We start from the raw sequence: 114,541 nt of genomic DNA, 5'->3' as shown, positions 1-114,541 counted from the left end.
GTTGCGACGCATGAACGACTCGCTGTCGACCCAGCCCAGGCGGCCCATCTGTTCGCTCCAGAGGGTGGCGCAGTCGCCGTGAATCAGGGTTTCGTCCAGATCAAAAATTGCCAAGGCCATCAGTGCCGCTCTCTCTTCAGGATCAATTGCGTGAATGCCATCAGGCTACCTCACACAGGGCTGTCGGATCGATGCTCAATGCCAGACGCTGGCCGTCGGCGTGCAGATCATCGGCCGAGCGGTTGAGTACATCCACCACCAGCTCCACGCCTCGGGCCTCGACCCGATAGCGGATCACGTTGCCCAGCAGGCTGTGGCTGCGTACCAGCGCATCCAGTGGGCCTTCCTTGCGCAGTTCGATGGCTTCCGGGCGGATGGCGATGCGGCCGCTGACCGGCCGCTGCAGCAGCTTGCTGGCGCTGTCGGCATCCAGCAGGTTGTAGTTGCCGATAAAGCCCGCGGCGAAGGCGTCCACCGGGGCGGTGTAGAGGGTTTCGGCATCGCCGCTCTGGACGATCTTGCCCTGGTTCATCAGGAAGATCCGGTCGGACATGGTCAGGGCTTCTTCCTGGTCGTGGGTGACGAAGATGGTCGTCAGGCCCAGTTCCCGCTGGATATTGCGGATCTGTTCGCGCAGGTGCTTGCGGATCCGCGCATCCAGGGCCGACAGCGGTTCGTCCAGCAACAGCAAGCGTGGGCGGGTCACCAGGGAGCGGGCCAGGGCCACGCGCTGGCACTGGCCACCGGACAGCTGGTGCGGGTAGCGGCTGGCGTAGTCGTTGAGCTCCACCAATTGCAGGGCCTCCTGCACGCGCTTGTGGCTGTCGTCGGCGTTGACCTTCTGCATGCGCAGGCCAAAGGCGACGTTCTGTTCCACGGTCATGTTGGGAAACAGCGCGTAGCTCTGGAACACCATGCCGATCCCGCGTTTCTGCGGGCTCAGGGGCACGATGTCCTGGCCGTCGAGGAGGATCTTGCCGCCGTCCACCGGGGTCAGGCCGGCGATGCAGCGCAGCAGGGTCGACTTGCCGCAGCCGGAAGGGCCGAGCAGGGTGACGAACTCGCCCTTGCGGATTTCGCAATTGATGTCGCTGAACACTGTGGTGCCCGCATAGTTCTTTTGCAGGTGTTGGACGCTGACGAAGCTCATTGGCTTTTGTCCTTGTTCAAGATGTTGGCGGCCCAGGTCAGAAGCAGCACGAAGAAGAAGTAGGAAATCACCAGGGCGCTGGTGAAGTGGCCGCTGCTGTTACGCATGTTGTTCAGGTAGACCTGCAGGGTTTCATAGCGGGTGCCCACCAGGATGTTGGCGAACACGAACTCGCCGAACAGGAACGAGAAGGACAGCAGCAGCGCCACCATCAGGCCCTTGCGCAGGTTCGGCAGGACCACCAGGAAGGCCGCCTGCCAGGTACTGGCGCCCAGCAGTTGGGCCGCGTCCATCAGGTCCCGCAGGTTGATCGCCTGCAAGTTGTTGGTGATGGCCCGGTACATGAACGGCAATGCCACGGTGAAGTAGCAGCCGATGAGGATCCAGGGCGTGCCGACCATGGCGAAGGGCCCCGAACCATAGAGTTGCAGCAGGCCCACCGAGGACACCACCGGCGGCACCGCGAAGGGCAGCAGGATCAGGATGTTCATCAGCGCATCGAGCCTGGGGAAGTGGTAGTGCACCACGAACAGCAGCGGCAGGATCAGCACCACTGAAAGCACCAGCGCACCCACGCAGACCAGCAATGACTGGCCGAAGGCATTGAGAAAACGTGGGTCGCTCCACAGCTGCAGGTACCACTTGAAGGTGAAGCCGCTGGGCAGGATGGTCGCCGACCAGCTGCTGGCAATCGAGTAGACGAAGGTCCCCAGCAGCGGCAGCAGAAGGATGGCAAACAGCAGGTAGACCATCACTCGGTGGTAGAGCGCGGCGGAGCCGGGTTCAGCGCGAGACATGGTAGCTCCTCTTCAACAGCAGTTGATGGACGATGGTCACCAGGGTCATCAGCGCCACCAGCACCACGGCCAGGGCGCTGGCCATGTTCGGATCCAGGGAGATGTCCCCGGAGACCATGGCTGCGATGCGGATCGGCAGGACGTTGAAGTTGCCGGTGGTCAGCGCGTAGACCGTGGCGTAGGCGCCCAGGGCGTTGGCCAGCAGGATGACGAAGGTGCCCAGCAGCGCCGGGGTCAGCACCGGCAGGCCGATATGCCGCCAGAACTGCCAGCCGTTGGCCCCCAGCAAGGCGGCGGATTCACGCCAGTCCTCGCGCAGGGCGTCGAAGGCCGGGTAGAGCAGCAGCACGCCAAGGGGGATCTGGAAGTAGGTGTAGAGAATGATCAACCCGGTCTTGGAGTACAGGTTGAAGTCCTGAATGATCCCCGACTGCTTGAGCATGATGGTGATGGTGCCGTTGAAGCCCAGCAGGATGATGAAGGCGAAAGCCAGGGGCACCCCGGCGAAGTTGCTGGTCATGTTGGCGAAGGCATTGACGAAGTTGCGCAGGCGCGAATCCACCCGGCGCAGCGAGTAGCTGCCCAGCACCGCGATGATGATGCCGAACACGCTGGACCAGAAACTGATCTCCAGGCTGTACTGGATGGCCTGCAGGTAGAACTTCGAGCTGAAGATCCTGGTGAAGTTGGCCAGGCCCCAGCCGAACTCTTCCGATTGCAGGCTGTTGATCAGCACCCACACCAGGGGGGCAATCTGGAACACGATGAAGAACAGGGCGAAGGGCACCAGGCACAGGGCCGCCAGCCATTTGCCACGGGTGACTGAATTCACTTCAACAGCTCCCGGCAGAAAGGTTTGTCATGGGGCGCGCCCAGCAATTGGCAGACGGTGCCGCACAGTTCGGTCTGTTTCGGCGCGGCAGCGGGGTCGAGGCTGAAAGCGTCGCCGAGAACGAACAGCGGGACCTCTCGCTCCTCGGCCAGCAGGCCATTGTGCGAGCGGTCGTTGTTCATGCCGTGGTCGGCCGTCACCAGCACCTGGTAGCCGGCGTCGAGCCAGCCTTGCAGGTAGTCGGCGAGAATGATGTCCGCCGAGCGCGCGCTGTTGCGGTACTGCGAACTGTCCAGGCCGTGCTTGTGTCCGGCGTCGTCGATGTTCATCGGATGCACCAGCAGCAGGTTGGGCTGATGGCGCAGGCGCAGGTCCTCGGCGTCGGCGAACAGATGGGAATCGGGGTAATGATCGCTCCAGTAGAAGTGGCCGTACTGGATCGGTAGTTCAGGGTTTGCGGTGTGCCGGTCTTGCGGGGCGTTGAAGGGCGAACGGTTGTACAGCTCGCTGACCCAGTGATAGGCCGCGGCGGCAGTGCTCAGGCCGGCCTCGCGGGCGTAGTGGAACAGGCTGCGCTGGTTGGACAGGCGCGAGACCTGGTTGTGCACGATACCGCTGTCGATCGGCCGCACGCCGGTGAGGATGCATTCGTACAGCGGGCGGGAGAGGGCAGGTAGTTCGCATTGCAGTTTGTACAGGGCGGCGCGGCCAGCACCGACGTAGGCTTGCAGGTGCCCCATGGCGTGTCGGGCAACTTCGTGGTTGAGGCCGTCGAGCACCACAAGGATGACGTTGTGCTTCATGAGGTGGAGGACTCCGGGATCGGGTGTGCAGGCGCCAGCTTGTCGGCGAGTGGCCTGTGTGCGCTTGTCTGTGCAGCGCCTTTGAGCCATTCGCCGGCAAGCCGGCTCCTACAGGGATGCAGCCTTACTGCATGTTGATGATCACTTCTTCCTGCCACTTCTGCGGCAGGCCCTTGGAGGTTTTCTCCCAGGCATCGGCGTCCTTGATCGGTGTTACGTGCTTGTACTGCTCGTTGGGCAGCAGGTTGGCCTGTACGTCCGCCGGCAGGGTCAGGTGCTCGGCACGGATCGGCCGCGCATTGCCGCGGGCCAGGTTGGTCTGGCCGGCGTCGCTGAAGATGTACTCGCGGGTCAGCTTGGCGGCGTTGGGATGCTTGGCGTACTTGTTGATGATGGTGGTGTAGCCGGAGATCACCGAGCCGTCCGACGGGATCAGCACGATGTAGTCGTCCTTGTTGACCATCTTGTTGCGGTAGCTCAGGCCGTTGAAGTCCCAGACCACGCCCACTTCCACTTCACCCTTTTCCATGGTGGCGATGGTCGGGTTGGCCAGGGACAGGCGCCCCTGCTTGGCGATCTCGGCGAACATCAGCAGCGCCGGCTGGATGTTCTTCTCGTCACCACCCTTGGCAATGGCGGCGGCCAGTACGCCGTTGGCGGCCTGGGCGGCGGTGCTCACGTCACCGATGGAAACCTTGTACTTGCCCTTTTCCAGGTCGGCCCAGCTCTTAGGCGCTTCGGAGCCGTGCAGCAGCTTCTTGTTGATGATGAAGGCGATGGTGCCGGTGTAGGCCAGCGCCCAGTTGCCGTCCTTGTCCTTGGCCCAGTCCGGGACCTGGGCCCAGGTGCTCGGCTTGTAAGGCTGGGCCACGCCCTGCTTGACCGCGATCGGGCCGAAGGCCGCGCCAACGTCGCCGATATCGGCGCTGGCATTGTCTTTCTCGGCGGCGAACTTGGCGATCTCCTGGGCCGAGCTCATGTCGGTGTCGATGTGCTTGAGGCCATAGGTCTTGGCCAGGTCTTCCCAGGTGCCTTTCCAGTTGGCCCAGTCATCGGGCATGCCGACGCTGTTGACCGCGCCTTCTGCTTTCGCAGCGGCTTCCAGGGTTTTCAAATCGTTATCAGCAGCCATGGCGGCGGTGCACAGGGCAATGGTCGAGCCTAACAGTGATGCCAGGAAAAGCTGTTTCATCCGAAGCTCCTTTGGGCGTGTTCAACGCTGCGTTTTATCGACAGTCTTGCAGTGGGTTGGTCTAGGTCAGCAATACCTGAGCCAATTTAGGCGGGTTGGATGACACTTTGATGTCGGTGCCAACGATCGACGCATGGATTGAGGCGCAGGTCCGAGGCTGCGAAATAAGCGTAGACCATGGCCAAACGCCCGCAGAACAAGGATCTGGCGGGTAATTTGCAAGTTGGTGACAGGCCCGCTGAGCGCCTTTGTCATCTGTCAGTCATATGCATTGCCTAGGCTTTGGACACGGATGCAGAGCAATGCCCCGGCCACTGCGCTGCCCTGAAACAGTGCTGGTCTAGTCCAGATAGGTAACGTTGATGCGTATTGATGCAACCAAAGCGGTGACAGCCATCGGCCAGGTCCTGCAGGAGCAGATCGCCCACGGGCTGTTGACGCCCGGTAGCAAACTGCCGGCCGAACGCAAGCTCAGCGAGCTGTTCGCCACCACCCGAATCACTGTGCGTGAGGCCCTGCTGCAACTGGAGGCCCAGGGCCAGATCTACCGTGAAGAGCGTCGTGGCTGGTTTGTTTCGCCGCCGCGCCTGGCCTACAACCTGATGCAGCGCAGCCACTTCCACGCCATGGTCAGCGCCCAGGGGCGGGTGCCCTCCACCGAGGTGATTTCCGCGCGCCTGCAACCGGCATCGGCGGCGGTCTGCGCCTGGCTGCAATTGCCGGCACTGTCCAGCGTGATCCAGATCTGCCGCGCACGACGTATCGATGAGCGGCTGGTGCTGTATGTCGAGCACTACCTGAACCCCAAGTATTTTCCGAAGATTCTCGATCTGGACCTGAACCAGTCGATCACCGAACTCTATGCCCGGCATTACGACCTGCACTACGGACGGGTGCGCTTTGAAATCGTGCCCACCTCACTGCAGCTGGAAGCGGCGGCGGCCTTGAAGGTTTCGGTGGGCAGCCCGGGGCTGCGGATTGCCCGGGTGAACTATGACCAGCACGAGCGGCTGATCGATTGCGACCTGGAGTTCTGGCGCCATGACGCGATTCATGTCGGTGTTGACGTTCTTTAGGCACCAGTGTCGTTAGCCGGCAAGCCGGCTCCTACAGGATCACTCCTTTTCCGCGCCGCCGCCTGCGGTGATCACTTGGATGCTCATGCGCGGCGTAGCCAGGTCCAGCCCGGCTTCGTCGAGGTGACGCTTGAGGGACAGGTTGAACGCCCGGGATACTTCCCACTGCTTGATCGGTGCGGTCTTGAAACGGGCCCGGAGGATGGCGCTGCCGGACTCGAAACTCTCCACCCCCTGGATTTCCAGCGGCGACCAGATATTGCGGCGCTGCAGGGGGTCGGTGCGCATCTTCTGGCCGACATCGCGCATCAGCTTGATTGCGTCGTCGATTTCCATGTTGTACGGGATCGCCACGCGGAAGATCGCGTAGCCGAACTCCCGGGAGTAGTTTTTGATGCTCTTGATTTCGCTGAACGGGATGGTGTGCACGATGCCGTCGATGTCCCGCAGGCGCACGGTACGGATAGTCAGGCCCTCGACGGTGCCCAGGTGGCCGCCGACATCGACGTAGTCGTCGATGGCCAGGGAGTCCTCGATGATGATGAACAGGCCGGTGATCAAGTCCGCTACCAGGGACTGGGCGCCGAAACCGATGGCCAGGCCGATGACACCAGCACCGGCCAGCAGCGGCGTGACGTTCATGCCCATGTTCGCCAGGGCAACGATGGTGGCAATGATGAAGATCGCCACGAACAGCACGTTGCGGATCAGCGGCATCATGGTTTGCGCGCGCGCGTTGGCCAGGCCCTTGCGCGAGCGGGTCAGGGCGTGATGCACCGCGGTGTCGCTGAGAATCCAGATCAGCCAGGCAAAGATCAGGGTGCCGCCGAGGCTGAACAGCTTGACGCTGACTTCATGGCCATCGCCTTCGGTGAAGCGGATCAGCGACATGCCCCAGACCCGTAGGCCGAGCTCGATGAATGCCAGCCAGACCGCCAGGTGAGCCAGGGTGTAGAAGAAGCTTTTCAGCCGCTCGGAGTACAGCGCATGGCGTTTGTGCCCGCGCTGGGGCTTGAGGGCATGGCGGCGTACCAGGCCGTTGATCACCATGCACAGCACCAGCAGTACCGTGCACAGCAACGACTGGCGCAGGGCGGTGCTGGTGTCGCCGGCGGAAACGAAGGTGGCGAACAGCGAGATACCTACCAGCACCAGGGCCGGCAGGTACCAGAAGGTGCCGATGATCTCGATGGTGTCGCTCAGGGCCCGGCGGGTCAGGCGCCGTGACAGTGGCTGGTTGCGGATCAGGTGGGCGATGGGGCGGCGGAAACGCAGGATGAACACGCCGGTGGACAGCGCCGCCATGACATTGGCGAAGGTCGCCGCGGTATGGGCCAGGTGCTGGCCCAGGCTGGCCACCATGCGTGGGTCGCTCAGGGCCTCGCCAAAGGCGGCGAAGCTGCCGATCCACCACAGCGGGCGGAAGGCCTGGCGCCGCAGGATGTACAGGGCGCGATGGCGGTGCGGGCCATCGAGTACGGAGAACGCCACCACGCAGATCGCCGAGAAACAGGTGCCGACCACCAGGGCGTAGGCCAGGACCATGGCCAGGTCCTTGCCCAGGGAAGAGGGCAGGGAGTAGGTCATGTAGACCGTGATCAACAGGGCGATCAGCCAGGGGCCGAGCTTGCGCAGGGCAAAGCGCAGCAGGTCCCAGGTCTTGGGATGCTGGGGCAGGTCTTCGGTCAGGCCGAAGCGCAGGCGCACCCGGTGGCTGAGCCAGATCAGCGCTGCTGCCAGTAGGCTCCAGACCATGAGGATCAGGGCAAAGGCAAAGATGATCGGCAGCCACTGGCTGGCTGGCAGCATCAGTGCCGAGAGTTCTTCCTTGGCCAGGTCGAACTCGTCGGACCAGCGGGTAACCGGGCTGTCGGCCCCGGAGAATTGCTTTTCCAGGTTCGACAGGGTGCCGCCGATCAGGCCCAGTACGCCTTCTTCTGGCGTGGGCTGGGCTTTTTTCGTGGCATCTCGCAGTTTCTTCAGGTCCGCCAGCAGCTTGGTCCGTTGCTGGTCGTTCTCCAGGGACTTGATCACCTCGTCCAGGGATTGCCCCAGGGGTTCCTCAGCCTGGGGCTGCGCCTTGGTCTGGTTGCCCAGCAAGCCAGGCAAGCCCACCGCCTGGGCGCTCCCCAGGGGCAGCAGGGTCAGCAGGCAGACGAGCACATAGCAGGGCAGGGCAAAAAGACGAGCGAACACTGGGCGGTCAACCTCGGGGAAAATGGATCGACCGAGTGTACGAGGCCGCCAAATTCAATGCGAGGGTGAGTGCTGCATTTATTCCGCGAGCTTGGCCAGGATCTTGTAGACCACGGTGCCGAGAATCAGCAGCATGCCGATCCACATGCTGAACACACCGAGGTTCTTGTCCCGGAAGTTGAAGCCGATGGCCAGCAGGATCATGCCCGTGAGAATGGGGATGAGCATGGAGTGGAACGAAGACATCGAGATCATGGCGACAGCCTTGTCAGGAGGAGTAACTGTAAGTCTAGGTCGCTTTGTCGCGGCCCGGGTTGATGTGCATCAGAAACAGGCGGGCGTGTGTCCACGCGCCCGCCCTCTGCCTTATGGCAGTTCGTGGCTAGCGTAGAAGGCGCTCAGCACTTTCACCAGATGAGCCAGGTCATGGCTGCCACAGAGCTCACGGATCGAGTGCATGGCGAAGGTCGGCAGGCCGATGTCCACAGTGCGTACCCCCAGATGGCTGGCGGTGATCGGGCCGATGGTCGAGCCGCAACCCATGTCGCTGCGCACCACGAAGCTCTGTACCGGCACTTCTTCGGCCATGCACAGGTGGCGGAAGAAGCCGGCGGTTTCGCTGTTGGTGGCGTAGCGCTGGTTGCTGTTGACCTTGATCACCGGGCCGGCATTGAGCTTCGGCCCGTGGTTGGCGTCGTGCTTGTCGGCATAGTTGGGGTGCACGCCGTGGGCGTTGTCTGCGGAGATCAACAGCGACTTCTGAATGGTACGGACGAATTCGTCACCTTCGGGCAACAGGCGGCGCAGGGTCTGTTCGAGCATCGGGCCGTCGGCGCCGCAGGCCGAGCAGGAGCCGACTTCTTCGTGGTCGTTGCACACCAGCACGCAGGTTTCATCGCTGTCGGCGGTGAGCAGGGCCTGCAGCCCGGCGTAGCAGGACAGCAGGTTGTCCAGGCGTGCGCCGGCGATGAAGTCACCGTGCAGGCCTATCACCGCGGCGCTCTGGGTGTCGTAGAAGCTCAGTTCGTAGTCCAGCACCACGTCGGCGTTCAGACCATGCTCGCGGGCCAGTTGGTCGGTCAGCACCGCGCGGAAATCCACCCGCTCGTCACCGGCGAACTGGGCCAGGATCGGTGGTAGTTCGTTCTGCGCGTTGATTGCCCAGCCCTGGTTGGCTTCACGGTTGAGGTGAATGGCCAGGTTGGGAATGATCGCGATCGGTGCCTTGAAGTCGATCAGCTGGCTTTCCACCTTGCCGTCGCGGCGGAAGGTCACGCGGCCGGCCAGGGACAGGTCGCGGTCGAACCACGGAGCCAGCAATGCGCCGCCATAGACTTCGACGCCCAGTTGCCAGAAGCCCTGGCGTTGCAGTTCCGGCTGGGGCTTGACCCGCAGGCAGGGGCTGTCGGTGTGGGCGCCTACCAGGCGGATGCCGCCTTGCAGGGGCGAATGCCGGCCCAGTTTGAAGGCGACGATGGAGGAGTCGTTACGGGTGACGTAGTAGCGGCCGTTGGCTTCGGTGGTCCATGGCTCGCGCTCGTCGAGGCGCTGGTAACCCGCCGCTTCCAGGCGTTGAACGAGGCTGGCAGTGGCATGGAAAGGGGTAGGGGAGGCCTTGAGGAAGTCGATCAGGCCTTGGTTCAACTCTTCGCGCATAAGTAGCTCCAGACAGCAGTGGCGCGAGTTTAACGTATAGGCGGGCCTTGTAGGAGCCGGCTTGCCGGCGAACAAGGGCCGCTGGGGCGGCCTTTGCCCGCAAGCCGGCTTGGGCGGCGTGCGCTCAGAACGGCGCGGGGCAGTCGAAGCGCAGGCGCTCGCCGGTCTGGGGGTGGGTGAAGCTGAGCATGCTGGCGTGCAGGCACAGGCGTGGCCAGGCCGCCAGCGCCTGGGGATGGGCGTACAGGCCATCGCCCAGCAGCGGGTGTCCGATGGACAGCATGTGTACCCGCAACTGATGGGAGCGGCCGGTGATGGGGGTCAATTCGACCCGGCACCAGTCGCCGCAGCGCTCCAGCACTCGCCAGAAGGTCAGGGCGTGCTTGCCGAATTCGTGGTCCACCACATGCCGGGGTTTGGTTGGCGGATCATAACGCAAGGGCAGATCGATGCTGCCGCTGTCCAGTTCCGGCTGGCCCCAGCACAGGGCGGTGTAGGCCTTTTCGGTTTCGCGGTCATGAAACTGTCGGGACAGTTCGCGATGAGTGTCTGCGTCCCGAGCCAGCAGAATGATCCCCGAGGTTTCCCAGTCCAGGCGGTGGACGATACGGGCTTCGGGGTAGCCGTTTTCCTGCAGGCGGGTAATCAGGCAATCCTTGTTGTCGTCGGCGCGGCCGGGGACGGAGAGCAGCAGGGTGGGTTTGTTCACCACCAGGACGGCGGCGTCCTGATGCAGGATGTGGATATTCGACAACGGCATTGAAACAGCCTCGTAACAAACGCCAACGGCGGCTCGCCGACCTCGATGCAATGCATGAGGCCCGCGAGCCGCCGTGGCTCCCGTCGGATCAATCAGCGATCAGGCAGGGTGATATTGAGTTCCAGGATCGAGCAGCTGCCCTGGTTTTCCAGAGCGACGTGCACGTCGTCGGACCCGATATTGACGTACTTGCGGATCACTTCCACCAGTTCCTTCTGCAAGGCGGGCAAGTAATCAGGGGTGCTGCGCTGGCCGCGTTCATGCGCCACGATGATCTGTAGACGCTCTTTCGCTACCGACGCGGTGCTGACCTTTTTGCTGGCACGAAAGAAGTCAAAAAGATTCATTATCTACCTCCAAACAGGCGCTCGAAGAATCCCTTCTTCTCGACATCAAGGAACCGGTGCTCCACGGTTTTGCCCAGCAGGCGGTCAACCGCATCGCTGTAGGCCTGGCCAGCATCACTCTGGTCGTCGAGAATCACCGGCACGCCCTGGTTGGAAGCCTTGAGCACTGCCTGGGACTCCGGAATGACGCCGAGCAGGGTCACTGCCAGAATTTCTTTGACGTCTTCAACACCGAGCATTTCGCCATTGCTGACACGCTCCGGGTTGTAGCGGGTCAACAGCAGGTGTTCCTTGATCGCGTCCTCGCCCTTTTCGGCGCGACGGGATTTGCTGGCCAGCAGGCCGAGCATACGGTCGGAGTCACGCACCGAAGACACTTCAGGGTTGGTCACGACAATCGCTTCGTCGGCGAAGTACATGGCCAGGTGCGCGCCTTTCTCGATACCGGCCGGGGAGTCGCAGACCACGAACTCGAAGGTTTCCTTGAGTTCCATCAGGACCTTTTCCACGCCTTCCAGGGTCAGCGCGTCTTTGTCGCGGGTCTGGCTGGCGGCCAGTACGTAGAGGTTTTCCAGGCGCTTGTCTTTGATCAGGGCTTGCTGCAGGTTGGCTTCGCCGTTGACCACGTTGACGAAGTCATACACCACGCGACGCTCGCAGCCCATGATCAGGTCGAGGTTACGCAGGCCGACGTCGAAGTCGACGATCACTGTTTTGTGGCCGCGCAGAGCGAGGCCGGTACCGATAGCGGCGCTGGTGGTGGTTTTACCCACACCACCCTTGCCGGATGTAACCACGAGAATCTTGGCCAAGGTGTTTCACCCCTAAGGAAAAAGGACTTTTAGCCCCTGAAAAACATCTCTTGAAAACTACTGCAGTCGGACAGCCTTGGCTGGAGCTCGGTCAGCGGCAGGGTTTATCGTCGATAAACACTGCTGATTGCCAATTTCCTACTTCGTTTGAGCCGTTTTCGCTACGTTTTAGAGATGCTTGGAAAATGCGGCAGTATCCGTTAAAGACGTGTGATGTTCAACACGTCACCCGACAGGCTGACCTGGACTCCGGAGCCCCACAGAGGGTCGCGTCGCAGGTCCTCGGAAACCTTGTACTGGCCTGCAATGGAGATCAGTTCAGCGCTCAATTGCTGACAGAAAATCCGCGCCTTGGTGTCACCCTTGACTCCGGCCAGGGCGCGGCCGCGCATGGGGCCGTATACATGGATATTGCCATCGGCGAGAAGTTCCGCACCGGGGCTGACCGAGGACACCACTACCAGATCGCCACCCTGGGCATAGATCTGCTGCCCGCCGCGTACGGGCGAGGTGATGATGCGAGTCGGTTTGATGGTGGGTTCCGGCGGTTTTTCCGGCTTCTTGATTTCACTTTCCGGTGGCTCCAGCGGCCGCTCCCGGGCGCCGGAAGGCGGCAGCACCGGCAGGTCGACGGCAATCGCCGCGGCAATGTCTTCGATGCGGCTGGCGCGGATCGCCAGGGTCCGCAGGCCGTGCTGGCGGCAGACGCGCATCAGCCCGGGCAGATCCACCGAGCCTTCGCCAGCAGGCAGCTTGTCCAGGGCCAGTACCAGCGGGGCGTTGCTGAAGAAGTTCGGCGCCTGGGCGACTTTCGCGGCCAGTTGGCGATCGAGGCCTTCGAGGTCGTTGCGGGCCAGTTCCAGCACGGTGATGGCGAGCATGCTGCCCTTTAACTGGAACACAGGATCTTGGTCTAGCGATTCGGTTTGGCTCATGGTCTGCAGAAGGCGGCTTGTCACTAAAAGTGCCGAGACTTATAACGAGATCGCCCGCGCCCCGCAAGCCAGGTCGAACCGATGTAGAATGCGCGACCTTGTTGTCTGTCCCGGAATCTGTAATGGATCGCCCGCGTTTTCGAGCTGCATTCTTGTCTCCACGTTTCTGGCCGCTGTGGCTGGGGCTTGGTGTGTTATGGCTGATCGTCCAGTTGCCCTATGCCGCACTGCTGCACATCGGTCGCGCCCTCGGGGCGCTGATGTACCGGGTGGCCGGTGAGCGCCGGCGGATTGCCAAGCGCAACCTGGAACTGTGTTTCCCGGAAAAGTCCGCCGCGGAACGCAAACGCCTGCTCAAGGAGAACTTCGCCTCCACCGGGATCGCCTTCTTCGAGATGGCCATGAGCTGGTGGTGGTCCAAGCCGCGGCTGGCTCGGCTGGCCCATGTCGAAGGGCTGGACTACCTCAAGCAGGCCCAGCGCGACGGTCATGGGGTGATTCTCATGGCCCTGCACTTCACCACCCTGGAGATCGGCGCGGCGCTGCTGGGCCAGCAACACACCATCGATGGCATGTACCGCGAACACAAGAACCCACTGTTCGACTTCATCCAGCGCCGCGGGCGCGAGCGCCACAACCTCGATTCCCTAGCGGTGGAGCGCGACGACGTGCGCGGCATGCTCAAGCTGCTGCGGTCCGGACGGGCGATCTGGTATGCGCCGGACCAGGACTATGGCGCCAAGCAGAGCGTTTTCGTGCCGCTGTTCGGTATCCAGGCCGCGACGGTCACCGCTACCAGCAAGTTCGCCCGCCTGGGCAAGGCGCTGGTGGTGCCTTTCACCCAGGAACGCCTGGCCGATGGCAGTGGGTACCGTCTGGTGATCCATGCCCCCCTGGCGGATTTTCCCGGCGCCACCGAAGAGGAGGATTGCCTGCGGATCAATCAGTGGGTGGAAACTGCCTTGCGCGCCTGCCCCGAGCAGTACCTCTGGGCTCACCGTCGCTTCAAGAGCCGGCCGCCAGGCGAGCCCAAGCTCTATAAGAAGCGCGGTTGACCCTCTGGCCTTGATGAGCGGCCCTGGTACGCCATGGATGGAGTGAAGCAATGAGTGCTGGACCGGTAACAGGTTTGATTCTTTCCGGCGGTGGTGCCCGGGCCGCTTATCAAGTCGGCGTGCTGGCGGCGATTGCCGAGTTGCTGGGCCCGGGGGCGCGCAACCCGTTTCCGGTGATCGTCGGCACTTCAGCGGGGGCCATCAATGCCGTCAGCCTGGCCAGTGGCGCCGCGGACTTTTCTGCGGCGATCCAGCGCCTCACGGCGTTCTGGCGCAACTTTCGCAGTGATCAGGTAATGCGCAGCGACTGGCCCGGGGTCATTCGCCAGGCCAGCCGCTTTGTCGGCCACAGCCTGCTGGGGCTGGGTGCCCAGGTGCCGGTGGCGCTGATCAACAACTCGCCGCTGCGCGAGCTGCTCAACGAACACATGCACCTGTCGGGCATCAACGACGCGATTGCCCAGGGCCAATTGCACGCTGTGGCGGTAACCGCGTTCGGCTACGAATCCGGCCAGGCAGTGACCTTCTATCAAGGGGGCGGGGTGATCGATCCCTGGCTGCGGCATCGACGGATCGGCATTCCCACCCATCTGACGGTGGACCACTTGCTGGCCAGTTCGGCGATCCCCTTGCTGTTCGCGCCGGTGAAGCTCGACCAGGAGTATTTCGGCGATGGGGCGGTGCGCCAGTCGGCGCCCATCAGCCCGGCCCTGCACCTGGGGGCCAGCCGTGTGCTGGTGGTGGGCGTCAGCGGCAACCCGCGGGGCAACGATCCGGAGAGTGCCGGGCAGCGGACCTATACCGGTCAGGAGCCGACCCTGGCGCAGATTGGCGGGCACATGCTCAACAGCACCTTCATTGACAGCCTGGAAAGCGATATCGAATTGCTGGAGCGGCTCAATCACTTCAGCCGGTTGCTGCCCGGCAGTGCGGCCGACCGTGCCCTGGGCATTGCTCCAGTGGAAGTACTGGTGATTGCCCCGAGCCAGCCTATCGACGAGATAGCGGCACGCCACCGGCATGAGTTGCCAGCGGCGCTGCGAGTGTTTCTGCGCGGCCCCGGGGCGACCCGCACCAGCGGCGCAGGGGTCTTGAGCTATCTGCTGTTCGAAGCGCCCTACTGCAACGAGCTGATCGAGCTGGGCCGCAGTGACGCCCTGGCCAAGCGCGAGGAGCTGGCGCGCTTCCTTGGGCTGGCGCGCGCGCCACGGGCCTGAATCCGCTTGGGAGCATGCACGCGCCTGCGTGCGGAACAATGCGCGCAGCCCTTCCTGCTCTCTATTGCCGGCGCTGCCGAGGGCCGGTGCAGTCTTTTGAGAACAATCTGATTACAAAGGTTCGGGATCGCTTGGATGATGGTTTCGATCAATGTCGATCATCATCGCGGTTCCTCCTGCTTTCTACGGCCATTTGCTGTCAATTGTGGACATTGTCTTGAGGAGCCTGCGACGCAAATGTGGTAGGTAGTCTCATGCAACGATTGGTCCGCTCGACGCTGTCGGGCCTTTTTACGATGTCCCTCGTGGCTGTGTCGATCCAGGCGCGAGCTGCTGAGTACGGCCAGATTGATCTCTCCAATCCGGCTGGCGGTGATTCGATGAACCTGCATCCGGGCGACTCCGTGATCTATGACGGCCCGGGGGCGGCGATCAACATTTCGGCCAAGGGCAATAACCTGAATGCCGAAGGGGTTGATATCCAGGCCGGTTCCCCGGTCGGCAGTTTCACGGTCGGGGTCAGCGCCAGCGATGGTGGGCACGTGACTCTGGTGGATAGCCAGGTACTGAGCCACCGCACTTACGCGCTCGAGGCCCGTGGTCCTGGCAGTGAAATCGTCGCCACCGGCACCTCGCTCACTTCCCGGCAGTCATTTGGTGCCTACGCGCACGGTGGTGGCCGTATCACGCTTGACGGTGGCAGCATTACCACCCTCGGCACCTATGGCCATGGTGTGGTCGCCTCGGGTGCGGGAACGGTTCTGGACGCTCATAATCTGAGCATCTCTACCAGTAATGCCAACGGATATGGCGCCGAGGTGTCCCAGCGCGCCTCAATGACGCTGGAGGCGGTCACCATCAATACGGCGGGCGAGAACGCTTCGGTTCTGTATGTCAGGGGGGCCGGGTCAAGCCTGGCCTTCATCGACAGCCATGGCACTTCTGCCAGTTACTCCGGCGCCCGACTTTATGGTGGCAAATTCTCGATGCTTGGCGGCAGCCTCACCGCCCACGAGGACGCAGTATTTCTGGGGTACGACTTCGACGGCGTTGGCTCGTCAGCCGATATTCGCGATGCAACGCTGAGCTCCAGCAATGGCTATGGGCTCAACCTCAATGGCGACGCCGCCAGCGCCACGTTGAATAACGTCCGCATCAGCTCCTCTGGAGCTCAAGCAGGCGGAATATGGATGTTCATGCCCGAGACGAAGCTGGTGGCCGATCGCTTCAGCATCGACACCTACGGCGCCCAGTTTGCCCACGGGCTGGATAACCGAGCCGGCCAGGCGACGCTGAGCAACGGCAGCATCACCACTCATGGTGCGAATTCGCTGGGTTTGTACCTGTACAACCAGTTCGACAGCGATGCCAGCATTGAGGCGAGCAATATCAGGATTGAAACCTTTGGCGCCGGATCCTTCGGCGCCCTGGCACAAACTACGGGAGCCGACCTGCGCCTGGCACAGTCTGAGGTCGTCACCCATGGGCAAGCGGCCCATGGTCTGTTCGTGCGGGCGGACGATGCGCGTCTGGCCGTCAGTAGCACCGAGGTCATCACCAACGGCAACGGTGCGTCCGCCCTGGCACTGGGCAATGGTGCGGTGGCAACTTTGGAGAACTCCCGGCTGGCCACTCACGGGGACCTGGCGTCTGGCGTCTGGAGTTATGTCAACAGCGGGACGGCGAGCAATAGCCTTTCGCTGACCGGCAGTCAGATCAGTACCCAGGATGGCGCAGGCTTGCTGGCCAGTGGCGGCGATCATCAGTTCACCCTGATGAACTCGAGCATTGTTGCGCGTGCCGATGGGCAGGAGGCCCAGGGCATCTTTCTGCAGACCCGCCAGGCAGTGTTGAACAATGTTCCCGTCGATACCGGCCAGGTCAGTGTCGAGGCCAGCGGCTCGACGCTGGTGGGCGATGTCCTTGCCCAGAACGGCAGTGTGGACCTGAGCCTCAGCGCCGGCTCGGAATTGACGGGGGCTCTGCGGGCCGAGAGCGGGGGGCGGATCAACAGCTTGCTGCTCGATGACAGCAGCCGCTGGAACATACGCAGTGACTCGACACTGGGCACCTTGACCAACAACGGTACGCTGGTGTTCGGCGCAGCCGGTTTCCAGACCCTGACCGTTAACGACTACATCGGTAATGGCACGATGGTATTCAGCACCCACCTGGGCGGCGACACGTCCCCCAGCGACCGGCTGGTCATCGATGGTGGAACGGCCAGTGGCCGAACCGCAGTGCGAGTGCTCAACGCTGGCGGTAAGGGGGGGCTGACGCAGGAGGGGATCCCCCTGGTGCAGGCGATCAATGGCGGAACCATCGCAGCCGACGCCTTCTACCTGGACACGGGCTCCAGCGGTTATCGTTGGAGCGTCGGCAGCCTTTCGATCAATGGCTATGAGTACAGCCTGGTGCAAGGTGGCATCTCGGGCAACACGAATGACTGGTACCTGACCTCAGAAGCCAGCCAGGTGGCACCGGAAGGCGGGGCATATATCGGCACCCAGCAGGCCACCAGGACAATGTTCGACCATGGCCTGCAGGACCGTGCAAGCAAGCGCAGCCTGGGGGCCGACCGCCAGGATTCGGGACTCTGGATGCGGGCCCAGGGGCGGCATGACAAGGGCATGCGCATGGCCGAAGGCAAGGTCGATATCGATTCCAGCAGCGATGTGGTGCAGATGGGCGGGGCGTTGCTGCGCCGGCCGGTGGGCGCGCAAGGTGCGCTCTATGCCGGGCTCATGGCGGGCTATGGCGACGCGCGCATCGACTCGACCTCCACATTGATGCGCCGCGACACCAATACTGCTGTTCGCGCGAAGGCCCATGGCAAGGTCTCGGGTTATTCGGCGGGCGTGTATGGCACTTTCTATGCGGATGACGTGAACCGGCTGGGCGCCTATGTCGACACCTGGTTGCAGTATGGTCGCTATACCAACCGGCTGAGCAGTGAACTGGGGTCCGCCGATTATGATTCGAACCTATGGTCGGCCTCCCTGGAGTCCGGGTATGCATTGGCGCCATTTGCCGCTGATTCTCCCTTCCGGGCCTGGGTGGTGGAGCCTCGCGGGCAGCTGATCTATAGCCGTTATACCGCCAGGGCCGCAGACTTGCGGGATACGCGGTTGCGCAATGGCACTGCCGATGCCTGGCGCTCCAGTATTGGCGTGCGGCTCTACCAGCAGCCTGGTCAGGCAGCCGATGAATCGGTGCTGCGACCCTTTGTCGAAACCAACTGGCTGCATAGCGAGGCGGTGCCGTCGGTACGGATGGGGAGTAACAGCTTCGATGCCAGGCCATCGCGGGATGCTCTGGAGTTGAAGGTAGGAGCCCAGTTGCGGGTCGCTCGGGATGTGGAGCTATCCAGTCATCTATTCGGCCATTCGGGAAGCGCCAGCGAGTACGGTTACGGCGGGCAGTTGAACCTGAGCTACAGCTGGTAGTGCTTGCAGGTCTTGTGGCAAACCCAGCGAGGACGGCCTCCAGCTCAAGGAGGCCATCCTGGGGGCGGTCCGTTGTTCAACGATGCAGATAATCCCTGATGAACTGTCGGATCACGCTGGCAAAGTCCGGGTCCGCGGTGAAGCCCAGTTGGTTTGCATAAGGTGTGCTGAACGCTCCCGGCCAAGAGCCGACGATGCGCTCGATGGCTGCATCCGGCCGCAATTGAACCTGCCGGGCCACCGCGTCACCGGCCACCTCGCGCAGCGCATCGATCATCTGCTCCACTGTCTGTGACAAACCGGGCATGTTGATCACCCGGCCCTGGCTCAAGCGCTCGGCGGCCAGCTCATGACCGTGAACCAGGTTGGCAATGGCCTGTGCCGGTGACATCAGCCATAGCCGGGTGTTCAAGGGCACCGGGCAGACACTGGCCTGACCGTTGAGGGGCTCACGGATGATGCCGCTGGCAAAGCTTGATGCCGCCAGATTCGGCTTGCCGGGGCGCACGACGATGGTGGGCATGCGCAGGCTGCGGCCATCGACGAAGCCGCGACGGCTATAGTCGGCCAGCAGCAGGTCGTTCATGGCTTTCTGGGTGCCATAGGAACTCTGGGGTGACCAGACTTGATCATCGCCGACGGTGTCCGGCAGTTGCCCACCGAAGACGGCCACCGAGCTGGTCATCACCCACTTCGGGCAAGTACCCAACTGTCGCGCGCGTTCCAGCAGTCCCTGGGTGGCGCTGAAGTTGACGCGCATGCCCAGATCGAAATCGCTTTCTGCCTGGCTGGAGACCACTGCGGCCAGGTGAAAGATGCCCTGGGTGTCGGCGTCGATCAGGTTCGCCAGGACCTGGGGATCGGTGATATCCCCACCCTTGACCTGGACCCGAGGGTCGTCGAGGCCTTGCACGGGGTCGCGGTCGAACGCGGTAATCCGCTGAATGGGGCGCAACTGGCCGTGACGGTCGGTGAGTGAGCCGCGCTCGAGCAGGGCCTGGATCAGGCGGCGTCCGAGAAACCCGGCGGCGCCGGTGACAAGAATATTCATGAGTGACTCCAACTATCAGCGATTGACCAGTTTTCCGGGGATCTTGAAGACCAGCAGGGCTCCGACGAACAGCGCACTGGCCATCACGTACATGCCGATGGTGGTGCTCTGGGTCAGGTCCTTGAGAAAGCCCATCAGGTAGGGTGAAACGAACCCGGCGAGGTTGCCCCAGGAGTTGATCAGGGCAATCCCGGCTGCCGCTGCGGTGCCGCCGAGAAAGGCAGTGGGCAGGCTCCAGAACAGTGGCAGGGTGCTGAAGGCGCCCATGGCCCCCAGGGTCAGGCCGATCATCGACACTGTGAAGTTGTCGCTCCAGGTGGCGGAAATCATCAGCCCCACCCCACCCAGCACCGCGGTCAGCGCCAGGTGCCAGCGACGTTCGCGCAGGCGGTCGGCACTGCGGGATATCAGCACCATGGTCAGCGCCGCTGCGGCATAGGGAATCGCGGTGAGCATGCCGACCTGGAAGACGTCGCTGACGCCTGCCTGGCGAATCAAGGAGGGCAGCCAGAAACCGACGGTGTAGAAGCCGGCGATCATGCAGAAGTAGATGGCGGTCAGCAGCCAGATCCGCGGCTGACCGAACACTTGGCGCACGCTGTGTACCTGGTGGCCGTCGGTTTCGGCTTCGATCCTGCTCTGCAGCAGGGTCTTCTGTTCCCGGGTCAGCCAGCCGGCGTCGGCGATCCGGTCGCTGAGGCAGTAGATCACCAGGCCGCCCACCAGAATCGAGGGCAGGCCTTCGAGAAAGAACATCCACTGCCAGCCGGCGAAACCGTGATGGCCATTGAGGGCGCTCATGATCCACCCGGATAGCGGTGCGCCGATCAGCCCCGAAAGCGGCACGGCGGTAGCGAACAGTGCGTACATCTTGCCGCGGCGGTTGGAGGGGAACCAGTACGACAGGTAGAGGATCACCCCCGGGTAGAACCCGGCCTCGGCGATGCCCAGCAGAAAGCGCATGACATAGAAGGAAGTGGGGGTGCTGACGAAGGCCATGCACGAGGAAATGAGGCCCCAACTGATCATGATGCGCGCGATCCACAGCCGCGCGCCGACTCGATGCAGGATCAGGTTGCTGGGGATCTCCACCAGAAAGTAGGCAATGAAGAAGATCCCGGCGCCCAGGCCATAGACCGCTTCGGAAAACTGCAGGTCTTCGGACATCTGCAGCTTGGCGAAGCCGACGTTGACCCGGTCCAGATAGGCCACCAGGTAGCACAGCAACAGTAGCGGCAGGATGCGCCAGGCGACTTTACGGTAGGCCAGGTCCTCGAAGGAGGCGGTGACCGGGGCCGAGGTGGTTTGCGACAGTGATTCAGGCATGTCTTTACCCATCCTTGTTTCTTGTATTTGGGTGATTTTGTTTTTATCGGACTTGCTGACATGGCTTAGATAACATAATACATCATACGAATTCAATGGCGGGCTTCGGGCAGGACGGCGTGCCTGAAATGCAGTACCGTTAGCCAATTTGACTACCGAGATGCCCATGTCCAAGCCTGATAACGCTTTCCCCGCCGCCGATTCCCTGGCGACGCTCAAGGATTCGGCCAAGGGCACGCTGGCGGACCAGGTGACTGCGGCGCTCAAGGCACACATCGCCAATGGCGAAGTCCTGCCGGGAGCGCGCCTGCCCACCGAACCGGTTCTGTGCGAGCGTTTCGGCGTCAGCCGCACCGTCATCCGCGAGGCCATATCGCGCTTGAAGTCGGCGGGCCTGGTGGAGGTGCGCCAAGGCAGCGGCACCGTGGTGTGCGAGGGCGCCCATATCAAGGCGTTCACTATCGACCTGGACGTACGTGGCTCGATCGAGGCGGTGCTCAGGGTCACCGAACTGCGTCGTGGTATCGAAGGCGAGGCGGCGGCCCTGGCGGCCCAGCGCCATACCCCTTCGCAGTTAGAGGCGATTCATCAGGCGTTGCTGGCTATCGATAGCGCCGAGCAGGCGGGCCAGGATGGGGTGGAGCAGGACCTGGCGTTCCATCTGTCGATTTCCCAGGCCACCGGTAATCCGCTGTACCCCTCCCTGCATGAATTCATTGCGCAATTCATCAAGGAAGCGATTCGTATCACCCGCTCCAATGAGGAACGGCGCAAGGATCTGGCGCGCACGGTGCGTGCCGAGCATCTGGCGGTCTATCGGGCGATTGCGGCGCGGGATGTCGAAGGGGCGAGGCAAGCGGCGCTGAGCCACATCCATAACGCGGTGGAGCGGCTTAAGAGTGCCGATCCGGCATTCTGGCGTGATTCCGGTTCACGCATTGCCTGATGGCAAATACCGCCTGCGCCCCTCCATGGAGGGGCGCAGGCGGCATCAGCCAAGCATCAGAAGTGGTACTTGACCAGCAGGCTGGCGGTGTCCTGGTTGGTCTCGAAGTTGCGCGAGTCCTCGATACCGTACTTGTTCTTCCAGTAGTCGTACTCGAAGCCGACGTACAGCTGCTTGGCGCCCCAATTCAGCGCCTTGCCCAGGTCGTACTTGATCTGCGGGTTGAAGTGCAGGTTGGCGTGGTAGGTACCCTTGGCGTTCTGGTCGTTGTCCACCACCCAGTCCATGTAGCCGTCGATCAGGATGTCCGAACGGCCCACGGGAATGGTGTAGGACCACACTGGCGTGATCTGCCAGACGTTGTCGCCCGGGCGGCTGCCCTCGGTGTGGCGCTGGTAGAAGTTCAGCTGGAAATAGTCGAAGCCAGGGACTGCCAGGTCGAAGCCCGGGCCGATCAGGTAGGACTCGTTGTCACCTTCGCCAAACTCGTAGGTGAACGCCAGGAGCACGTCCTTGATCGGGCCGAATTCAAGTTTCTGGTCGAAGATCTTGCCGAACGACAGGCGTGGCGTGAACTCGCCGTAGTAAGTGTCGGGGCCGACGTTGCCGTCTTTCTTGCCGTTATAGAAGATGCGGTCGAGGAAGAAAAAGTTATCCCCGTACTTCCAGGCATCGGCATGTTCGAAAGTGACCGTCTGTTGAATCTGCGGGTTAACTTCGAAGTTCTTGCCATACAAGTAAGTCAGGCTGTTGTTCTGCCATTGCAACAGGTCGCCAGCCACGGCCTGCCCCCCGGCCAGCAAGCTGGCGGCCAACATCAGGCTCTTGCACATCGGTTTCATTCGGTTGCTCCCAAGTAGGTAGTTCCACGTTTTTTTGGCTTGGCGCTCTGGTTTGGCGCCTTTTTTCGGTGCTGCAAAAAACCATCCGATCGGTCAGCTTTGTTGCTGTTAGCAAGAGCTGAGCCAAGGCCGAAAAAAAGCAAAAAACTCCCGTCCGGCTGTAGCGATACCGCCGGGCGAGAGTGTTTTTCGCGATGTTTTCTTGCGCCTTGTTACCTGTCCAGGCCGGGATAAGTTGGCTCTTGGGTCAGGTTTTTCATCCGGGCTTTTTTTTAGACCAGACTTGCGCGGCCGCGGAGAATACTGGCTCTCACGGCAGGGCTCAAGTGCTCCGCAACGGCGCACTTGCAACCACTTTGGGGCGGGTATGCGGGTCATCTCAGGCAAGCATCCGCATTGAAGGGCAATAGAGTGCCAATGACTGGCGGCCGTCAGGGGGATTGCATGGCGCTAATGGCCGTCCAGCGGCCACCGCCAGGAAAGCCTGGGCAGGCTGCATAGGTGTTGCTCCCTGTTTGTTCTTATTTTCAAGGCGCAGCGTCTAATGGGTAGCGCTCGATCCTGAGTGGGCGAGCGCTGCGGTCAAGCATGAACGGTGAAGCAAGGTCAGGGCGCCGAACCGGCACCCTGCTGGTGACTCAGTGCTGATGGGCGTGATCCGCATTGCTGGCCGCGCGCTCGCTCCCCCCGAGAATGTTGAACAGCAGGTTCAGCACCAGCGCACTCAAGGTCGCCATGGCGATGCCACTGTGGGTGATGGGGCTCATCCACAGGGGCAGGTGGGCGAAGAACTCGGGGCGCACCACGGGAATCAGGCCCATGCCGATGCTCACGGCCACCAGCAACTGATTGCGCCGGTCGGCGATGTCGGCTTCCTGGAGGATCTTGATCCCGGTCGCAGCCACCATGCCGAACATGGCGATGGCCGCGCCCCCCAGCACCGCCGGTGGAATCGACGCCACCAGGAACGCCGCCTTGGGCAGCAGGCTGAGGACGATCAGCAGGCCGCCGGCGACCATGGTCACGGAACGGCAGCGCACGCCGGTCATCTGCACCAGGCCGATGTTCTGGGCAAAGGAGGAGTGGGTGAAGGTGTTGAGGAAGCCAGCGAAGAACGATGCCCCGGCATCACACAGCAAGCCGCGACGCAGCATGCGTGGGGTGACCTCCTGGCCGGTGATCTTGCCCAGGGCCAGGAACATCCCGGTGGACTCGACGAAGATGATCACCACCACCAGGCACATGGAGAGGATCGGGGCCAGGTGGAACTGCGGCATGCCGAAGTGCAGCGGTGTGACTACCTGCAGCCAGGGCGCCTGGGCCATGCCGCTGAGGTCGACCATACCGATCAGGCCGCAGAGGATGTAGCCCAGGCCCATGCCGATCAGTACCGAGATGTTCACCCAGAAGCCGCGCATGAAGCGGTGGATCAGCAGGATGGTACCCAGCACCAGGGCGGCGATGGTCAGGTAGATGGGCGAGCCGAACTGGGCTGCGCTGCTGCCTCCGCCTGCCCAGTTCACCGCCACGGGAAACAGCGAGAGACCGATCGAGGTGATGACCGTGCCAGTGACCAGCGGCGGGAAGAAGCGCACCACCTTGGACATGAACGGCGCGATCAGCATGCCGAAGAAACCGGCGGCGATGGTTGCGCCGAAAATTCCCTGCATGCCGATGCCGGGCATGCCGGCCATGGCCACCATGCTGCCCACCGCGGCGAAGCTGGCCCCCATCATCACCGGCATGCGAATGCCCATGGGGCCGATGCCCATTGACTGGACGATGGTGGCGATCCCGGCAACCAGCAGGTCGGCATTGATCAGGAAGGCGATTTCTTCACGACTCAGGCCAGCGGCCTGTCCGATGATCAGCGGTACCGCGATTGCACCGCCATACATCAGCAGGACGTGCTGCAGGCCGACCAGGATCAGTTGCAGGAAGGGCAAGCGCTGAATGGCGGGCGCATCGGGGACGCACTGTTCGGATGAATCGGACATGCAACACCTCGGATCTTTTTATTCTTGTGATTTAACCGCTGCGTCTTTACGCGCAACGTGTTTGCAACAGGCGAATCTTCTGACTGATGGCAAGAAAGCCCGCTCCTACAGACAATTGCGGTTCTGTAGGAGCGAGCTTGCTCGCGAATCAGCCGGGTACCCGGCTGATCAGTTGGTCTGGGCTCCCTGGGTAATCCAGGCACCGACCAGCTCGCGTTCCTGCTGGGTCATCTGGGTGATGTTGCCCAGCGGCATGATCTGGCTGGCGACGGCCTGGGCCTGGATCCGCGCGGCTTGCAGGCGGATCTGCTCAGGAGTGTCGAACATCACCCCTGCAGGTGCTGCGCTGAACAGGGGGCTGGTGGGCTTGGCCGAATGGCAGACCGCGCAACGCTCCTGGATCACGCTATGCACCTTGTCGAAGGACGGGCCGGCATTGGCCGCCTGCGCCGGGGCGCTGGCCGGAGCCGTTGCCGCAGCGGCTGGAGCGGCCGGTGCCGGTGCCTCTGTCGCAGCCGAGGTTGCCGGCTTGCCGCCCAGGGCGGTTTCCGGCAATGGCTGGTACTGGGTCTGGGCCTTGGCCACTTCCGGAGCGCTTGGCGCTGGGGTCGGGCCGGTCACGTAGGCCAGGCAGATCATGCCCAGTGCCGCGACGGGCAGGGTCCAGGCGAACTTGTGGCTGTCATGACGGGTGTTGAAGTAATGACGCACCAATACCGCCAGGACCGCGATCCCGGCCAGGATCAACCAGTTGTACTGGCTGCCGTAGGTGCTCGGGAAGTGGTTGCTGATCATGATGAACAGCACGGGCAGGGTGAAGTAGTTGTTGTGACGCGAGCGCAGCAGGCCCTTGGCCGGCAGGGCCGGGTCGGGGGTGCGGTTTTCCGCGATCGCTGCCACCAGCGCGCGCTGGGCCGGCATGATGATGCGGAACACGTTGCCCACCATGATGGTGCCGATGATGGCGCCCACATGCAGGTACGCGCCACGGCCACTGAACACCTTGCTGAAGCCATAGGCAGCGCCGATCAGCAGGAGGAACAGGATGAAGCCGAGCAGGGCGGGTTTCTTGCCCAGTGGCGAATCGCAGAGGAAGTCATAGACGAACCAGCCGGCGATCAACGCACCGATACCGATGGCCACGCCTTCAGGGCCGGTCAGGCCGCTGCCGGGGGCAACCAGGTAGAGCATCGGGTTGAAGTAGAACACCAGGCACAGCAGGGCAATCCCGGACATCCAGGTGAAGTAGGCTTCCCATTTGAACCAGTGCAGGTTCTCCGGCATCGAGGGCGGTGCCAGCTTGTATTTTTCCAGGTGATAGATACCACCGCCGTGAATCGCCCAGAGGTCGCCGGACAGGCCGTCCTTGGGGTTGACGCGGTTGAGGTTGTTCTCCAGCCAGACGAAATAGAACGATGCGCCGATCCAGGCCACACCAGTGATCATATGTACCCAACGCACGCTCAGGTTGAGCCATTCCAACAGATGTGCTTCCACAGTCTTTACCTCTTGCCTGCCACCCTTGTTGTCGGGTGATCAGACCTTCTCTTATTGGTGGGGGGCGAGGATCAAACGCTCATCCTCTTTGAAGAAATGCTCATCGCAGTTATTGCCAGTGCCACTGCGATCAACCACCAGGAAGTCATCCCGCTTTTCGATCGTCAGCACCGGGTGGTGCCAGACGCCGCGATGGTAATTAATGCCCTGCCTGCCATTACTGACAAAGGCACGGACCAAGCCCGATACAGGTTCATCGCCAAGTGGCGCGACCACGATCAGAAAGGGATTGCCGAGCAGCGGGATGAAAGCCTGGCTGCCCAGCGGATGGCGTTCCAGCATGCGGATGGTCAGCGGCATGTCCAGCGCGTCGGCGCGGAAGATGCTGATGATGGCCTGGTCTTCCGGCTGAGCGGTCTCGACCGTTGCCAGGCGGTGGAAGCGCATGGTCGAACCGTTGTTGATCATGAAGTGATCGCTGCCGTCGGTCTCGATTACGTCACCGAAAGGGGCGAAGGCTTCTTTGCTCAGGGGCTCAATCACTAATGTGCGCATGCTGTTCTTCTTATCTCGAGTTCGTTGTTGTCTGGTCCGTGGCTACTGCGGGCAAACCGGTCGCCCGCGCGCTGCGCGACCCTTTATTTTTTGACCTTGCCCAGCAGTCGCAGGCGGCTGACGCCACCGTCCGGGAATACATTCAGGCGCACGTGGGTAATAGCCCCCAGTGCCCTGATCTGTTCGACGAAACTGTGTTCGGCGTGCATTTCCAACTTCTGGCTGGGTAGCAGTTCACGCCAGAACAGGCTCTGGGTTTCGATCTGGCTGTCGGTGCCACCCTTGACGAAGGCGCCCTGGATCGAACAGCTGTCCGGGTAGTTGCCCTTGAAGTGCAGGGTGTCGACGATGATCTTTTCGATTTCACCGGCATGGCCCAGGGCGATGATCACCCAGTCGTTGCCGGGAGTACGGCGCCGGGCGGTTTCCCAGCCGTCACCCATGTTGATGCCGCGGCCGGGGTTGAGGAGGTTGCCCATGCGCCCGAAGTGCTCGTCGGAGCAGGCCAGGGCGCGGCCGCCGTTGAGGGCGGCAGCCAGGTCGACCTGTTCGTCGTCGCCGATGGCCGACCAGTCGCGGTAGGGAATGCCGTAGACCCGCAGCCGTGCTACGCCGCCATCGGGGTAGATGTTGAAGCGCAGGTGGCTGAACGGCTGGTGGTTGTGGATCTCGTGGTAGTGGTGGCTGTTGCCCTGCAATTCCACCGCCGACAGCACTTCGGTCCACTGGGTGTTTTCATCCGGTTCGCCTGCGGCCAGGAAGCAGGCTTCCAGGGAGGCCGAGGGCGGGAAGTTGCCGGTGAAGAATGAAGTGTCGATGTCCACGCCCTTGATCGAGCCGGCCACGCCGAGGCGAATGACCGCACTGTCGTAGCCTTCGAAGCGCTTGCGGCGTGATTCCCAGCCATCCATCCACTTGCCGTTGTCATCGAATACGCCTTCCTTCCACACCGCCGGAGTCGGTTGGAACAGGCGGTTGGCGTCGGCGAACCAGTCATCGGTGACCGAGATGATCTTGGTCCCCAGCCGGGCATCGGCCAGGTTGACGAACTTCTCGAAAGCTACGGCGTTGGTTTTCATTCTTCTTGTCTGCCTTGAATTCAGTGGCCGGGGTGCTCGCGAGGCCCTGGGAAATGCATCGATGCAGATGCTTTCTCGGGCCAGGCGGGCAATCGCTACAGGGTCAGCAAGCGGAACAGGGCGATCTTGTTGATTTCAGCCAGTGCGCATTTGAACTCGGTGTCCACCGAGTTGTGGATGCGGGTTTCGAATGCGGCGAGGATCTGGTGCCGATTGCTGCCCTTCACCGCCATGATGAAGGGAAACTTGAACTTGGCCTTGTAGGCGTCGTTGAGCTCGGTGAAGCGCTGGAACTCTTCGGCGGTGCATTGGTGAATACCAGCGCCGGCCTGCTCATTGGTACTGGCTTCGGTCAACTGGCCCTGGACGGCGGCTTTGCCGGCCAGGTCCGGGTGAGCGTTGATCAGTGCCAGCTGGCTGGCGTGATCGGCGCTCAACAGGATGTCGCTCATGCGCTGGTGCAGGGTCTCGATCTGGTCGACGGAGGCGTCGAGCCCCAGTTCGTAGGCCTTTTCGGCAACCCACGGCGAGTGTTCGTAGATGTCGGCGAAGGCCTTGACGAAATCTTCGCGGCTCAGGGTCGAGGGCTTGAGGCTCTGGAAGGCAGTCATTTCGCCGCTCCCTGGTAAGGGTGGGTCTGTTGCCAGTGACGGGCGATGTCCACCCGGCGGCTGAACCACACCTGCTCGTGACCCTTGACGTATTCGAGGAAGCGCTTGAGCGAGGCCAGGCGCGCCGGGCGGCCGATCAGGCGGCAGTGCAGGCCTATGGAAAGCATCTTCGGCGCTTCGGCACCTTCGGCGTAGAGCACATCGAAGGCGTCCTTCAGGTACTGGAAGAAGTCGTCGCCCTTGTTGAAGCCCTGCACCTGGGTAAAGCGCATGTCGTTGGTGTCCAGGGTGTAGGGGATCACCAGGTGCGGCTTGCCGGTGGGGTTGTTGGGTTCCCAATAGGGCAGGTCGTCGTCGTAGGTGTCGCAGTCATAGAGGAAGCCGCCTTCCTCCATCACCAGGCGCCGGGTGTTCGGGCCGGTGCGGCCGGTGTACCAGCCCAGTGGGCGTTCGCCGGTGATTTCGGTGAGGATGCGGATCGCTTCGAGCATGTGCTCGCGTTCCTGGGCCTCGTCCATGTACTGGTAGTCGATCCAGCGGTAGCCGTGGCTGCAGATCTCGTGGCCGGCTTCGACCATGGCGCGGATCACGTCCGGGTGACGCTGGGCGGCCATGGCCACGGCGAAGATGGTCAGTGGAATGTCGAATTCCTTGAACAGCTTGAGGATCCGCCAGACGCCGGCACGGCTGCCATACTCGTACAGCGATTCCATGCTCATGTTGCGCTCGCCCTGCAGGGGTTGCGCCGAGACCATTTCCGAGAGGAAGGCTTCCGATTCCTTGTCGCCATGAAGGATGTTGCGCTCGCCGCCCTCTTCGTAATTGAGCACGAAGGACAGGGCGACGCGGGCATTGCCCGGCCAGTGAGGGTGAGGAGGGTTGGAGCCGTAACCGATCAGGTCGCGAGGGTAGTCAGCGCTCACTGCAGTCTTCCTTCTTATTCGTGATAACGGTGGCGTGGCGGAACCTGAAGCCGGAAAGCCAGGTGGGCGTCACTGCGATGGAATGATTGTATACAAGTTTGTCTTCACTTTGTAAGCCTGATTTTTTGCATTTTTCCGCTTTCATCGCTATGGCTGTCACCTGCAAGAAACTTGCCTGGATGGTCAGCTAATGGATGACAAGTCGTCTGTCGCTATGGCGTTCAGGCAAATCCGCTGATGCATTCGAAGGGTCGCGGGGCCGGGAATATTTGCGATTATTATTGTGTACAATTTTTTTGAAAAATGTCTTAATCTTGCTCTCGCCGCAGCTTTTCACCGGTCGAAACGCTGCGGTCTCCTTCAATTACTGACTCCGGGAGGCGCGAGGCCTGAACGCTTGAAGGCGCCAGGCACGCAGAATCAATGGGACGTTTGACTACACACGTTTTGGATGCCGCACATGGCTGCCCTGGCAGCGCTATCGAGGTCGAGCTGTATCGAGTGGAAGGGGCCCAGCTGGAATTGGTCGCCAGCACCCTGACCAACAGCGATGGCCGTTGCGATGCGCCGCTGCTGCAGGGTGATGACTACCGTTCCGGGGTGTACCAGCTGCACTTCCATGCCGGTGACTACTACCGTGCCCGTGGTGTGCAACTGCCGCAGCCGGCGTTCCTGGATGTGGTGGTACTGCGGTTCGGCATCAGCGCCGAGCAGGACCACTATCACGTACCGCTACTGATCTCGCCTTACAGCTATTCGACCTACAGAGGAAGCTAGGACTTTCCCCCCAAGAATCCTGCGCAAATAGCTTCTTTGGTCCTTGCCCGCCCACACTGCGGGCTTTTTTTCGTCTGGCATAAAGCCTTCACTGGTCATCGGCTCCACTAGATCCCGCAGGAGCCGGCTCGCCGCCGAAAGGGCCCTGTGACCGCCCCGGACCTGCTGGCCACAGCCGATCATCGGCAACGAAAAAGCCCCATCCAGCGGGATGGGGCCTGGGTGGAGCAGGGCGTCCTAGAGGAAAATGAACTTGGCGATGAAAATCGCGCACAGCACATACAGGCTGATGGAGATTTCCTTGTACTTGCCGGTGCCGGCCTTCAGCACCACATAGGTGATGAAGCCCAGGGCAATGCCATCGGCGACGGAAAAGGTCAGGGGCATCATGATCGCGGTGACGATGGCCGGAATGCTGTCGGTGGCCTCGTCCCAGTTGATGTGGGCCATGCCGCCCATCATCAGCATCGCCACATAGATCAGCGCGCCGGCGGTGGCATAGGCGGGGATCATGCCTGCCAGGGGAGCGAAGAACATTGCGGCAATGAACAGCACGCCCACGGTGACCGCGGTCAGCCCGGTGCGGCCACCAGCGGCGACCCCGGCGGCACTTTCCACATAGCTGGTGACTGGTGGTACACCGACCACGGCACCGAACACGCTGGAGGCACTGTCCGCCTTGAGTGCGCGGGAAAGGTTCTCGATCTTGCCATCGGCGTTCACCAGGCCGGCGCGCTGGGCCACGCCCATCAGGGTGCCGGCGGTGTCGAACATGTGCACGAAGAGGAACGCCAGGACCACGCTGATCATGCTGACGTTGAACACGCCGGCGATGTCCATGGCCATCCAGGTCGGCGCCAGGCTCGGCGGAGTGGACATGATCCCGTTGTAGTGCACCAGGTCCAGGCCCCAGCCGGCCAGGGTCACGGCGATGATACTGATGAGAATCGCGCCGAAGACCCGGTGATAGCTGAGCACTGCGATCATCAAGAAGCAGACGGCCGCCAGCAGTGGGCCGGGGTCTCGCAGGTTGCCGAGCTTGATCAGGGTGGCCGGGCTGTCGACGATGATGTTGGCCGTCTTCAGGCCGATCAGGCCGAGAAACAGCCCGACCCCGGCACCCATGGCGAACCGCAGGCTCACCGGAATGCTGTTGAGCAGCCATTCACGTACCCGCGACAGGGTCAGGATCATGAACAGCACACCGGAAATGAACACCGCGCCAAGGGCGGTTTCCCAGTGGTAGCCCATGGTGCCGACCACGGTGTAGGTGAAGAAGGCGTTGAGCCCCATGCCCGGTGCGAGGCCCACCGGCCAGTTGGCGTACAGGCCCATCAACAGGCAGCCCAGGGCGGCGGCGATGCAGGTGGCGACGAAGGCTGCGCCGTGATCGATGCCGGCGTCGGCCATGATGTTGGGGTTGACGAAGATGATGTAGGCCATGGTGATGAAGGTTGTCAGACCGGCAATCAACTCGGTCTTCACCGTGGTGCCATGCAACCTGAGTTTGAAGATGCGCTCCAGCCAGCCGCTGTTCAGCGACGGCGAGAGATCGAGCGTAGAGGCTTCGGATTTGCGGCTTTCCACAGCGAGTACTCCTCAAGAGTTTTATTGTTTTTTCCAGAGCCGGACACGCAAGGGTGGGCAGCGGCTCTTTGAGGCAGGTAAGGCGTGCGGGTTTTGTTGACCTGTGGGTCAAGAACTCGTCGGGCGAATTATGCGTTTGTATACAAAGAAAGCAAATAATGTTTTTGGGGTTGTGTGCGAAAAATCCGCGAACATGGCTATATCGCGGCCCCGACGTTGCGCCGGGGTGTGCAAGGGTTTGGGGCAAGGCCGGGGCCGGCGCACCAATGAATGGCGCCCGCAGGGGCTCAGTCTTCGACGGGTTTGCCGGCCAGCGCCTGGTTCACCGCCAGCCAGCCATTGACCGCACTCTCGCCAGCTTCGCTGAAGGCCCGTTGCAGGAGTTTGACCTGCTCGCGGCGCAGGGATTGCTCAAAGCCTGTGCCATCGGCGGTCAACTGCAACAGGCGCTTACGCTTGTCGCTGTCCGGTGCGACGCTGTCCACCAGGTGCATTTCCATCAATTGGCGCAACGGTGTGTTCAATGCCTGCTTGCTCACCCCCAGCAGATTGAGCAGTTCCTTGACGCTGAGCCCGGGATAGCGGGCGATGAAAAACACGATGCGCTGGTGCACCCGGCTCAGGCCCCGGCGTTCGAGCATTTCGTCGGCCTTGGCGGTAAACGCCTGATAGCCGAAGAAGAAAGCTTCCATGGCCGCTTGCTGCGAAGCCTGGTTTTTAAGGTCAAGCATATTGACGTATCTGCAAAGGTCGGCGTAATTTCGGTCAAGCAGTTTGACGTATTTTCCTCAGCCTTCGCTAGCGGTGATCTCCATGGCCTTCTCCGAACGTGTATCGCGTCTCAAAAGCTCTCTGATCCGTGAAATCCTTGCTGCGGCCCAGCGCCCGGAAGTGATGTCGTTCGCCGGGGGCCTGCCGGCCGAAGTGATGCTGCCCAAGGTGCAATGGCAGGACATGCCGTTGGCCATGGGCCAATACGGCATGAGCGAAGGCGAGCCGCAATTGCGTGAAGCCCTGGCGGCCCAGGCGCGCCAGCTCGGGGTGCCTTGCGAGGCGAGCCAGGTGCTGGTGGTCAGTGGTTCCCAGCAGACCCTCGATCTGGCAGCCAAGCTGTACATCGACAAGGGCACCCAGATCATGCTGGAAGCGCCGACCTACCTGGCCGCCCTGCAGATTTTCCAGCTGTTCGGCGCCGATTGCCTGACCGTACCGCTGCAGGCCGATGGCCCGGACCTGGTGCAGATGCGCGCGCGCCTGGAGCAGCACCGGCCGGCGTTCATCTACCTGATCCCGACGTTCCAGAACCCCTCGGCGGTGCGCTACAGCGAAGCCAAGCGTGATGCCGTGGCGGATTTGCTGGACGAGTTCGGCGTGACCCTGATCGAGGACGAGCCCTACCGTGAGCTGACGTTCGATGGTGGCAGTGCCACGCCTATTGTCGGCCGCCTGGAAAAAGCCAGTTGGATCTACACCGGCACCGTGTCTAAAACCCTGTTGCCGGGCCTGCGGGTGGGTTACCTGATTGCCAGCCCGGACCTGTTTCCGCACCTGCTGCGGCTGAAGCAGTCGGCGGACCTGCACACCAATCGGGTTGGCCAGTGGCAGGCCATGCAGTGGATCGGCAGCGAGCAGTATCAGACGCACCTGGATCAGTTGCGCAGTTTCTATCGCCAGCGCCGGGATGAATTCCAGGGCGCCTTGCTCACCCATTTCGCCGATCTGGCGGATTGGCAGGTGCCCCAGGGCGGATTGTTTTTCTGGCTAAGCTTGAAACAGCCCCTGGATACCCGCACTTTGCTCAAGTCGGCGTTGGAGCACGACGTCACATTCATGCCCGGTGAGCCGTTCTTTGCCGATCCGGAACGCAACCCTGGGCATCTGCGGTTGAATTTCAGCCATATCGATCCGGCGCGGCTGGACGAAGGCCTCAAGCGGCTGGCCACCGTGATACGTCAAGCACAGGCTGCACAGGCAGCCTAAGGGGAGGGCCATGTACAAGGTTTATGGCGATTACCGTTCGGGCAACTGCTACAAGATCAAGTTGATGCTCAATCTGCTGGGGCTGCCTTATGAATGGCAGGCGGTGGATATTCTCGGGGGCGATACCCAGACCGAGGCCTTCCTGGCAAAGAACCCCAACGGCAAGATTCCGGTTCTGGAACTGGAAGACGGCACCTGCCTGTGGGAGTCCAACGCGATTCTCAACTTCCTCGCCGACGGCAGTCAGTTCCTGCCCAGCGAACCGCGCTTGCGCACCCAGGTTCTGCAATGGCAGTTCTTCGAGCAGTACAGCCATGAGCCCTACATCGCGGTGGCGCGTTTCATCCAGCTTTACGAAGGGCTGCCCGAGGAGCGCCGCGAGGAATACCTGAAGTTGCACAAGCGTGGCTACAAGGCGCTGGACGTGATGGAGAAACAATTGAGCCGCACCCCGTACCTGGTGGGCGAGCACTATTCGATCGCCGACATTGCGCTCTATGCCTACACCCACGTGGCCGATGAGGGCGGTTTCGACCTGAGCCGCTACCCGGGCATCCAGGCCTGGATGCAGCGAGTGCAAAGCCATCCGCGACACGTGCCGATGCTCGACTGAGCGGGTGCTTTTATCCCCACTGGACCGGCCTTGTGCCGGTTCAGTGCGTTGTGGGGCCCGCTAACGATGTTTGCCGGCCAGGTTCTGGCGTAGCAACTCATAACAGCGCTGCGCCGCTGGGCTCAGTTGCTGGCCACTGCGGCGGATCAGGCCGATCTCGCGGCTGACCCCCGGGTGTTTGATGGCAATCCGGCTCAGGCCCTCACGGCCGTCATCGGCGGATTCCGGCAGCAAGGTAATGCCCAGCCCCTGGCGTACCAGCGCCAGCACCGTGCTCATGTAGTTGGCTTCCATGGCTGGAAGCAGGGACAGTCGGCTGTCGTCGAACAGCGCTTCGACCTGCTCGCGCACGCTGCTGTCGCGGCCGGTGAGAATGATCGGCTGGCAGGCCAGGTCCTTCAGCGTCACTGACTGGCGCTGGGCCAGGGGATGATCGGTGGCCACGAACAGGCACAGGCGATCCTCCAGCAGAGGTTGGAAATCCAGCCCGTGGCTGAGCCGGGCGCGCCCGCCGATACCGAAATCCACCTCGCCGGCACGGACCTGGGCATGAATGCGGTGAGCCACCAGGTCCTGCAGGCGTACCTCGATTCCGGCAAATTGCTCGCGAAACTGGCGCAAGGCCGGCGGCAGCACCCCGGCGCAGACCGACGGCAGCGCGGCGAGGGTGACCACGCCCCGACGCAGGGCGGCCAGGTCCCGGGAGCCACTGACGATGTTGTCCAGGTCCAGCAGCAGTTTCTCCATCGGTCCCCGGGCCTGCAGCCCAGCAGCGGTCAGGCTGACATGGCGCGGGCTGCGATCGAGCAGGGCGACCCCCAGCCATTCCTCCAGTTGCTGGACCTGCACGGTAAGAGCTGATGGCGACAGGTGCAGCTCGGCGGCGGCTTTGCTGAAGTTGCCGCTGCGGGCCACGGCGAGGAAGGCCTGGATATGCTGGATCGAGTTCTTCATTTTGTTTTTCCGAATGCAAGGCGCCGAATATTCCAATTTACAAAGACTAGCGCGATTTCAATACTCCAGAAAAACAATAACCGTCCGCCTTCCGGCCCCGGCTTGAAGAGGCGGCACACTGGAGTTGCTCCATGCTCGCCACCCTGGGTGTCATCACCATTCTCTGCCTGCTCGCGGCCGTCATGAGCAAGCGCCTGTCGCCTCTGGTCGCGCTGATTGCGCTGCCGATCATCGCCGCGCTGATCGGCGGCTTCGGTCTGCAGACCAGCGCCTTCATCGTCACCGGCATCAAGAACGTCGCCCCCGTGGTAGGCATGTTCGTGTTCGCTATCCTGTTCTTCGGCATCATGACCGACGCCGGCATGCTCGACCCGATCATCGACCGCATCCTGCGCACCGTCGGCACCCGGCCGACGCGGATCGTGGTCGGCACGGCGCTTCTGGCGCTGCTGGTGCACCTGGACGGTTCCGGCGCGGTGACCTTCCTGGTGACGGTGCCGGCAATGCTGCCGCTGTATACCCGGCTGGGCATCGATCGACGGATTCTGGCCTGTGTCGCGGCGATGGCCGCGGGGGTCAATTTCCTGCCCTGGACCGGCCCGGTACTGCGCTCATCAGCGGCCCTGCATGTGCCGGTGGCGGATCTGTTCCAGCCGCTGATCCCGGTGCAGATCGTCGGCCTGCTGTTCGTCTTCGCCAGCGCCTGGTGGCTCGGCCGCCGGGAGGAGCGCCGCCTGGGGCTCGGTGCCGATGCCACGGCCGGTGCAGGCATCCCGACCCGGGTATTGAGCCCCGCCGAAGAGGCGCTACGCCGTCCCGGGCGCTTCTGGATCAACCTGCTGCTCACGGTGCTGGTGATGCTGGTGATGATTGCCGGCTGGGTCGATCCGGTGGTGATGTTCATGGTCGGCACGGTGCTGGCGCTGTGCATCAACTATCCGGATGTCGAGGCCCAGCGGGCACGCATCGATGCTCATGCCAAGACGGCCCTGACCATGGCCAGCATTCTCCTGGCGGCCGGTGTGTTCACCGGCATCATGCAGGGCAGCGGCATGCTCAAGGCGATTGCCGAAGTGGCGGTGGCGCAGATTCCTGCCGGTCACGGCAAGCTGATTCCGACTGTGGTGGGGTTCCTGTCCATGCCCCTGAGCATGCTGTTCGATCCTGACTCCTACTACTTCGGGGTGATGCCGGTGATTGCCGAAGTGGGCAAGGCCCTGGGTGTCGACCCGCTGCAAGTGGCCCAGGCTTCGTTGCTCGGCGTGCACACCACCGGTTTCCCGGTAAGCCCGCTGACCTCGGCGACCTTCCTGCTGGTGGGCCTGTGCAAGATCGAACTGGCCGACCACCAGCGTTTCACCATCCCCTTTCTATTCGCTGCGTCAGTGTTGATGACCCTGACCGCGCTGCTGCTGGGAGTTTTTTAAGATGAAAAGCCTACGTATCGGCTCCGGCGCCGGTTACTCCGGTGACCGTATCGAGCCCGCCATCGAGTTGGCGCAACAGGGTGACCTGGATTACCTGGTGTTCGAATGCCTGGCCGAGCGCACCATCGCCCTGGCGCAGCAGGCGCGCCTGGTCGACCCGCACAGCGGCTACGACCCGTTGCTGGGGGCACGGATGCGCGGGGTGCTGCCCTTTGTGGGTGCCACGGCCTCGGGGCGGCGTTTGCGCATCATCAGCAACATGGGGGCGGCCAATCCGTTGGCGGCGGTGGCCGAGGTGCAACGGATCGCCGCCGAGCTGGGCTTGCCAGGGCTCAAGGTGATCGCGGTGCTGGGGGACGATGTGCTCGAGACTCTGCGGGCCCGGCCGGAGTGGGTGCTGGACAACGGGCAGACCCTGGGCTCGCTGGGGCAGCGGCTGATTTCCGCCAATGCTTATCTGGGCGCCCAGGGCATCGTCGACGCGCTGCGGGCTGATGCCGACGTAGTGATCACTGGGCGGGTGGCCGACCCCTCGTTGTTCCTGGCGCCGCAGATCTTCGAGTTCGGCTGGGCCGAGGATGACTGGCTGCGTCTGGGGCGCGGGACCCTGGTGGGGCATCTGCTGGAGTGCGCAGGGCAGGTCAGCGGCGGCTACTTTGCCGATCCGGGGGTCAAGAATGTGGCCGGTCTGGCGCGCCTGGGGTTCCCCCTGGCCGAAGTGGATGCACAGGGCGCGGCGCTGATCACCAAGGTCAAGGGCTCCGGGGGGCAGGTCAGCAGCGCTACCTGTACCGAGCAGTTGATCTACGAAGTGCATGACCCGGCGGCCTACCTGACGCCGGATGTCTGTGCCGATTTTTCCGCGGTGGGCTTTGTCGAGGAGGCACCGGACCGGGTGCGGCTGCAAGGGGCGGCAGGCAGCCCACGGCCTGAGCGGCTCAAGGTCAGCGTCGGCTACCTGGATGGCTGGATCGGCGAAGGGCAGATTTCCTATGGCGGCCCTGGGGCTGTGGCCAGGGCGCGGCTGGCCCGGGATATCGTGCTCGAACGCCTGGCCCTGACCGGGGTACAGATGCAGGAAGTGCGCGCGGAGCTGATCGGCATCGATGCCTTGCACGGTGTTGAACTGGGCCAGCGAGCGCCTGCCGAACCCTGGGAAGTGCGCCTGCGGGTGGCGGCTCGCTGCACGGACAAGGCCGAAGCGGTGCGCGTCGGCAATGAGGTGGAAACCCTCTATACCAATGGGCCCGCTGGTGGCGGCGGGGCCAGTAAAAGCCTGCGGCAGGTGGTGGCGGTGGCTTCGCTGTTACTGCCCCGGGAGGCCGTCAGGGTCACCTTGCATCAGGAGGTACGGGCATGAATGAGGTCAAATTGCGTGACTTGGCGCACTCGCGTACGGGGGACAAGGGCGACACTTCGAATATTTCGGTGATTGCCTACCACGCCGAGGACTTTGCCTTTCTTTGCGAGCAGCTTACCGCCGAGCGCGTGGCGCAATATTTCGCCGGCTTGCTGGGGAGCGATGCGGCGCCGGTACAGCGCTATGTCCTGGAGAATGTGCGGGCCTTGAACTTTGTCTTGCCGGGCATCCTGCGCGGCGGAGTGACCCGCTCCCTGGCGCTGGATGCCCACGGCAAGTGCCTGGGCGCGGCCTTGCTTGACTTGCAGTTGGCCCGGGGCTGAAGAGCCCCGGGGAGGGCGTCAGACGGTCGCGAAGCGCTGGTTCAGGTAACCGATGATCACCTTGGATTCATACATCCAGGTGGTCTGGCCGTTCTCTTCGATGCGCAGGCACGGCACCTTGATCTTGCCGCCCTGCTCCAACAGGGCCTGGCGGTCCTGCTCGTTGTTTTTTGCGTCGCGCAGGGCCACCGGCACATTCAGGCGATGCAGGGTACGGCGGGTCTTCACGCAGAACGGGCAGGCGTGAAACTGGTACAGGGTCAGGCCCTTGGCGGCTTCCACGACTTGCGCCTGAGCGGCGGCGTCCCGCTGCTGCTTGCGTGGGCGGGTGATGAAGTCGATGAAAATGATGAGTTGGCCCAGGCCGACTCGCAGCGCTTTGACGATCACGGTTATTGCCTCTTGCCCATGAATGAAGGGGCGGCAGCTTACCTGATTTTTCCCGGGCGAAAAAAAACCGGCGATCAACGCCGGTTTTTTCGCCTGCAGCCTGTTACTTGATCAGGCTGAGGAATTCGCTGCGGGTCGCGGCATTCTCGCGGAACTCGCCCAGCATCACCGAGGTGATCATCGACGAATTCTGTTTCTCCACACCGCGCATCATCATGCACATGTGCTTGGCCTCGATCACCACGGCCACCCCGAGGGCGCCGGTCACTTGTTGGACGGCGTCGGCGATCTGCCGGCTGAGGTTTTCCTGGATCTGCAGGCGGCGGGCATACATATCGACGATGCGCGCGACTTTCGACAGCCCCAGGACCTTGCCGCTGGGAATGTAGGCGACATGGGCCTTGCCGATGAACGGCAGCAGGTGGTGTTCGCACAACGAGTAGAGCTCGATGTCCTTGACCAGGACCATTTCGCTGTTGTCGGAGCTGAACAAGGCACCGTTGGTGACCTCTTCCAGGGTTTGGGCATAACCGCGGCAGAGGTACTGCATGGCTTTGGCGGCACGCTTGGGCGTGTCGAGCAGGCCCTCGCGGGAGACGTCCTCGCCCAGTTGGCCGAGGATCGCGGTGTAATTCTGTTCCAGGGACATGAAACTACCTGTGGGATTTTACGCAAAGGGCAAGGGTACGGTGGCGGACACGACGCTGCAAGCGTGATGCAGCGGCTTTATTCGTCACGGCCTTCCATCATGGTGCGCTTGAGCATGACGTACAGCGCCCCGGTACCGCCATGCCTGGCCTGGCAGGAAGTGAAGCCCAGCACCTGCGGATGCTGGCGCAGCCAGGTGTTGACGTGGCTCTTGATCATCGGTCGCTTGCCGTCCAGGCGCACGGCCTTGCCGTGGGTGACGCGCACGCAGCGGATTTCGAACTGGGTGGCTTCAGCGAGAAAGGCCCAGAGGGTTTCCCGGGCCTTTTCCACGGTCATGCCATGCAGGTCGAGGCTGCCTTCAAAGGGGATCTGGCCGATCTTCAGCTTGCGCATCTGGCTTTCCTGGACCCCGTCGCGGGCCCACATCAGCTCATCTTCCGGCCCCACGTCGATGACGAACTGGTCGGACAGCCCGTCCACCGTGGTGGTCTCGCTGCGTACGGTGGCCGCCTGGCGCAACTTGGCGATCTGCGCCCGGTCGCTCTTGGGTTTGCCTGTATCGGCACGATCGTGCTTGATCGGCTTGACGCCGCGGATCTCGTTTTTGAACAGGGAAAAATCGTCGTCTTGCATGTCAGCCTCCGCGAAGGGCGGCTAGTTTACCCAACTCGGAACACCTTAAGGCGCGCAAATCGCGCCTCGGGAATGTCAGTCGTGTTTTTTCATCAGGTGCGGCGCCATGTTCAGCGCCAGGGGCTGGCGCATGCGCCGCCGGCAGCGCCGCCACAAGCGCACGCCGACATACAGCAGCAACAGGCCGACCACCAGGATCACCGCCGAGCCCGCCGGGCTGGCATTCATTTCCCCCAGCGCCGGGGCACGGCCCAGCAGGCTCGCAGTACCGGCCATCGCCAGCAGCACGCCAAATGTCGCCAGTAGCGCGGAGAATCCCGCACCCAGGCGCAACCGCCAGTTTCGCGGGCTTTTGGGCCGCAATCGGCGTGCGTCAAAACCATCGGATATCTTCATTCCGACCTTCCTCAATGGGTATCGGCCCTTCGACCGGAAGTTGACCGGGTGGTTCCTGAGGCTAAGGCAATTGCTGCAAAGGCGAGGGGTTTATGGATGAGCGGCCCGCCAGCCGCTCACCAGGGCTGATCAGATCAGGCTTGCGGTCTGGGCGAGGGTGGCGAAGTTGTCGGCCATGATTGCCATTTCGGTTTGCTGAACGTGCTCGGCGCTGAGGATGCCACCCTTGTAGGGCAGGTCGCGGGTGGCGCAGGCGTCTTCTACCAGGGTGCAGCGAAAGCCCAGGTTCTTGGCCGCGCGCACGGTGGTGCTGACGCTGGAGTGGCTCATGAAACCGGCGACGATCAGGTCCAGGGAACCTAGGTCCTGCAGGCGCTTTTCCAGTTCGGTGCCGTGGAACGCGCTGGGCAGCAGTTTGCCGATGATGGTTTCGTCGCCTTGGGGTTCAAGGCCGGGAATGAATTCGCCGCGCTCGCCTTGTGGGTCGAACAGGCCGCCGACGGTACCGAGGTGGCGTACGTGCACCACTGGGCGACCGGCAGCCCGGGCCGCGGCCAGCAGTTGGCGGATGTTGGCCACTGCCGCGTCCATGCCGGACAGGGCCAGCGGGCCGCTGAGGTATTCTTTCTGGGCGTCGATGATCACAAGGGTCGCGTGGCTCAAATTGGCCGCTGCATAACCACGACCGCTGAGTTGAAACATCGTCTTTGGAACGGACATTCTGGGGCTCCTGTGAGTGGGGCTTTTGCGCCATTGTCCTCTGGCGGAGCGCTTCTGTGAATCGCTACTAACGTAAGGTGCGCCGTTGCTGGCCTGCAGCCTTGTCAAGTGGGGCAAGGTATGCAGCCTTCCCGAGCAAAAAAACGCTTGAACACTCTTGCCCGTCGCTGGTTTTTCATTCGTCGTCGGCAAGCGTTTTGGCTGTTAGAATCGCCGGTCGTTTTGTCAGGAGTCTGTCCCGTGATCACTTCCCGCCTGCGCACCTTGCGCGACCATATCCGCTGGGCCGTCAGCCGCTTTCATGGGGAGGATCTGTTCTTCGGCCATGGTACCGACAATGCCTGGGACGAGGCCCGTCAACTGGTGCTCGGCGCCTTGCACCTGCCTTGGGAAATTGCCGACAGCTACCTTGATTGCGCGTTGGAAGACGACGAGCTGGTCCATGTGCAGCACCTGCTCAAGCGTCGTATCCAGGAGCGCGTGCCTACCGCCTACCTGCTGGGCGAGGCCTGGTTCTGCGGCATGTCGTTCATTGTCGATGAGCGCGTGCTGATTCCCCGTTCGCCGATTGGCGAGCTGATCGAAAAACGTTTCGAGCCCTGGCTGGGCAGCGAGCCGGCACGGATTCTCGACCTGTGTACCGGTTCCGGCTGCATCGGTATCGCTTGTGCCTATGAATTCCGTGATGCCGAGGTGGTGTTGGCGGACCTGTCCTTCGAAGCCCTCGAAGTGGCCAACCAGAACATCGAGCGCCATGGCGTCGATGAGCGGGTGTTCACGGTCCAGGGCGACGGTTTCGATGGCCTGCCGGGGCAGCGCTTCGACCTGATCGTGTCCAACCCGCCCTATGTCGATGCCGAAGACTTCGCCGACATGCCGGATGAATACCAGCACGAGCCCGAGCTGGGCCTGGCCTGTGGCGAGGATGGCCTGAACCTGGTGCGGCGGATGCTGGCCGAGGCGGCGGACCACCTGACCGAGAAGGGCTTGCTGATTGTCGAGGTGGGCAACAGCCAAGTGCATGTCGAGGCGCTGTACCCGGAGGTCGACTTCGCCTGGCTGGACTTCGAGCGCGGTGGCCACGGTGTGTTCATGCTGACCGCGGAGCAGTGCCGCGAACATCAGGCGTTGTTCGCGTCCCGGGTCTGAGCCGATTGCCGGCCCGCGCAACGCGGGCCTGTGGCGGTCAGGCGTTGCGGCTCAGCGATGAGTCGCAATCCAGATCAGCAGCCCGGCCTGGAACACCGCAAAGGCCACCAGGCAGGTGATGGTGAAGCGCAGACCGGTGTCCTCGCGCTTGTACTTGGTGACTTTCTCTTCCTGCTTGCGCAGCTTCACTTCCAGTTCTTCAAGATTCTGTTCGGCCTGCTGGAGCATCTGCGCCGCTTCCAGAATCTCCACGAACTGCAGCTTTTCGCTATTCCACTGGCCCAGCAGTTCACCCACCTGGACATCCTTGACGCTGCCCTTGAGGTGCTGGGCATCGGCATACACCACATCGAAACCCTGGGTGCGCAGCACGTGGTCACGACGCAGGCGCGTGTCTTCGTTGAGGGCATCCTTGTTCGCCAGGTCGAAGCCGTCGACCCGGTAGTGCGGCCACTTCTTCTGGGCCCACTGCGCTGCCTGGGCCAGCAGGAAACGGCCGATTCCGCGGTTCAGCGGTTCGACCTGCAGGCCGCCTTCGGGCTCGAAGTGCACCCGGCGAGTGTCGTGCTCGACCCACACATCCAGGTGATTCTGTTCCTTGCGCACCCGTTGGCCGGGGAGGCTGATGGTCATGCGCAGCAGGCTGTGCTCCTTGTTGTTGCGTTCGGCATAACCGAACTCGACAAAGCGCAGAGGCCGTCCGCCCGTGGCGCGATCGGTCTGCAAGGGTGCCAGGCGCAGCATCTTGTGGTGCTCGGCCTGCACATCGGCCCACGGCAGCGGCGGCGCTTCCGGGGCGGCGGCTTCCTGCTCGGTGGCGGGTGAATTCGGGGTATCAGTCATAACGGCGAGATCCTGTCCAATCGCTGCGCGCCGACAGCAATTGAACGGCCGGCAAAGGCTTATCGGCCGTTTTTTTCAGGACTGGAGGGCAAAAACAGCCTAACGGGTGTGAAGTCCGTCAATAAAATCGATGATCGCGCTGCCCAGTTCCGCTGCCAGGGGCAATTGCGGGTCCTTGTAGGAGGCCAGCTGGCGCTTGAGGTCATTGGGCACGATGCGCATCACATGGTTCATGCCTTCGATCAGGGCCAGTTGCGCATCCGGTTTGGCGGCCTTGAGGACCCTGGCGTCATCGACGCTGACCTGGATGTCGTTGCTGCCCTGGATGATCAGCGCCGGCATCTTCAGGCGGGCGAAGGCCGCCGCCGGGTCTTCGCGAAACAGGGTGATCAGGTAAGGCTGCACGCTGGGGCGAAAGATGACTTGCAGGGCAGGGGGCACATCCGGGTCGACCTTGCCGGCCTTGAGGCTGTCCAGCAGCTCATTGCTGCGCAGCATCAGCGCCGGTGGCAGGCGGTAGCTCAACTGCTGGCGCAGGATCTGGTCCACCGGGCGGGCGGTTCCGGAGATCGAGATAACGCCAGCGGCATTCAGTTGCGGTGCCGCCAGCGTGGCGATCAGTGCGCCTTCGCTATGCCCCAGGACTATCAGTTGGCCCAGGCGTGGATCGGCCTTGAGCTTGTTGCCCCAGGCCACGGCATCCGCGACATAGGCGTCCAGGGTAAGGTTGCGTTCGTCCGGGGTCGCGGCGAGGCTGGCGGCCACGCCGCGCTTGTCATAACGCACGCTGGCGATGTTGTGCTTGGCCAGTACCCAGGCCAGGCGCTTGAGGCTGTCGTTGCGCCCGCCATCGGGGTTGTTGCCGTCGCGGTCAGTGGGGCCGGAGCCGGAAATGATCAGCACCACCGGCACCGGCTGCTCGGACTTGGGTAGCAGCAGCGAGCCGTACAGCTCACCGTGCCCGGTGTCCAGGCTCACGGGGCGTTGCAGGACGGCCGCATGAACCAGGCCGGTGAACAGGGAAAGGCTCAAGAGAAGAACTCGCAGCATCATCGCGCCATCATGGATAAGGTGCCGGTTTGACTCGGTAACAGGCAGAAGGTTCGAGGATGAACTAGTTGGGTAGCCTGCGTATACTGGCGCACGCGCTAATCCAGATTGAGTTATTTCGGCTGATTTCACGGAGCTCCCTGCATGTCCGGCAATACCTACGGCAAGCTGTTCACTGTCACCACCGCGGGCGAAAGCCATGGTCCGGCGTTGGTCGCCATTGTCGACGGCTGCCCGCCGGGCCTGGAACTGACGCTGGAGGACTTGCAGCGTGACCTGGACCGGCGCAAGCCTGGCACCAGCCGCCACACCACCCAGCGCCAGGAACCCGACGAGGTCGAGATCCTCTCCGGGGTGTTCGAAGGCAAGACCACCGGCTGTTCCATCGGCTTGTTGATCCGCAACACCGATCAGAAGTCCAAGGACTATTCGGCGATCAAGGACCTGTTCCGCCCGGCTCACGCCGACTACAGCTACCACCACAAGTACGGCATCCGCGACTACCGTGGTGGCGGCCGCAGCTCGGCCCGGGAAACCGCCATGCGCGTGGCGGCCGGGGCCATTGCCAAGAAGTACCTGGCCAGCCAGGGCATCGTGATTCGCGGCTACATGAGCCAGCTGGGCCCGATCGAGATTCCCTTCAAGACCTGGGATTCGGTAGAGAACAACGCCTTCTTCAGCCCTGATCCGGACAAGGTTGCGGAACTGGAAGCCTATATGGACCAGTTGCGTCGAGACCAGGATTCGGTCGGAGCGAAGATCACCGTGGTGGCCGAAGGGGTGATGCCGGGCCTGGGCGAGCCGATTTTCGATCGCCTGGACGCCGAGCTGGCCCATGCGCTGATGAGCATCAACGCGGTCAAGGGCGTGGAGATCGGCGCCGGTTTCGCCTGCGTTGCCCAGCGCGGCACCGAGCACCGTGACGAACTGACCCCGCAAGGTTTCCTCAGCAATAACGCCGGCGGCATTCTGGGCGGCATCTCCTCGGGGCAGCCGATCGTCGCTCACCTGGCGCTCAAGCCGACCTCCAGCATTACCACCCCCGGGCGCTCCATCGATATCGACGGCAACCCGGTGGACGTGATCACCAAGGGGCGCCACGACCCGTGCGTGGGCATTCGCGCCACGCCGATCGCCGAGGCGATGATGGCCATCGTGCTGATGGATCACCTGCTGCGCCACCGCGGCCAGAATGCCGACGTGCGCGTCAGCACGCCGGTGCTGGGCCAGCTGTAATGCCGGTCCTGCCAGTCGCCACGGTCTGAAGGCCGTGGCGGCACTTCCCTACTGGCGGCTTTCCAGTTTCTACCTGTTCTATTTCGCGCTGCTGGGCTCGACCGCGCCATTCCTGGCGCTGTATTTCGATCACCTGGGGTTCTCCAGTGCGCGCATCGGCGAACTGGTGGCCATTCCCATGCTCATGCGCTGCGTGGCGCCCAACCTTTGGGGCTGGCTGGGGGACTACACCGGGCGGCGCCTGGCGATCGTGCGTTTTGGTGCGTTCTGCACCCTGGTCTGTTTCTCCCTGATCTTCGTCGACAAGAGCTATGCCTGGCTGGCCATGGTCATGGCCCTGCATGCTTTTTTCTGGCACGCGGTGCTGCCGCAGTTCGAAGTGATCACCCTGGCGCACCTGCAAGGCCAGGCCTCGCGCTACAGCCAGATCCGCCTCTGGGGCTCCATCGGCTTCATTCTTACCGTGGTGGCCCTGGGGCGTTTGTTCGAGTGGTTGAGCCTGGACATCTACCCGGTAGCGCTGGTGGTGATCATGGCGGGCATCGTCCTCAGCAGCCTGTGGGTGCCTAACGCCCAGCCTCGGGTGCAGGGGCCGCGGCACGCCGGGGAGGGCTTTGTCAGGCAACTGCGCAGCCCCGGTGTGCTGGCCTTCTACCTGTGCGTGGCACTGATGCAGATGAGCCACGGCCCCTATTACACCTTCCTGACTCTGCACCTGGAGCGCCTGGGCTATACCCGCGGGGTGATCGGCATGCTCTGGGCCCTGGGTGTGGTGGCCGAAGTGTTGATGTTTCTGGCGATGAGCTGGCTCCTGGCGCGCTTTTCCGTGCGGCGAGTGCTGCTTGCGAGCTTCCTGCTGGCGGCTCTGCGCTGGTTGCTGCTGGGCAGCCTGGCGGAACACCTCGGGGTGCTGTTGTTGGCTCAGGTGCTGCACGCGGCGACCTTCGGCAGTTTCCACGCCGCCGCCATTCATTTTGTGCAGCGCAGTTTCGGTGCCCACCAGCAAGGCCAGGGCCAGGCGTTGTACGCGGCCCTGGCGGGAACCGGGGGCGCCCTGGGGGCCCTGTATTCGGGTTATAGCTGGAATGCCCTGGGCCCCACATTGACCTTTAGTATTGCCAGCGTCGCAGCCTTGGCCGCAGCCGTTATCATTGCCACCCGCATGCAAGAGGAGTTGCCGTAATGAGCAGCCTGTCCGTCTACCACGTATCCAGTCCGGACCTGCCGAACAAGGTCCTGACCCACTTCGACGATATCGCTGCAACCCTGGCCGAGCAGGGGATTCGTTTCGACCGCTGGCCTGCCACCACGCGTGTTGCGCCGGGCACCAGCCAGCAAGAAGTGATAAGCGCCTATCAGGAGCAGGTCGATCGCCTGATGACCGAGGGTGGCTACGCCAGCGTGGATGTCATCAGCCTCGATGAAGACCATCCGCAGAAGGCCGAGCTGCGCGCCAGCTTTCTCGATGAGCACCGCCACAGTGAGGATGAAGTACGTTTCTTCGTTGCGGGCCGGGGCCTGTTCAACCTGCACATCGATGACTATGTGTACGCCGTACTGTGCGAAAGGAATGACCTGATCTCGGTGCCGGCGGGCACCGCCCATTGGTTCGACATGGGCGAGCGGCCGAACCTGGTGGCCATCCGCATGTTCAACAACCCCCAGGGCTGGAACGCCAGCCTGACCGGCGACGCGATCGCCAGCCAGTTCCCGCGCCTGGACGATTGAGCGGGGAGCACAACGTCAACGGGCCGGACCCACGCAAGGTGGGGCCGGCCGGGACAGGTGCAGCGCAAGCGGCTTACGCGCAGTGGTAAGTCGGCAGGGCAAAGCGGTTCTGGCTTTGCAGCATGGAGATCTGTGGCAACTCACTGGCCTGTTCGGCCAAGTCCCGACGAATTGCGCTGATGACCCACGACAGTTGGTCGGCGGCGTGCAACTGTGCGTAGGAGATCGAACGCTTGAACTGTTTGCCTTCGCTGTTGCGCAGGGTCAACAGGATGCCACCGTCAGGGCGTGGCTGGGTGGTCACTTCGAAGTTGGAGAACAGGGAAGAAAATTTTTCTTGGATCAGGCTCATGTCTATCAGCTCCGTTAGCTCTTGAAGGGCAAGCGTGGAGTGATAGGTGCAGCGATTGTGCCAGTATTGTTTTTTTAAAATATCCTTTAAAAACAACAACTTATAAAAATCAAAAAAGCGCCTGTTCGTGCAAATTGCATGAATGGCCATCGTGCATCCTGCATTTTGCAGGTCCGCAGGGGTTGTTGGCGTGTGCCGTGGCAGTGTTGTGACCGCGGGCCAGGGTGGAAAATTCAATCGTTGAAGCGGGGACAAGTACGCTGCGTGGGGAGACCGAGGGTAGATACAAAAGTTTGCAAAAACCCCGTGTACAGCGTCGCGAGAGCTGACGTATTTTCCAGCCAGTCACGTTGGTTCAACCTGGCCTCGACGGCCCCGCGAAAGTGGCTTGAACGGCGTTTCTGCGACATGGAATGTGTTGTGGCGCGATCTTGCGATCCCGCCCGACCAATAATAAGAACATAGGACGCTCTCCATGAACCTTTCCTGCGCCTCATCGCCGGTGCTCTTTGCAGCCCTGCGCTTGTCCTGCCTTCATCCCTTGGCGAGAGATATCCACAGCTCCCGCGTGCCGCTCGCCGCACCTTGGATCGCTACCCCCGGTTGAGCCTTGCGCCGCTGTTGCCAACGCCCGGCCGGCCAGGCCCGGGCCCAGATCCTTGCTGTGCAACCGGAGCAACCATGAACAAGCACAAGAGCGACATGATCACCTGGGGCATGATGCTGCGTAAGGTGCCCTCCATTGCCAGGGCACTGCCGCGGGTGGTGCGGGGCATGAAGGCGGGCAATATCGACAACCCGGACCAGCCCTGTGGCCTGGGCTGGAGCTTTGAGCAGGCGACCCTGCGCAACCCCGAGGGGCCGGCCTTGCTGTACGGTGATCGGGTGCTCAGTTATGCACAGGTCAATCAATGGGCCAACCGCATTGCTGCCTACCTGCAGGAGCAGGGCATCGGCAAGGGTGATGTGCTGGCGATCTTCATCGAGAACCGTCCGGAATTGCTGGTCACGGTGCTGGCGGTGGCCAAGCTCGGCGGCATTTGCGCGATGCTCAACACCGCGCAGACCCAGGGCGTGCTGGCGCACAGCCTGGCGTTGGTGAAACCGGCGGCGATCATCCTCGGCGGCGAGCTGCAGGCCGCTTACTCGGCGGTACGCGAGCAGGTGGGCATCGATCCGCAGCGCACCTGGTTCGTGGCCGATCAGGACACCTTTGCCGACCCCGGGCCGACCCCCGAGGGAATGCGCAACCTGATGGCCGAGAGCGCCGGTTACCCATCGGACAACCTGGCGCAGACCCAGCGCATCTTCCTCAACGACCCCTGCTTCTACATCTATACCTCCGGCACCACGGGGTTGCCCAAGGCCGGGATCTTCAAGCATGGTCGCTGGATGCGCACCTCTGCCGGCTTCGGCACCATCGCCCTGGATATGCAGCCCGGCGACGTGGTGTATTGCACCTTGCCGCTGTACCACGCCACCGGTCTGTGCGTGTGCTGGGGTTCGGCGATTACCGGCGCCTCGGGCTTTGCCATCCGCCGCAAATTCAGCGCCAGCCAGTTCTGGGATGACGTGCGCCGCTACAAGGCCACGACCGTGGGTTATGTCGGGGAGTTGTGCCGCTACCTGATCGACCAGCCGGCTTGCGCACGGGATACCGAGCACGGGGTCTCGAAGATGATTGGCAACGGGCTGCGCCCGGGCGTCTGGAGCGAGTTCAAGCAACGCTTCGGCGTCGGTCATATCTGTGAGTTGTATGCCGCCAGCGACGGCAATATCGGTTTCAGCAACATCCTCAACTTCGACAATACCGTGGGCTTTTCCCTGATCCCCTGGGCGCTGGTGGAATACGCCCACGACACCGGTGCGCCACTGCGCAACAGCCAGGGCTTCATGCAGAAGGTGGCCAAGGGCGGCCAGGGGCTGCTGTTGGCGAAGATCGACGACAAGGCGCCCCTGGATGGCTACACCGACCCGGAAAAGAACCTCAAGGTGATTCTCAAGGACGTATTCGAGAAGGGCGACTGCTACTTCAACACCGGCGATCTGCTGCGCGATATCGGCTTTGGCCATGTGCAGTTCGTCGACCGGCTGGGAGATACCTATCGCTGGAAGGGCGAGAACGTTTCCACCACCGAGGTGGAGAACGTCCTCCTGGGGCACCCGCAGGTTGCCGAGGTGGTGGCCTATGGGGTCGAGATCCACAACACCAACGGTCGGGCCGGGATGGTGGCGATCACTCCGGCAGAATCCCTGGCGACCCTGGATTTCAGCGAGTTGCTGCAGTTCGCCCGGCAGCAGTTGCCGGCCTACGCAGTGCCGCTGTTCCTGCGGATCAAAGTGAAGATGGACACCACAGGCACCTTCAAGTACCAGAAGAGTCGCCTCAAGGAGCAGGCATTCGATCTGCAGCAAATCGGTGACGAGCCGGTGTATGCCTGGTTGCCGGGCTCGGATACCTACGTGCGGCTGACCCCGCAGATTCTCGCGGACATTCAGGGCGGGCGCCTGCGTTATTGATTCTGCCTATGGTGGCTCTCGGGAAAAAAGGGATGACAGGCTGGCGCCGGCTTGGGGAAACTAGCGCCTTTCCGAATTGCCGAACCTGGAGTTTCCGATGACCGACAAAAGCCGCCAGATGACTGAAGAAGAGGCCGCCCAGTTTGTCGAACAGGTGTTCAACGTGGCCCGCCAGGGCGACGCACAGATGCTCGACAAACTGGCTGCCAGTGGCCTGCCGGTCAACCTGCGCAATCACAAGGGCGACACGCTGCTGATGCTCGCCGCCTATCACGGCCATGTGGACGCGGTGCAGGTGCTGCTCAAGCACCAGGCCGACCCCGAGATCCGCAACGACAACGGCCAGAGCCCGATTGCCGGGGCTGCCTTCAAGGGCGACCTGGCGGTGGTCAAGGCGCTGGTGGAGGGGGGCGCCCAGGTGGAAGGCTCGTCCTTCGACGGACGTACCGCGCTGATGATGGCGGCGATGTTCAACCGCACGGAAATCGTCACCTACCTGATCAGCCAGGGCGCCGACCCCAAGGCCCGCGACAGCAATGGCGTGAGTGCCCTGGAAGCGGCCAAGACCATGGGCGCCATGGATACCACGGCGCAGCTGGAAAAACTCCTGGCCTGAGCCGGCGATGATCGGGGCGCGCGGGCGTCAGGTACTGCCTGGCGTGATAGCTCGGGCACTTTAGGCTATCCTTCGCGCCCCTTGATTTCCTCGCTTCCAGGATGTGCCCATGAAAACCGCCCTTATCGAACTCATTAGCAAGATCAGCTCCGGGTGCATGGGCGATGCCGAGATCCAGCAGATCGCCGAGGAGGCGAGCCAGGCCTACGCCGACCCTCAGGGATTCCTGGCAGCCAACCCGGATATCAACTACGACGACAGCTTCCCCATTCCCCTGGGGGAATGGGTGGTGGTCGGCAGCCTGCCGGAAACCGTGTTGTTTCAGGCCGATACCTATGTCGACCTGTTCGCCCAGATCGTCGCCTCGTTCGGCAAGGACGTGGCTTTCAACATCAAGCCCAAGCAGTTGGCCAAGATCGAAGCCCTGACGGCCTTGAACCGCATCCAGATCCAGATGGGCAGCATGAACCCGGAAAACGGCGGCTATGTGTTGATGAACTTCAGCCAGTTGCTGGATGACGAGTTGCAGATGGTACTGGTCTACGGCAACGACGTGCCGCGGGTGCTGGAGCTGTGCGCCGAGGTCGGGATCGCCGCAGCGCCGGCCCTGGAGGCCTTGAAGATCGCCGTTCATGTCTGAAGCCCGAGCGGCTGTGGAATAAAACGGAACCCTGATCCAGCACGGCTATCCTAAAGAGGCACGCCATCATTTAGGGAGCGACACCATGGGTTCCACCTTCAATGGCCTGGTTGGCCTGATCATTCTGGCCCTGGATATCTGGGCCATCATCAACGTACTCAAAAGCGGCGCCGAAACCGGGATGAAGGTCCTCTGGGTGCTCTTGATCATTCTCCTGCCGGTGCTGGGGCTGATCATCTGGGCGATCGCCGGGCCGCGAGGCAATGTGCGGCTCTGAAGCTGGAGACGCAGGTTGCACAGGGAAAAGGGCCGTCAGGCCCTTTTTTGTGTGACTAAACATGCGTTGAACGAAATTTTCACAAACGCTCTAAGACAATTCGCCGGCGCTTTTTCCCCGGTATAACTCTCTGCAATCTCTTGTCCCAGAGCCGTTGGCAGTGGGTTTTTCGGTGCTGCCCACTAATCAATGGCAATGCCTTGAGTGATCGTGCAACATTTGCGCACCGCGAATTCCCCCGTCGCCCTGGCGGCAACAAGAGGGCAGAACGCAGCTTTATCTTTGCAACTTAAACTTCCAATGGGTCCTAAAACCACATGGCAAACTCGGATGCCCTGAGTCAGCAGCGATCCTCGAATCGCCTGCTGCAACCGACCGTTAAATCCCATCTGGCCTACACGCTGTTGTGCGCCCTGGTCATGATGGTGATGCTTTCCCTGTTGCGCGTCGCGCTGCTGATCTACAACCGCGAGATGATTCTCGACACTCCGGCCTCGACCTTCCTCGAAGCGTTTGCCAACGGGCTGCGTTTTGACCTGCGGCTGGTGGTCTACCTCAGCGTACCGCTGCTGCTGGCGCTGTTCAGCGCCCGGGCCATGGCGGCTCGCGGGGTGTTGCGCTTCTGGCTGACAGTCACCTCCAGCATCGCGCTGTTCCTCGGCCTGATGGAGATGGACTTCTACCGAGAGTTCCACCAGCGCCTCAACGGCCTGGTCTTCCAGTATGTGAAGGAAGATCCGAAAACCGTGATGAGCATGCTCTGGTACGGCTTCCCGGTGGTCCGCTACCTGCTGGCCTGGGCCGTGGGCACCTGGATCCTGAGCCTGGCATTCAAGGGGGCCGACCGCGCCACCCGGCCCCGCGGCCCGTTCAGCGGCGGCAATGTCGGCACCCGGCAGATTGCCCCCTGGTATGCGCGCATTGCGGTGTTCGTGGTGTGTCTGCTGATCTGCGTGGTTGCAGCTCGTGGCACTCTGCGCCAGGGCCCGCCGATGCGTTGGGGTGACGTCTACACCACCGAATCCAACTTCGCCAACCAGTTGGGCCTCAATGGCACGCTGCAACTGATGGCGGCGGCCAAGGATCGTCTGTCCGAGGACCGCACCAATATCTGGAAGGCCACCTTGCCTCAGCCTCTGGCGCAGCAGACCGTGCGCGACATGCTGCTGGTGCCGAGTGACAAGCTGGTGGATGCCGATATCGCCGCCGTACGCCGCACCTACACGCCGGATGGGGAAAAGACCCTGCCGATCAAGAACGTCGTGGTGATCCTGATGGAAAGCTTCGCCGGGCATTCGGTGGGCGCCCTGGGACGTCCGGGGGAGATCACTCCGTACTTCGACAAACTGTCCAAGGAAGGCCTGCTGTTCGACCGCTTCTTCTCCAACGGCACCCACACCCACCAGGGCATGTTCGCCACCATGGCGTGCTTCCCCAACCTGCCTGGCTTCGAATACCTGATGCAGACCCCGGAAGGCAGCCACAAGCTGTCCGGCCTGCCGCAATTGCTCAGTGCTCGCAACTACGATGACGTGTATGTCTACAACGGCGATTTCGCCTGGGACAACCAGTCGGGGTTCTTCAGCAACCAGGGCATGACCAACTTCATCGGCCGTAACGACTTCGTCAATCCGGTGTTCTCCGACCCGACCTGGGGCGTGTCCGACCAGGACATGTTCAACCGCGGCCTGGAAGAGTTGAAGGCCCGGGAAGGCAAGGGGCCGTTCTATGCCCTGCTGCAGACCCTGTCCAACCACACGCCGTATGCCCTGCCCACGCCTTTGCCGGTGGACAAGGTGACCGACCGCGGCAGCCTCAACGAACACCTGACGGCCATGCGCTACTCCGACTGGGCCCTGGGCCAGTTCTTCGAGAAAGCGCGCAAGGAGCCTTACTTCAAGGAAACCCTGTTCGTGGTAGTGGGCGACCATGGCTTCGGCAACGAGCAGCAGATCACCGAAATGGACCTGGGGCGCTTCAACGTGCCCATGCTGATGATCGCTCCGGGCATCCAGGAAAAGTTCGGCCAGCGTGACCACACCGTGGGCACCCAGATCGACATCGTGCCCACCATCATGGGCCGCCTGGGTGGCGACGTACTGCACCAGTGCTGGGGGCGCGACCTGCTCAACCTGCCGGAAGGCGACAAGGGCTTCGGCGTGATCAAGCCTTCGGGCAGTGACCAGACCGTAGCGCTGCTGACGGCGGACCGGGTGCTGGTACTGCCCAAGGAAATGCCGCCACGGCTGTACAAGTACGAACTGGGTTCGGCACCGGGGGGCGAACTGATCCCGGATTCTGCCGATGAGGCGCAGCTCAAGCAGAAGCTGGAATCCTTCCTGCAGACGGCGACCAAGAGCTTGCTCGACAACACCGCAGGCGTGGTCAACGGGAAACCGGACTAAACGCTGTAGCGCCGGCCCTGTCATGCGGGGTTGGCGCAAGTTGCCCGCGTGAATAAAACACCCCACAAGTGGGGTGTTTTTTATTCGGGCTAATAAAAAGGCGCCGGTGAAGACCGGCGCCTTTTTACGTTCAAACATGCTCTGGGGCGAGCAATAAGGGCGTTATATCCTGCCCAGCAGCAAGAGTACCAACAGCACCACCAGCACGACGCCAATGATTCCTGAAGGCCCATAACCCCAGCTTCTGGAGTGCGGGAATACTGGCAGGCCGCCAATCAGCAGCAGAATCAGAATAACGATCAGAATGGTGCCCATGGCTGTTTCCTTATTGGAATAGAGTTGAACAACGCAGTTATTCAAGGACAAGTTCGATTTAGGGATAAAGCGAACCGCTTAATAAATCCGACTCTGCGCCCTTCCAGAAAATTCCAAGTATTTTTAAAGCTTTCCGCTTTCGGTCTAATTTCCTTTGCGCCTGCCCGGAGCAGGGGGGCGGATGACAGGTCGGGGGCACCGGGCCGGCGGTTTGCCCGGGGCATTCAGCACCCTGATGGTGCGTGGGTGGCGCAGGGGCCTTCGCTACACTGCGGCTCATCTTCCCCGGAACAACAAGGCAACTCTTATGCAAAATCGCATGATGATCACTGGCGCCGGCTCCGGCCTGGGTCGCGAAATCGCTTTGCGCTGGGCCCGCGAGGGCTGGCGGCTGGCCTTGTCCGATGTCAGCGAGGCGGGCCTGCAGGAAACCCTGAAACTGGTGCGTGCAGCCGGTGGTGACGGTTTTGTGCAGCGTTGCGATGTGCGTGACTACAGCCAGTTGACCGCCTTCGCTCAGGCCTGCGAGGTGAAGTTCGGCGGCATCGACATCATCGTCAACAACGCCGGCGTGGCCTCTGGCGGGTTCTTCAGCGAACTGTCGCTGGAGGATTGGGACTGGCAGATCGCGATCAACCTGATGGGGGTGGTCAAGGGCTGCAAGGCCTTCCTGCCGCTGCTGGAGCAGAGCAAGGGCAAGATCATCAATATCGCTTCCATGGCGGCCTTGATGCAGGGCCCGGCCATGAGCAACTACAACGTGGCCAAGGCCGGAGTGGTGGCGCTTTCCGAGAGCCTGTTGATCGAGCTCGCGCAGCAGGAAATCGGCGTGCATGTGGTCTGCCCGTCGTTCTTCCAGACCAACCTGCTGGACTCCTTCCGGGGGCCGACCCCGGCCATGAAGGCCCAGGTGGGCAAGTTGCTGGAAAACTCGCCGATCACCGCCGCCGAGATCGCCGACTACATCCATGCCCAGGTCGATGCCGGCCAGTTCATGATCCTGCCCCACGAGCAGGGCCGCATGGCCTGGGCCCTGAAGCAGAAAAATCCCCAGGCGCTGTACGACGAAATGACCCTGATGGCCGACAAGATGCGCGCCAAGGCCAAGCAAAGCGCCAGTTGAGCTTGCCCAATCCCCCTGGGCGTCGTTAGGGTTGCCGGCATCCGACAATCCTGACGAGTTCCTGCATGCTCAATTACCTGTGGTTCTTCCTCGCCGCGCTGTTTGAAATCGCCGGCTGCTATGCGTTCTGGATGTGGCTGCGTCAGGGCAAGAGTGCCTTGTGGGTGATTCCCGCGCTGGTCAGCCTGACCCTGTTCGCCCTGTTGCTGACCAAGGTCGAGGCCACCTACGCCGGGCGCGCCTATGCCGCCTACGGAGGCATCTATATCGTCGCTTCGATTGGCTGGCTGGCAGTGGTGGAGCGGGTACGGCCCCTGGGTTCGGATTGGCTGGGGCTGGCGCTGTGCGTGATCGGGGCCAGTGTGATTCTGTTCGGCCCGCGCTTTTCCAATGGCTGAATAACCCGGCCCAGAGAAGCTGGGCCGGGGGTAGGGTCAGTCGAACAGCTCCTTGGGCACATCGTGCTTGAGCATCAGTTGGCACTGTTCGCTGTCCGGATCGAAGACGATTACCGCCTGGCCCTTGGTCAAGGCCTGGCGCACCCGCAGCACACGGGTCTCCAGGGGCGTTTCATCACCGTTGTCGGTGCCCTCGCGGGTCACGAAGTCCTCGATCAGGCGGGTCAGGGTGTCGACTTCAAGTTGGTCGTGGGGAATCAGCATGGGGGCCTCCGGCAAACAATCCGGGATCCTACTGCGCCCGGGGCCGTGCCGCCAGCCAGGGCGTGCACAAACGCCGGGGCGGGTTCAGGATTTCTGCCCCACCAGGCTATCCACCGAGGGCACCCGGGTATCGCTTTCCATTTGTGCATCGTGCTCCAGTTGATGGCTGAAGCGGTCCAGTGAGCCCTGGGCCGGTTGCGCGTCGCTGGCAAATACCGGCGGGCTGAGGATGTAGGCCCCCAGCAGGCGGCTGAGTGCCGCCAGGCTGTCGATATGGGTGCGCTCATAGCCGTGGGTGGCGTCGCAACCGAAGGCCAGCAGCGCAGTGCGGATGTCGTGGCCGGCGGTGACCGCCGAATGGGCGTCGCTGAAGTAGTAGCGGAACAGGTCGCGACGCACCGGCAACTCGTGTTCGCCGGCCAGGCGCAGCAGGTGGCGGGACAAGTGATAGTCGTAGGGGCCACCGGAGTCCTGCATGGCCACGCTCACCGCATGTTCGCTGGAGTGCTGGCCCGGGGCGACCGGGGCAATGTCGATGCCGACGAACTCGCTGACGTCCCAGGGCAGGGCCGCTGCCGCACCACTGCCGGTTTCTTCGGTGATGGTGAATAGCGGATGGCAGTCGATCATCAGCGGCTCGCCGCTGTCGACTATGGCCTTGAGCGCGGCCAGCAGCGCGGCGACACCGGCCTTGTCGTCCAGGTGCCGGGCGCTGATATGGCCGCTTTCGGTGAACTCGGGCAAGGGGTCGAAGGCAACAAAGTCACCCACGCCTATCCCCAGGGATTCGCAGTCGGCGCGGGTGGTGCAGTAGGCATCCAGGCGCAGCTCGATGTGGTCCCAACTGATGGGCAGTTCGTCCACCGCGGTGTTGAAGGCGTGCCCAGAGGCCATCAGCGGCAGGACGCTGCCGCGCAACACGCCGTTGTCGGTGAACAGGCTGACCCGGCTGCCCTCGGCAAAGCGGCTGGACCAGCAGCCCACCGGGGCCAGGGTCAGGCGGCCGTTGTCCTTCACCGCGCGCACGCTGGCGCCAATGGTGTCCAGGTGCGCCGAGACGGCCCGGTCCGGGCTGTTCTTCTGGCCCTTGAGGGTGGCGCGAATGGTGCCGCGACGGGTCAGCTCGAAGGGGATGCCCAGTTCTTCAAGGCGTTCGGCGACATAACGCACGATGGTGTCGGTAAAGCCGGTGGGGCTGGGAATGGCGAGCATTTCCAGGAGGACTTTCTGCAGGTAGGCGAGGTCGGGTTCGGGAATCTTGCGGGTCATGGAAACTCCTGATGAGAAACGGCCATCGATGGTTTCGATGAGGGCATGGATGCAGGGCCAGGGGGCGCCTTCGCTGCCAAGCCGGCTCCTACCAGTGAGGGTAGGAGCCGGCTTGCCGGCGAAGGATCACGGCGCCGGTTGGCTGTGGGGAAACAGCAGGTCGACAAAACGTTCGGCGGTGGGTTGCGGTTCGTGATTGGCCAACCCGGCGCGTTCGTTGGCTTCGATGAACACGTACTCGGGCTGATCCGCCGCCGGCACCATCAGGTCCAGGCCCACCACGGGAATGTCCAGGGCACGGGCTGCGCGGATGGCGGCGTCGGCCAGGGTCGGATGAAGGATGCCGGTGACGTCTTCCAGAGTGCCGCCGGTGTGCAGGTTGGCGGTGCGCCGTACAAACAGCCGCTCCCCGGCGGCCAGTACGCTGTTGTAGTCGTAGCCGGCGGCGTGCAGGGTGCGCTGGGTCTCCTGGTCCAGGGGGATTTTGCTCTCGCCGCCGGTGGCCGCCTGGCGGCGACGGCTGCGGGCTTCGATCAGCGCGCCGATGGAGTGCTGACCATCACCGATGATTTCCGCGGGACGGCGGATAGCCGCTGCCACCACTTCAAAGCCGATCACCAAGATGCGCAGGTCCAGGCCTTCGTGGAAGCTTTCCAGCAATACCCGGCTGTCAAAGCGGCGGGCGTGGTCGATGGCCTTTTGCACCTCTTCGATGGTCCGCAGGTCCACCGCCACGCCTTGTCCCTGCTCGCCATCCAGGGGCTTGACCACCACCCGCTGGTGCTCGTCGAGAAAGCCCAGGTTGTCATCGGCGTTGCCCGCCAGTTGCTGCGCCGGCAGGTTCAAGCCAGCACCCTTGAGCACCTTGTGGGTCAGGCTCTTGTCCTGGCACAGGCTCATGCTGATGGCGCTGGTGAGATCGCTCAGCGATTCCCGGCAGCGTACCCGCCGCCCGCCGTGGCTGAGGGTGAACAGCCCGGCGTCGGCGTCATCCACCTGCACATCGATGCCCCGGCGATGTGCTTCCTCGACGATGATCCGCGCATAGGGGTTGAACTCCGCCTGGGGCCCGGGGCCGAGGAACAGCGGCTGGTTGATGCCGTTCTTGCGCTTGATGGCGAAGGTCGACAGGGTGCGAAACCCGAGTTTGGCGTAGAGGTTCTTGGCCTGGCGGTTGTCGTGCAGCACCGACAGGTCGAGGTAGCTCAGGCCGCGGCTCATGAAGTGTTCGATCAGGTGGCGCACCAGCACTTCGCCGACGCCCGGGCGACTGCAGTCGGGGTCCACTGCCAGGCACCAGAGGCTGCTGCCGTGTTCCGGGTCCTGGTAGGCCTTGTGGTGATTGAGGCCCATGACGCTGCCGATCACCGCGCCGCTGTCTTCGTCCTCGGCCAGCCAGTACACCGGCCCGCCCTGATGGCGCGGGGTCAGCAGTTGCGGGTCGATGGGCAGCATGCTGCGGGCCTGGTACAGCTGGTTGATGGCTTGCCAGTCGGCTTCGCTCTGGGCGCGACGGATGCGGAAACCGCGAAATACCCGAGTGGCCTGGCGGTAATCGCTGAACCACAGGCGCAGGGTATCGGAAGGGTCGAGGAACAGTTGCGCCGGTTCCAGCCCCAGCACTTGTTGTGGCGCCGCCACATACAGAGCGATGTCGCGTTCGCCAGGTCGCTCGTTGAGCAACTCCCCGGCCAGGCTGGTGGGGTCGGGAAAGGTATGGCCGATCAGCAGGCGGCCCCAACCGCAATGTACCGCGATCGGTTCGCACCCGGGTTCGCTGCCGTCTTCGGCGAAGCGCGCCTGCAGGCGTTCATAGGACGGCGCCTGGCCGCGCAGCAGGCGTTGGCTGTAAGCCGTGGCGTGAGCTTTCATCGGTCAGATTCCTTGTTCGCTGAGCCACAGGTTCAATGCCGCCAGTTGCCACAGCTTGGAGCCGCGCAAGGGCGTCAACTGGCCCTGGGGATCGGTCAGCAGGCGGTCGAGCATGGCCGGCTTGAACAGGCCGCGATCCTGGCTCGGGTCCAGCAGCAGTTCGCGTACCCAGTCCAGGGTCGCGCCCTGCAAGTGCTTGAGGCCCGGCACCGGGAAGTAGCCTTTCTTGCGGTCGATCACCTCGCTGGGGATCACCAGCCGCGCAGCTTCCTTGAGCACCTGCTTGCCGCCGTCCGGCAACTTGAAGCGCGCCGGCACCCGGGCCGAAAGCTCCACCAGGCGGTAGTCGAGGAACGGCGTGCGCGCCTCCAGGCCCCAGGCCATGGTCATGTTATCCACACGCTTGACCGGGTCATCCACCAGCATCACCGTGCTGTCCAGGCGCAGGGCCTTATCCACCGCGGCGTCGGCGCCGGGCTGGGCGAAATGCTCGCGGACAAAATCCCCGGCGGCATCGTTGGCGGTCAGCCACTGCGGTTGTACGGTGGCCGCGTAGTCGTCGTAGCTGCGGTCGAAGAAGGCCGCACGGTAGGCCGCGTAGGGGTCGCTGGCGCCGTCCACCTGCGGGTACCAGTGGTAGCCGGCAAAGAGTTCGTCGGCGCCCTGGCCGCTTTGCACTACCTTGCAGTGCTTGGCCACTTCCCGGGACAGCAGGTAGAAAGCGATGCAGTCGTGGCTGACCATCGGCTCGCTCATGGCCCGAAAGGCCGCGGGCAACTGTTCGATGATTTCACGTTCATCGATGCGCAACTGGTGATGCCGGGTGCCGTAGTGCCGGGCAATCAGGTCGGAGTACTGGAACTCGTCGCCCCGCTCGCCACCGGCGTCCTCGAAGCCGATGGAGAAGGTCGACAGGTTGTCCACCCCGACCTCTCGCAGCAGGCCCACCAGCAAGCTGGAGTCGACACCGCCAGACAGCAGCACGCCCACATCCACCGCTGCCCGTTGGCGGATGGCCACCGCTTCACGGGTGCTGTCCAGCACCCGGTCACGCCAGTCTTCCAGAGTCAGGTTGGTTTCGTCGGCACGGGGGCCGTAGGGCAGGGTCCACCAGGTCTGCTGCTCGGTGCGGCCGTCGGCCTCGATACGCATCCAGGTGGCCGGCGGCAGTTTTTCGATGCCTGCCAGCAGGGTTCGCGGTGCTGGCACCACGGCATGGAAGTTCAGGTAGTGGTTGAGCGCCACGGGGTCGAGCAACGGGTTGATGTCGCCACCTTTGAGCAACGCCGGCAGGGCCGAGGCGAAGCGCAGGCGCTGGCCGGTGCGCGACAGGTACAGCGGCTTGACCCCGAGGCGGTCGCGGGCGATGAACAGGCGCTGGGCATCGCGCTCCCAGATGGCGAAGGCGAACATGCCGTTGAGCTTGGGCAGCAGGTCCGCGCCCCAGGCGTGGTAGCCCTTGAGCAACACCTCAGTGTCGCCGCCGGAATAGAAGGCATAACCCTTGGCTTCCAGTTCGGCGCGCAGTTCGGGGAAGTTGTAGATCGCGCCATTGAAGGCCAGGGACAGGCCCAGTTGGTTGTCGACCATGGGCTGCGCCGAGCCGTCCGAAAGGTCCATGATTTTCAACCGTCGATGGCCGAGGGCAATCGGGCCCTGGCTGTGAAAGCCCCAGGCGTCCGGGCCGCGAGGGGCCAGGTGGTGGGTGATTCGTTCAACCGCTGCCAGGTCGGCAGGTTGATGATCAAAGCGTAATTCGCCAGCTAGTCCGCACATAAGTCCTTACCGGTTTTTCCGTTGGGGAGAGTCAATCTGCCGCCGTCAAAAGGGCGGCTACCTGGAAACTGACCTGTGCGTAACTCGGGAGTTTTAGATCGATCGGTTATAAGCAGTTGAGTGGGGCCGGACGGTTGGATGTAGCGCTTGGTGCTGGCCAGCGGCCATTGGCGGCGCTGGAAAGTCAGCGCCGCCGCTCTGCTTCAGGCCTTGCCGCGAATCAGGCGACGCAGGGCAAAACGGTTCGGATGGCAGGCTTCGGCCACGCTTCTGGGCAGGGGCAGGGGCTCGTTTTCCAGCCAGGCGGCCAGCAGCTCGCCGGACAGCGGCGCGGTGATCAGCCCACGGGAACCGTGGCCACTGTTGATGTACAGGCCGTCGAGCCAGGGGCAGGGCAGGTCCGGCACTTGGCGCGCATCCTTGCCCAGGGCGGCGTAGGTTTCGGCAAAGGCAAGCGGGTCCGCCAGGGGGCCGACGATGGGCAGGTAGTCCGGGCTGGTGCAGCGGAAGGCCGCGCGGCCTTGCAGGCTGTCCAGGGGCAGTTGCTCGGCACCCAGGCGGTGCAGCAGGTCGCCGGAGATTTCCCGCAGCATCTCCAGGTTGCCGGCATGCTCGGCGCTGGTGGGGGTCAGGTCCTGGCTCTTGAAGTCGAAACTGGCGCCCAGGGTGTGTTCCCCCAGGCGCGCGGGGGCGACGTAGCCTTCGGCGCAGACCACCGTGGCCAGGCTCTGGCTTTGTGCGGTCTGGGGCAGGCGGGTGATCTGCCCGCGAATGCGCTTGAGGGGCAGATCGGCGCTGGCCGGGAAGCGCTTGATCTCGGCCGCACCGGCGAGGATCACCACCGCGGCGCTGGCCAGCATCCGGTCGCCGTCCCAGGCTTGCCATTGCTCATCGACCCGGCGCAGTTCCAGGACTTCCCGGTGTGCCAGGACCTGGATCCGCGGGTGGCTGGCCTGCCATTGGCACAGGGCCGGCGGATGCACCCAGCCACCTTCGGGGTAGAACAGGCCTCCGTGCTCAAGGCCGATACCGGCCCGGGCCTGGGCTTGGGGTTGGTCCAGCAGGTGCAGCAGGTCGGCGGGAAAAGCCGCGGCCAGTTGGGCCTGGCGCTCGGCTTCCTTGGCGTTGAAGGCCAGTTGCAGCACGCCGCAGCCATCCCAGTCCTGGCCGCGCTGCAGGTGCTCCAGTTGGCGCCGGGTATAGCCGAAGCCGCTGAGGATCATCTGCGACAGGGCGGTGCCGTGGGCCGAGAGCTTGAGGTAGAGCACGCCCTGGGGATTGCCCGAGGCCTCCCGGGCCAGCTCTGCATGACGCTCCAGCAATTGCACCTGCCAGCCGCGGGCGGCCAGGCTGGCGGCGCTGGCACAACCGGCCAGCCCGCCGCCGATCACCAGGGCGGTCTTCTCTTGCCGCGGGGGGCGGGCGAACCAGGGCCTGGCCCTGGCCGGCGCCGGCGCATCCTCTGGCCAGCCGAGGAACTCGCCTCGCAGTACCTCCCATTTGTGGCCGATGCCCGGGGTGCGTTTCATCTTGAAGCCGGCACTGTTCAGCAGCCGGCGCACCCAGCCGGTGCTGGTGAAGGTACTGATAGTGGAACCTGGGGCGGCCAGGCGCGCCAGTTCGGCGAAGAGCTCGGCGGTCCACATGTCGGGGTTCTTGGCCGGTGCGAAACCGTCGAGAAACCAGGCATCGACCTGGGCGTCCAGTTGCGGCAGTTGCTCCAGGGCATCGCCGATCAGCAGGGTCAGGGTCACTCGCCCGCCCTCCAGCACGATGCGCTGGAAGCCGCCATGCACTGCCACGTACTGCTGCAGCAGCGGTGCACAGAGGCTCGCCAGTTCCGGCCACAGGGCCAGGGCCCGTTGCAGGTCGGCAGGGCTCAAGGGGTACTTTTCCACACTGACGAAATGCAGCCGGGCACCGGTCGGGGCCTGTTGCTGGAACAACTGCCAGGCGCAGAGAAAGTTCAGCCCGGTGCCGAAGCCGGTTTCACCGATAACGAAGCGTTCGCCATCGGGCAGGGCGGCAAAGCGCTGGCCCAGGCGGTTCTGTTCGATGAACACGTGGCGGGTTTCATCCAGGCCCGATTCGCTGGAGAAGTACACATCGTCGAAGACCCGCGAGCGCGGGCGTCCTTGGTCGTCCCAGTCGAGCTGGGCGTGGGGCAGTTCAGGGATCATGTTCGGCTCATGTTGCGCAAGGCGGCCATTCTAGCCCATCGCGCCGGCGGCGCTTGATCCATGGCAAGGCGCTACAGGTTCGGGGATTTGTTTTCCCTGGCCGAGGTCGATCCGCTAGTCTTGGAAAATTCTTGGAAGGGAGCCACCCATGTTCGAATCCGCTGAAATCGGTCACGCCATCGACAAAGAAACCTACGATGCCGAGGTGCCGGCGTTGCGCGAGGCCTTGCTCGAAGCCCAGTTCGAACTGCGCCAGAAGGCGAACTTTCCGGTGATCGTGCTGATCAACGGGATCGAGGGCGCGGGCAAGGGCGAGACGGTCAAGCTGCTCAACGAATGGATGGACCCGCGGCTGATCGAGGTGCGCACCTTCGACCAGCAGACCGACGAGGAACTGTCGCGGCCACCGGCCTGGCGCTACTGGCGGATGCTTCCGGCCAAGGGGCGCATGGGGGTGTTCTTCGGCAACTGGTACAGCCAGATGCTGCAGAGCCGGGTCCATGGCGAGATCAAGGACCCACGCCTGGACCAGGCGATCAACGGCGCCGAGCGCCTGGAGAAGATGCTCTGCGATGAAGGCGCACTGATCTTCAAGTTCTGGTTCCACCTGTCCAAGAAACAGATGAAGGCCCGCCTCAAGGCGTTGCAGGACGACCCGCTGCACAGCTGGCGCATCAGCCCGCTGGACTGGCAGCAGTCAGAAACCTACGACAAGTTCGTCAAGTACGGCGAGCGCGTGCTGCGCCGCACCAGCCGCGACTATGCGCCCTGGCACGTGATCGAGGGCGTCGATCCGCATTACCGCAGCCTTACCGTGGGGCGGATTCTCCTGGAAGGGCTGCAAAGTGCGCTGAACCGCCAGCCGCTGCGAGCCACCCAGGTCAACGCGGCGCCGTTGCCTCCGGCGGTGGATCAGCTCAGCCTGCTGGACAGCCTGGACATGACCCAGCACCTGGACAAGGACGACTACGAAGAACAACTGATTACCGAACAGGCGCGCCTGGCCGGCCTGCTGCGGGACAAGCGCATGCGCAAGCACGCCCTGGTGGCGGTGTTCGAAGGCAACGACGCGGCGGGCAAGGGCGGGGCCATCCGGCGGGTCGCGGCGGCCCTGGACCCGCGCCAGTACAGCATCGTGCCGATTGCCGCGCCCACGGAAGAGGAGCGCGCCCAGCCCTATCTCTGGCGTTTCTGGCGGCATATCCCGGCCCGGGGCAAGTTCACCATCTTCGATCGTTCCTGGTACGGCCGGGTGCTGGTGGAGCGCATCGAGGGCTTCTGCAGCCCCGCCGACTGGTTGCGAGCCTACAGCGAGATCAACGACTTCGAGGAGCAGTTGGCCGATGCCCGGGTGATCGTGGTCAAGTTCTGGCTGGCCATCGACAAGGATACCCAGCTGGAGCGCTTCCAGGCCCGGGAGGAGATTCCCTTCAAGCGTTTCAAGATCACCGAGGACGACTGGCGCAACCGCGACAAGTGGGACGATTACCGCGCAGCCGTCGGCGACATGGTCGACCGCACCAGCACCGAGGTGTCGCCCTGGACTCTGGTGGAGGCCAACGACAAGCGCTGGGCCCGGGTCAAGGTTCTGCGCACCATCAACCGCGCCCTGGAAGCCGCGTTCGAGCGCTCGGACAAGCACGACAAGAAAGACAAGAAGTAGGTCGATGGTCGCGCATACGCCCAGTGAATGATTGTCGCGGCGGGACAGGAGGGGGATCTATGCTCGATGCTCTTCCTGCCGCCAACAACAATGAGGTGCGTCATGCGTGAAGTGGTGATCGTCGACAGCGTACGGACTGGCCTGGCCAAGTCCTTTAGGGGCAAGTTCAACCAGACCCGTCCGGATGACATGGCTGCCCACTGCGTCAATGCGCTGCTCGCCCGCAACGGCATCGACCCGGCCAGTGTCGAGGACTGCATCGTCGGCGCCGGCTCCAATGAAGGGGCCCAGGGTTTCAACATAGGGCGCAACGTCGCGGTGCTCTCGGCCCTGGGCACCGGCACCGCGGGGATGACCCTCAACCGCTTCTGTTCCTCGGGCCTGCAGGCGATCGCCATCGCCGCCAACCAGATCGCCTCCGGCTGCAGCGACATCATCGTGGCCGGTGGCGTCGAATCCATCAGCCTGACCATGAAGAGCGTCAACACCGAAAACCTGGTCAACCCGCTTCTCAAGGAGCAGGTACCGGGCATCTACTTCCCCATGGGCCAGACCGCCGAAGTGGTGGCCCGGCGCTACGGTGTCAGCCGCGAAGCCCAGGACCGTTACTCCCTGCAAAGCCAGCAGCGTACCGCCCAGGCCCAGGCCGCCGGCCTTTTCAGCGACGAGATCGTGCCGATGACGGTCAAGTACAAGGTCGAGGACAAGAACACCGGTGAGGTGCAGATCCTTGATGGCGTGGTGGACCGCGACGATTGCAACCGCCCCGACACCACCCTGGAAAACCTAGCGGCGTTGAAGCCGGTGTTTGCCGACGACGGTTCGGTGACGGCGGGCAATTCCTCGCAGCTGTCCGACGGTGCTTCGATGACCCTGGTGATGAGCCTGGAGCGGGCCCTGGCCCTGGGGCTCAAGCCCAAGGCATTCTTCCGCGGCTTTACCGTGGCCGGCTGCGAGCCGGACGAGATGGGTATCGGCCCGGTGTTCTCGGTGCCCAAGTTGCTCAAGGCCAAGGGCCTGAGCGTGGCTGACATCGATCTTTGGGAGCTCAATGAAGCGTTCGCTTCCCAGTGCCTGTATGCCCGCGACCGCCTGGAGATCGACAACGCCCGTTACAACGTCAATGGCGGCTCGATCTCCATCGGCCACCCGTTCGGCATGACCGGTTCGCGTCAGGTCGGGCATCTGGTGCGCGAGCTGCAGCGGCGCAACCTGCGCTATGGCATCGTCACCATGTGCGTGGGTGGCGGCATGGGGGCCACGGGGTTGTTCGAGGCGGTACGCTAGGTTTCGCTTCGTCGGCAAGCCGGCTCCCGTGGGGCCGGTTTGCGACCTGCACAATCCTGTTTGCGCTTTGTCGCCAACTGTCTCTGTGTCGGCTGCCGGCGCGGGCCTAGTATGTGAGCCTTGCTCGTAAGGCCTTGTGGGGTTCGCATGCACGTCTCGTCCGGTCGCTGGGTCTATGGTCTGTTCCTGGCCTTATTGACCGCGCTGTTGTGGGGCATCCTGCCCATCAAGCTCAAGCAGGTACTGCAAGTGATGGACCCGGTCACCGTGACCTGGTTTCGCCTGACGGTGTCCGGTGGCTGCCTGCTGGCCTACCTGGCGGCGGTGGGGCGCCTGCCGCGCTGGCGAGTGCTGGGGCCCAAGGGTATCTGGCTGGTGCCGATCTCGGTCTGTGGCCTGGTGGGCAATTACGTGCTGTACCTCATGGGCCTCAATCTGTTGAGCCCGGGCACCGCGCAACTGGTGGTGCAGATGGGGCCTATCCTGCTGTTGATCGCCAGCCTGTTCGTATTCAAGGAGCGGTTCAGCCTCGGCCAGGGCCTGGGGCTTCTGGTGCTGCTGATCGGCTTTGGGCTGTTCTTCAATCAGCGCCTGAGCGAACTGCTGACTTCCCTGAGCGACTACACCGCGGGGGTCCTGACCATTCTTGCCGCTTCCGCGGTCTGGACCTTCTACGCCCTGGGCCAGAAGCAACTGCTGAGCGTGTGGAATTCCCTGCAGGTAATGATGGTGATCTACCTGTTCTGCGCCTTGTTGCTCACCCCTTGGGCTCATCCGCTGGAGGCGCTGGAATTGAACCCGTTGCAGGGTTGGCTGTTGCTGGCGTGCTGCCTCAATACCCTGATTGCCTATGGCGCCTTTGCCGAGGCTCTGGCCCATTGGGAAGCGTCGCGGGTCAGCGCGACCCTGGCCATTACGCCGCTGGTGACCTTTGTCGCGGTGGCTTGGGCAGCCTGGCTCTGGCCCGAGTATGTGCAGGCCGAGCAGATCAATGGCCTGGGCTATGGCGGGGCGCTGCTGGTGGTGCTGGGGTCGGCGCTGACGGCACTGGGTCCGTCGCTGATGGCGGGGTTGCGAGCGCGGCGGCAGCGGATCGCGGCGGGCTGAGCTTCGCTTGCGAGCCAGCTCCTGCAGTCGGGTTGTGGCAGGAGCTGGCTCGCTAGCGAAGGCGACTGCGGTCTTACCCCTGCTTCCCGGCCTCCAGCATGTTTTCCGGGCGGACCCAGGCATCGAACTGTTCATCGGTCAGGTACCCGAGTTCCAGCGCCGCCTCGCGCAGGGTCAGGTTCTCGGCATAGGCCTTCTTGGCGATCTCGGCGGCCTTGTCGTAGCCGATATGGGTATTGAGCGCGGTCACCAGCATCAGCCCGCGCTCCAGGTGCGCGGCCATCTGTTGCGGGTCAGGCTCCAGCCCGGCGATGCAATGGTGCTGGAAGTTGCTGCAGCCATCGGCCAGCAGGCGGATCGATTGCAGCAGGTTGTGGATGATCACCGGCTTGAACACGTTCAGTTGCAAGTGGCCCTGGCTGGCGGCAAAGCCGATGGTCACATCGTTGCCCATGACCTGGCAGGCCAGCATCGACAGGGCTTCGCACTGGGTCGGGTTGACCTTGCCGGGCATGATCGAGCTGCCGGGCTCGTTGGCGGGGAGCTTGACCTCGGCCAGGCCTGCCCGTGGCCCCGAGCCCAGCAGGCGCAGGTCGTTGGCAATTTTCATCAGGCACACGGCGAGGGTCTTCAGGGCGCCGGAAAGGCTGGTCAGCGGTTCATGGCCGGCCAGGGCGGCGAACTTGTTCGATGCCGTGACGAAGGGCAGGCCCGAGAGCGCCGCCAACTCGGCGGCGATGGCCTCGCCGAAACCGTGGGGTGAGTTGAGCCCGGTGCCTACCGCGGTGCCGCCCTGGGCCAGTTCGCAGACGGCCGGCAAAGCGCTGCGGATGGCGCGTTCGGCGTACCCCAGTTGGGCGATGAAGGCCGAGATTTCCTGGCCGAAGGTAATGGGGGTGGCGTCCATCATGTGGGTGCGACCGGTCTTCACCAGCTTCATGTGCCGCGCCGACAGCTCGGCCAGGCCGCCGGAGAGCTCGGTGATCGCTGGCAGCAACTGGAACTGCACCGCCTGGGCCGCCGCAATGTGCATGGCAGTGGGGAAGCAGTCGTTGGAGCTCTGCGAGCGATTGACGTGGTCATTGGGGTGCACCGGCGTCTTGCCGCCCCGAGGGTTGCCCGCCAGCTCGTTGGCCCGTCCAGCCAGCACTTCGTTGACGTTCATGTTGCTTTGGGTACCGCTGCCGGTCTGCCACACCACCAGAGGGAACTGGTCGTCATGCTCGCCCGCGAGCACTTCGTCGGCGGCCTGTTCGATCAGGCGGGCGATATCGGCAGGGATGTCGCCGTTGCGGTCGTTGACCCGCGCCGCGGCTTTCTTGATCAGGGCCAGGGCATGCAGCACCGCCAAGGGCATGCGTTCGTTACCGATGGCGAAGTTGACCAGCGAACGTTGGGTCTGCGCGCCCCAGTAGGCTTCTTGCGGGACTTCAACCTGGCCCAGGCTGTCGGTTTCGATTCGGTTCATCGTGGCAATCCTCCTAGTCTGACAGGCCAGTTTAGGCCGTGATCCGCGGCTCGGGTTCCATGCCGGGGGTTTTTCCCCGCCATGGCCGAGCAAAACCGGGGGCCGGTCGGCGTGGGGTTGAGGGACGCGGATTAATAGGCGCAGAATGGGCGCCCTTGGGGTTCTACCTCGCCTGCTAGATAAAGGAAACTCGATGACCCGTTTTCGTGCCATCTGTACCGCGGTTGTTCTGGTGTGTGCCAGCGGCCAGGTTCTTGCCGATACCGCCAGCCACAACGCCAGTGCCGAGGCCTTCCTGACCCTGGCCCATGCGGACAAGCTCGGTACCCCGGTGTACATGCAAGTTCAGCAAATGTTCGCCCAGCGCTTCGAGCAGACCAAAGCCCCGGAATCCAAGCGTGCCCTGCTGGAAACCTACCAGGCCAAGGCCAATGCCGCCCTGGACCAGGCCATTGGCTGGAACAAGCTGAAGCCGGACATGGTCAAGCTCTACACCAGCAATTTCAGCGAATCGGAGCTCAAGGAACTGGTGGCTTTCTATCAGTCGCCACTGGGCAAGAAAGTCCTGGAAAAAATGCCCCAGCTGACCCAGCAATCGGCGCAGATGACCCAGGCCAAGCTGGAAAGCGCGGTACCGGTGGTGAACAAGCTGCTGGCTGACATGACCGCCGAGCTCGAGCCCAAGGCTGCCCCGGCGAAGAAGAAGTAAGCGGAGCCCGCAATGACCATGCAACAACGTATCGAAGCGGCGCTCAGGGCATTGCAGCCCGAGCACCTGCAAGTGCTGGATGAAAGCCACATGCACAGCCGTGGCCTGGAAACCCACTTCAAGGCGGTACTGGTCAGCGAGCAGTTCGCCGGCCTCAACAGCGTCAAGCGCCATCAGAAGGTCTACGCCACCCTGGGTGAGCTGATGGGCCAGTTCCATGCGTTGGCGCTGCACACTTATACGCCTGAGGAATGGTCGAAGATCGGTGTGGCTCCGGCTTCGCCGACCTGTGCCGGTGGCAGTCAGCATTAACCGCGGTTTTTTTGTTAGAATCCGCAACGCGCCGCTTATGCCGGCGCGTTTTTTTTTGCATCCGGTTCACCCTTTACGAGGGTAGCCACCTGGAGATTACCCATGGCACAACCTATTGTCGTGGCGGCACTGTACAAGTTCGTCACCCTCGAAGATTACGTCAACCTGCGTGAGCCCCTGTTGCAGGCAATGCTCGACAACGGCATCAAGGGCACCTTGCTGATTGCCGAAGAAGGCATCAACGGCACGGTTTCCGGCAGCCGCGAAGGCATCGACGGGCTGCTGGCCTGGCTGAAGAACGACCCGCGCATGGTGGATATCGATCACAAGGAATCCTACTGCGACGAGCAGCCGTTCTACCGCACCAAGGTCAAGCTCAAGAAAGAGATCGTTACCCTGGGCGTGCCCGGCGTCGATCCCAACAAGAAGGTCGGGACCTACGTCGAGCCACAGGACTGGAACGCCCTGATCAGCGATCCGGAAGTGCTGCTGATCGATACCCGCAACGACTATGAAGTGTCCATTGGCACCTTCGAAGGCGCCATCGACCCCAAGACCACCAGCTTCCGCGAATTCCCGGACTACATCAAAGCCCACTTCGACCCGAGCAAGCACAAGAAGGTGGCGATGTTCTGCACCGGCGGCATCCGTTGCGAGAAGGCCTCGAGCTACATGCTCAGTGAAGGCTTCGACGAGGTGTTCCACCTCAAGGGCGGGATCCTCAAGTACCTCGAAGAGGTGCCGCAGCAAGAGAGCAAATGGCAGGGCGACTGCTTCGTGTTCGATAACCGGGTCACCGTGCGCCACGACCTGAGCGAAGGCGACTACGATCAATGTCATGCCTGCCGTACTCCAGTGAGCGTCGAGGATCGTGCATCCGAGCACTATGTGCCTGGTATCAGCTGCCCGCACTGCTGGGACAAGCTGAGCGAGAAGACCCGCCGCAGTGCCATCGACCGGCAGAAGCAGATCGAATTGGCCAAGGCTCGCAACATGCCGCACCCGATTGGTTACAACTACAAGCAATCTTCTTCCGAGGCTTGAGCCATGTCTGCCCGCCTGCTCTATGTGATGGACCCGATGTGTTCATGGTGCTGGGGCTTTGCGCCCGTGGCCCAGGCCCTGGCGGAGCAGGCCCGGGCCGCCGGGGTCGAGGTGCACCTGGTGGTGGGGGGCTTGCGTACCGGTAGCGGTGCGGCCCTGGAACCCAATACCCGGCGCTACATCCTCGAGCACTGGCAGGCGGTGCACCAGGCCACCGGCCAACCGTTCGGCTTCGAGGGCGCCTTGCCCGATGGCTTTGTCTATGACACCGAACCGGCCTGTCGCGCCATCGTCACCGCACGTGGCCTGGCGGCGGACTGCGCCTGGACCCTGCTGGGGCTGATCCAGCAGGCGTTCTATGTCGAAGGCCGGGATGTCACCCTGGCCAGTGTGCTGGTGGAGCTGGCGGAGCGGGCAGGGGTGCCGCGCATCGAATTCGCCGAGGCCTTCGACCGGGCCGAGCAGCATGTGGCTACCGCGGCGGACTTCACCTGGGTCCAGGACCTGGGAATCGCCGGCTTTCCTACCTTGCTGGCCGAGCGTAATGGCCAGTTGGCGTTGCTGACCAACGGCTATCAGCCGCTGAGCGAGCTGTCTCCTCTGTTGGGGCGCTGGCTGGAGCGCGCTGCCTGTGCCTGAACCGGTGGATTCAAGCGTCAGCGGTAAGCCGATCGATCGCCTGAGCTGGGCGCATATCCGTCGCCTGGCTCTTGAGCACAAGAAATCTCTGTGGATCGCCAACGGCGTCGCCGTGCTGGCGACCCTGTGCAGTGTGCCGATCCCGCTGCTGCTGCCCTTGCTGGTGGATGAGGTGCTGTTGGGGCACGGCGATGCCGCTCTGCAGGTGATGAACCGCTTCCTGCCCCAGGGATGGCAGAGTGCCGCTGGCTATATCGGCCTGATGCTCATGGTGACGCTGATCCTGCGCTGCTCGGCGCTGGTGTTCAACGTGATTCAGGCGCGGCTGTTTGCCGGGCTGGCCAAGGACATCGTCTACCGCATCCGCGTGCGGCTGATCGAGCGGCTCAAGCGCATTTCCCTGGGGGAATACGAAAGCCTGGGGGGCGGTACGGTCACCACTCACCTGGTCACCGACCTGGACACTGTGGACAAGTTCGTCGGCGAGACCCTCAGCCGCTTCCTGGTGGCCATGCTGACCCTGGTGGGCACGGCGGGCATCCTGATGTGGATGCACTGGAAACTGGCCTTGCTGATCCTGCTGTTCAACCCGCTGGTGATCTTCGCCACGGTGCAGTTGGGCAAGCGGGTCAAGCACCTGAAGAAGCTGGAAAACGACAGCACCTCGCGCTTTACCCAGGCCCTGACCGAGACCCTGGAGGCTATCCAGGAAATTCGCGCGAGCAATCGCCAGGGCTACTTTCTCGGGCGCCTGGGGCGGCGTGCCGAGGAGGTGCGGGACTACGCTGTGGCCTCGCAATGGAAAAGCGATGCATCGGGCCGCGCCAGCGGGCTGCTGTTCCAGTTCGGCATCGATATCTTCCGCGCGGCGGCGATGCTGACCGTGTTGTTCTCCGACCTGTCCATCGGCCAGATGCTGGCGGTATTCAGTTACCTGTGGTTCATGATCGGGCCGGTGGAACAGTTGCTGAACCTGCAATACGCCTACTACGCCGCGGGCGGCGCCCTGACCCGGATCAACGAGCTGCTGGCGCGGGCCGACGAACCGCAGTACGGCCCGGGTGCGGACCCGTTCGTGGGGCGCGAGACCGTCGGCATCGAGGTCCGCGGCTTGAGCTTCGGCTACGGTGACGAGCGGGTGCTGGACAATATGGACCTGTCCATCGCTCCCGGTGAAAAGGTAGCCATTGTCGGTGCCAGCGGTGGCGGCAAGAGCACCCTGGTGCAGTTGCTGCTGGGGCTGTACACACCGCAGACCGGGGTGATCCGCTTTGGTGGTTCGACCCAGCAGGAAATCGGCCTGGAGACGGTGCGGGAGAACGTGGCGGTGGTGTTGCAGCATCCCGCGCTGTTCAACGACACGATCCGCGCCAACCTGGCCATGGGGCGCGAGCGCAGTGACGAAGCCTGCTGGCAGGCCCTGGAAATTGCCCAGTTGGACGCTACCGTCAGGGCCTTGCCGCAGGGGCTGGACAGCGTGGTGGGGCGTTCCGGCGTGCGTTTGTCCGGGGGCCAGCGCCAGCGCCTGGCGATTGCGCGGATGGTTCTGGCCGAGCCCAAGGTGGTGATTCTCGATGAGGCCACTTCCGCCCTGGATGCCGCCACCGAGTACAACCTGCACCAGGCCTTGACGCGTTTTCTGCGTGGGCGGACTACGCTGATCATTGCCCATCGCTTGTCAGCGGTAAAACAGGCGGACCGGGTTTTGGTGTTCGATGGCGGGCAGATTGCCGAAGATGGCGACCATCAGCAGCTGATTGCCGATGGCGGCCTTTACGCCAAGCTGTACGGGCATTTGCAGCAGGTTCGATAGCCTTGAGTTTTATCCGTCTTTCTGTGCTTAGTGCTTGAATTTCCTGGTGGAACAACCGTTTCAGCTTTAGCGCGGCGGCCCGTTTCCCCAGCCAGTCTGCGTCAGCGGCAGCCTGCCCTGCGCCGGTTCTGTGGAAATTGGCCTAACCTGTGCTGTCTGAGGCGCAACTACTGGGTGTTCATTTGGCTGTGCGCAAGCAAGGACCCTCATGAAGCAAAAGCGGACTTTCGCAACGCCGCGCTTGTTGGGCATCGTCTGGCCCTTCATCGCCGTGGTGTTATTTCAAGCGCTGTTGGGCGGCCTCAGCCTGTACGTACTGTCGGCGGTACGGGGCTATGTGGCTGGTGAAAGCCTGTGGTCCAAGGGCCAGAAAGACGCCATCTACTACCTCAATCTGTATGCCGACAGCCGCGACGAAGGCACTTTCCTCAAGTACCAGAATGCAATTGCCGTGCCCCAGGGCGGGCATGAGTTGCGGGTTGCCCTGGATCACCAGCCACCGGATCTGGAGGCCGCACGCCTGGGCATCCTCAAGGGCGGCAATCACCCGGACGATGTCTCCAGCCTGATCTGGCTGTACCTCAACTTCCGTCATTTCAGCTACCTGGAAAAGGCCATCGATCTGTGGACCGTGGGTGACGGATACCTGTTGCAACTGGACACCGTGGCCCGGGAGATGCACCAGAGGATCGGCAGCAACAGCGCCAGCGAAGGCGATGTGCAGCGCTGGAAGAGTCAGATTTTCGCCATCAATGACGGCGTCACTCCCGCTGCCAAGGCCTTCAGCGATGCTTTGGGCGAGGGTTCGCGGGTGATCTTGCGGCTGTTGCTGGTGACCAACCTGGCAACCGCGCTGGTGCTGATTGCCCTGGCCCTGCTGCGCACGCACAAACTGCTGGCCCAGCGCCATGCCTTTGCCGACGCCCTGCAACTGGAAAAGGAGCGGGCGCAGATCACCCTGCAGTCCATCGGCGACGGGGTGATCACCACCGACGTCGAAGGTGCCATCGCCTACATGAACCCGGCGGCAGAGGACCTGACTCGCTGGAAGGCCGAGCAGGCAGTGGGGTTGCCCCTGGCAGCCTTGTTCAACCTGCTGGATGAAAATGCCCAGGCTGACGGTTTTACCCTGATCGAGCACATCCTCAGCGGTCAGCTCAGCGGCGGCAGCGAGCATTCCAAACTGATCCAGCGCCTGGACGGCAGCACGGTCTCGGTGACCCTGGTGGGGGCGCCGATCCGCAATGCCGGCAAGGTCAGCGGCACGGTGCTGGTGCTGCACGACATGACCCAGGAGCGGCAATACATCGCCAACCTCTCCTGGCAGGCGACCCATGACGCCCTGACCGGCCTGGCCAATCGCCGGGAGTTCGAGTTCCGCCTGGAGCAGGCCCTGCACAGCCTGATTCGCCAGCCGGCACGGCATGCGCTGATGTTCCTCGATCTGGATCAGTTCAAGCTGGTCAATGACACCTGTGGCCATGCTGCCGGGGACGAGCTGCTGCGGCATATCTGCGCGCTGCTGCAGTCGGGCCTGCGCGAAGGCGACACCCTGGCACGGCTGGGTGGGGACGAGTTCGGCATCCTCCTGGAGAATTGCTCGCCAGAGGCCGCGGAGAAGATTGCCGAGGGGCTGCGCCAGACTGTGCAGAATCTGCATTTCGTCTGGAAAGGCCGGCCCTTCGTGACCACCGTGAGTATCGGCCTGGTGCACATCGTCCAGACCCCGACCACCCTCGAAGCCTCGCTGAGAGCGGCGGACATGGCCTGCTACATGGCCAAGGAAAAGGGGCGTAACCGGGTGCAGGTCTACCATGCCGACGATTCCGAGCTGTCGCTGCGCTTTGGCGAGATGGCCTGGGTCCAGCGTCTGCACATGGCGCTGGAGGAAAACCGCTTCTGCCTCTATTCGCAGGAGATCACCGCCCTGGGGCATGTCGAACGTGGCGGCGGGCATGTGGAGATTCTGTTGCGCCTGCATGACGAGGCGGGCCGGATGATTCTGCCGGACAGTTTCATTCCGGCGGCGGAGCGCTACGGCCTGATGACCTCTCTGGACCGTTGGGTGGTACAGAACGTATTCAAGATCATTGCCCAATGCATTGCCGAAGGCCGTGAAGGGCCAATGGCAATGTGCGCCATCAACCTGTCGGGTATCACCATCGGTGATGATGCGTTTCTCGACTTCTTGCGCGAGCAGTTTGTCGTCTATGGCGTACCGCCAAAGTTGATCTGTTTTGAAATTACTGAAACCAGTGCGATTGCCAATTTGGGCAGTGCCATTCGTTTCATAAATGAACTCAAGGGCTTAGGCTGCCATTTTTCCCTGGATGACTTTTGTGCGGGAATGTCGTCGTTCGCTTATCTCAAACATTTGCCTGTAGACTTCCTCAAGATCGATGGAAGTTTCGTAAAGGATATGCTGGACGACCCGATTAACCGCGCCATGGTCGAAGTGATCAACCACATCGGGCATGTCATGGGTAAGCGCACGATTGCCGAGTTTGTTGAAACACCGCAGATCGAGCAGGCATTGCTTGAGATCGGCGTGGATTATGCTCAAGGCTACATTATTGAACGCCCGCAATTGTTCACCTGTGACAGCCTGCAGTGTCGACCCGTGAGACCACAGCCACTGTTGTTCAAGGCGCCCGGTACGTTCCGTTGAAACCTCTTTTGGATCCGTACATCACAATCAAAAGGAGCCCGACAGTGATCGACACATTCAGCCGAACCGGCCCGCTCATGGAAGCTGCCAGTTACCCCGCCTGGACCCAGCAATTGATCCAGGACTGCAGCGAGAGCAAGCGCCGCGTCGTGGAGCATGAGCTGTACCAGCGCATGCGCGATAACAAACTCAGTGCCAAAGTCATGCGTCAGTATCTGATTGGCGGCTGGCCGGTGGTTGAACAGTTCGCCCTGTACATGGCGCAAAACCTGACCAAGACCCGTTTTGCCCGCCATCCCGGCGAAGACATGGCGCGTCGCTGGCTAATGCGCAATATCCGGGTCGAGCTCAATCATGCCGATTACTGGGTGCACTGGAGCCGGGCCCATGGCGTGACCCTGGAAGACCTGCAGGCCCAGCAAGTACCGCCAGAGCTGCATGCCTTGAGCCATTGGTGCTGGCATACCAGTTCTGCCGATTCCCTGATCGTGGCCATTGCCGCCACCAACTACGCCATTGAAGGGGCTACGGGCGAGTGGTCGGCGCTGGTGTGTTCCAACGGCATCTATGCCGCGGCGTTCCCGGAAGAGGATCGCAAACGTGCCATGAAGTGGCTGAAGATGCATGCCCAGTACGACGACGCCCATCCCTGGGAAGCGCTGGAAATCATCGTCACCCTGGCAGGGCTGAACCCGAGCAAGGCCCTGCAGGTCGAGCTGCGTCAGGCCATCTGCAAGAGCTATGACTATATGTACCTGTTCCTGGAACGCTGCATGCAGCAGGAAAAGACTGCGGTGACCCGCGAGCGCCTGGCACTGGCCGAAGGCTGAGTCAGGGAATGTCGGGCGCTTCGATTGCCGCGCACGCTGGACGTGTGGGGTGATGAAGTTGCCCGTGCATCAACGGGGCAGGGCGCTACCTTGTGCTCAGCCCGCCATTGCCAGGCGGTTGCGCCCTTCGCGCTTGGCCACGTACAGCGCGCTGTCGGCGCGTCGCAACAGGCTTTCTGCGGATTCTCCCGGTAGCAGAGTCGAACACCCCAGGCTTACGGTAAGTTCGATCGGCTGACCATCGGCCCGGTAGTCTTGGGCCTGGGCGGCATGGCGCAGACGCTCGCCCACCATCGCCGCGGCTTCGCGCCCAGTGTTGGACAGCAGGATCAAGAACTCTTCCCCGCCAAAGCGAAACACCATGTCGACATTGCGCAATTGCCCCTTGATTGCCGCGGCAACGGCCTTGAGCACTTGATCGCCGGCGCTGTGGCCGTGGTTGTCGTTGATGCGCTTGAAGTGATCGATGTCCAGCATCAGCAGCGACAGTGGAAGCAGGTGACGACGGGCCATTTCGATTTCCCGTTGCAGGGTCTGGTCCATGGCGATGCGATTGCCGGTATCGGTCAGCGGATCCCGCAGGGCACTGCGAGTGGCGGCGCGATACAGCAGGGCATTGCGCATCGGGTACAGCAGGGTCGAGAGCAGCGATTCCAGGGAGCCCTGTTCTGATTCGCTGAAGCGCTGGTTGCGGCGAAAGACCAGCTCGCCCATCGGTTCGCCTTCGTGGCTCAGGCTGTAGCTGATGGAGTGATGGCCGCGCTGGCCGAACTCCAGGCGCAGGTCGCTCGGAGTGTGCTGGTACTGCAGGGCATCCAGGGGGACCAGGCGTTGAACCTCACGAAAGAACAGGCCCAGGATGCGTTGCGGTTCAAGGCTGGTCTGCAGCTGCAGGCCCAGTTGCTGGCGCAACTGGGCGAGGCTGATGGGCTGCTTGATCAGTGGCGACTGCTGGCCAAAGCCCAGGCGTTGCAATTTGGCGCTATCGAAGTCAATTGCGTTGGTCTGGGTCGGTGTTTTCATCTGAGCTTGAGCCCCCTGAGCACTGTGTACGGTCTAACTGCCTGGGTGAGAGCGGCTCAGAGCTGCGCGTCATACTGTTCCATCAGTCCCGTAGGACAACGCGCATATTTTAGGCCGTCTCGCCTGTGGCTATAAAGCCCTCAGCGCAAGCCGTTTTCCACAGCGTCAATGCACTGTGTATTGAGTGTCGTTAGAGCGAAACTCGTGCCATTCGGTTCATATTGGGAAAACTTGTTTGGATTCATCAGGTTGGGTTTCGGCGTAAAAAGGCTGTCGTCAAAAATGACATTTGTTTGGCTTGAAACCTACGCGGGGTAGGCATTGCCGAGGCGTCGCGACGGTATTCCGTCGCGACGAACGGGAGGGGGTATTACTGCGCGTCGAAGGCTTGACCGTTGATCCCGGTGCTGTCCGGCCCCATCAGGTACAGATAGACCGGCATGATTTCTTCCGGGGTCGGATTGTTGCTGGGGTTTTCTCCCGGGTAGGCCTGGGCCCGCATGCTGGTGCGAGTGGCGCCTGGGTTGATGCTGTTGGCACGCACCGGGGCCACGGTGTCCAGCTCGTCGGCCAGGGTCTGCATCAAGCCTTCGGTGGCGAACTTCGACACGCCGTAGGCGCCCCAGTAAGCCCGGCCCTTGCGGCCAACGCTGCTGGAGGTGAAGACCACCGATGCATCCTGGGACAGCTTGAGCAGGGGCAGCAGGGTGCTGGTAAGCATGAACATGGCGTTGACGTTGACCTGCATCACACGCATGAAATTCTCCCCGGAGAGCTGCTCCAGAGGCGTGCGCGGGCCGATGATCGAGGCGTTGTGCAACAGGCCGTCGAGGTGGCCGAACTCGGTTTCGATCATGGCCGCCAGTTCGTCGTACTGGTGCGGCAGGGCGGTTTCCAGGTTGAACGGGATTACCGCCGGCTGCGGATGGCCGGCCGCCTCGATGGCGTCGTAGACCTCGGTCAGGTTGGCTTCGGTCTTGCCCAGCAGCAGCACGGTGGCGCCATGAGCGGCAAAGGTCTTGGCGGCGGCGGCGCCGATGCCACGACCGGCGCCGGTGACCAGAATGACCCGGTCCTTGAGCAGTTCTGGGCGAGCGGAATAATCAAACATAAAAGGCCTCAACAGAAATTGGATCGTCCCCGGCGCTTAGCCGGGCATGCCGCTGCTCAGCAGCTGCACAGCGCGTTGTCCAGAACCTGGCGCAGTTCCAGCGGGTGACTGACCACCACGTCGGCGCCCCAGTGCCGTGGGTTGTCGTCCGGATGGATATAGCCATAGGTCACCGCAGCGGTCCTGGTGCCCGCATCGCGGCCGGATTCGATATCGCGCAGGTCGTCGCCGACAAACAGCACGCTGGACGGGGCCAGGTCGAGCATCTTGCACGCCAGGATCAGCGGTTCGGGGTCGGGCTTGCTGTTTTTCACGTGGTCAGGGCAGATCAGCAGTGCCGAGCGCTCGGCCAGCCCCAGTTGCTGCATGATCGGCTCGGCGAAGCGCAGCGGCTTGTTGGTGACCACGCCCCAGACCAGGTGGGCCTTTTCGATATCTGCCAGCAGCTCGGCCATGCCGTCGAAGAGCTTGCTGTGCACGGCGCAATGCTTGAGGTAGCGCTCGAGAAACTCCAGGCGCAGTTCCTCGAAGCCCGGGGATTCGGGGTCCATGGAGAAGGTCACCGCCACCATGGCGCGGGCGCCGCCGGAGATTTCGTCGCGAATGTGCTGGTCGGCGATGGGCGGCAGGCCGCGATCACGGCGCATGCCCTGGCACACCGCGATGAAGTCCGGAGCGGTATCGAGCAGGGTGCCATCCATGTCGAAGAGAACGGCTCTGATAGCCATGTCTTACTCCTCTCGCAGGGTCTGGATCATGTAGTTGACGTCCACGTCCGGGGCCAGCTTGTAGTGCTTGGTCAGCGGGTTGTAGGTCAGGCCGATGATGTCCTTGACGGTCAGGCCGGCAGAGCGGCTCCAGGCACCGAGCTCGGATGGGCGGATGAACTTCTTGAAGTCGTGGGTGCCGCGCGGCAGCAGCTTCATGATGTATTCAGCGCCGATGATGGCGAACAGGTAGGCCTTGGGGTTGCGGTTGATGGTGGAGAAGAACACCTGGCCACCGGGCTTGACCATGCGGAAGCAGGCGCGAATCACCGACGAAGGGTCCGGCACGTGCTCGAGCATTTCCAGGCAGGTGACCACGTCGAATTGCTCGGGCATTTCCTCGGCCAGGGCCTCGGCAGTGATCTGCCGGTACTCGACGTTGACGCCGGATTCCAGCTGGTGCAATTGCGCCACGGCCAGCGGGGCCTCGCCCATGTCGATGCCGGTCACGGTAGCGCCGCGCTGGGCCATGGCTTCGCTGAGGATGCCGCCGCCGCAACCGACGTCGAGGACTTTCTTGCCCGCCAGGCCGACCCGTTCGTCGATCCAGTTTACCCGCAGGGGGTTGATGTCGTGCAGGGGCTTGAACTCGCTTTCACGGTCCCACCAGCGATGGGCCAGGGCTTCGAATTTGGCGATTTCAGCGTGGTCGACGTTGCTCATGGGTAGTGCTCCAAAGCTAGAAAATTCTCTGTCGGGCCTCGAGCCTGTGCTCAAGGCCCGGGTTATGGGTGGTGGCCGCTGATGCGCCGGGCCCAGTCGCGGGCGGTAGCGCCCAGCTGATGCTCGTCCAGGCGGGTCAGGCGTCGGTCATCCAGCAGTTGCTTGCCGGCGACCCATACATGTTTCACGCAGTCTCGGCCGGTGGCGTAGATCAGTTGCGACACCGGGTCGTAGATCGGCTGCTGGGCCAGGCCGGACAGGTCGAAGGCTGTCAGGTCTGCGGCCTTGCCGATTTCCAGGGAGCCCACTTGGCTTTCCAGGCCCATGGCCCTGGCGCCGTTGAGGGTAGCCATGCGCAGTGCGCGATGGGCATCCAGGGCGGTAGCCGACCCGGCCACGGCCTTGGCCAGCAGCGCGGCGGTACGGGTTTCCCCCAGCAGGTCCAGGTCGTTGTTGCTGGCGGCGCCATCGGTGCCTACCGCCACGTTGACTCCGGCCTGCCACAGACGTTCTACAGGGCAGAAGCCGCTGGCCAGTTTCAGGTTGGATTCCGGGCAGTGAATGACGCTGGTGTTGGTTTCTACCAGTAAAGCCAGGTCGTCATCGCTGATTTGGGTCATATGAACGGCCTGGAAGCGTGGTCCCAGCAGCCCCAGGCGGGCCAGGCGCGCCAGCGGTCGCTCACCGTGCTGTTCCACGGATTGCTGCACCTCATGGGCGGTCTCATGCACATGCATGTGGATCGCAGCGTCGAGTTCTTCGGCAATGATCCGGATTTTTTCCAGGTTCTCGTCGCCAACGGTGTAGGGTGCATGAGGGCCGAAGGTGATGTTGATCCGCGGATGATGCTTGAGATCGCCGAACAGCTCTACGCCCTGGCGGATGGCTTCGTCGGCATTCTGGGCACCGGGAATCGGGAAGTCGAGAATGGGGATGGCGACCTGTGCTCGCATGCCGCTGTTGTGCACCCGCTCACTGGCAACCTTCGGGAAGAAGTACATGTCCGAGAAACAGGTGATCCCACCCTTGATCTGCTCGGCGATGGCCAGGTCGGTGCCGTCGCGGACGAAGGCTTCATCCACCCACTTGGCTTCGGCGGGCCAGATGTGCTTTTCCAGCCAGGTCATCAGCGGCAGGTCATCGGCCAGGCCGCGAAACAGGGTCATGGCGGCGTGCCCGTGGGCGTTGATCAGGCCCGGGGTGAGCAGCGTGTCGGGCAGTTCGCGGATTTCCGTGGCGCGATACTTCAACGCCTCGGCGCGTGGGCCGATGAACACGATGTGCCCGTCGCGGATGCCCAGGCCGTGTTCCCTGAGGACGACGCCGGCCGGCTCCACCGGCACCAGCCAGGTCGGGAGCAGCAGCAGGTCGAGCGCAATGTCGCGGTTCGGCATCGAGTATCGGTCCAGGGCTTTATATAAAAGGATGGCGAAGTATACCCGAGCGTCCTGGCAGGGGGATCGCTATAATCGGCGGCTTTTGTTCATGAGTGCGGGGTGAGGGATGCGCGATCGTCTGTTGGCTGCGGAGAAAGTCAGGGCCATTGAATGGCGGGATAGCACTCTGTACCTGCTCGATCAGCGGGCCTTGCCTTTCGAGGAGTCCTGGATTGCCTATGACAGCGCCGCTGGAGTGGCCGAGGCGATTCGCTCGATGGTGGTCTGTGGGGCGCCGGCCATTGGCATCAGTGCTGCCTACGGCCTGGTTCTGGCAGCACGTGGACGATTTGTCGCAGGTGGCGACTGGTTTACGGCGCTGGAAGAGGATTTCACCTTGCTGGCGGATGCCGCTCCTGCGGCGGTGAATCTGTCCTGGGCGCTCAATCGCATGCGCGAGCGCCTGGAGCGGGTCAGGGAGCATGCTGCCCCGTTGGCAGCGCTGGAAGCTGAAGCCCTGGCCATTCATGAGAGCGATCGCGAAGCCAACCTGACCATGGCTCAGCTGGGTGTGGACCTGATCCGGCGGCATCAGGGCAACCCCCAGGCCCTGTTGACTCACAGCAATACCGGCGCCCTGGCCACCGGTGGTTTCGGCACGGCCCTGGGGGTGATTCGCGCGGCCTGGCTGGAAGGTATGGTGGAGCGGGTCTACGCCGATGAAACCCGGCCCTGGTTGCAGGGTTCGCGCCTGACGGCCTGGGAGCTCGCCAGCGAAGGCATTCCGGTAACGGTAAATGTCGATGCAGCCGCCGCGCACATCATGAAGACCAAGGGCGTGACCTGGGTCGTGGTGGGGGCGGACCGCATCACTGCCAATGGCGATGTAGCGAACCAGATTGGCACTTACCAGCTGGCGGTCAATGCCATGCACCACGGTGTTCGCTTCATGGTGGTGGCGCCCAGTTCGAGCATCGACATGAGCCTTGCCAGCGGTGATGACATTCCCTTGGCAGAGCGGGCGGGCGAGGAGTTGCTGGAGATCGCGGGCAAGCGCATGGGGGAGGGGGTAGAAGGCTTCAATCCGCTGTTCGATGTCACGCCAGCGGACCTGATCGATGCCATCGTCACCGAGAAGGGCGTTGTCGAGCGGCCGGACACGGCCAAGATGGCGCAATTGATGTGCCGCAAGCGCTTGCACTGACGAGTGTCCGGGCAAGTCGTTGGTGGGGGCTTCCCGGGAAAGCTGTCAGCTCAGTAAAAAGCGCTTAATTATGTGCGAATTTGGCCTCTGAGCCCCTCTCGTCTCTTATCAGGCTGTCACCGGTCAACTAACTATGCTCCATGCGCGTCAGGGGGATAGGTGCGTGGCGGCGATTGTGATAACATCCGGCGGTTTCCAAGGTGGTCCGACGCGGCTGCCTTCACTGCGCAAATCCATGGCATAACTTGTTGATTTGTCGTAAGTCGGTGCATGGCACTAGGCCTGCAGCGGCGAGCTTCGTTCGTCCCATATGGATGTGACGAAGTTTCACCAGAAAAAGGAATCAGGCTTCTCATGGGCGAACTGGCCAAAGAAATCCTCCCGGTCAATATCGAAGACGAGCTGAAACAGTCCTACCTCGACTACGCGATGAGCGTAATCGTCGGGCGGGCACTGCCTGATGCGCGCGATGGCTTGAAGCCCGTGCACCGGCGTGTGCTGTACGCGATGAGCGAGCTCGGTAACGACTGGAACAAGCCGTACAAGAAATCTGCCCGTGTTGTCGGTGACGTGATCGGTAAGTATCACCCGCACGGTGATACCGCGGTGTACGACACCATCGTTCGTATGGCCCAGCCATTCTCCCTGCGCTACCTGCTGGTAGACGGCCAGGGTAACTTCGGTTCGGTCGACGGCGACAACGCGGCGGCCATGCGATACACCGAAGTTCGCATGACCAAGCTGGCGCATGAGCTGCTGGCCGACCTGCACAAGGAAACCGTGGACTGGGTGCCGAACTACGACGGCACCGAGATGATCCCGGCGGTCATGCCGACCAAGATCCCCAACCTGCTGGTCAACGGTTCCAGCGGTATCGCCGTGGGCATGGCGACCAACATTCCGCCGCACAACCTCGGTGAAGTCATCGATGGTTGCCTGGCGCTGATCGACAATCCCGAGCTGACTGTCGACGAACTGATGCAGTACATCCCCGGCCCGGATTTCCCGACCGCGGCGATCATCAACGGTCGCGAAGGCATCATCGAGGCCTATCGCACCGGCCGTGGCCGCATTTATATGCGTGCCCGCTCGATCATCGAAGACATCGACAAGGTTGGCGGCCGCCAACAGATCGTCATCACCGAGCTGCCTTACCAACTGAACAAGGCGCGGTTGATCGAGAAGATCGCCGAGCTGGTGAAAGAGAAGAAACTCGAAGGCATCACTGAACTGCGCGATGAGTCCGACAAGGACGGTATGCGCGTCGTGATCGAGCTGCGTCGTGGCGAAGTGCCTGAGGTGATCCTCAATAACCTCTACGCCCAGACCCAGCTGCAAGCAGTGTTCGGCATCAACATCGTGGCGCTGATCGACGGCCGTCCGCGGATTCTCAATCTCAAGGATCTGCTGGAAGCCTTCGTTCGTCACCGTCGTGAAGTCGTTACCCGGCGTACCGTGTTCGAGCTGCGCAAGGCTCGTGAGCGTGGCCACATCCTTGAAGGCCAGGCCGTTGCCCTGTCCAACATCGATCCGGTGATCGCCCTGATCAAGGCCTCGCCGACGCCGTCGGAAGCCAAGGAAGCGCTGATCAGCACCCCTTGGGAGTCCAGCGCGGTCATGACCATGGTCGAGCGTGCCGGTGCGGATTCCTGCCGTCCGGAAAACCTTGATCCGCAATACGGTCTGCGCGACGGCAAGTACTTCCTGTCCCCGGAACAGGCACAAGCCATTCTGGAGTTGCGCCTGCACCGCCTGACTGGCCTGGAGCACGAAAAGCTGCTGGCCGAGTACCAGGAGATCCTCAACCAGATCGGCGAGCTGATCCGCATCCTCAATAGCGCCACGCGCCTGATGGAAGTGATCCGCGAAGAGCTGGAAGTGATCCGCGCTGAATACGGCGACGTGCGCCGCACCGAGATTCTCGATGCCCGCCTCGACCTGACCCTGGGTGACATGATCCCGGAAGAAGAGCGTGTGGTGACCATTTCCCACGGCGGCTACGCCAAGACCCAGCCGCTGGCAGCCTACCAGGCCCAGCGTCGTGGCGGTAAAGGCAAGTCGGCCACAGGCGTCAAGGATGAGGACTACATCGCTCACCTGCTGGTTGCCAACAGCCACACCACGCTGCTGCTGTTCTCCAGCAAGGGCAAGGTGTACTGGCTGAAGACTTATGAAATTCCTGAAGCATCCCGTGCCGCACGCGGTCGTCCGCTGGTCAACCTGCTACCGCTGGATGAGGGTGAATACATCACCACCATGCTGCCGGTAGAGGAGTACACCGAAGGTCACTACATCTTCATGGCGACCGCCAACGGCACCGTGAAGAAGACCCCGCTGGAGTCCTTCAGCCGCCAGCGCAGCGTGGGCCTGATCGCCCTGGAGCTGGACGAAGGCGACGTGCTGATCAGTGCCGCCATCACCGATGGCGAGCGTGAAGTCATGCTGTTCTCCGACGGAGGCAAGGTCACTCGCTTCAAGGAGTCCGACGTGCGCGCCATGGGCCGTACCGCTCGCGGTGTGCGCGGCATGCGCCTGGCGGAAGGTCAGAAGCTGATTTCCATGCTGATTCCGGAAGAAGGCAGCCAGATCCTCACCGCCTCCGAGCGTGGTTTCGGCAAGCGTACCGCCATTGGCGAGTTCCCCGAGTACAAGCGTGGCGGCCAGGGCGTTATCGCCATGGTCAGCAACGAGCGTAACGGTCGCCTGGTTGGCGCGGTGCAGGTGCTGGATGGTGAGGAGATCATGCTGATTTCCGATCAGGGCACCCTGGTGCGTACCCGTGTCGACGAAGTGTCGAGCCTGGGCCGTAACACTCAAGGCGTGACTCTGATCAAGCTGGCCAGCGATGAAACCCTGGTGGGCCTGGAGCGGGTGCAGGAGCCATCGGAAATCGAGGGCGAAGAGTTCGAAGGTGAAGAGGGTGCTGAATTCGAGGGAGCCGTGCTGGATGCGGTTGCCGATACCGATGAGGCAGCCGAAGGCCAACAGGCAGACGCCGCAGGCGAAGAAGAGTCGCAAGACTAAATAAATCGTAGCAGGGCAGAGTGTTTGCTCTGTCCGCTACCGTGAATGCATAGCGAGAGTGGATGTGAGCAAACGAGCCTATAACTTCTGCGCAGGTCCCGCTGCGCTACCTGAAGCTGTCCTGTTGCGTGCCCAGGCCGAATTGCTGGATTGGCATGGCAAGGGCCTGTCGGTCATGGAAATGAGCCATCGCAGCGATGAGTTCGTTTCCATTGCCACCAAGGCCGAGCAGGATCTGCGTGATCTGCTGAATATCCCCTCGAACTATAAAGTGCTGTTTCTGCAAGGCGGCGCCAGCCAGCAATTTGCCCAGATCCCACTGAACCTGCTGCCCGAGGGTGGCAAGGCCGACTATGTCGACACCGGTATCTGGTCGCAGAAAGCCATTGAAGAAGCCTCCCGCTACGGGCAGGTGAATGTGGCGGCCACTGCCAAGCCTTACGACTATTTCGCAATTCCCGGCCAGAACGAATGGCAGCTGTCGCCAGATGCGGCCTACGTGCACTACGCGCCGAACGAAACCATTGGCGGCCTGGAATTCAACTGGATCCCGGAAACCGGCGACGTTCCCCTGGTGGCCGACATGTCGTCCGACATCCTCTCGCGCCCTGTGGATATCTCCCGTTTCGGCATGATCTACGCTGGCGCGCAGAAGAATATCGGCCCCAGCGGCATCCTGGTGAACATCATTCGCGAAGACCTGCTGGGGCGTGCCCGTTCGCTGTGCCCGACCATGCTCGACTACAAGGTTGCGGCGGACAACGGCTCGATGTACAACACGCCGCCGACCCTGGCCTGGTATCTGTCCGGCCTGGTGTTCGAATGGCTCAAGGAGCAGGGCGGGGTTGAAGCCATCGCCAATCTCAATGAGGCCAAGCAGCGCACCCTGTACGATTTCATCGACGCCAGCGGCCTGTACAGCAACCCGATCAACAAGACCGACCGCTCCTGGATGAACGTGCCGTTCCGTCTGGCCGACGATCGCCTGGACAAACCGTTCCTGGTGGGCGCCGAGGCTCGCGGCCTGTTGAACCTCAAGGGCCACCGCTCGGTGGGTGGCATGCGCGCTTCCATCTACAACGCCGTGGACATCAACGCAGTCAATGCGCTGGTGGCCTACATGGCGGAGTTCGAGAAGGAACACGGCTGATGTCTGAGCAAGAACTCAAGGCCCTGCGCCTGCGTATTGACGCCCTGGACGAGAAGGTCCTGGAGCTGATCAGTGAGCGCGCGCGCTGTGCCCAGGAAGTGGCGCGGGTCAAGATGGGCTCTCTCGCCGAAGGCGAAGTGCCGGTATTCTATCGTCCCGAGCGTGAAGCCCAGGTGCTCAAGCGGGTGATGGAGCGCAACCAGGGGCCGCTGGGCAATGAAGAGATGGCGCGCTTGTTCCGCGAAATCATGTCTTCGTGCCTGGCCCTGGAGCAGCCATTGAAAGTGGCCTACCTCGGTCCTGAAGGTACCTTCACCCAAGCTGCGGCCATGAAGCACTTCGGTCATGCGGTGATCAGCAAGCCGATGGCGGCGATCGACGAGGTGTTCCGTGAAGTGGCGGCCGGCGCCGTGAACTTCGGCGTGGTGCCGGTGGAAAACTCCACCGAGGGTGCGGTGAACCACACTCTCGACAGCTTCCTCGAGCACGACATGGTGATCTGCGGTGAAGTCGAACTGCGTATTCACCATCATCTGCTGGTGGGCGAGAACACCAAGACCGACAGCATCAGTCGCATCTATTCCCATGCCCAGTCGCTGGCCCAGTGCCGCAAGTGGCTGGACGCCCATTACCCGAATGTCGAGCGCGTGGCGGTGTCCAGCAACGCCGAGGCGGCCAAGCGGGTCAAGGGCGAGTGGAATTCGGCGGCGATCGCCGGCGACATGGCGGCAGGCCTGTATGGCCTGACGCGCCTGGCAGAGAAAATCGAGGATCGTCCGGACAACTCCACGCGCTTTTTGATGATCGGTAATCAGGAAGTGCCGCCGACCGGCGACGACAAGACCTCGATCATCGTGTCCATGAGCAACAAGCCCGGTGCCTTGCACGAGCTGTTGGTGCCATTCCACGACAATGGCATCGACCTGACGCGAATCGAGACCCGACCTTCGCGCAGTGGTAAATGGACCTATGTGTTCTTCATCGACTTCGTCGGCCACCACCGTGATCCGTTGGTCAAGGGTGTGCTGGAAAAGATCAGTCAGGAAGCAGTAGCACTCAAGGTGCTGGGTTCCTACCCGAAAGCGGTTCTCTGAGGCTTTAACAATGAGTGGCGACTTCCTCGCACTGGCACAACCAGGCGTGCAACAACTTTCGCCTTACGTTCCGGGCAAGCCCGTGGACGAACTGGCCCGTGAGCTGGACATCGATCCGGCCACCATCGTCAAGCTGGCGAGCAATGAAAACCCGCTGGGCGCCAGCCCCAAGGCCCTGGCGGCGATTCGTGACGAGCTTGCCGAGCTGACCCGTTATCCGGATGGCAATGGTTTTGCCCTCAAGTCCCTGCTGGCCGAGCGCTGCGGCGTGGAAATCGACCAGGTGACCCTGGGCAACGGTTCCAACGACATTCTGGAGCTGGTGGCTCGTGCCTACCTGGCGCCTGGCTTGAGTGCGGTGTTCAGCGAGCACGCATTTGCCGTCTACCCCATCGTTACCCAGGCTGTCGGAGCCCAGGCTCGCGTGGTTCCGGCCAAGAACTGGGGGCATGACCTGCCAGCCATGCTCAAGGCGATCGATGATCGGACCCGCGTGGTGTTCATCGCCAACCCGAACAACCCGACCGGTACCTGGTTCGGTGCCGAGGAGCTGGACGAGTTTTTGCAAGATGTACCGGCCCACGTACTGGTGGTGCTGGACGAGGCCTATATCGAGTACGCCGAAGGCAGCGACCTGCCGGATGGCCTGGACTTCCTGGCGGCCTACCCCAACCTGCTGGTTTCGCGAACCTTCTCCAAGGCCTATGGCCTGGCAGCCCTGCGGGTCGGTTATGGGCTGTCGACCCCGGTGGTGGCGGATGTGCTGAACCGTGTGCGCCAGCCTTTCAACGTCAACAGCCTGGCCTTGGCTGCGGCTTGCGCCGCACTTGAGGATGTGGACTACCTGGCCGAGAGTCGTCGTCTGAACGAGGCCGGCATGCAGCAGTTGGAGGCGGGGTTCGGTGATCTGGGCCTGAGCTGGATTCCTTCCAAGGGCAATTTCATTGCCGTGGACCTGGGGCGTGAGGCTGCGCCGATCTTCCAGGGGTTGTTGCGCGAGGGGGTGATCGTGCGTCCGGTGGCCAACTACGGCATGCCAAATCATTTGCGCATCACCATCGGCCTGCCGGCGGAAAATACTCGTTTCCTTGAGGCCTTGGCCAAGGTTCTGGCCCGTGCTTGATGTCATTCCAATGCAATCTGCTGTGCCTATGATCGGTCGCCTGGTGGTGATCGGCCTGGGGTTGATTGGCGGTTCCTTTGCCAAGGGTTTGCGTGAAAGTGGCCTGTGTCGTGAGGTAGTCGGTGTCGATCTGGATCCGCAGTCCCGCCAGTTGGCGGTCGAACTGGGGGTGGTGGATCGCTGTGAAGAAGATCTGGTCCTGGCTTGCCAGGGCGCCGATGTGATTCAACTGGCGGTGCCGATCCTGGCTATGGAAAAGCTGCTGGCTCTGCTTGCCGGCATGGATCTGGGCCAAGCGGTGCTGACCGATGTCGGCAGCGCCAAAGGCAATGTGGTGCGCGCTGCACAAGAAGCTTTTGGCGGCATGCCTGCACGCTTTGTCCCGGGGCACCCCATTGCGGGCTCCGAGCAGAGTGGTGTGGAAGCCTCCAACGCGCAGCTGTTTCGTCGGCACAAGGTGATCCTGACGCCTCTGGAGCAGACTGATGCCGCGGCGCTGGACCTGGTCGACAGGCTTTGGCGTGAGCTGGGGGCGGATGTCGAGCACATGCAGGTCGAGCGTCACGATGAAGTCCTGGCGGCGACCAGCCATTTGCCGCACCTGCTGGCGTTCGGTCTGGTCGATTCCCTGGCCAAGCGCAGTGAAAATCTCGATATCTTCCGTTACGCTGCGGGCGGGTTCCGCGATTTCACGAGAATCGCCGGCAGCGACCCGGTCATGTGGCACGACATCTTCCTTGCCAATCGCGAGGCGGTACTGCGCACACTCGATACATTTCGCAACGACCTCGACGCTCTGCGTGATGCGGTCGATGCAGGGGACGGGCATCAATTGTTGGGCGTATTCACTCGCGCCCGGGTTGCCCGCGAGCATTTCGGTAAAATCCTGGCCCGCCGGGCCTATGTGGACGCTATGAACTCCAACGATCTGATTTTCCTGGCAAATCCTGGTGGCCGCCTGTCTGGGCGGATTCGTGTACCGGGCGACAAGTCGATTTCTCACCGCTCGATCATGCTTGGCTCGCTGGCTGAGGGCACCACTGAAGTGGAAGGTTTCCTCGAGGGCGAAGATGCTCTGGCAACCTTGCAGGCTTTCCGCGACATGGGCGTGGTCATCGAAGGGCCGCATCATGGTCGTGTGACCATTCATGGTGTTGGCTTGCACGGCTTGAAGCCGGCTCCAGGGCCGATCTACCTGGGGAACTCCGGTACCTCGATGCGCCTGTTGTCGGGCTTGCTGGCTGCACAAAGCTTCGACAGCACGTTGACTGGCGATCCGTCCCTGTCCAAGCGTCCGATGAATCGTGTGGCGAACCCGCTGCGGGAAATGGGCGCGGTCATTGAGACGGCTGCCGAGGGTCGCCCGCCGATGGTGATTCGTGGCGGTCACAAGCTCAAGGGGCTGACCTACACCTTGCCGATGGCCAGTGCGCAGGTTAAGTCCTGCCTGTTGTTGGCAGGTTTATATGCCGAAGGGAAAACCACGGTCACCGAGCCGGCTCCGACCCGTGACCATACCGAGCGCATGCTGCGTGGCTTCGGCTACTCCGTGAGTGTCGATGGCGCCACGGCTTCGGTCGAGTCCGGCGGCAAGCTCAAGGCAACCCATATTGAGGTGCCTGCGGACATTTCTTCCGCGGCGTTCTTCCTGGTGGCTGCATCCATTGCCGAAGGTTCCGAACTGGTGCTGGAGCACGTGGGGATCAACCCGACCCGTACAGGTGTGATCGATATCCTGCGGTTGATGGGCGCTGACATTCGTCTGGAAAACCAGCGCGAAGTGGGTGGCGAGCCGGTTGCCGATCTGCATGTGCGCGCCGCCAAGCTCAAGGGGATCGAGATTCCCGAAGAGTTGGTACCGCTGGCAATCGATGAGTTCCCTGTGTTGTTCGTCGCGGCCGCTTGCGCCGAAGGGCGCACGGTGCTGCGTGGCGCTGAAGAACTGCGGGTCAAGGAGTCTGACCGTATCCAGGTGATGGCTGATGGCCTGCTGACCCTGGGGGTCAAGTGCGAACCGACCCCGGACGGCATCATCATCGAGGGTGGCCAGATCGGTGGCGGGGAGGTTCATGGGCATGGTGACCACCGTATCGCCATGGCGTTCAGTGTTGCCTCGCTGCGCGCCAACGCGCCGATCCGCATTCATGACTGCGCCAACGTCGCGACCTCGTTCCCGAACTTCCTTGCGCTGTGCGCGCAGGTGGGGATCCGTGTCACGCAAGAGGCTCAGTCGTGAATATCAAGGCGCCGGTGATCACCATCGATGGGCCGAGTGGTTCGGGTAAGGGCACCATTGCTGGCAAGCTGGCCAAGCATCTGGGCTGGTGTCTGCTGGACTCCGGAGCGCTGTACCGGCTGCTGGCGTTCGCTGCGCGCAATCATGGCGTCGATCTGACCAATGAAGAGTCGCTGAAATTGTTGGCGGCTCACTTGGATGTGCAGTTTCTCGGGGCTACTGAGAACCATCCGCAGCGGATCATTCTTGAGGGTGATGACGTGACGGATGATCTACGCAACGAGCAGGTCGGGGCCTGGGCTTCTCAGGTTGCGGCGTTGCCTGCTGTGCGAGACGCCCTGCTGCAGCGTCAGCGTGCCTTTCAGGAGCCGCCGGGGTTGGTTGCCGATGGCCGCGACATGGGAACCGTGGTGTTTCCCGACGCTCCGTTGAAGATTTTCCTGACTGCCAGTGCCGAGGAGCGTGCTCGTCGCCGTTACTTGCAGTTGAAGGGAAAGGTCGATGGTGTTAGTCTGTCGAGTCTGCTAGATGAGATCCGTGCGCGTGATGAGCGCGATACCCAGCGAGCGGTGGCCCCGCTCAAGCCGGCGGCTGACGCCATACAGCTGGATTCCACGGAGTTGTCCATCGATCAGGTGTTGCAACGCATCTTGAGTGAAATCGCCATTCGCGATATCGCCGGGTGAACAAGAAGGATTGCAGGGGACCAGTCATAGTCCTGCGATCGTTCTTTTATATGAACGTAACCCACATCGTCTGGGATGTGGCAGATGGGCGGATTCTTCGCCCTTATCAACAGGAATTAAAATGAGCGAAAGCTTTGCGGAACTCTTTGAAGAAAGCCTAAAAACCCTGAACCTTCAGGCAGGCTCCATCATCACCGGTGTTATCGTCGACATCGACTACCAAGCGCGTTGGGTAACCGTTCACGCTGGTCTGAAGTCTGAAGCGCTGATCCCGCTTGAGCAGTTCTACAACGATGCTGGCGAACTGTCCATCAATGTTGGTGATGAAGTTCACGTTGCTCTGGATTCGGTTGAAGACGGCTTTGGTGAAACCAAGCTCTCCCGTGAAAAAGCCAAGCGCGCTGAATGCTGGATCGTTCTGGAAGCAGCCTTCGCAGCCGAAGAAGTGGTCAAGGGCGTTATCAACGGTAAGGTTAAAGGCGGCTTCACTGTCGACGTTAACGGCATCCGTGCGTTCCTGCCAGGTTCTCTGGTTGACGTCCGTCCAGTGCGCGACACCACGCACCTGGAAGGCAAAGAGCTCGAGTTTAAAGTCATCAAACTCGACCAGAAGCGCAACAACGTTGTCGTTTCCCGCCGCAGCGTCCTCGAAGCCGAGAACTCCGCTGAGCGTGAAGCTCTGCTGGAATCCCTGCAGGAAGGTCAGCAAGTCAAAGGTATCGTCAAGAACCTCACCGATTACGGCGCATTCGTCGATCTGGGTGGCGTTGATGGCCTGCTGCACATCACCGACATGGCTTGGAAGCGTATCAAGCATCCTTCCGAAATCGTCAACGTTGGCGACGAGATCGATGTCAAGGTTCTGAAGTACGATCGCGAGCGCAATCGTGTTTCCCTGGGCCTGAAGCAACTGGGCGAAGATCCATGGGTTGCTATCAAGGCTCGTTACCCAGAAAGCACCCGCGTTACCGCTCGTGTAACCAACCTGACCGACTACGGCTGCTTCGCTGAGCTGGAAGAAGGCGTGGAAGGCCTGGTACACGTTTCGGAAATGGACTGGACCAACAAGAACATCCATCCTTCGAAAGTCGTACAAGTCGGCGACGAAGTGGAAGTTATGGTTCTGGACATCGACGAAGAGCGTCGTCGTATCTCCCTCGGCATCAAGCAGTGCAAGTCCAACCCATGGGAAGACTTCTCTGGCCAGTTCAACAAGGGCGATAAGATCTCCGGCACCATCAAGTCGATCACCGATTTCGGTATCTTCATTGGTCTGGACGGCGGCATCGACGGTCTGGTTCACCTGTCCGACATCTCCTGGAACGAAGTGGGCGAAGAAGCCGTACGCCGTTTCAAGAAGGGCGACGAGCTGGACACCGTTATCCTGTCGGTTGACCCAGAGCGCGAGCGTATCTCCCTGGGTATCAAGCAACTGGAAAGCGATCCGTTCTCCGAGTACGTCCAAGAGAACGACAAAGGCGCAATCGTTAAGGGTGTTGTAAAAGAAGTTGACGCCAAAGGCGCCATCATCACCCTGGCTAACGATATCGAAGCTACTCTGAAAGCCTCCGAAATCAGCCGTGACCGCATCGAAGATGCGCGTAACGTTCTGAAAGAAGGCGAAGAAGTTGAAGCCAAGATCATCAGCGTTGACCGTAAGAGCCGTGTAATCCAGCTCTCGATCAAGTCGAAAGACGTTGAAGACGAGAAAGAAGCTATCCAGAGCCTGCGCGACAAGCCAGCTGCTTCGGATATCGCTGCTGGTCCTACCACTCTGGGTGACCTGCTGCGTGCACAAATGGAAAAGCAGAACTAAGTTCTGTCAGACCATAAAAAGGGCGACTTCGGTCGCCCTTTTTTATGCCTGAAATTCGAGAAGCTCAGCGGAGTGCTGGGGAAACCAATCTGTGCAATGAGTTGTCTCTTTCTTAGGTGGGTTGGCTGCCGTGTCAGGGTCTAGGTACCCAATGGGTGCATTATTCAAGCAGCATAAGCTGCCTTAAGGAAGAGTATGAGCAGGTTGGGTGTAGTGGTTTTGATTCTTCTTTTGGCAGGGTGTACGACCGGTGTAAAGACCCACGCGGTGCGCGGGGTCAGTGGCATAGAGATCGACTGTTCGGGGCTGGGGTCGGATTGGGACAAATGCTACAAGCGTGCTGCACGTGAGTGTAAGGCCAATGGCTACAAGGTCATTACAAAATCCAGTGATGCCAAGGATGAGGAGGGGGATTATCCTTTCGGTTGGAATCCGGCGGGTTATCTGACTCGAACGATGTTGGTCATGTGTCGATAGGGCCGCTTTGTGTTTTTGTCACTGCATCTTCTGCAAAAAAAGGAGTTTGTATCAGTGTGGTAGATGGGCTGTTCAAAACCCTCAGAGCATGCTAAAACCTTTGAAGCACTGACCTAGCTGCTTGAAAAAGAAGGGAAAAATATGACGAAGTCGGAGTTGATCGAACGAATTGTCACCCATCAAGGGCTGCTCTCATCCAAGGATGTCGAGTTGGCGATAAAGACCATGCTTGAACAGATGTCACAGTGTCTGGCTACCGGTGATCGAATTGAGATTCGAGGATTTGGTAGTTTCTCTCTTCACTATCGTGCTCCTCGCGTAGGCAGAAATCCAAAAACTGGTCAATCAGTCAGTCTGGATGGCAAGTTTGTACCTCATTTCAAACCGGGTAAAGAGTTGAGAGATCGTGTCAATGAAGAAGAAATTTAAATAATGGAAGTTGCACTTAAAGTTGTATGTCGCTCATTTTGAATTCTGTTTTTTGAAGTTGCGGATATATATTTTAAAATCCTAAGATAAATATTAAAGTTATCTCTGCTTGAATGTTGGTTAAGGGGGAGTATTTTTTATATTCTATATATCTATAAGTGAATCTTGGTCCGGGAATGGCTAGTTATTATCAATGTGCTGCTCAGAGTCTTTAAATGGCTATAGAAACAGATCATTCTGAGGTTTTCTCCCCTATTCGAATAAAGCTCTTCACCTTGCTAAGGATTTTATGGTTTGAACGGTTGCTGTTTTTATTCAGTATATTAGTTGTGACGTTTATTTTTACTGTTTTCGCTTTTATTATCAAGCCCGCTTACGAAGCTCGAATTTTATTGTACCCACCAGGGGTTAGGGACGTTTCGATTATCGGTTATAGCTTTCTGAAAGATGAAGATACTATACGTGAAGCGATCGCTAAAATTTACTCTACATTTATTCGTAACGCTCGATCTGATAACTATCTTAGAGAGTTTTCTGGGAGCATATTCTGAGGTCGTCTAAAGTGAGCAAAAATATAAAATTAACTCAAGCATAAATAGGTATGAGGAGTTCTCAGAGAGAATCTCGTTTAATGAACTATTTATAAAACGAGCTGCAGGAAATGATTCTAAAGATAATGAGACTCCTAAACCGGTTCTTGTGACTTCTAGAGGCCCTGAGGGAGAAGACTTGGTGTTTTTGCTGGGGGGTCATATGATCTTGTTATGAGGAAGACTGCAAGTGAGGTTGCGTCTAATATAAATGCAGATGCTGCTATGCGAGCTGGTTATTAGGCAAAACAAATTGATATTCGGCGAGAGGTTGAAGGGGAGGAAGCTGTAGATGATCTTAGGAGGGCGCTAGATGTCTCAAGTATATTTGCGTTGGGCTCTACACTAAATGGTACAGGGACTTCGGTTTCGCTTAAGAAGAAAACTAATGAAGCAGGAAATGAAGAAAATAGAGACGAGGGTTTATTTGCTGACGAGCTTCGATATCTACTAGTTCAAAAAATATTTTATAGTTCAGTGGTTGTTGAGTCTGATGAATTATCAGTTTGTTTGAAAGACGGACCTATGGCCAGCATAGGTAATCCCATACACCCATAAAAAATGTTCATCATCCTGATTGAGGTTCTCGTAGGGGCGGGGTTAGGGGGGGGGCTCTGTCTGTTACTCTTTATCATTATAAGAAGTCGCTTTCGTGTGCATGATGAAGGGGCATCTCTCGCGCGATGAGCTTTTGCAGAGAGGAAGGGAGCGTGGAATTTTGACCATCCAAGGCTAAAAATAGTCCGTAAAGGTTAAGATTTTCCGATAGTTGTGTATAATTTAAATGTTATTGAGTGCAAGCCACATATTGTGAAACTGGCGTAAGCTAGCTAACAGTTGCAGGATGCTGAAAAACTATTCGTATATGCTACGGAATCAAGATGATTTTATACTTTATGTGAAATATCTTTATTGTTGGGTGGTAACTTTTAAGTTATATGCTTGTAATGAGTTATAGATTGGTTAACTATTTTAAATAAATGTAAAAGTATTTTGGCTAAAGGATGTAAACGAAAAATGAATATCCCATTCAACAAGCCACCATATACTGGAAGTGAAGATCAGTATGTGATATCAGCTATGCGCAGTGATAAGATGTCCGGTGATGGAAAATTCACCATCCTTTGCCAAAAATGGTTTGAAGAAAGTTTGGGCTGCAAAAAAGCTCTATTAACCCCTTCCTGCACTCAAGCTTTAGAAATGTCTGCTTTGTTAATCGATATTCAGCCGGGTGATGAAGTAATTATGCCTAGCTATACTTTCGTAAGTACGGCGAATGCGTTTGCTCTAAGGGGGGCAAAAATTATTTTTGTAGATATTCGTCCAGATACGATGAATATTGATGAGACGCTTATTGAAGCGGCTATCTCAAAGAATACCAAAGCCATAGTTCCAGTTCATTATGCCGGTGTTGCTTGTGAAATGGATACAATAATGGGTATAGCAAATCATTATGGATTGTATGTGATTGAAGATGCCGCACAGGGAATGACATCTTTCTATAAAGGAAGACCCTTAGGGACAATAGGGCATATGGCAGCTTATAGTTTTCATGAAACAAAAAACTATACAAGTGGTGGCGAAGGCGGCTTATTAATTATAAATGATGAAAGTTTTATACTCAGGGCTGAAGTCATTCGAGAGAAAGGGACGAATAGAAATCTATTTTTTCGAGGAATGATTGATAAGTATACTTGGGTGGATTTGGGCAGTAGTTACCTTCCTGGGGAACTTCAAGCAGCTTATCTGTATGGCCAGCTTGAAAAAGTTGAAGAAATAAAAGAGTCTAGGATTAAAACATGGAGATTTTTTTATGAAAATCTCAGTGAGCTTTCAGCTAATGGGAAGCTAGAGCTGCCTATAATTCCCGCAGAATGTATAAGTAATGCTCATATGTTTTACGTTAAGCTTCCTGATATTGGTATTAGGACAAAGGTCTTAGAGTATTTAAAGAATAATGGGATTGGTGCGGTATTCCACTATATTCCATTGCACTCTGCTCCAGCGGGTATTCGACTTGGTGCTTTTGTTGGTAAGGATAAATTTACAACATCTGAGAGCGAGCGTTTAATCAGACTTCCAATTTGGTATGGAATGACTGATCTCGAGAGAACTACTGTAGTGGATGCTGTCGTCGAGGCTGTCAATGCATGTTGCTAGTAATGCAAGTCGAATTTTAGTTAGTCGAAAACATGCATTACAGAGTGCTGCTTTAACTGTCGCCTCTCAAACATCTAAAATCGCAGTTGGTTTTATTTTGATAAAACTGATTGCGGTTTATTTAGGTGCTGGTGGTATGGGGTTGCTGGGTAACTTTATGAGTCTCGTTGCTATGCTATCTCTGATGGCCGGTGGCGGCATATCTAATGGAGTGATCAAATATGTAGCAGAGTATAAAAAACAACCTCGACGGTTGGCTGAGTTTATTGGTTCAGCAAAATTATACTCTCTTTTGTTTTGTACTTTTTTTTGTATAGTTGGAGTTTGTTTTTCGCAAGATATCTCGGGTTATATTTTTAAGAGCGAGGAATATTATAAAATAATAGTTTTTTTATTTTTTGCTCAGTTTGGTTTTGCATTTGTTAATCTAGTGTGCGGTGTCGCTAATGGGCTGCGTGATACTAAAACATATGCACTTATTCAGATATCAGGAAATGTTCTAGTTGTACCGATCAGCTGGTTCCTAATTGGATTTTATCAGCTGGTAGGTGCCGCAATTTCAATGGTTTTGATGTTTCTTATTTATTCAATTCCAGCATATTTTTTTTATCGTAGGTCTTTTTTCTTTAGAGCCAAAATTAAAACAAAGATTAATGCGCTAGCTATAAGAAGGCTATCCGTTTTTACTTCCATGGCCCTGGTGGGAGCAGTGAGCGTACCTCTGATAGAAATACTAGTTCGGCAACAGATTATCAATCACATAGGCTATGCGTCAGCTGGAATATGGCAAGGGGCGATTAAAGTTTCAAGTGCATATATGGGTTTTTTTACCATATTCCTTGCAGTCTATTTTATGCCTACAATCTCAGGAAGTAATAATAGAAAAGAAATCGCAAGTTTAGTGTTGAGGTTCATGGCAGTCGTGATGTTTGTTTTTCTTTTTGGGGCGAGCATTTTCTTTTTATTAAGAGTGCAAATTATACCAATAATATTATCGAGTGATTTTGAGTCATTAGAGTCATTGATTAAGTATCAATTAATTGCGGATTTTTTTCGTGTTTCGACTTATGTTATCGGTTTTGTAGTTATAGCCAAGGCTGCACTGAAAATCTATATCGTAAGCGAACTGCTGCAGGGGATATTATTTTTTAGTGCTAGCTCTATTTTTCTTAATTTGGGGCTCGGTCTAAAAGGTGTATTCCTAGCTACTTTGTTGATGAATATTGTATATTTTGTGGTTGCCGTATCAGGTTTTTTTCTCTATAGGAGAAGGGAAGTATAATGTTATCAGCTACTGTCGTCGTATCTTGCTACAATCAAGAGCGCTATATTGTAGAGTGTCTTGATAGTATCCTGTCGCAAGAAATAAATTTCGAGTGTGAAGTTATAGTCTCTGATGATTGTTCTACTGATAAAACTCAAGAGGTTCTTCTTGAGTACTCTCGTTTGCATGAGGGAAGACTCAAACTAAACCTCCGCTCAGAAAATGTAGGGCCTGCCTTAAACTATCTTGGTTTACACTCAATGGCTTCAGGCGACATCGTTTTCCATTTTGATGGTGATGATGTAATGCTCCCTGGAAAGTTAGCTCTTCAATATAAGGAGTTTCAGGAAGATGCTCAAGTCAATGTCGTCTTCCATAAAGCAGTATACTTTTCTGATGATGATAAATACTTGTCTGATACACAATTTCCAGACTCTGCCGAAAGATCAATAGATGTTTCGGGGGAGGAGCTTGCTCGTTGGGGGTCAGTTGCTGTCCATAGTTCGTATGCATATAGAAGAAGCTCAAGGAAAACGGTTATAAATCGTGAGTTTATGGAGTGGTTTTTTGCTATGGACTCTTTAATTCCCGAAGGAAAGGCTGTTTATATAAACCAAACTTTGGTTAAGTATAGATGCAATCCATCTGCGGGTTCGTATCTATCCACACAATCAGGAAAGTTAAAGGCATACTCTATCTATTTTGATGATATTGAGCGTTATTTTGATAGCTATAAAGTTTTACGATGTGATCTATATGCAAACTACTTTGTTACGTTTTTGGCTATGCTAAGGTCTACTAATAGATTTTCGCTGAAGCGTTCATTGTTCTTGCTGCGCAATATATATTGCCTCCGGCCCAAAAAAGTACTCAACACACTTGGTGTGCGAAGGCTGGTTGGTCCTAAATTGAAAAATCGATAATTTGGAGAAGAGATGACTTATCTAAATCTCTATGGTTTGGATGTTTATATAGTTATCTCTTTTTTTGTTTTTTAGCATTCTAAATGCTTTTGGCGAAATCAAGGTCTCTTAAAGAGGTATTGTGTTTAGCTGAGTTTTTTGTGGTGCTGCGGGCCATAGGATTTGTTTCTCAGAGTATTGCTGTACGTTAATTTTATACAGATGGCGATACTTGGTTTTATATAAAGTTATATGACTATCTGGATGCGGGGTTGATAACCCTTTTCAAACAATAGAAACTTCATTCGTTTTGCTGATGAGGTTTTTTGTTTTTTGGGGGCATCAAGCACTATTTTTTCTAATAACATTTTCTTTTGCTATTTCTTATTACTAACTGGCGATGGGGCTTTTGGATGTATTCCTCGCTGCTGGTAGCTTTAATTCTGATCCTCAGGTTATTCAATCTATCAAATGGGTCTGGGCTTTATCTTTTTCATGTGTGCACCTTGGTTTCTTTTTTTATAGTGATCGGATTGGTCTTTGTTTTTGGGTATTTTATCCAATTTTAATTTTGTATACTTCGTGCGAGTTATCGAAAGTTGGTTTTTTTGAGTATTTAAAATAATTGATGCTAATTAAGTACTTGTCCTTGTTCGTAGGTATCACCCTGTTCGGTGACTTTTTTTCATAAATATGCTATTTTCTCGCCGTTGGATAAGGTTGGGGTTTATGAGTGGCGACGTTATTTTTTGGTTTGAGTTTTAATCGGGCGAGGGCTTAGTGGGTGACAAAAGAAGCAATCAGGGTTGCTAGGGTTTCCACAGTTTCGTTTTTCATAGTGACGCAACTAGAGACTCAATTTGAGCAGTTGGCAATGTCTGGCGTTGATTTGACGGCCATTTCAAGTGCTGATGAATCGGTTAGTAGGTTGCTCGAAAATAAGAGATTTAATTTTTTACCAATTAATATTGAGCGTAAAATTAATATTAAAAAAGATATTTTAAGTTTGTTTCTTTTGATAAAGGCTTTTCGAAAATATAATTTTGATATAATTCACTCAACTACACCGAAAGCAGGATTGTTATGTTCTATTGCGGGTCTGTTTGCTAGACGGTCCGTTCGATTGCATACATTTACTGGGCAGCCATGGGTAACTATGTCTGGTTTAAAATGCTCACTTCTAAGAGCGTGCGATAAGCTTGTCGGTATACTCAATACGCACTGTTATGCAGATAGCCATAGCCAAATGAAATTTCTAATTTCGAATGGTATTATTAAGCCAGAGAGAATATCAGTTCTGGGGGCTGGGTCGCTCGCGGGTATAGATTTAGAAAGATTCAATAAGAAATACTTTCCAGAAAGTACATGCTTGGATTTGAGGTCAAAACTTGGTATTTCAGAAAATAGCAAGGTGGTTCTATATGTTGGCCGAATAACACCGGATAAAGGGATTAGTGAGTTAGTTCAGGCTTTCGAGAGGATATCTGCGAAAGACAGTGATGTATTTCTTGTGCTGGTTGGGCCTTCTGAGCCTGAAGGTCAACTAATTATTGATAGCATTCCTGAATATATAAAGTCGCATGTTAAAGTTGTCGGTTACGACCGCGAGCCTGAACGATATATGGCCGTCGCAGACTTGCTATGTTTGCCTAGTTACCGTGAAGGATTTGGCACGGTTATCATTGAAGCGGGGGCGATGGGGATCCCTTCAGTCGGGACCGATATCTATGGCTTGTCTGATGCGATTTTAGACGGGCTGACAGGTTTGCTAGTTAAAGTTGCAGATCCCGTATCTCTGGAAGAAGGGATCTGGACGTTATTGTCTAATCCATCGATGAGATACTCTATGGGCGCTGAGGCACACCGTCGAGCCTCGGAAAATTTTAGTTCTTCCAGATGCTCGGAGTTGCTGCTGAAAGAGTATAAGGCGTTTATAAGTTGATGGACGAAGTCTTTGAGGAAAAACAGCGCGTCATGGTAACGGGGGCAGCAGGGTTTGTCGGGGGCTGCTTAGTTCGTGCACTTACTTTACATGAGGCTTATATTCCCATATCAGTTTTTCGCTCTGAAGGTGATTTGCAGCTTATATCAAATAATGTATATGCTGCCAATGTATCCCCGGAAACGGACTGGGCTGTAGCTTTGGCCGGCGTATCTATAGTTGTTCACGCTGCTGCACGAGTGCATGTGATGAACGAAAGTTCCGCTACTGCTCTAGACGAATATAGAAGAGTAAACTTCCATGGTACTTTGAAGTTGGCGCGTCAAGCCGCTGAGGCCGGTGTGCGTCGCTTTGTTTTTATTAGCTCCATAAAAGTTAATGGAGAGGCTACTAGCCTTGCACGACCTTATTGTGCAGATGATCCAGTTAACCCAGTTGATCCATATGGTGTATCCAAACATGAGGCTGAAGTTGCTCTCCGCCAGCTCGCTTTGAAAACTGGTATGGAGGTGGTAATTATTCGTCCTACACTGGTTTATGGACCAGGAGTAAAAGCAAATTTTGAGGCTATGCTTGCGTGGGTTAAGCGAGGAGTCCCCTTGCCTTTAGGGTCGATTAACAATAAGCGTAGTCTGGTTTTTATTGAAAATTTAATTGATCTAGTTATTCTGTCTATGCATCATGAGAGTGCTGCAAATCAAACTTTTCTCGTTAGTGATGATGAAGATCTCTCTACAAGTGAGTTATTGGCGAAAGCAGCAAATGCATTGGGTGTAAAAAGCCGAGTTTTTCCATTTCCAAGTAGTATGCTTAGATTATTTTTAACTCTCTTAGGACGTAAGGCAATTTCGCAACGCCTATGTGGAAGCTTGCAGGTTGATATAAGTAAGACCTGCCTTCTCTTAGGTTGGCGTCCCGCAGTAAACGTTAACGAGGCGTTAAAAAGAACCGCGGCAGTCTTTGTGGAAAAAAGCGTATGAGCCATGTGTACTGGGTGATGTTATTTTCGTTTGTTGGTTCCTTGATGGGGACTGCAGTTTTACGCAGATACGCTTTATCTAATAGCCTTATTGATATACCTAACTCCCGAAGCTCTCATACTGTTCCCACTCCTAGGGGCGGAGGGGTGGCTATCGTTGTTGTTTTTATAATCAGTGCCATCGTTTTAGAGATTACCAGTAATTTGCAATTTTTTACTATGTTAGCTCTTACAGTTACAGGGGGGATGGTTGCCGTTATCGGGTTTCTCGATGACCATGGACATATTCCCGCTCGCTGGAGATTATTGGGGCACTTTACAGCCGCAATTTTGGGGGTGGCATTATTGGGTGGGATGCCATCTATGCTTATACTTAATGTATATGTTGAATTGGCATGGGCAGGACATATCTTTGCAGTTTTTTACTTAGTATGGATGCTTAATTTATATAATTTTATGGATGGTATTGACGGTCTGGCTGCCATTGAGGCTGTGTTTGTTTGTTTAGCTGGCGCAGGCTTATATTGGATAGTTGGTAGCTATGACTTAGCTTGGGCTCCTTTGGGTCTGGCTCTTGCGGTCTTGGGCTTTTTGTACTGGAATTTTCCCCCTGCTCGAATTTTTATGGGCGATGCAGGTAGCGGATTTCTTGGATTAGTTCTTGGTTTGCTTGCCCTGCAGGCTGCTTGGACTAATCCATCGTTATTTTGGAGTTGGTTGATTTTTCTAGGTGTTTTCATTGTCGACGCGACGTTTACTCTTTTCTGTCGGCTATTAAGAGGGGAGAAGCTGTACGAGGCGCATCGCAGCCACGCTTATCAATTTGCAGCGAGGCGTTACGGTAGGCATTTTCCGGTAACGTTGGCAGTGCTATTTGTAAATATAATTTGGCTATTACCACTAGGCTTTCTTGTGGGTACAGAAAAGCTCGAAGGAATTATTGGTCTTATAATAGCTTATGTACCTTTGATTCTTCTTGCAGTGTTTTACAAAGCCGGCGCAAGAGAGAACTGAGATGCGGGTTCTGGTTTACGTCTGTGGCGTTTTTATTTAAGAAGGGTATTAGTATGTTTCGTCAGTGGTTGCTTGAGCTTCCGAGGCGCCAAAAACGCTTGATCCAAGTCGCAGTAGATACTGTGCTTGTCTGGCTTGCGTTGTGGTTAGCGTTCCTTGTACGTCTTGGCATTGATGAAATTGCCAATCCATTAGAGGCGCACCCATGGCTTTTCCTGTTTGCACCTTTAGTTTCTATTCCACTATTCATCCATTTCGGTCTATATCGAGCAGTTTTACGTTATTTTGGTACCGATGCACTCATCGCTATTACTAAGGCTGTGACGTTGTCTGCGTTGGTAATGGGGGTTATTGTTTATGTTTATAGTAATCATAAGTTTGTAGTTCCTCGTTCTATTGTTTTTAATTTCTGGTGGTTGAGCCTCATCATGATTGGAGGCTTGCGCTTAGCAATGCGTCAATACTTCCTTGATGATTGGTTTTCTACAACACAACACATGCCTTTCTCCAATACAGATAATAATCTTCCTAAAGTTGCTATTTATGGAGCAGGCGCTGCTGGTAATCAACTGGTTGCGGCGTTGAGGATGGGGCGAGTAATGCGTCCTGTTGCTTTTATTGACGATGATAAGAGCATTGCAGACAGGGTAATCGCCGGACTACATGTTTATCAGCCCAAAAATATTCAACGAATGATTGATGCAACTGGAGCGCAGGAAGTTCTTTTGGCCATTCCTTCTTCAAGCCGTGGGCGTCGTCGTGAAATCTTGAGCTTTCTTGAAAACTATCCTTTTCATGTTCGAAGTGTTCCCGGGTTTATGGATCTCGCCAGTGGCCGAGTGAAAGTTGATGATATTCAGGCTGTTGATATTGCTGATTTGTTAGGACGTGACGCAGTTCCGGCTCAAGAGGATTTGCTTGAACGCTGTGTGACGAAGAAGGTAGTTCTTGTAACTGGCGCCGGAGGATCCATTGGCTCCGAGCTATGTCGGCAAATATTGCTTCTTCGTCCTACTGTATTGTTGTTGTTCGAGCATAGCGAGTTTAATCTCTATAGTATTTTTTCCGAGTTAGAAGGGCGTGTTGCTCGTGAGTCACTTTCCGTAAAGGTATTACCTATTCTTGGCACTATAAAAAGTCATGAAAAGCTCGTTGATATAATGACTACCTGGAAAGTTAATACAGTTTACCATGCTGCGGCTTATAAGCATGTCCCAATGGTAGAACATAATATTTCCGAAGGATTTTTTAATAATGTAATCGGCACGCTTAATACAGCCCAGGCAGCATTGATATCTGGTGTTACAGATTTTGTCTTGATATCTACAGATAAGGCAGTTCGTCCCACCAATATAATGGGAAGCACTAAACGCTTGGCTGAGCTGACGTTACAAGCACTTAGTCGAGAAAAAGATCCAGTTTTATTTGATGTGGCTGGTTGTGAACAGATAAGAAACAACACTCGATTTACAATGGTTCGTTTCGGTAATGTTTTGGGCTCTTCAGGTTCTGTAATTCCATTGTTTCATAAACAAATACAGTCTGGTGGCCCCTTGACTGTTACTCACCCTAAAATTACTCGATATTTCATGACCATTCCTGAAGCTGCACAGCTAGTTATTCAAGCGGGGTCGATGGGCTTGGGCGGGGATGTATTTGTATTGGATATGGGAGAACCGGTAAAAATTGTAGAACTGGCTGAGAAAATGATTCATCTCTCAGGTCTGACTGTTCGCTCGGAAAAAATGCCTCATGGCGATATTGCTATCGAATTTACCGGGTTGAGGCCCGGTGAGAAACTTTACGAAGAGCTATTAATAGGTGATAACGTTTCTATCACTCCACACCCGATGATTATGACAGCTAATGAAGATTATTTGCCTTGGGGTGTGTTGAAAACCAACCTAGCTAAGATGCTTGAGTCTGTTCATAAAGATGATTACGTCACATTCCGCCAATTGTTGCGTGAAACAGTGAGTGGCTATACGCCAGACGGTGAAATTGTCGATTGGATTTATCAACAACGCCGTTTACAACCATAAGTTTACATAAACAGTAACCATCTACATTTTGACTTGTCCCCTGCATCACCTAGGTTTGGAAGGCAGCTTTGGAAAGCTGCTTTCCTTACTCGATGTCATGGAGCGTCACTATGCGTAACTCTTTTTTCACCTCATTGATCTTTGCTTTTCTCGCCAGCTTTGCACTTTTCACTCAAGCAGCGCCGGGTCCTAAGACCCAGCCCGGTTCTGCGCAAGTGGCGGAGCAGGCGCCGATTCAAGCGAGCAAGGTCAACCTCAATACGGCGGATGAGGCTGTGCTGCAACGCGAGCTTTTTGGGGTGGGGGCTGCCAAGGCCAAGGCGATTGTCGCTTATCGGGAAGAAAATGGGCCCTTTGCTTCGGTGGACGAGTTGCTGGAGGTCAAGGGGATTGGCAGGGCAATTCTGGAACGAAATCTGGATAAGCTCGAAGTCAATTGAGTTCTTCCGCATAACGTTTGAAGGCCGGTCTCTGACCGGCCTTTTGCATTTCATGGGTGGGGTAGCTGACAGTGAATCTCTATTGCCTGGATTGATCATTTTCATGATGACTCGAAAATATTATGGTAATAATATTTTTCGGGCGCCAAATGCTTCTGGCCGAAGGCGCTCATTACTTTCATGCATTGTCAGGAGTCCAGCTATGAGTTCGATTCAATCCCAAGGTACAGCATTGGTCACTGGGGCCTCATCCGGTATTGGAGCGGTTTATGCCGAGCGATTGGCGGCGCGAGGTTTCGATTTGTTGCTGGTTGCTCGAGATGAGGGACGTTTGAAGGTGGCAGCCAATGCGTTGAGCGATAAATATAACGTGCAAGTGGAGGTGTTGAAGGCGGATTTGACGCTCAAGAAGGACTTACTGAATGTCGAGCAACGTTTGCGCGACGACTCCCGTATCAGCTTGCTGCTGAACAATGCTGGAGTAGCTGCCAACGGGGCTTTGGCTGGCGCCGACCTGGATCAGATGGAGCACATGATTCAGCTCAATGTAGTGGCACTGACCCGGCTGGCCGGGGTGGCTGCAACGAGTTTCTCTGCGACTGGGCGTGGGGCGATTATCAATATTGCCTCGGTGGTGGCTTTGATTCCTGAGCGTTTCAACGCGACTTATAGTGCAACCAAGGCATATGTACTCAGTTTGACTCAGTCGCTGCAGGCTGAGTTGAAGGGCAGCGGGGTTCGTGTACAGGCTGTGTTGCCGGGTGTCACTCGTACCGAAATCTGGGAGCGTTCAGGGCTCGATGCCAAGGCCATTCCGGCGGAAATGGTGATGGAGGTACAGGAGATGGTCGATGCGGCGTTGAGCGGCTTGGATCAGGGTGAGTTGATTACATTGCCTTCGCTACCCGATCCTGCGGATTGGCAGGCTTTGGTGGCGGCGCGCTTGGCTCTTGGCCCCAATCTGTCCAGGAGCAGTGCGGCCGCTCGCTATAAATAAGGAGAGTAGGTTGGAGCGGATCGCTTCAGCCCCGCTCCTGTTGCTTCAGGCCCTCGCGAACCACCTCCAGTATCCGAGTTCCCAACTCCGGGTTTTCCACGCTACGAGAAAGCATGAGTGCACCGACCAAGGTGGACATGAGCATCAGGCTTCGCTCGGCTTTCTGTTCGCCTTCCAGCACCGATTCTAGTTGTTCGAGCCTGGTGTTGAGCACCTCATCTGTAGTCGCACTGGGTTGCCCGCGCTGGCCGAGTTCCGAGCTCATGGTCGGTAGCGGGCAGCCTTGATGAGGGGACTTCTGGTGCCACTCGCAGAGGTAGTTATCGATAAAGGCTGGCAGTGGATGCTCTTGTGCGAACAGTGCAGCGCAATGGGCGTCCAGCTCCTGGGCGGCGGCGCGCAGGGCTTCTTCTACCAGTTCATCCTTGGACTTGAAGTGGGAATAGAAGCCGCCATGGGTCAACCCCAGGGCTTTCATCAGGGGCTGTAGACCTGTTGCACCTATCCCGTCACGACGAAAACGTTCTGAAGCTTCCTTGATAATGCGCTGATGAGTCTGGGCTTTATGGTCTGGCGAGTAACGCATTTGAGAAACCTCCGCAACTAGAAGGCCATTTTAACCAAGGATTATCAGATCATGCCCCTACTTCTAGGCTGGGATTGTCAGCGTTGACAGCTTCCCGACAGCTTTTCGTGAGGGCATAAGGGGTGATTGAAGTTGGCACGATAAGTGATTACCTGCTGTTCATGAATTGTTGAACAATCGTGAGGTGCCCCATGAGCGACGGACTATCCCTGGCGGACCACATTACTGTGGAACTGCGGGCTGACATCATCGGTGGTCGTTTATTGCCCGGAATGGCGCTGGTGGAAAGCGAGCTGGTCAGTGCCTATAACGCCTCACGCAATACCATCCGTGAAGCCCTGCACCGCCTGGGGCAGGAAGGGTTGACCTGGTACGTGCGGTACAAAGGCGTAGTGGTCCGTCGCCTTGGTGCTGATGACGTGCGGGATCTGTTCCGAGTGCGCCGTACCCTGGAGTTGCAGGCCATCGCCAATGCTCGCCCGCTACGCGAGTACCAGTCCGATCGCATGCTCGATGCCATCGAAGCGGCGGAGCTTGCCCGGGAGCGCGAGGACTGGCGAGCCGTGGGAACCCATGGCCTGCGTTTTCACCAGCATGTGGTGGGGTTGCTGGGCTCGCCACTATTCGATGAGTTCTTCACCAACGTGGTGGCGCAGTTGCGCCTGGTGTTTTGTACGGCGCCGGATGAGGCGCGGTTTCAGGCGCCCTGGCTGGTCCGCGACCGACAGATCCATGAATGGCTTCTGGAGGGTGACAAGGCGGCCGCCATCGAGGCCATGGAGTTGTACCTGGACGACTCGGAGCGCCTGCTATTGGACATGCTCGACCAATCCCTGTGTCACTGAATGAGGGCGATACCCATGTACAAAGACTATCCAGCGGCTTATCAGGTCAGCAAAGGTTCGGCGCTACAGGTGGACAAGGCGTTTTACGAACGCATTCGGCACAATCAGGGCCAACGCCATCTGATCGAGCAGTTCGAGGTTCCGATCCGTACCGGACGCGCCTGGAAGGTGCCCGCCGGGCACGTATTTCGGGTGACCACCCCGGTAGGGCCGCAGGTGGGCGACTTCAACGTGTGGAATGCCGACGATCCGCGTGAGCGCCTCTGGGCTGCGCGCACCCGGCAGTTGCAGGGGGCGCATGTCAGTACCCACGACCGGCTCTGGTCGAACCTGCCTTTTCTGCGGCCGCTGGTGACCATCACCGATGACAGTCTGGCCCATTACGGCATCGACGAGCATGGTGGCCGCCTGCACGATCTACTGGGCACCCGTTGCGACCCCTATGTGAATCGCATGCTTACCGGCGAGGACTTTCACCATCACTGCCATTCCAACCTGACGCGGGCAGTGCTGCCTCATGGCCTTACCGAGTTCGATGTGCATGATGTGTTGAACATCTTCCAGTGCACGGGCCTGAACCATGACGACATGTACTTCATGAAGGCCTGCCCGGCGCAGAAGGGGGATTATCTGGAGTTCTTCGCCGAGATCGACCTGCTCTGTGCATTGTCGACCTGTCCGGGCGGAGATCTGTCCTTGCCGATGTGGGGGCCTGAAGCTCAGGACCCGTTAAGCGTGTGCCGTCCACTGGGAGTGGAAATCTATCGTCTGGACGAATCGCTGCTCGAAGGCTGGAGCCAGCCGCAACGTGCAGCCTATAAGGGCCAGCACGGGTTGCACATTGCCAAGGCCGAATGGGAGCGCTGAGCTTCCAGGCAGCCCCTGCACGTTAGGGTGAAGGGGCTGTAGGCTTAACGATCCTGCGCTTCCTTGGCATCCATTTGTGCGTTGCGCTCGGCCACGCGCTTGCGTTGCTCATCGGTCAGCTCGACCTTGTTGGCGGTGTCGCGCAGCATCATCAAGCCGCCAACGATAGAACCGATAGCAACCACCAGAATCAACCAGGCATACCAGGGCATAGGGCTCTCCTTAATGGGCAGTAGCCCGCAGGCGAAGGTTCGCCTTCGGGCCTGCCTATAACGCTTTGAGTTAAAGCGCTTCGCAGTGGTTCCATTGTATGCCTGATCCGCCTGGTGCGAGCAGAGCGCGGTTCAACGGCCGGTGAGCATGGCGTCCACCGGCGCGTCGGCCCGCAGTTGCCCGGTCAGCAGGAAGTAGATGAAGCCCAGGGCCATGAACACCAGAAATATCAGGCCGATCAGGGCATTGAACCAGGCCATGGCCACCAGGCAGACCGCGGCCAGTGCCAGGGCGATGGCCGGCACCAGCGGGTAGCCCGGGGCGCGGAAGCTGCGTGGCAGATTCGGTTCCGCCCTGCGCAGTTTGAACAGGCTGAGCATGCTCATGATGTACATCACGATGGCACCGAACACCGCCATGGTGATCATGGCGGCAGTGAGGGTCATGCCGCCAAGGTTGATCAGGCCATCGCTGTAGATGGCGGCGATGCCGATCAGGCCGCCGGCGATGATCGCCCGATGTGGCGTCTGAAAGCGCGACAGCCTGGCCAAGGAGGCAGGCAGGTAACCGGCCCGGGCCAGGGCAAAGAACTGGCGCGAGTAGCCGAGGATGATCCCGTGGAAACTTGCCACCAGGCCGAACAGGCCGATCCATACCAGCATGTGCAGCCAGCCGGAACTGTCACCCACAACGGTCTTCATCGCCTGGGGCAGCGGGTCGTTGATGTTCGACAAGCTGCGCCAGTCCCCCACGCCGCCGGCGAAGAACATCACCCCCATGGCCAGCAGCACCAGGGTCAGGATGCCGCTGATATAGGCTTTGGGAATGGTGCGCTTGGGGTCCTTGGCTTCTTCGGCAGCCATGGCCGCGCCTTCGATGGCCAGGAAGAACCAGATGGCGAAGGGAATGGCGGCGAACATCCCGGCAATTGCCGGGGCGCCGAAGGCGTCGGCGCCTGCCCAGCCGTTGAGGGCGAAGTTGCTGAAGCTGAAGGCCGGGGCCACCACGCCCATGAACACCAGGAGTTCGGCCACCGCCAGCACGCAGACCACCAGTTCAAAGGTGGCTGCCAGTTTCACCCCGAGAATGTTCAGGCCCATGAATACGATGTAGGCGCCAACCGCGGCATGTTTCGGATCCAGGGCCGGGAATTGCACGTTCAGGTAAGCGCCGATGGCCAGGGCGATGGCGGGAGGGGCGAAGACGAATTCGATCAGGGTGGCCAGCCCCGCGATCAAGCCGCCTTTTTCACCAAAGGCGCGACGGCTGTAGGCAAACGGGCCGCCGGCGTGGGGAATCGCCGTGGTCAGCTCGGTGAAACTGAATATAAAGCAGGTATACATGGTTGCCACCATCAGCGAGGTCACGAGAAACCCCAGGGTTCCTGCCACGCCCCAGCCATAGCTCCAGCCGAAGTACTCCCCGGAAATCACCAGTCCGACTGCGATGCCCCATAAATGCAGCGTGCCCAAGGTGGGCTTGAGTTGTGTGTTCATCGGTTGCTCCCTGAACGATTAGGACGTGCTCGCGGCTGTTCTGTGCAGTGCCCATGCCAGTTCCTGGAGCACCGTCGTAAAGCACGAAAAGCTGTCGTATCGAGGATGTTTCGCCGATTTTTAGCACTATTGACCTTCAGTGCATGGGGGCTTGATGCCTCGCATCGGGGCAGCCGCGCTCCAGAGGCGAGCGATGCGCTTCATCGCCCCTCGTAAAGGCTGGATGACGCCAGTCTTTACGCTTTCTTTATGCGCTGCCCGCCCCGTCGATCTCGTTCCTTTACAGGCACCCTGCGGACAATGCCTGCATTCGCGGCAATCGCCGTACCACGGAGACATTCCATGAACATTCTGGACGCGGTGTCGCTGCTGCTGGCAGTGGGCCTGTTCATTTATCTATTGGTTGCGCTGCTGCGCGCGGATCGGAACTAGGAGCTGCGGTTATGCACAGTTATGACTATTGGCTGATCCTCGCCTTCTTCGCTCTGGTGCTGTTGCCCGCACCTTGGCTGGGGCGCTTCTACTACCGGGTGATGGAGGGCCAGCGCACCTGGCTGACCCCCGTTCTGGGCCCGGTGGAGCGTGTCTGCTATCGAATCTCCGGGGTCGATCCACAGGTTGAGCAGAGCTGGCAGAAATACACCCTGGCTCTGCTGGCCTTCAACCTGGCCGGGTTTGTCCTGCTGTTTGCCATCTTGCTGTTTCAGGATCACCTGCCGCTCAATCCGCAGCATCTTCCGGGGCAGGAATGGACGCTGGCGTTCAACACCGCAGTCAGTTTCATGACCAACACCAACTGGCAGTCCTACAGCGGCGAAGCCTCCCTGAGCTACCTCAGCCAGATGGTCGGCCTTACCGTGCAGAACTTCGTCAGCGCTGCCACCGGGCTGGCGGTGCTGGTTGCCTTGTGCCGTGGCATTGGCCGGCGTTCGGTGCGCACCCTGGGCAACTTCTGGGCCGATATGACCCGCGCCACCCTCTACGGCCTGCTGCCGCTGTGCCTGCTGCTGGCGCTGTTCCTGGTCTGGCAGGGCGTACCCCAGACCTTTGCCCATTACGTGGATGCCCTGACCCTGCAGGGCAATGACCAGGTCATTCCGCTGGGCCCGGCCGCCAGTCAGATTGCCATCAAACAGTTGGGCACCAACGGTGGCGGTTTCTTCGGCGTCAACTCGGCGCACCCGTTCGAGAACCCCACGGCCTGGAGCAATCTGTTCGAACTGGTATCGATCATCCTGATTCCGGTGGCCCTGGTGTTCACCTTCGGCCATTACGTCAAGGACCTGCGTCAGAGCCGGGCGATCATCGCCTGCATGTTCGCCTTGTTCCTGATCGGCGGTGCTACCTCGCTGTGGGCGGAGTATCAACCCAACCCGGCGTTGCAGAACGCAGCGGTAGAGCAGGCTGCGCCCATGGAAGGCAAGGAAGCCCGCTTCGGCACCACTGCCACGGTGCTCTGGTCGGTGACCACCACTGCGGCCTCCAACGGTTCGGTGAATGGCATGCACGACAGCCTCAACCCGCTGAGCGGCATGGTGGCGCTGATCAACATGATGGTCGGCGAAGTGATCTTCGGCGGCGTCGGCGCGGGCCTCTACGGCATGTTGCTGAACGTGTTGATCGCAGTGTTCCTGGCCGGGCTGATGATCGGTCGCACCCCGGAATACCTGGGCAAGAAGCTACAGGCCAAGGAGGTGCAGTTGCTGGTAGTGACCCTGATGGTGATGCCCATCGGCGTCCTGGTGCTGGGCGCCCTGGCCGCCAGCTTGCCAGGGCCGGCAGCAGCCATCAGCAACCCGGGGCCCCATGGCTTCAGTCAACTGCTCTACGCCTACACTTCGGCCAGCGCCAACAACGGCTCGGCGTTCGGTGGCTTCAGCGCCAATACCCCGTTCCATAACCTGATGCTGGGCCTGGGCATGCTGATCGGTCGCTTCGGCTACATCCTGCCGGTGCTGGCCCTGGCCGGCAGCCTGGCGATGAAGAAGACCGCACCCATCGGGCAGAACAGTTTTCCCACCCATGGCCCGCTGTTCGTGGCCTTGCTGACCGTGACCATCTTGCTGGTGGGCGGCCTGACCTTCCTGCCGACCCTGGCGCTGGGCCCAATCGCCGAACATCTGAGCATGGGCTTCTGAGGACCTGATGATGAATATGCATGTTCCTGCCTCGAACAAAGCCGCCGATGCGCTCGCCAAGAGCCAGCCGGCCAAGGCCGAAGTGGCGAGTACCGCAATCTCTGCCCTGTGGCGCCCGGCGCTGATCCAGGCTTTCGTCAAGCTTGACCCGCGCCAGTTGCAGCGCTCGCCAGTGATGCTGGTGGTGGAACTGACAGCGATCCTGACCACCGTGCTGTGTTTCATTCCGGACACCGCAGTGCCGACCTTCGTCGCCGCCCAGATTGCTCTCTGGCTATGGTTCACCGTGCTCTTTGCCAACTTCGCCGAGGCCCTGGCGGAAGGCCGCGGCAAGGCTCGCGCCGACAGCCTCAAGGCCGGCAGTGAGGGCTTGAGCGCCCGCCGCCGGGCCAGCGACGGCAGCTATCAGCTGGTGCCGGCGGTCAATCTGCGCAAAGGCGACGTGGTGCGGGTCGAAGCCGGCGAAATGATTCCCGGCGATGGCGAGGTGATCGAAGGTATCGCCGCGGTCAACGAAGCGGCAATCACTGGTGAATCGGCTCCGGTGATCCGGGAATCCGGCGGTGATCGTTCGGCGGTGACCGGCAATACCCGGCTGGTCTCCGACTGGCTGCTGGTGCGCATTACCAGCAACCCTGGCGAGTCGACCCTGGACCGCATGATCGCTCTGGTGGAAGGCGCCAAGCGGCAGAAGACACCGAACGAAGTGGCCCTGGATATCCTGCTGATCGGCCTGACCCTGATCTTCCTGCTGGTGGTGGTGACCCTGCAGCCCTTCGCCCACTTTGCCAATGGCAGCCTGCCGCTGGTGTTCCTGGTGGCGCTGCTGGTGACCCTGATCCCCACCACCATCGGCGGCCTGCTCTCGGCCATCGGGATTGCCGGGATGGACCGCCTGGTGCGCTTGAACGTGATCGCCAAGTCCGGGCGTGCGGTGGAGGCGGCGGGGGACGTGCACGTGTTGCTGCTGGACAAGACCGGCACCATCACTTTCGGTAACCGCCGTTGCAGCGCCATCTACCCGGCGCCGGGCGTCAGTGCCCAGGTACTGGCCGAAGCGGCTTTGATGGCCTCCCTGGCGGACGACACCGCCGAAGGCAAGTCCATCGTCGAGTACCTGCGGGAGCTTTATCCACAGCCCGAGCCGGGCAGCGATCTGCTGACGGTAGTGCCTTTCAGCGCTGAAACCCGACTGTCCGGGGTCGATTACCAGGGCCGGGTCTATCGCAAGGGGGCAGTGGATTCGGTGTTGAGTTTCGTCGGCCTCAAACGCAGCGAGCTGGCACCGGCCCTGTCCCGGGAGATCGACAAGATCGCCCAGAGCGGCGGCACCCCGCTGCTGGTCTGTGCCGAGGGCCGGATGCTCGGCGCCATTCACCTCAAGGACGTGGTCAAGCCCGGCATTCGCGAGCGTTTCGCCGA

Annotated in this window: 104 protein-coding genes and 1 pseudogene (2 of these 105 running past the window's edge); 57 read left to right on the top strand and 48 right to left on the bottom strand. The window is 60.0% G+C overall.

Annotated elements, in window-relative coordinates; all coding sequences use genetic code 11:
* From A9971_RS21090 to A9971_RS21065, 6 genes are all read right to left on the bottom strand, one after another.
* On the bottom strand, positions 1-120 hold the 5' portion of the coding sequence (locus A9971_RS21090) for an HAD family phosphatase (protein ID WP_011062661.1). 534 nt of this gene lie to the left of the window's left edge; 120 of the gene's 654 nt are visible here — the first part of the coding sequence; it begins with the start codon at positions 118-120; the stop codon falls past the left edge of the window.
* 40 nt (positions 121-160) lie between these two features.
* On the bottom strand, positions 161-1,150 hold the full coding sequence (locus A9971_RS21085) for an ABC transporter ATP-binding protein (RefSeq protein WP_182999961.1): 990 nt from the start codon (positions 1,148-1,150) through the stop codon (positions 161-163).
* The gene (locus A9971_RS21080; protein WP_015636614.1) at positions 1,147-1,947 is read right to left on the bottom strand and encodes an ABC transporter permease; all 801 of its coding nucleotides are present in this window, start codon (positions 1,945-1,947) and stop codon (positions 1,147-1,149) included. The genes A9971_RS21085 and A9971_RS21080 overlap by 4 nt, the downstream gene beginning before the upstream one ends.
* Complete coding sequence (locus tag A9971_RS21075) at positions 1,934-2,779, bottom strand: ABC transporter permease subunit (protein WP_011062658.1); 846 nt, start codon at positions 2,777-2,779, stop codon at positions 1,934-1,936. The genes A9971_RS21080 and A9971_RS21075 overlap by 14 nt, the downstream gene beginning before the upstream one ends.
* On the bottom strand, positions 2,776-3,582 hold the full coding sequence (locus A9971_RS21070) for an alkaline phosphatase family protein (protein ID WP_011062657.1): 807 nt from the start codon (positions 3,580-3,582) through the stop codon (positions 2,776-2,778). The genes A9971_RS21075 and A9971_RS21070 overlap by 4 nt, the downstream gene beginning before the upstream one ends.
* 124 nt (positions 3,583-3,706) lie before the next feature.
* The gene (locus A9971_RS21065; protein ID WP_015636612.1) at positions 3,707-4,774 is read right to left on the bottom strand and encodes an ABC transporter substrate-binding protein; all 1,068 of its coding nucleotides are present in this window, start codon (positions 4,772-4,774) and stop codon (positions 3,707-3,709) included.
* A 362-nt stretch (positions 4,775-5,136) separates the two neighbouring features.
* Between A9971_RS21065 and A9971_RS21060 the strand changes: the two genes are divergently transcribed.
* Positions 5,137-5,850: a UTRA domain-containing protein gene (locus A9971_RS21060; protein ID WP_182999960.1), complete on the top strand. Its 714-nt coding sequence runs from the start codon at positions 5,137-5,139 to the stop codon at positions 5,848-5,850.
* 39 nt (positions 5,851-5,889) lie between these two features.
* Here A9971_RS21060 and A9971_RS21055 read toward each other — a convergent pair whose 3' ends face one another.
* The 7 genes from A9971_RS21055 to minC all read right to left on the bottom strand — a co-directional run bounded on the left by A9971_RS21055 (position 5,890) and on the right by minC (position 12,556).
* Positions 5,890-8,046 (bottom strand): mechanosensitive ion channel family protein, encoded by a 2,157-nt coding sequence (locus A9971_RS21055; protein ID WP_015636611.1) that lies wholly within the window; start codon positions 8,044-8,046, stop codon positions 5,890-5,892.
* A gap of 78 nt (positions 8,047-8,124) precedes the next feature.
* A complete protein-coding gene (locus A9971_RS21050) occupies positions 8,125-8,301 on the bottom strand; it encodes a hypothetical protein (protein WP_011062653.1) in 177 nt (58 codons plus the stop codon).
* A 111-nt stretch (positions 8,302-8,412) separates the two neighbouring features.
* The gene (locus tag A9971_RS21045; protein WP_041119454.1) at positions 8,413-9,702 is read right to left on the bottom strand and encodes a M18 family aminopeptidase; all 1,290 of its coding nucleotides are present in this window, start codon (positions 9,700-9,702) and stop codon (positions 8,413-8,415) included.
* A 124-nt stretch (positions 9,703-9,826) separates the two neighbouring features.
* Complete coding sequence (locus A9971_RS21040; RefSeq protein WP_041119453.1) at positions 9,827-10,462, bottom strand: RluA family pseudouridine synthase; 636 nt, start codon at positions 10,460-10,462, stop codon at positions 9,827-9,829.
* 92 nt (positions 10,463-10,554) lie between these two features.
* Positions 10,555-10,809: a cell division topological specificity factor MinE gene (gene minE, locus A9971_RS21035; protein ID WP_007898843.1), complete on the bottom strand. Its 255-nt coding sequence runs from the start codon at positions 10,807-10,809 to the stop codon at positions 10,555-10,557.
* Complete coding sequence (gene minD / locus A9971_RS21030) at positions 10,809-11,621, bottom strand: septum site-determining protein MinD (RefSeq protein ID WP_011062650.1); 813 nt, start codon at positions 11,619-11,621, stop codon at positions 10,809-10,811. The genes minE and minD overlap by 1 nt, the downstream gene beginning before the upstream one ends.
* A 200-nt stretch (positions 11,622-11,821) precedes the next feature.
* Complete coding sequence (gene minC / locus A9971_RS21025) at positions 11,822-12,556, bottom strand: septum site-determining protein MinC (protein ID WP_011062649.1); 735 nt, start codon at positions 12,554-12,556, stop codon at positions 11,822-11,824.
* Between the two features lie 122 nt (positions 12,557-12,678).
* On the opposite strand from minC, the gene A9971_RS21020 reads away from it, so the two are divergent.
* The 3 genes from A9971_RS21020 to A9971_RS21010 all read left to right on the top strand — a co-directional run bounded on the left by A9971_RS21020 (position 12,679) and on the right by A9971_RS21010 (position 18,274).
* Complete coding sequence (locus tag A9971_RS21020) at positions 12,679-13,611, top strand: lipid A biosynthesis lauroyl acyltransferase (protein ID WP_011062648.1); 933 nt, start codon at positions 12,679-12,681, stop codon at positions 13,609-13,611.
* A gap of 50 nt (positions 13,612-13,661) precedes the next feature.
* Complete coding sequence (locus A9971_RS21015) at positions 13,662-14,828, top strand: patatin-like phospholipase family protein (RefSeq protein ID WP_015636607.1); 1,167 nt, start codon at positions 13,662-13,664, stop codon at positions 14,826-14,828.
* A 254-nt stretch (positions 14,829-15,082) separates the two neighbouring features.
* Positions 15,083-18,274, top strand: a complete 3,192-nt coding sequence (locus A9971_RS21010; RefSeq protein WP_259652282.1) for an autotransporter outer membrane beta-barrel domain-containing protein — start codon at positions 15,083-15,085, stop codon at positions 18,272-18,274.
* A gap of 76 nt (positions 18,275-18,350) precedes the next feature.
* Here A9971_RS21010 and denD read toward each other — a convergent pair whose 3' ends face one another.
* Together denD and A9971_RS21000 are read right to left on the bottom strand one after the other, a co-directional pair.
* Complete coding sequence (gene denD, locus A9971_RS21005) at positions 18,351-19,325, bottom strand: D-erythronate dehydrogenase (protein WP_182999959.1); 975 nt, start codon at positions 19,323-19,325, stop codon at positions 18,351-18,353.
* Between the two features lie 15 nt (positions 19,326-19,340).
* Positions 19,341-20,651 carry an MFS transporter gene (locus A9971_RS21000; protein ID WP_077934613.1) on the bottom strand — a complete coding sequence of 437 codons (1,311 nt, stop codon included), beginning with the start codon at positions 20,649-20,651 and terminating at the stop codon, positions 19,341-19,343.
* A 160-nt stretch (positions 20,652-20,811) separates the two neighbouring features.
* On the opposite strand from A9971_RS21000, the gene A9971_RS20995 reads away from it, so the two are divergent.
* Positions 20,812-21,597 (top strand): FadR/GntR family transcriptional regulator, encoded by a 786-nt coding sequence (locus tag A9971_RS20995; protein ID WP_019093447.1) that lies wholly within the window; start codon positions 20,812-20,814, stop codon positions 21,595-21,597.
* Positions 21,598-21,653: 56 nt separating this feature from the next.
* Here the strand turns inward: A9971_RS20995 and A9971_RS20990 are convergent, their stop codons facing one another.
* The 7 genes and pseudogenes from A9971_RS20990 to puuE form a co-directional block, all read right to left on the bottom strand.
* Positions 21,654-22,439 carry an outer membrane protein OmpK gene (locus tag A9971_RS20990; RefSeq protein WP_041119447.1) on the bottom strand — a complete coding sequence of 262 codons (786 nt, stop codon included), beginning with the start codon at positions 22,437-22,439 and terminating at the stop codon, positions 21,654-21,656.
* A gap of 606 nt (positions 22,440-23,045) precedes the next feature.
* Positions 23,046-24,436, bottom strand: a pseudogene (locus A9971_RS20985) (nucleobase:cation symporter-2 family protein).
* Positions 24,437-24,604: 168 nt separating this feature from the next.
* The gene (locus A9971_RS20980; RefSeq protein ID WP_182999958.1) at positions 24,605-25,933 is read right to left on the bottom strand and encodes a urate hydroxylase PuuD; all 1,329 of its coding nucleotides are present in this window, start codon (positions 25,931-25,933) and stop codon (positions 24,605-24,607) included.
* 51 nt (positions 25,934-25,984) lie between these two features.
* On the bottom strand, positions 25,985-26,488 hold the full coding sequence (locus tag A9971_RS20975; protein ID WP_011062639.1) for an ureidoglycolate lyase: 504 nt from the start codon (positions 26,486-26,488) through the stop codon (positions 25,985-25,987).
* An 83-nt stretch (positions 26,489-26,571) separates the two neighbouring features.
* Positions 26,572-27,567, bottom strand: a complete 996-nt coding sequence (alc, locus tag A9971_RS20970) for an allantoicase (protein ID WP_047337516.1) — start codon at positions 27,565-27,567, stop codon at positions 26,572-26,574.
* Between the two features lie 95 nt (positions 27,568-27,662).
* Positions 27,663-28,178 (bottom strand): 2-oxo-4-hydroxy-4-carboxy-5-ureidoimidazoline decarboxylase, encoded by a 516-nt coding sequence (gene uraD / locus A9971_RS20965; RefSeq protein ID WP_011062637.1) that lies wholly within the window; start codon positions 28,176-28,178, stop codon positions 27,663-27,665.
* Positions 28,175-29,101, bottom strand: a complete 927-nt coding sequence (gene puuE / locus A9971_RS20960; protein WP_011062636.1) for an allantoinase PuuE — start codon at positions 29,099-29,101, stop codon at positions 28,175-28,177. Before puuE ends, uraD begins: the two co-directional genes overlap by 4 nt.
* Before the next feature lie 423 nt (positions 29,102-29,524).
* Between puuE and uraH the strand changes: the two genes are divergently transcribed.
* Positions 29,525-29,878, top strand: coding sequence for a hydroxyisourate hydrolase (uraH, locus tag A9971_RS20955; RefSeq protein WP_182999957.1), 354 nt, complete (start codon positions 29,525-29,527; stop codon positions 29,876-29,878).
* Positions 29,879-30,115: 237 nt separating this feature from the next.
* Here uraH and A9971_RS20950 read toward each other — a convergent pair whose 3' ends face one another.
* Together A9971_RS20950 and A9971_RS20945 are read right to left on the bottom strand one after the other, a co-directional pair.
* Positions 30,116-31,465: an NCS2 family permease gene (locus tag A9971_RS20950; protein WP_015636600.1), complete on the bottom strand. Its 1,350-nt coding sequence runs from the start codon at positions 31,463-31,465 to the stop codon at positions 30,116-30,118.
* A 287-nt stretch (positions 31,466-31,752) separates the two neighbouring features.
* Positions 31,753-32,196 (bottom strand): MarR family transcriptional regulator, encoded by a 444-nt coding sequence (locus tag A9971_RS20945; protein ID WP_011062633.1) that lies wholly within the window; start codon positions 32,194-32,196, stop codon positions 31,753-31,755.
* Positions 32,197-32,278: 82 nt separating this feature from the next.
* Between A9971_RS20945 and A9971_RS20940 the strand changes: the two genes are divergently transcribed.
* Positions 32,279-33,445 (top strand): PLP-dependent aminotransferase family protein, encoded by a 1,167-nt coding sequence (locus A9971_RS20940; RefSeq protein WP_053153194.1) that lies wholly within the window; start codon positions 32,279-32,281, stop codon positions 33,443-33,445.
* A 10-nt stretch (positions 33,446-33,455) separates the two neighbouring features.
* Positions 33,456-34,058: a glutathione S-transferase family protein gene (locus A9971_RS20935; protein ID WP_011062631.1), complete on the top strand. Its 603-nt coding sequence runs from the start codon at positions 33,456-33,458 to the stop codon at positions 34,056-34,058.
* A gap of 60 nt (positions 34,059-34,118) precedes the next feature.
* Here A9971_RS20935 and A9971_RS20930 read toward each other — a convergent pair whose 3' ends face one another.
* Positions 34,119-35,012 (bottom strand): LysR family transcriptional regulator, encoded by an 894-nt coding sequence (locus tag A9971_RS20930; RefSeq protein ID WP_053153191.1) that lies wholly within the window; start codon positions 35,010-35,012, stop codon positions 34,119-34,121.
* A 131-nt stretch (positions 35,013-35,143) separates the two neighbouring features.
* Between A9971_RS20930 and A9971_RS20925 the strand changes: the two genes are divergently transcribed.
* The 3 genes from A9971_RS20925 to A9971_RS20915 are packed head-to-tail and all read left to right on the top strand — an operon-like array spanning position 35,144 to position 38,122.
* The gene (locus A9971_RS20925) at positions 35,144-36,439 is read left to right on the top strand and encodes a CitMHS family transporter (protein WP_182999956.1); all 1,296 of its coding nucleotides are present in this window, start codon (positions 35,144-35,146) and stop codon (positions 36,437-36,439) included.
* A 1-nt stretch (position 36,440) separates the two neighbouring features.
* Positions 36,441-37,799, top strand: coding sequence for an acyclic terpene utilization AtuA family protein (locus A9971_RS20920; RefSeq protein ID WP_182999955.1), 1,359 nt, complete (start codon positions 36,441-36,443; stop codon positions 37,797-37,799).
* Positions 37,796-38,122, top strand: coding sequence for a hypothetical protein (locus A9971_RS20915; RefSeq protein WP_152686361.1), 327 nt, complete (start codon positions 37,796-37,798; stop codon positions 38,120-38,122). The genes A9971_RS20920 and A9971_RS20915 overlap by 4 nt, the downstream gene beginning before the upstream one ends.
* Positions 38,123-38,140: 18 nt before the next feature.
* Here the strand turns inward: A9971_RS20915 and A9971_RS20910 are convergent, their stop codons facing one another.
* The 5 genes from A9971_RS20910 to A9971_RS20890 all read right to left on the bottom strand — a co-directional run bounded on the left by A9971_RS20910 (position 38,141) and on the right by A9971_RS20890 (position 40,912).
* Positions 38,141-38,512, bottom strand: coding sequence for a glutaredoxin domain-containing protein (locus tag A9971_RS20910; protein ID WP_015636595.1), 372 nt, complete (start codon positions 38,510-38,512; stop codon positions 38,141-38,143).
* Between the two features lie 103 nt (positions 38,513-38,615).
* On the bottom strand, positions 38,616-39,161 hold the full coding sequence (gene folE / locus A9971_RS20905; RefSeq protein ID WP_011062625.1) for a GTP cyclohydrolase I FolE: 546 nt from the start codon (positions 39,159-39,161) through the stop codon (positions 38,616-38,618).
* A gap of 77 nt (positions 39,162-39,238) precedes the next feature.
* Positions 39,239-39,796 carry a Smr/MutS family protein gene (locus A9971_RS20900; RefSeq protein WP_011062624.1) on the bottom strand — a complete coding sequence of 186 codons (558 nt, stop codon included), beginning with the start codon at positions 39,794-39,796 and terminating at the stop codon, positions 39,239-39,241.
* Positions 39,797-39,871: 75 nt separating this feature from the next.
* Positions 39,872-40,192, bottom strand: coding sequence for a hypothetical protein (locus tag A9971_RS20895; protein WP_011062623.1), 321 nt, complete (start codon positions 40,190-40,192; stop codon positions 39,872-39,874).
* 129 nt (positions 40,193-40,321) lie between these two features.
* Complete coding sequence (locus A9971_RS20890) at positions 40,322-40,912, bottom strand: cysteine hydrolase family protein (RefSeq protein ID WP_011062622.1); 591 nt, start codon at positions 40,910-40,912, stop codon at positions 40,322-40,324.
* Positions 40,913-41,152: 240 nt separating this feature from the next.
* On the opposite strand from A9971_RS20890, the gene prmB reads away from it, so the two are divergent.
* Positions 41,153-42,061: a 50S ribosomal protein L3 N(5)-glutamine methyltransferase gene (gene prmB / locus A9971_RS20885; protein WP_011062621.1), complete on the top strand. Its 909-nt coding sequence runs from the start codon at positions 41,153-41,155 to the stop codon at positions 42,059-42,061.
* Positions 42,062-42,112: 51 nt separating this feature from the next.
* On the opposite strand, the gene A9971_RS20880 is transcribed toward prmB, so the two are convergent.
* Together A9971_RS20880 and A9971_RS20875 are read right to left on the bottom strand one after the other, a co-directional pair.
* Positions 42,113-42,904 carry a hypothetical protein gene (locus A9971_RS20880; RefSeq protein ID WP_011062620.1) on the bottom strand — a complete coding sequence of 264 codons (792 nt, stop codon included), beginning with the start codon at positions 42,902-42,904 and terminating at the stop codon, positions 42,113-42,115.
* 99 nt (positions 42,905-43,003) lie between these two features.
* A complete protein-coding gene (locus A9971_RS20875) occupies positions 43,004-43,957 on the bottom strand; it encodes an alpha/beta hydrolase (protein WP_015636592.1) in 954 nt (317 codons plus the stop codon).
* A gap of 141 nt (positions 43,958-44,098) precedes the next feature.
* On the opposite strand from A9971_RS20875, the gene aroC reads away from it, so the two are divergent.
* The 3 genes from aroC to A9971_RS20860 are packed head-to-tail and all read left to right on the top strand — an operon-like array spanning position 44,099 to position 46,918.
* On the top strand, positions 44,099-45,190 hold the full coding sequence (gene aroC / locus A9971_RS20870) for a chorismate synthase (protein WP_011062618.1): 1,092 nt from the start codon (positions 44,099-44,101) through the stop codon (positions 45,188-45,190).
* A gap of 34 nt (positions 45,191-45,224) precedes the next feature.
* Entirely contained in the window at positions 45,225-46,373 is a 1,149-nt protein-coding gene (locus A9971_RS20865) for an MFS transporter (protein WP_182999954.1), read from the top strand.
* On the top strand, positions 46,373-46,918 hold the full coding sequence (locus A9971_RS20860; protein ID WP_015636589.1) for an acireductone dioxygenase: 546 nt from the start codon (positions 46,373-46,375) through the stop codon (positions 46,916-46,918). The genes A9971_RS20865 and A9971_RS20860 overlap by 1 nt, the downstream gene beginning before the upstream one ends.
* 73 nt (positions 46,919-46,991) lie before the next feature.
* Here A9971_RS20860 and A9971_RS20855 read toward each other — a convergent pair whose 3' ends face one another.
* Positions 46,992-47,270, bottom strand: a complete 279-nt coding sequence (locus tag A9971_RS20855; RefSeq protein ID WP_015636588.1) for a DUF3509 domain-containing protein — start codon at positions 47,268-47,270, stop codon at positions 46,992-46,994.
* 681 nt (positions 47,271-47,951) lie between these two features.
* Here A9971_RS20855 and A9971_RS20850 point away from each other — a divergent pair.
* The 5 genes from A9971_RS20850 to A9971_RS20830 all read left to right on the top strand — a co-directional run bounded on the left by A9971_RS20850 (position 47,952) and on the right by A9971_RS20830 (position 53,728).
* Complete coding sequence (locus tag A9971_RS20850) at positions 47,952-49,790, top strand: long-chain-acyl-CoA synthetase (RefSeq protein ID WP_015636587.1); 1,839 nt, start codon at positions 47,952-47,954, stop codon at positions 49,788-49,790.
* A gap of 97 nt (positions 49,791-49,887) precedes the next feature.
* Positions 49,888-50,406 carry an ankyrin repeat domain-containing protein gene (locus A9971_RS20845; protein WP_011062613.1) on the top strand — a complete coding sequence of 173 codons (519 nt, stop codon included), beginning with the start codon at positions 49,888-49,890 and terminating at the stop codon, positions 50,404-50,406.
* A 109-nt stretch (positions 50,407-50,515) separates the two neighbouring features.
* Complete coding sequence (locus A9971_RS20840) at positions 50,516-51,046, top strand: hypothetical protein (RefSeq protein WP_015636586.1); 531 nt, start codon at positions 50,516-50,518, stop codon at positions 51,044-51,046.
* A gap of 85 nt (positions 51,047-51,131) precedes the next feature.
* Complete coding sequence (locus A9971_RS20835) at positions 51,132-51,323, top strand: PLDc N-terminal domain-containing protein (RefSeq protein WP_015636585.1); 192 nt, start codon at positions 51,132-51,134, stop codon at positions 51,321-51,323.
* A gap of 317 nt (positions 51,324-51,640) precedes the next feature.
* Positions 51,641-53,728 (top strand): LTA synthase family protein, encoded by a 2,088-nt coding sequence (locus A9971_RS20830; RefSeq protein ID WP_011062610.1) that lies wholly within the window; start codon positions 51,641-51,643, stop codon positions 53,726-53,728.
* Positions 53,729-53,890: 162 nt separating this feature from the next.
* Here A9971_RS20830 and A9971_RS20825 read toward each other — a convergent pair whose 3' ends face one another.
* Complete coding sequence (locus A9971_RS20825) at positions 53,891-54,043, bottom strand: DUF3309 family protein (protein WP_007945780.1); 153 nt, start codon at positions 54,041-54,043, stop codon at positions 53,891-53,893.
* 307 nt (positions 54,044-54,350) lie between these two features.
* Between A9971_RS20825 and A9971_RS20820 the strand changes: the two genes are divergently transcribed.
* Positions 54,351-55,166 (top strand): SDR family oxidoreductase, encoded by an 816-nt coding sequence (locus A9971_RS20820; RefSeq protein ID WP_011062608.1) that lies wholly within the window; start codon positions 54,351-54,353, stop codon positions 55,164-55,166.
* 65 nt (positions 55,167-55,231) lie between these two features.
* The gene (locus tag A9971_RS20815) at positions 55,232-55,564 is read left to right on the top strand and encodes a YnfA family protein (protein ID WP_011062607.1); all 333 of its coding nucleotides are present in this window, start codon (positions 55,232-55,234) and stop codon (positions 55,562-55,564) included.
* A 36-nt stretch (positions 55,565-55,600) separates the two neighbouring features.
* Here A9971_RS20815 and A9971_RS20810 read toward each other — a convergent pair whose 3' ends face one another.
* The 5 genes from A9971_RS20810 to mnmC form a co-directional block, all read right to left on the bottom strand.
* Positions 55,601-55,828 carry a YheU family protein gene (locus A9971_RS20810; protein WP_011062606.1) on the bottom strand — a complete coding sequence of 76 codons (228 nt, stop codon included), beginning with the start codon at positions 55,826-55,828 and terminating at the stop codon, positions 55,601-55,603.
* 84 nt (positions 55,829-55,912) lie between these two features.
* On the bottom strand, positions 55,913-57,097 hold the full coding sequence (locus A9971_RS20805) for an osmoprotectant NAGGN system M42 family peptidase (RefSeq protein ID WP_015636583.1): 1,185 nt from the start codon (positions 57,095-57,097) through the stop codon (positions 55,913-55,915).
* A gap of 126 nt (positions 57,098-57,223) precedes the next feature.
* Positions 57,224-58,969, bottom strand: coding sequence for an N-acetylglutaminylglutamine synthetase (gene ngg, locus A9971_RS20800; protein WP_182999953.1), 1,746 nt, complete (start codon positions 58,967-58,969; stop codon positions 57,224-57,226).
* 3 nt (positions 58,970-58,972) lie between these two features.
* The gene (locus A9971_RS20795; protein ID WP_011062603.1) at positions 58,973-60,745 is read right to left on the bottom strand and encodes an N-acetylglutaminylglutamine amidotransferase; all 1,773 of its coding nucleotides are present in this window, start codon (positions 60,743-60,745) and stop codon (positions 58,973-58,975) included.
* A gap of 203 nt (positions 60,746-60,948) precedes the next feature.
* Positions 60,949-62,925 carry a bifunctional tRNA (5-methylaminomethyl-2-thiouridine)(34)-methyltransferase MnmD/FAD-dependent 5-carboxymethylaminomethyl-2-thiouridine(34) oxidoreductase MnmC gene (mnmC, locus tag A9971_RS20790; RefSeq protein WP_182999952.1) on the bottom strand — a complete coding sequence of 659 codons (1,977 nt, stop codon included), beginning with the start codon at positions 62,923-62,925 and terminating at the stop codon, positions 60,949-60,951.
* Positions 62,926-63,073: 148 nt separating this feature from the next.
* Here mnmC and pap point away from each other — a divergent pair, with 148 nt between their 5' ends.
* The 3 genes from pap (at position 63,074) to A9971_RS20775 (ending at position 66,982) form a co-directional block, all read left to right on the top strand.
* Complete coding sequence (gene pap, locus A9971_RS20785) at positions 63,074-64,588, top strand: polyphosphate:AMP phosphotransferase (RefSeq protein ID WP_011062601.1); 1,515 nt, start codon at positions 63,074-63,076, stop codon at positions 64,586-64,588.
* Between the two features lie 102 nt (positions 64,589-64,690).
* Positions 64,691-65,875, top strand: coding sequence for a thiolase family protein (locus A9971_RS20780; RefSeq protein ID WP_011062600.1), 1,185 nt, complete (start codon positions 64,691-64,693; stop codon positions 65,873-65,875).
* Positions 65,876-66,022: 147 nt separating this feature from the next.
* The gene (locus tag A9971_RS20775) at positions 66,023-66,982 is read left to right on the top strand and encodes a DMT family transporter (protein ID WP_019093385.1); all 960 of its coding nucleotides are present in this window, start codon (positions 66,023-66,025) and stop codon (positions 66,980-66,982) included.
* A gap of 73 nt (positions 66,983-67,055) precedes the next feature.
* Here A9971_RS20775 and A9971_RS20770 read toward each other — a convergent pair whose 3' ends face one another.
* Positions 67,056-68,450 carry a class II fumarate hydratase gene (locus tag A9971_RS20770; RefSeq protein WP_011062598.1) on the bottom strand — a complete coding sequence of 465 codons (1,395 nt, stop codon included), beginning with the start codon at positions 68,448-68,450 and terminating at the stop codon, positions 67,056-67,058.
* A gap of 193 nt (positions 68,451-68,643) precedes the next feature.
* On the opposite strand from A9971_RS20770, the gene A9971_RS20765 reads away from it, so the two are divergent.
* The 7 genes from A9971_RS20765 (at position 68,644) to A9971_RS20735 (ending at position 76,465) form a co-directional block, all read left to right on the top strand.
* Complete coding sequence (locus A9971_RS20765) at positions 68,644-69,159, top strand: DUF2059 domain-containing protein (protein WP_015636579.1); 516 nt, start codon at positions 68,644-68,646, stop codon at positions 69,157-69,159.
* A 12-nt stretch (positions 69,160-69,171) separates the two neighbouring features.
* The gene (locus A9971_RS20760; protein ID WP_077934606.1) at positions 69,172-69,471 is read left to right on the top strand and encodes a BolA family transcriptional regulator; all 300 of its coding nucleotides are present in this window, start codon (positions 69,172-69,174) and stop codon (positions 69,469-69,471) included.
* 102 nt (positions 69,472-69,573) lie between these two features.
* Positions 69,574-70,515, top strand: coding sequence for a rhodanese-related sulfurtransferase (locus tag A9971_RS20755; protein WP_011062595.1), 942 nt, complete (start codon positions 69,574-69,576; stop codon positions 70,513-70,515).
* A 36-nt stretch (positions 70,516-70,551) separates the two neighbouring features.
* Complete coding sequence (locus A9971_RS20750) at positions 70,552-71,154, top strand: DsbA family protein (protein ID WP_169892285.1); 603 nt, start codon at positions 70,552-70,554, stop codon at positions 71,152-71,154.
* Positions 71,155-71,185: 31 nt separating this feature from the next.
* Positions 71,186-72,967, top strand: a complete 1,782-nt coding sequence (locus A9971_RS20745; RefSeq protein WP_169892275.1) for an ABC transporter ATP-binding protein — start codon at positions 71,186-71,188, stop codon at positions 72,965-72,967.
* A 208-nt stretch (positions 72,968-73,175) separates the two neighbouring features.
* The gene (locus A9971_RS20740) at positions 73,176-75,635 is read left to right on the top strand and encodes an EAL domain-containing protein (protein ID WP_182999951.1); all 2,460 of its coding nucleotides are present in this window, start codon (positions 73,176-73,178) and stop codon (positions 75,633-75,635) included.
* Positions 75,636-75,712: 77 nt separating this feature from the next.
* Entirely contained in the window at positions 75,713-76,465 is a 753-nt protein-coding gene (locus tag A9971_RS20735; RefSeq protein WP_220802812.1) for a TenA family transcriptional regulator, read from the top strand.
* Between the two features lie 96 nt (positions 76,466-76,561).
* Here A9971_RS20735 and A9971_RS20730 read toward each other — a convergent pair whose 3' ends face one another.
* From A9971_RS20730 to A9971_RS20710, 5 genes are all read right to left on the bottom strand, one after another.
* Complete coding sequence (locus tag A9971_RS20730) at positions 76,562-77,488, bottom strand: GGDEF domain-containing protein (RefSeq protein ID WP_011062590.1); 927 nt, start codon at positions 77,486-77,488, stop codon at positions 76,562-76,564.
* 370 nt (positions 77,489-77,858) lie between these two features.
* Positions 77,859-78,599 (bottom strand): YciK family oxidoreductase, encoded by a 741-nt coding sequence (locus A9971_RS20725; protein ID WP_015636577.1) that lies wholly within the window; start codon positions 78,597-78,599, stop codon positions 77,859-77,861.
* A gap of 56 nt (positions 78,600-78,655) precedes the next feature.
* A complete protein-coding gene (gene mupP, locus A9971_RS20720) occupies positions 78,656-79,327 on the bottom strand; it encodes an N-acetylmuramic acid 6-phosphate phosphatase MupP (protein WP_011062589.1) in 672 nt (223 codons plus the stop codon).
* A gap of 3 nt (positions 79,328-79,330) precedes the next feature.
* Positions 79,331-80,029 carry a bifunctional 2-polyprenyl-6-hydroxyphenol methylase/3-demethylubiquinol 3-O-methyltransferase UbiG gene (gene ubiG, locus A9971_RS20715; protein WP_011062588.1) on the bottom strand — a complete coding sequence of 233 codons (699 nt, stop codon included), beginning with the start codon at positions 80,027-80,029 and terminating at the stop codon, positions 79,331-79,333.
* A gap of 62 nt (positions 80,030-80,091) precedes the next feature.
* Positions 80,092-81,423, bottom strand: a complete 1,332-nt coding sequence (locus A9971_RS20710; protein WP_065365452.1) for a TRZ/ATZ family hydrolase — start codon at positions 81,421-81,423, stop codon at positions 80,092-80,094.
* Between the two features lie 109 nt (positions 81,424-81,532).
* Between A9971_RS20710 and mtnA the strand changes: the two genes are divergently transcribed.
* From mtnA to A9971_RS20615, 20 genes are all read left to right on the top strand, one after another.
* Positions 81,533-82,609, top strand: coding sequence for an S-methyl-5-thioribose-1-phosphate isomerase (gene mtnA / locus A9971_RS20705; protein ID WP_169892161.1), 1,077 nt, complete (start codon positions 81,533-81,535; stop codon positions 82,607-82,609).
* 354 nt (positions 82,610-82,963) lie between these two features.
* On the top strand, positions 82,964-85,633 hold the full coding sequence (gene gyrA / locus A9971_RS20700) for a DNA gyrase subunit A (protein ID WP_011062585.1): 2,670 nt from the start codon (positions 82,964-82,966) through the stop codon (positions 85,631-85,633).
* Positions 85,634-85,697: 64 nt separating this feature from the next.
* Positions 85,698-86,783 carry a 3-phosphoserine/phosphohydroxythreonine transaminase gene (gene serC / locus A9971_RS20695; RefSeq protein ID WP_161466125.1) on the top strand — a complete coding sequence of 362 codons (1,086 nt, stop codon included), beginning with the start codon at positions 85,698-85,700 and terminating at the stop codon, positions 86,781-86,783.
* A complete protein-coding gene (gene pheA / locus A9971_RS20690; protein ID WP_011062583.1) occupies positions 86,783-87,877 on the top strand; it encodes a prephenate dehydratase in 1,095 nt (364 codons plus the stop codon). The genes serC and pheA overlap by 1 nt, the downstream gene beginning before the upstream one ends.
* Before the next feature lie 10 nt (positions 87,878-87,887).
* On the top strand, positions 87,888-89,000 hold the full coding sequence (hisC, locus tag A9971_RS20685; protein ID WP_123472850.1) for a histidinol-phosphate transaminase: 1,113 nt from the start codon (positions 87,888-87,890) through the stop codon (positions 88,998-89,000).
* A 28-nt stretch (positions 89,001-89,028) separates the two neighbouring features.
* Entirely contained in the window at positions 89,029-91,236 is a 2,208-nt protein-coding gene (locus A9971_RS20680; RefSeq protein WP_053153150.1) for a bifunctional prephenate dehydrogenase/3-phosphoshikimate 1-carboxyvinyltransferase, read from the top strand.
* Positions 91,233-91,922: a (d)CMP kinase gene (gene cmk, locus A9971_RS20675; RefSeq protein ID WP_011062580.1), complete on the top strand. Its 690-nt coding sequence runs from the start codon at positions 91,233-91,235 to the stop codon at positions 91,920-91,922. The genes A9971_RS20680 and cmk overlap by 4 nt, the downstream gene beginning before the upstream one ends.
* A gap of 121 nt (positions 91,923-92,043) precedes the next feature.
* Positions 92,044-93,738, top strand: coding sequence for a 30S ribosomal protein S1 (gene rpsA / locus A9971_RS20670; RefSeq protein WP_007931318.1), 1,695 nt, complete (start codon positions 92,044-92,046; stop codon positions 93,736-93,738).
* Between the two features lie 195 nt (positions 93,739-93,933).
* On the top strand, positions 93,934-94,215 hold the full coding sequence (locus A9971_RS32910; RefSeq protein ID WP_259652281.1) for a hypothetical protein: 282 nt from the start codon (positions 93,934-93,936) through the stop codon (positions 94,213-94,215).
* A gap of 141 nt (positions 94,216-94,356) precedes the next feature.
* Positions 94,357-94,644 carry an integration host factor subunit beta gene (gene ihfB, locus A9971_RS20665; protein WP_015636570.1) on the top strand — a complete coding sequence of 96 codons (288 nt, stop codon included), beginning with the start codon at positions 94,357-94,359 and terminating at the stop codon, positions 94,642-94,644.
* A 215-nt stretch (positions 94,645-94,859) separates the two neighbouring features.
* Positions 94,860-95,195 (top strand): Wzz/FepE/Etk N-terminal domain-containing protein, encoded by a 336-nt coding sequence (locus A9971_RS33250; protein WP_077934601.1) that lies wholly within the window; start codon positions 94,860-94,862, stop codon positions 95,193-95,195.
* Between the two features lie 1,056 nt (positions 95,196-96,251).
* Positions 96,252-97,394 (top strand): dTDP-4-amino-4,6-dideoxygalactose transaminase, encoded by a 1,143-nt coding sequence (rffA, locus tag A9971_RS20655; protein ID WP_015636569.1) that lies wholly within the window; start codon positions 96,252-96,254, stop codon positions 97,392-97,394.
* Positions 97,381-98,676 carry an O-antigen translocase gene (locus A9971_RS20650; protein ID WP_182999950.1) on the top strand — a complete coding sequence of 432 codons (1,296 nt, stop codon included), beginning with the start codon at positions 97,381-97,383 and terminating at the stop codon, positions 98,674-98,676. Before rffA ends, A9971_RS20650 begins: the two co-directional genes overlap by 14 nt.
* Positions 98,676-99,581 (top strand): glycosyltransferase, encoded by a 906-nt coding sequence (locus tag A9971_RS20645; RefSeq protein WP_182999949.1) that lies wholly within the window; start codon positions 98,676-98,678, stop codon positions 99,579-99,581. Before A9971_RS20650 ends, A9971_RS20645 begins: the two co-directional genes overlap by 1 nt.
* Positions 99,582-100,344: 763 nt before the next feature.
* Entirely contained in the window at positions 100,345-101,502 is a 1,158-nt protein-coding gene (locus tag A9971_RS20640) for a glycosyltransferase family 4 protein (protein WP_015636566.1), read from the top strand.
* Entirely contained in the window at positions 101,502-102,482 is a 981-nt protein-coding gene (locus tag A9971_RS20635) for an SDR family oxidoreductase (protein ID WP_015636565.1), read from the top strand. Before A9971_RS20640 ends, A9971_RS20635 begins: the two co-directional genes overlap by 1 nt.
* Complete coding sequence (locus A9971_RS20630; RefSeq protein ID WP_182999948.1) at positions 102,479-103,495, top strand: glycosyltransferase family 4 protein; 1,017 nt, start codon at positions 102,479-102,481, stop codon at positions 103,493-103,495. The genes A9971_RS20635 and A9971_RS20630 overlap by 4 nt, the downstream gene beginning before the upstream one ends.
* Positions 103,496-103,548: 53 nt before the next feature.
* Positions 103,549-105,537 carry a nucleoside-diphosphate sugar epimerase/dehydratase gene (locus A9971_RS20625; RefSeq protein WP_182999947.1) on the top strand — a complete coding sequence of 663 codons (1,989 nt, stop codon included), beginning with the start codon at positions 103,549-103,551 and terminating at the stop codon, positions 105,535-105,537.
* A 110-nt stretch (positions 105,538-105,647) separates the two neighbouring features.
* Complete coding sequence (locus A9971_RS20620; RefSeq protein ID WP_182999946.1) at positions 105,648-105,977, top strand: helix-hairpin-helix domain-containing protein; 330 nt, start codon at positions 105,648-105,650, stop codon at positions 105,975-105,977.
* A 202-nt stretch (positions 105,978-106,179) separates the two neighbouring features.
* On the top strand, positions 106,180-106,974 hold the full coding sequence (locus A9971_RS20615; protein ID WP_103289558.1) for an SDR family oxidoreductase: 795 nt from the start codon (positions 106,180-106,182) through the stop codon (positions 106,972-106,974).
* A 25-nt stretch (positions 106,975-106,999) separates the two neighbouring features.
* Here the strand turns inward: A9971_RS20615 and A9971_RS20610 are convergent, their stop codons facing one another.
* On the bottom strand, positions 107,000-107,560 hold the full coding sequence (locus A9971_RS20610; RefSeq protein WP_041119413.1) for a TetR/AcrR family transcriptional regulator: 561 nt from the start codon (positions 107,558-107,560) through the stop codon (positions 107,000-107,002).
* A 191-nt stretch (positions 107,561-107,751) separates the two neighbouring features.
* Between A9971_RS20610 and A9971_RS20605 the strand changes: the two genes are divergently transcribed.
* Both A9971_RS20605 and A9971_RS20600 read left to right on the top strand, forming a co-directional pair.
* Positions 107,752-108,405 carry a GntR family transcriptional regulator gene (locus A9971_RS20605; RefSeq protein ID WP_182999945.1) on the top strand — a complete coding sequence of 218 codons (654 nt, stop codon included), beginning with the start codon at positions 107,752-107,754 and terminating at the stop codon, positions 108,403-108,405.
* 15 nt (positions 108,406-108,420) lie between these two features.
* Positions 108,421-109,272 carry a DUF1989 domain-containing protein gene (locus A9971_RS20600; RefSeq protein WP_182999944.1) on the top strand — a complete coding sequence of 284 codons (852 nt, stop codon included), beginning with the start codon at positions 108,421-108,423 and terminating at the stop codon, positions 109,270-109,272.
* A gap of 44 nt (positions 109,273-109,316) precedes the next feature.
* Here A9971_RS20600 and A9971_RS20595 read toward each other — a convergent pair whose 3' ends face one another.
* Both A9971_RS20595 and eat read right to left on the bottom strand, forming a co-directional pair.
* Complete coding sequence (locus A9971_RS20595) at positions 109,317-109,484, bottom strand: DUF2897 family protein (RefSeq protein WP_011062571.1); 168 nt, start codon at positions 109,482-109,484, stop codon at positions 109,317-109,319.
* Positions 109,485-109,616: 132 nt separating this feature from the next.
* Positions 109,617-110,981 carry an ethanolamine permease gene (eat, locus tag A9971_RS20590; RefSeq protein WP_011062570.1) on the bottom strand — a complete coding sequence of 455 codons (1,365 nt, stop codon included), beginning with the start codon at positions 110,979-110,981 and terminating at the stop codon, positions 109,617-109,619.
* A gap of 342 nt (positions 110,982-111,323) precedes the next feature.
* Here eat and kdpF point away from each other — a divergent pair, with 342 nt between their 5' ends.
* The 3 genes in view from kdpF to kdpB are tightly spaced (at most 11 nt apart) and all read left to right on the top strand, a layout consistent with a single transcriptional unit that may run on beyond the window.
* Entirely contained in the window at positions 111,324-111,413 is a 90-nt protein-coding gene (gene kdpF / locus A9971_RS20585; RefSeq protein WP_019092894.1) for a K(+)-transporting ATPase subunit F, read from the top strand.
* An 11-nt stretch (positions 111,414-111,424) separates the two neighbouring features.
* The gene (gene kdpA, locus A9971_RS20580; RefSeq protein ID WP_182999943.1) at positions 111,425-113,119 is read left to right on the top strand and encodes a potassium-transporting ATPase subunit KdpA; all 1,695 of its coding nucleotides are present in this window, start codon (positions 111,425-111,427) and stop codon (positions 113,117-113,119) included.
* Positions 113,120-113,129: 10 nt separating this feature from the next.
* On the top strand, positions 113,130-114,541 hold the 5' portion of the coding sequence (kdpB, locus tag A9971_RS20575) for a potassium-transporting ATPase subunit KdpB (protein ID WP_182999942.1). The gene runs 673 nt beyond the window's last position; 1,412 of the gene's 2,085 nt are visible here — the first part of the coding sequence; the start codon lies at positions 113,130-113,132; its stop codon lies beyond the right edge, outside the window.

Source organism: Pseudomonas sp. UME65, from assembly GCF_014170225.1.
Classification (GTDB): domain Bacteria; phylum Pseudomonadota; class Gammaproteobacteria; order Pseudomonadales; family Pseudomonadaceae; genus Aquipseudomonas; species Aquipseudomonas protegens.
This window is presented reverse-complemented; position numbering and strand designations above follow the sequence as displayed.

Bases quoted from the DNA above. Each gene is read 5' to 3' on its own strand.
- A9971_RS21085 (WP_182999961.1), bottom strand. From the start codon at position 1,150: ATGAGCTTCGTCAGCGTCCAACACCTGCAAAAGAACTATGCGGGCACC.
- A9971_RS21080 (WP_015636614.1), bottom strand. From the start codon at position 1,947: ATGTCTCGCGCTGAACCCGGCTCCGCCGCGCTCTACCACCGAGTGATG.
- A9971_RS21070 (WP_011062657.1), bottom strand. From the start codon at position 3,582: ATGAAGCACAACGTCATCCTTGTGGTGCTCGACGGCCTCAACCACGAA.
- A9971_RS21065 (WP_015636612.1), bottom strand. From the start codon at position 4,774: ATGAAACAGCTTTTCCTGGCATCACTGTTAGGCTCGACCATTGCCCTG.
- A9971_RS21060 (WP_182999960.1), top strand. From the start codon at position 5,137: ATGCGTATTGATGCAACCAAAGCGGTGACAGCCATCGGCCAGGTCCTG.
- A9971_RS21050 (WP_011062653.1), bottom strand. From the start codon at position 8,301: ATGATCTCGATGTCTTCGTTCCACTCCATGCTCATCCCCATTCTCACG.
- A9971_RS21045 (WP_041119454.1), bottom strand. From the start codon at position 9,702: ATGCGCGAAGAGTTGAACCAAGGCCTGATCGACTTCCTCAAGGCCTCC.
- A9971_RS21040 (WP_041119453.1), bottom strand. From the start codon at position 10,462: ATGCCGTTGTCGAATATCCACATCCTGCATCAGGACGCCGCCGTCCTG.
- minE (WP_007898843.1), bottom strand. From the start codon at position 10,809: ATGAATCTTTTTGACTTCTTTCGTGCCAGCAAAAAGGTCAGCACCGCG.
- minC (WP_011062649.1), bottom strand. From the start codon at position 12,556: ATGAGCCAAACCGAATCGCTAGACCAAGATCCTGTGTTCCAGTTAAAG.
- A9971_RS21020 (WP_011062648.1), top strand. From the start codon at position 12,679: ATGGATCGCCCGCGTTTTCGAGCTGCATTCTTGTCTCCACGTTTCTGG.
- A9971_RS21015 (WP_015636607.1), top strand. From the start codon at position 13,662: ATGAGTGCTGGACCGGTAACAGGTTTGATTCTTTCCGGCGGTGGTGCC.
- A9971_RS21010 (WP_259652282.1), top strand. From the start codon at position 15,083: ATGCAACGATTGGTCCGCTCGACGCTGTCGGGCCTTTTTACGATGTCC.
- denD (WP_182999959.1), bottom strand. From the start codon at position 19,325: ATGAATATTCTTGTCACCGGCGCCGCCGGGTTTCTCGGACGCCGCCTG.
- A9971_RS21000 (WP_077934613.1), bottom strand. From the start codon at position 20,651: ATGCCTGAATCACTGTCGCAAACCACCTCGGCCCCGGTCACCGCCTCC.
- A9971_RS20995 (WP_019093447.1), top strand. From the start codon at position 20,812: ATGCCCATGTCCAAGCCTGATAACGCTTTCCCCGCCGCCGATTCCCTG.
- A9971_RS20990 (WP_041119447.1), bottom strand. From the start codon at position 22,439: ATGAAACCGATGTGCAAGAGCCTGATGTTGGCCGCCAGCTTGCTGGCC.
- A9971_RS20975 (WP_011062639.1), bottom strand. From the start codon at position 26,488: ATGCGCACATTAGTGATTGAGCCCCTGAGCAAAGAAGCCTTCGCCCCT.
- alc (WP_047337516.1), bottom strand. From the start codon at position 27,567: ATGAAAACCAACGCCGTAGCTTTCGAGAAGTTCGTCAACCTGGCCGAT.
- uraD (WP_011062637.1), bottom strand. From the start codon at position 28,178: ATGACTGCCTTCCAGAGCCTCAAGCCCTCGACCCTGAGCCGCGAAGAT.
- uraH (WP_182999957.1), top strand. From the start codon at position 29,525: ATGGGACGTTTGACTACACACGTTTTGGATGCCGCACATGGCTGCCCT.
- A9971_RS20945 (WP_011062633.1), bottom strand. From the start codon at position 32,196: ATGCTTGACCTTAAAAACCAGGCTTCGCAGCAAGCGGCCATGGAAGCT.
- A9971_RS20940 (WP_053153194.1), top strand. From the start codon at position 32,279: ATGGCCTTCTCCGAACGTGTATCGCGTCTCAAAAGCTCTCTGATCCGT.
- A9971_RS20935 (WP_011062631.1), top strand. From the start codon at position 33,456: ATGTACAAGGTTTATGGCGATTACCGTTCGGGCAACTGCTACAAGATC.
- A9971_RS20930 (WP_053153191.1), bottom strand. From the start codon at position 35,012: ATGAAGAACTCGATCCAGCATATCCAGGCCTTCCTCGCCGTGGCCCGC.
- A9971_RS20925 (WP_182999956.1), top strand. From the start codon at position 35,144: ATGCTCGCCACCCTGGGTGTCATCACCATTCTCTGCCTGCTCGCGGCC.
- A9971_RS20920 (WP_182999955.1), top strand. From the start codon at position 36,441: ATGAAAAGCCTACGTATCGGCTCCGGCGCCGGTTACTCCGGTGACCGT.
- A9971_RS20915 (WP_152686361.1), top strand. From the start codon at position 37,796: ATGAATGAGGTCAAATTGCGTGACTTGGCGCACTCGCGTACGGGGGAC.
- folE (WP_011062625.1), bottom strand. From the start codon at position 39,161: ATGTCCCTGGAACAGAATTACACCGCGATCCTCGGCCAACTGGGCGAG.
- A9971_RS20900 (WP_011062624.1), bottom strand. From the start codon at position 39,796: ATGCAAGACGACGATTTTTCCCTGTTCAAAAACGAGATCCGCGGCGTC.
- A9971_RS20895 (WP_011062623.1), bottom strand. From the start codon at position 40,192: ATGAAGATATCCGATGGTTTTGACGCACGCCGATTGCGGCCCAAAAGC.
- A9971_RS20890 (WP_011062622.1), bottom strand. From the start codon at position 40,912: ATGTCCGTTCCAAAGACGATGTTTCAACTCAGCGGTCGTGGTTATGCA.
- A9971_RS20880 (WP_011062620.1), bottom strand. From the start codon at position 42,904: ATGACTGATACCCCGAATTCACCCGCCACCGAGCAGGAAGCCGCCGCC.
- A9971_RS20875 (WP_015636592.1), bottom strand. From the start codon at position 43,957: ATGATGCTGCGAGTTCTTCTCTTGAGCCTTTCCCTGTTCACCGGCCTG.
- aroC (WP_011062618.1), top strand. From the start codon at position 44,099: ATGTCCGGCAATACCTACGGCAAGCTGTTCACTGTCACCACCGCGGGC.
- A9971_RS20860 (WP_015636589.1), top strand. From the start codon at position 46,373: ATGAGCAGCCTGTCCGTCTACCACGTATCCAGTCCGGACCTGCCGAAC.
- A9971_RS20855 (WP_015636588.1), bottom strand. From the start codon at position 47,270: ATGAGCCTGATCCAAGAAAAATTTTCTTCCCTGTTCTCCAACTTCGAA.
- A9971_RS20850 (WP_015636587.1), top strand. From the start codon at position 47,952: ATGAACAAGCACAAGAGCGACATGATCACCTGGGGCATGATGCTGCGT.
- A9971_RS20845 (WP_011062613.1), top strand. From the start codon at position 49,888: ATGACCGACAAAAGCCGCCAGATGACTGAAGAAGAGGCCGCCCAGTTT.
- A9971_RS20840 (WP_015636586.1), top strand. From the start codon at position 50,516: ATGAAAACCGCCCTTATCGAACTCATTAGCAAGATCAGCTCCGGGTGC.
- A9971_RS20835 (WP_015636585.1), top strand. From the start codon at position 51,132: ATGGGTTCCACCTTCAATGGCCTGGTTGGCCTGATCATTCTGGCCCTG.
- A9971_RS20830 (WP_011062610.1), top strand. From the start codon at position 51,641: ATGGCAAACTCGGATGCCCTGAGTCAGCAGCGATCCTCGAATCGCCTG.
- A9971_RS20825 (WP_007945780.1), bottom strand. From the start codon at position 54,043: ATGGGCACCATTCTGATCGTTATTCTGATTCTGCTGCTGATTGGCGGC.
- A9971_RS20820 (WP_011062608.1), top strand. From the start codon at position 54,351: ATGCAAAATCGCATGATGATCACTGGCGCCGGCTCCGGCCTGGGTCGC.
- A9971_RS20815 (WP_011062607.1), top strand. From the start codon at position 55,232: ATGCTCAATTACCTGTGGTTCTTCCTCGCCGCGCTGTTTGAAATCGCC.
- A9971_RS20810 (WP_011062606.1), bottom strand. From the start codon at position 55,828: ATGCTGATTCCCCACGACCAACTTGAAGTCGACACCCTGACCCGCCTG.
- A9971_RS20805 (WP_015636583.1), bottom strand. From the start codon at position 57,097: ATGACCCGCAAGATTCCCGAACCCGACCTCGCCTACCTGCAGAAAGTC.
- ngg (WP_182999953.1), bottom strand. From the start codon at position 58,969: ATGAAAGCTCACGCCACGGCTTACAGCCAACGCCTGCTGCGCGGCCAG.
- A9971_RS20795 (WP_011062603.1), bottom strand. From the start codon at position 60,745: ATGTGCGGACTAGCTGGCGAATTACGCTTTGATCATCAACCTGCCGAC.
- mnmC (WP_182999952.1), bottom strand. From the start codon at position 62,925: ATGATCCCTGAACTGCCCCACGCCCAGCTCGACTGGGACGACCAAGGA.
- pap (WP_011062601.1), top strand. From the start codon at position 63,074: ATGTTCGAATCCGCTGAAATCGGTCACGCCATCGACAAAGAAACCTAC.
- A9971_RS20780 (WP_011062600.1), top strand. From the start codon at position 64,691: ATGCGTGAAGTGGTGATCGTCGACAGCGTACGGACTGGCCTGGCCAAG.
- A9971_RS20775 (WP_019093385.1), top strand. From the start codon at position 66,023: ATGCACGTCTCGTCCGGTCGCTGGGTCTATGGTCTGTTCCTGGCCTTA.
- A9971_RS20770 (WP_011062598.1), bottom strand. From the start codon at position 68,450: ATGAACCGAATCGAAACCGACAGCCTGGGCCAGGTTGAAGTCCCGCAA.
- A9971_RS20765 (WP_015636579.1), top strand. From the start codon at position 68,644: ATGACCCGTTTTCGTGCCATCTGTACCGCGGTTGTTCTGGTGTGTGCC.
- A9971_RS20760 (WP_077934606.1), top strand. From the start codon at position 69,172: ATGACCATGCAACAACGTATCGAAGCGGCGCTCAGGGCATTGCAGCCC.
- A9971_RS20755 (WP_011062595.1), top strand. From the start codon at position 69,574: ATGGCACAACCTATTGTCGTGGCGGCACTGTACAAGTTCGTCACCCTC.
- A9971_RS20750 (WP_169892285.1), top strand. From the start codon at position 70,552: ATGTGTTCATGGTGCTGGGGCTTTGCGCCCGTGGCCCAGGCCCTGGCG.
- A9971_RS20740 (WP_182999951.1), top strand. From the start codon at position 73,176: ATGAAGCAAAAGCGGACTTTCGCAACGCCGCGCTTGTTGGGCATCGTC.
- A9971_RS20735 (WP_220802812.1), top strand. From the start codon at position 75,713: ATGGAAGCTGCCAGTTACCCCGCCTGGACCCAGCAATTGATCCAGGAC.
- A9971_RS20730 (WP_011062590.1), bottom strand. From the start codon at position 77,488: ATGAAAACACCGACCCAGACCAACGCAATTGACTTCGATAGCGCCAAA.
- A9971_RS20725 (WP_015636577.1), bottom strand. From the start codon at position 78,599: ATGTTTGATTATTCCGCTCGCCCAGAACTGCTCAAGGACCGGGTCATT.
- mupP (WP_011062589.1), bottom strand. From the start codon at position 79,327: ATGGCTATCAGAGCCGTTCTCTTCGACATGGATGGCACCCTGCTCGAT.
- ubiG (WP_011062588.1), bottom strand. From the start codon at position 80,029: ATGAGCAACGTCGACCACGCTGAAATCGCCAAATTCGAAGCCCTGGCC.
- A9971_RS20710 (WP_065365452.1), bottom strand. From the start codon at position 81,423: ATGCCGAACCGCGACATTGCGCTCGACCTGCTGCTGCTCCCGACCTGG.
- mtnA (WP_169892161.1), top strand. From the start codon at position 81,533: ATGCGCGATCGTCTGTTGGCTGCGGAGAAAGTCAGGGCCATTGAATGG.
- gyrA (WP_011062585.1), top strand. From the start codon at position 82,964: ATGGGCGAACTGGCCAAAGAAATCCTCCCGGTCAATATCGAAGACGAG.
- pheA (WP_011062583.1), top strand. From the start codon at position 86,783: ATGTCTGAGCAAGAACTCAAGGCCCTGCGCCTGCGTATTGACGCCCTG.
- hisC (WP_123472850.1), top strand. From the start codon at position 87,888: ATGAGTGGCGACTTCCTCGCACTGGCACAACCAGGCGTGCAACAACTT.
- A9971_RS20680 (WP_053153150.1), top strand. From the start codon at position 89,029: ATGATCGGTCGCCTGGTGGTGATCGGCCTGGGGTTGATTGGCGGTTCC.
- rpsA (WP_007931318.1), top strand. From the start codon at position 92,044: ATGAGCGAAAGCTTTGCGGAACTCTTTGAAGAAAGCCTAAAAACCCTG.
- A9971_RS32910 (WP_259652281.1), top strand. From the start codon at position 93,934: ATGAGCAGGTTGGGTGTAGTGGTTTTGATTCTTCTTTTGGCAGGGTGT.
- ihfB (WP_015636570.1), top strand. From the start codon at position 94,357: ATGACGAAGTCGGAGTTGATCGAACGAATTGTCACCCATCAAGGGCTG.
- A9971_RS33250 (WP_077934601.1), top strand. From the start codon at position 94,860: ATGGCTATAGAAACAGATCATTCTGAGGTTTTCTCCCCTATTCGAATA.
- rffA (WP_015636569.1), top strand. From the start codon at position 96,252: ATGAATATCCCATTCAACAAGCCACCATATACTGGAAGTGAAGATCAG.
- A9971_RS20650 (WP_182999950.1), top strand. From the start codon at position 97,381: ATGCATGTTGCTAGTAATGCAAGTCGAATTTTAGTTAGTCGAAAACAT.
- A9971_RS20645 (WP_182999949.1), top strand. From the start codon at position 98,676: ATGTTATCAGCTACTGTCGTCGTATCTTGCTACAATCAAGAGCGCTAT.
- A9971_RS20635 (WP_015636565.1), top strand. From the start codon at position 101,502: ATGGACGAAGTCTTTGAGGAAAAACAGCGCGTCATGGTAACGGGGGCA.
- A9971_RS20630 (WP_182999948.1), top strand. From the start codon at position 102,479: ATGAGCCATGTGTACTGGGTGATGTTATTTTCGTTTGTTGGTTCCTTG.
- A9971_RS20625 (WP_182999947.1), top strand. From the start codon at position 103,549: ATGTTTCGTCAGTGGTTGCTTGAGCTTCCGAGGCGCCAAAAACGCTTG.
- A9971_RS20620 (WP_182999946.1), top strand. From the start codon at position 105,648: ATGCGTAACTCTTTTTTCACCTCATTGATCTTTGCTTTTCTCGCCAGC.
- A9971_RS20615 (WP_103289558.1), top strand. From the start codon at position 106,180: ATGAGTTCGATTCAATCCCAAGGTACAGCATTGGTCACTGGGGCCTCA.
- A9971_RS20610 (WP_041119413.1), bottom strand. From the start codon at position 107,560: ATGCGTTACTCGCCAGACCATAAAGCCCAGACTCATCAGCGCATTATC.
- A9971_RS20605 (WP_182999945.1), top strand. From the start codon at position 107,752: ATGAGCGACGGACTATCCCTGGCGGACCACATTACTGTGGAACTGCGG.
- A9971_RS20600 (WP_182999944.1), top strand. From the start codon at position 108,421: ATGTACAAAGACTATCCAGCGGCTTATCAGGTCAGCAAAGGTTCGGCG.
- A9971_RS20595 (WP_011062571.1), bottom strand. From the start codon at position 109,484: ATGCCCTGGTATGCCTGGTTGATTCTGGTGGTTGCTATCGGTTCTATC.
- eat (WP_011062570.1), bottom strand. From the start codon at position 110,981: ATGAACACACAACTCAAGCCCACCTTGGGCACGCTGCATTTATGGGGC.
- kdpF (WP_019092894.1), top strand. From the start codon at position 111,324: ATGAACATTCTGGACGCGGTGTCGCTGCTGCTGGCAGTGGGCCTGTTC.
- kdpA (WP_182999943.1), top strand. From the start codon at position 111,425: ATGCACAGTTATGACTATTGGCTGATCCTCGCCTTCTTCGCTCTGGTG.